The organism is Paenibacillus sp. FSL H8-0457 (assembly GCF_038051935.1).
In the GTDB taxonomy this organism is placed as follows: Bacteria; Bacillota; Bacilli; order Paenibacillales; family Paenibacillaceae; genus Paenibacillus_AQ; species Paenibacillus_AQ lautus_A.
Genome location: NZ_CP150293.1, coordinates 3311962 through 3427304 on the forward strand (window position 1 = coordinate 3311962; position 115343 = coordinate 3427304).

The following is a 115343-nucleotide window of genomic DNA, read 5'->3' on the forward strand; positions in this document are numbered from 1 at the left end:
TCAAAATCAGGCCGAAGCCCTTATCGGTCAAGGAGTACGATACAAGCCACGGTCGATTCGAATATGCGGCTTTTTCATGGAAGGAACTAGAACCTGCGCGAGGAGAGTATAAGCTCGGAGGGATCGAAAAGGTATTGAAAGCGATTACGAATCCTGTTCTTTTCCTGACGCCGGACCTGCCAGAATGGGCGAAGGATAACCTCGAAGCATGTTATGCGGCATTGATCCGAAAAGTAGGGAGTATGATCGATTCGGATAAACGCCTTGCAGCCGTTTTGATCTCGACCTTGGCAAACAGCAAGGAAGAATGGAACGCCTATATCGATTCCTTTGGATCCCAGGTACTGCTTGCAGATTTGCAGAATGAACCACTGATTCAATATTTAAAGGAGCGCGGCCGCGGCTTTGGCCTGCTGGTGAAGTGCGGCGAGGAGAATTGGATCGAATGCTGCGAAGCCTTTGCCAAACATCATTTGCAGCGGGTATGGAAGAGCTACCCGGTGTTCCTCCATGCGACCGATGAAGCTGGCGGTTCCCACATCAGACGGGAGGCCTTTCGCTGGCATGCCGGGATGTCCAACGTAAACCTGGGGCTTGGTTACAACCTTGCTTTACGTCGGCTAACCTACCCGGAAACGGTGTCCGGCAGCGGGAGCCTGCCGCTGCGATTCTGGTTCGTAAACTCGGGAAGCTCAAGAATCTATCGAAAATTTCAGCTGCGGCTGCAGCTAAAGCAGGAAGACGTGTCCTATGAATTTCCGCTGCACGCGGCAACGCATTCCTGGTTAACCGGCGACCTTGTCCATAACGAGATCGTACACTTGCAGGACATCGCAGCGGGAACCTATTCGCTTGGCATAGCGCTCTGCTTCGAAGACCGTTCTTCACTGACGCTGAATATACAGAACCGGCAACTGGATGGTTTTTATGAGATGGGTACGATACAAGTCGAAGCCTCCCGCGAGGATCCCCTCAAGAATATATGGGACACTTATTATCCGGAAGGATATTATCCCCTGGAAGATCCCCAGATGCCGGGACAAGAATAATCGATCTAGACAAATACGAGCTCGCTGGAGGTTATGGAGTTGAAACTAGCATTAATTGGTGCAGGACAAAGAGGCATGATCTATTCAAGGCACGCTTACCAAAGCGAGGAGATTGTGGCGGTGATCGAGCCGGATGCCGGCAGAAGAAAGGCAGCGGCGGATGAGTTTCAGATTCCGCTGGAGAAACAATTTGCATCCGTGGATGCGTTTTATGCAATGGGGAAAATTTGCGATGCCGTCATCATCTCTTCCATGGACAAGGACCATTACGAGCAAACGATGATGGCGCTTGATCTTGGCTATGATATTTTGCTCGAGAAGCCCATTTCACCAAGTCCGGTAGAATGCATGAGAATTCAGGAGAAAGCCAATGAAAAAGGCCGCAAGGTGATTGTATGCCATGTGCTCAGATATACGAACTTCTTTGCGGAAATTAAGAAAATCATCGATAGCAATGAACTCGGGAAAATCGTGACCATACAGCACAACGAGAACATCGGCAATTTCCATATGGCACATTCCTTCGTAAGAGGCAATTGGAGAAGAAGCGATCTGGCGAGCCCGATCATCATGCAGAAATCCTGTCATGACATGGATATTCTATCCTGGCTTGTGGACAGCGGGGCGAAACGCATCTCTTCGTATGGAAGCCTTACGTATTTCAAAGAGGAGAATGCACCGGCAGGCAGTGCGGAACGATGCCTCGACTGTAAGGCAGCCGCGAACTGCCGATTCGACGCAAGAAAAGCCTATTTGCCTATAAGGGGCCAATGGCCCGCTACCGTCATTTCGGCGGACCAGAGCGAAGAGGGACTGCTCCAAGCGCTAGCAACGAGTCCTTACGGACGCTGCGTATATCGGCTTGACAATGATGTATGCGACCATCAAGTCACCCTGATCGAGTTCAAAAACGGGGTAACGGCAACGTTTAATTTAAGCGGATTCACCAACAAAATGTACCGTACGCTCAAAATCATGTGCGAGCACGGGGAAATCCGAGGCGACGATAACTTGAACATTATCGAAGTCACCCGCTTTAACTCCAATATGGCAGAACCCGTTCAGCAAACCGTCATTCGGCCGGCAACGGTGAGCGGCGGACATAACGGCGGCGATACCGGTCTGATGAATGACTTCTTGGAGAATCTGGGGAATGCCGACTTCAGCAGCAGATCCTCCATCGACATGTCCGTTGAAAGCCATATGATGGCCTATGCCGCGGAAGAGGCGAGAATTACCGGTACCGTGATCGATCTGGATGAACTAAAGATGAAGCTGCAGCAAGGCATTACAGCTTAGTCGTGTAATCACATGCAAAGGGGTGATGGAATGAGTTCGGCTGTCAAGGGATTTCTCTATGAAATAAAAAAACACAGGATCCTGTATCTCATGTGCGTGCCCGCGCTGATCGTGCTGATCATGTTCTCCTATATCCCGTTTGCCGGGATATGGATGGCGTTTACCGACTTCAATGTGGTCGACGGCATCTTCGGCAGCAAATTTGTGGGTCTGGACAACTTCAAATACTTTTTTTCGGAAAACAGCATGGGATGGAAGGTTACCTATAACACGCTGTATATCAACTTTTTCGGTCTCATCTTAGGCATTATCATTCCTGTCAGCATTGCCATTCTGATCAATGAAATCCGGCATAAAGCCTACAAAAAGATCGCGCAAAGCATGATGTTTTTTCCGTATTTCATATCTTGGGTTGTTGTCGGTGCGATTCTGTACGGAATCTTCTCCACGGATGTGGGCGTAGCGAATCATATTTTGAAGTTCTTCGGTGCGGAGCCGATCTCCTGGTACTCGGAGCCAAAGTATTGGAAGTGGATCATCATTCTGTCGAGCGTCTGGAAATGGAGCGGCTACAGCTCCATTGTCTACATGGCGGCGATGTCCAATTTTGACGGGAGCCTATACGAAGCGGCCAAGGTGGATGGCGCCAACAAATTGCAGCAAATTCTTTACTTGACCGTGCCCATGCTGAAGCCAACGATCATCGTTTTGAGCTTGCTGAGCGTCGGACGAATCTTCTACGGGGACTTTGGGATGATTTACGGTATCGTTGGCAACAACCCGGTCCTGGCTGAAGAAGTAACAGTCATCGATACCTACGTTTATCAGTCGATGCGTACGCTGGGCTTTTCTTACTCGACGGCCATCGGGCTATTCCAGTCATTGATGGGCTTGATCCTGATTACGGCTGCTAACAAATCCGCTAAGAAAATAAACGACGGAGAGGGTCTATTTTGATGATGGAAAAGAATAGATTGCTTGGCGATAAATTGGTGATTGCCTTTGCCTATGCATTCATTGGCTTATTCGCACTCGTTTGTCTGTATCCTCTTGTATTAACGTTAAGCGTGTCCTTTTCTTCGGAACAGGCCGTTGCAAGAAACGGATATTCGATCATCCCTCTGAGCCCGAGCTTGGATACATATAAATATATCTTTGTTAATAGTGGGATGAAACTGCTCAAATCCTACGGCGTTACCCTGTTTGTAACCACTGTGGGGACGTTTGGGGCTCTGTTGATTACCAGCATGATTGCATTTTCCCTATCTATCAAAAAGCTGAAATACCGCAACGTGCTCGCTTTCATTAGCAACTTTACGATCATCTTCTCGGCCGGCTTGATACCGTGGTACATGGTCAGCGTCAATTATTACGGGTTGAAGAACAGCATTCTGGCTTTGATCCTGCCGTCCATATTCAGCGTATGGAACATGTTTCTGATGCGAACGTACTTTGCAAGCATTTCTCCATCTTTATATGAAGCGGCCGAGATGGACGGCGCCAATTATTTTACGATCTATGTCAAAATAGCCCTTCCGTTAAGCAAAACCGCACTGCTGACGGTTGGTCTAATGTATGCGCTTCAATATTGGAATGATTGGTGGCACGCGCTGATCTTCATTAACGAACGCGATTTGTTTCCGCTGCAGTATTTCCTCTACAACATTCTGTCGAACGTCAATGCGATAAGTTCCGGACGAATTCCGTCAGGGGCATCGGGCAACATCACATTGCCTGCCGAAACCGTGAAGATGGCCATTACGGTCATTACGATCGGTCCGATCATTTTCCTGTATCCGTACATTCAAAAATACTTCGTGCACGGGATTATGGCCGGAGCGGTAAAAGAATAGACACCTGCGTGGTTATTGGCCGATTCAGGCTTTTAACATAGATTAACCATTTCATAGGGAGGGTCTTTCATGAAAGCAAAAAAAATGCTGATCTTGTTGGTTTTATTGATCGCATCCGTTTCGGTAATGGCAGGATGCAGCGGCAAAAAAGAGGGGGCAGCCGCGCTCGAAACCGTCACGATTTTGTATCCGGGGGAACGAAGCGATCGCATGAACGAATTTTTAAACAATGAATTCGCAGAGAAAATGGCTGCCGATCTCGGTCTAAAGGTCGAAGTCATATATGTGCCGTGGGCCCAGTATTGGGAACAGAAAGATATCATGCTGGCCGCAAACGAACCTATCGATTTGTATTGGGATGGTCTTCCTGATCTTTCCACGATCGTCAACAAGAAACAAGCCATGGTTCTGGATGATTTAATCCAGGAATATGGTCAGGATATGTTGAAAGTTTTGCCGATGGAACAGCTTCAAGGCGCAACCATCGATGGGAAAATTCACGGCATTCCGTCGGCCTATGCACCGTCCTCGGCCATGTACCAGCTGGTCGCCGTCCGCCAGGATATTCTGGAAGCCGTGGGGATGACCGACGTGAAGACACCCGACGATTTAAAAGAATTCGCGACCAAGGCGAAAGAGAAGTTTCCTGAAATGAAAGGACCCGCCGACATTATCTTCAAACCGTTGACTCGATACTTTACCGATGAACAATATAACTGGATCGCCGTCGAAGATTTGGTTGTATTCGGGGAAGACAGCAAGAAAGCATACAGCTATTATGAAACGGAAGCATTCCAGGAAGTGGCGAAATTTAACCGGGGAATGTATGAAGCAGGTTTATACACAGAGGATTTGACCATCAAATACAACGAGAGAGACTCCCGCATGCAGACCGGCCTATATTTATGGGTGGAAGGATCTCTGGGCAAGGAAATGGAAATCGTCGATGCCATCAAAGCCAATGCCCCGGATGCCGAAGTTAAGACCTATCTGCTAGCCGAGGATAAGCCGCGTTATGTGACCGCCACAGGCGGGGAAGTTCTGGGCATTCCAGTCAATGCTCCGAATCCGGAAGGAGCCATGAAGTTTGTGAACTGGATTTATAAATCCAAGGAAAATTACCAGTTTGCTCTCTATGGCGTCGAAGGCAAGGACTACGAGATCGTGGACGGAAGAATCAATAAGCTCACCCCGAGCGAATTCTTCTATGAATGGATGTTTAGAAACCAGAATTACCAATTGTTCGGGCCGAACGTGGCCCAGGAATCCATCGATCAATATAAGAGCTGGGATGATCAGGCTGTTCGATCCGAATCCTTGGGATTCCGATTCAATAACGAAAAGGTTAAGTTGATCGAGACATCCTTGAAAGAAGTCGCAGGCAAAGATCTAGCTGCGATCCGTTCCGGATTTGTCGATTTTGAGACAGAGTATCCCAAAGCGATCCAGAAACTGAAGGCGGCTGGGATTGACGAGTATGTCGCCGAGATACAGCGTCAGCTGGATGAATTCTTGGCAGGTAAATAAAGGGGTCATCTCCTTGTTCCAGCAACGAAGCAGCTGAAATTGATAGCTGTGGGTGAAACGAACATCATAAATTCCGAAGAAGTATCTCCTGAACAAGGGGATGCTTCTTTTCATTTTTGTTTCAATTCATAATTTCACGCTTTGCGAGGCGTTACTAGTCAGGTATTTACAACAATTAAATATATGTCTATTATATAGATAGATAATAAATAAAATTGTTTATTATAATAATGAAATTGATTAGACCAATATGTTCTTATGGCAAACGATGCACGTGAATTATTTGCGGAAGATCCATTTCTGAGAAAAGAGGATAAATGATGAACATACACGCTTCTATGAATCATAAGCCTGTCATTGTGTCGGATAATTACGGGGAGGTCGATGGGCGGTTTGCCGGCGCCACCGATGTCAGGGCGTTATCCCTCGGACTGTCTCAAGGTAACGAGGAAGGCCAGGCAAATGTTGCCGCCAGAGTATGGAGAGATGCGGACGAGCAAGCAACCGATCAATCGTTAGAGCTTCCGATTCATCGCATTCTGGATTTGTCTATTCTCGTTTGCAGCGCACTGGCGCATTTTAGCGAAGCCTATCGATACGAGCAGTTCTATGATCCGCAGAATCCCGTGATCGACCGGATCGGGCTGCAGGGAAGCGCCATGACGGTAGCCGTATGCACGGACAATGAACAGATCCATGAGGATATCAGGCTGTTTAACGAGGCTTTGAGCGATAACGGCGAGATGATTGGTGAAAGACTGCGGACATTAACCAGAGCATTGAAAGAATTGGGGTACGAATAATGAGGAGGCATCCCAGATAGCGGGGGAATGGAGCGAGAGTGTCCTTCCACGCTGGGAAAAGCTTGGAGGCGATAGGTTATGCTAGAACAGAATGACAATGAATATTACGTGCTGTCTCCCGGGAGAGCATTGACCGAAGAAGAAAAGAGCCTTGTGTGGACAAAACCGTTAACGCATAAAGTAAGTGAGGAAGAACGGCGAATCTCGAATGATATTAAGCGGAATTGGGATCGGGGCGAGATGAAAATCGCCAATGTTTTGTTAGAGGGGGATGCCGGATCCGGAAAGACGCAGCTCGCCAAAGCTTTATCCGCGAACTTCAGGCTCCCCTACACCAAAGTCACATGTTTTGCCGATATGGATAAATCGGATATTATCGGAGCCATTTTACCGGTCATTACTTCCGATCAAATAGAGCACTTGGAACCTGACGATCGGGCTGCCTTGAAAGCCCTATACGATAGTGACGGCTTTCGAAGTTCGACGGAGATTCTAATGGAGGCTTTAGGAATTTCGCGGGAGCATGCTTCAGCGAAAATGAAGCATGTATTGAAGCTGGCCGCGAATGCCGCAGAGAATAAGGCGGTAGAATATCGATTTTACGCTTCCGAGATCGTCAGAGCCTTTCAGAACGGCTATCTGCTGGAAATACAGGAACCGAACGTGATACGTGATGCTGCCGTATTAATGGCGCTGAATTCCGCGCTGGAGCCCGGCGGCACGCTGAATCTGCCGATGGGTATCGTGCACAGGCATCCGGATTTCATTGCGGTGATCACGGCCAACCGCAGTTATGCGGGATCCAGGCCGCTAAATGAAGCATTGCGAGACAGGATACAGCATTCGGAGAAAATGGATCTGCCAGCCAAGGATATGATGATGGAGCGCGCAAAGGCCAAAATCGGCTGCGAGGACGATAAAATGCTGGACATCCTCGCAAGGGTCATCATTCTGTTAGACAAAACAGCCCGGGCCAATGCCATTAAGGGGGTTGCCGGCATGCGTTCCTATTTCTATTGGGCGGATGCCGTGGCTCAGGGAACTTCTGCAAGAGAATCCCTTTATCACAAAGTGATCTACAAGATTACGACCGATCCGGAAGAAATCAAACTGCTGGAAGATGCGCTGGAAGGCCAAGGCCTGTTGGGGCTGCTGGACGAAATTCCGGTTGAACCCCCAAGCAAACGAAGAGGGGATTCCGTGGAGATCTCAACCTGGGAAATCGATATGGATGTTGACTCCAATCCGGATCAGCAAGCCGGGGAAGAAGGGATCCGCTTAAAAAAATCCGCTGAGAGCGAAGGCAGCACATCCGTTTCATCGGATGAATCAGCGGAGATGGAGAGCACGGATTCGGGCGAGGAGGGCACGCCGAATTATCACCAGGCTAATCCTGAGCCCATGTCGGAAGAGGAGAAGCAGAAGGAACGGGATTTCCGCAAAAAGCTGAATCGGGTTTCCAGAGAAATCGTGTCCGATTCCCTTCATCGGTCGGTTAAGCTGATCGTTCATCGCCCTGACTACGATCCGAACCTACAGGAGGAATATGGGCGGTTAAGTCAGGGGCTTATGCCCGTTGTACGGGAAATCGCCAGAAAAACGCTGCCGCTCTTGGAGCTTGAAATCACCGCGGAGTATGCCAAAAATCAATACTATGGATCAAAATTTCAGGCAGACAGCGTAGCCTACCGGGACTTCAGGTTATTTTCCAAGAAACGTCCTCCGACGGAATCCCCTGGTCTTGTGGTCGGACTGAGGGTCGATGAATCCGCATCGATGGCTGCGTTCGGTAGATTGGAGGCAGCCAAGCGTGCGGTCATTGCGGTCTATGAATTTTGTCAGATTTGCCATATTCCTGTTCTGATCTACGGCGATACGGCCGATGTGTCCCGCTTGGAGCAGATGTCGATCTTCGCTTATGCCGACTATGATCATCCGGATGTTCGCGATCGCTTCAGGTTGATGGGAATCCGCGCGAGAAGCAACAATCGGGATGGTATGGCGTTAAGGATCATGGCGGAACGGCTGGCAGCTTCACCGAAGCAGACCAAGCTTTTGATCAGCATCAGCGACGGGCAGCCTAAGGCGATGGAAGACTATACCGGAAGTCTTGCCATTCAAGACATGCAGCAGACCTTATCCGAATATGATAGAAAAGGAGTCAAATTTCTGGCCGCGGCCATCGGACAAGACAAAGATGTCATTAGCCGGATTTATGGAGCTGAGAGGTTCCTGGACATTACCAACCTGAATGAGCTGCCAGCAAAATTAGTGCGCATCATTTCCCGATATTTATAAGATCGAGGTTTGTAATTACAGCCTAAGCCTGTGTGTCTTCATGACACGCAGGCTTATTCCATTATAAATATGACCGCCCATAAATGCGCGAGCCTCACGCTGGCCCTGGGTTGACTGGACATGTGCCCTGAAGAAACATTATAGTTAAAAGAATGGAGTCAGCGAAGCTATGCTCGATGATCTCGACGCCATGAGTAGCTTGCATCAATGCAAGTTTTGTGTCTGGAATCGATAAACCTAAATAAGGGAGGACATATATGGAGCAACCTCGCATTTGGCCGGATCGGTTCAAGCGCTTTTTTCTTAACAATAAGTTTGTGCTGCTTTTGCTTGTTCTGTTGCTGGTCGGTTTAAACATCATGGTATTAAGCAAAATCTCGTTTGTGCTGCATCCGATCGCGGTTTTGATCAAGACGATCGTACTGCCGATCATTTTATCCGGAATCCTGTATTATTTGCTGAATCCCTTGGTGGATATGTTGGAAAGAAGGAAAATCAAACGCGGATGGTCCATCCTGATATTATATCTGTTGATTGCCGGAATTTTAACGGTTGTGGTGCTGGCGGTCATTCCGGTGCTCCGCACCCAGATTATGAGTCTCATTGACAATTTCCCGACATACAGCGAGAAGGTCAGGCAGCAGTTCGAAGAGCTTACCGGCAGCCAGTTGTATAGTCAGCTGCAGGAGGCCGTGAACATCAACTCCCAGGAGTGGTGGGGCACGATAACGCAGAAAGCAACCGAAATCCTGAACTCGACATGGAGCAAGGTAGGCGGTTTTCTTGGCGCGTTTACGGAAATCGTGTTGTCGATCATTACGGTTCCTTTTGTCCTGTTCTATATGCTGAAAGACGGCAAAAAGCTTCCTCGGAAAATCTTGTCGTACCTGCCGACCCAGAGTCGTTCGGGGATCCTGCATGTGCTTCAGGATATCAATCACCAGATCAGTTCGTTCATCCGCGGTCAGATTATTGTCAGTGTCTGCATCGGTATTCTGCTGTACATCGGGTACATGATCATCGGCCTGGATTACGCGCTTATTCTTGCCATTATCGCCTCGTTCACCAGCGTAGTCCCCTATTTGGGGCCTGCCATTGCGATCACGCCCGCGTTGATTGTGGCTCTGGTCACTTCTCCGGTAATGCTGCTGAAGATGGTAGCGGTATGGACGATCGTGCAGCTGATCGAGGGCAAATTCATCTCTCCGCAAATTATGGGCAAAACGCTCAAGATTCATCCCATTACGATTATCTTTGTCATACTGACAGCCGGTAATCTGTTCGGCGTTGTCGGCATTCTGTTGGCGGTTCCCGGCTACGCTGTTCTCAAGGTTTGCGTAACCCATATATTCGAATGGTTCAAGAACACATCGGGGTTATACGATCCTTCGAATGATGGCCGTATGTCCAAATAACAAGGCGTGCCTATTGATGAATAGGAGGCGTAACCTTGATAAACATTAACCGAGATTTATAGAAGCGTATGAAGCTGCGCTTGCGAAGCCGCCGTTTTGGCGGCTTTTTCATGTTCGATTCTGGTCACCATGATTTATTCTGACCCTCGCGGATTCATTGCAAATAAGAAACTGAAACAATATAATGGATATCATGGGTCTATGGTAAATAAAATAAAGCAAAGGAGGAAACCGCCATACAGTTTTCCAAAAGCGTTGATTATGCTCTGCACGCCTTAATTCATCTGGCTCAATCGGAGCGTGACCACAACATCGGAATCAAGGAGCTGTCTGCGACACTAGGCGTTTCGGAAAGCTATTTGTCCAAAATCATGTCCAAGCTGAGACAGGACGGAATCGTGCGTGCCGTGCCGGGGGTAAACGGTGGTTATGAGCTGGCAAAGCCGGCCCGGCAGATTACATTTTTAGAAGTGATCCAAGTGATCGAAGGAAGGCAGCAGCTGTTTGAATGCTCCAATCTCAAATCGCAGCAGCATCGATTGTTGACTGAAGAGAAACCTAGCGACAGGAACGAAGACAAGCCGGGTGCTTGCGTATGTCTGGTCAAACAGGTGATGGACGGTGCGGAACGGCAGTTGAATCAATACTTGGAGGAGCAAACGATCCAATCGGTATTGGATGCTGCTTCCAAACGCGGCAGCTGCTCGACTAACAAGGAGTGACGAAACAGTTGAACTTCGCTTCGGAGGGATCCTTATCGATAAGCTATACGAGAAATTGCAAGGGTTTGGGGAAAGAGAGAATTGGCTTTTACTCCGTCGGTTGCTGAACACAGCGGTCCAGGATGCCACGAACGGCGGGCATGAAGAGAAAAGGGCTGCTGAGCGATTGTACAAGCTGATCGAACACCATGCAGAGATCGTTCAACATGAGCGGCTGCAGGAGGAGAATCTCCAAACGCATGTTCATATCATTTTCAGCCTCTCGAATGCCGGTTCATTAAAAGTAGCGCTCAGTCAAGTGGGGAATCGGGAGAAATCCCGCGTATTGGCATTTAATGAATGCTTTTCCACTGGCCCTATCAGGGATTTAAGCACAGCGGAAGGGCAGCAGCGCAGGCTAATCTGGTTGATGGAACATGACAGAGATTACTACTTTTCTTATACGAGCAATCTGGAACACCAAATCGAGCGCATGATAGAAACGCTAAAAACCATACCGGAGAGCAAGACCGTGGTCATATGGTGCGCGGATAACGCCCATGATCAAACCGGGCTTCGCTTTGCATCGTACTTGCTGAGGGAGCGGAAACGCCCCGTTCATGTGGTGAATGTCACGCAAATTCTCAAAGATTCGGGACACGATGATGCTCCGTTTTCGCAGGCACTCATCGAGCGAGGGACCTACATCGAAATCGTCAAAAGTTACGGTGATGGGATTCCGCTGGACTCGGATCTAAGGAGACGGTACGAATCCGAATGGCTGGAGCTGGCAGGACAAGATCATGTCCTTCGATTCTGGGAAGAGGACAGGGTCATCGGCTGCGAAGAGAATCGAATGGATGCGCTTATCTTACAAACGGTCGCTGAACTGCAAGAGCAGCACCATTCTGGTGATCTGGTTAAAGCAGGGGACGTCGTATTCAGCATATTGGAAATGTCACGTCAATTCGTAAGTTATTCTTATATCGTGTACAGAATCTGGTTTTTAGTCAGTGAGGGTGTCCTCATGTTCAAGGGGTTACCGGGCTTTCCCCATCAATTTTCGATAGGTTTGCCTAAAGCTTAAGGAGCCGCCAAATGGGCGGCTTTTTTGATTTGACTGGAAAATCCATTCGCATCTTGGCATGGTTTCCTTGGATTAGTTGCAACCGCAGGTTATTTACAGTAAACTGTCTGTTACAACTTGTTATACGGAAGGATGAAAGATAACCATGACCATACCTTCATTGCATAGAATTAATGAACTGAGCCGCAAGCAGAAGAGCGAAGGTCTGAGCCAAGAAGAATACACTGAGCAGCAGCAGCTTCGTCAGGAATATTTGCAAGCCATCCGAGGGCAGGTTCTCTCGACCATGTCTACGCTGAAAGTTGTGGACCCGAATGGTGAAGACGTTACCCCGGAGAAACTGAAAATAACGCAAAAACAGAATACGTCTAAGCTCCATTAAGCTTCGACCTTGGTTAGTTTCTATTTGGATTCATTGGTCTCCGCACCCGCACAGGGATAGGCAAACGTTTACCCTGTGTATGGTGTGGAGTTTTTTTGTGCGGAATGAACTTTTATCATTGCTTCTAGCTCTTATAAATGAGAGAGGGGGAGAATATGCGAGTAAGCCGTCTTGTGAAACAAGCCAAACGAGGAAATAAGGAAGCTCTATTACAGCTGATCATAGCCGATCAGGACGCTTATTATCGTCTAGCCTACAGCTACATGGGAAATGAGCATGACGCGATGGATGCCATGGAAGACATGATCGTTACGCTGTATGAAAAGCTGGATCAGTTGCAAAAGAACGAAGCCTTTTATAGCTGGAGCAAAACGATTCTAGTGAACCGCTGCAAAACACTACTCCGAAAAAAGGAACGATTTCTTCCGCTGGGAGACGATCAGGAAACTGCTTTTAATACTTTAACCGACGATAATCCCTATCGCTATGCGGAGTCAGAGATGGATATGCAGGTGCTGCTATCTCATCTGAATCCAAGGCAGCGAGAAGCGATTGAGCTCCGCTACGTGCATGATTTGCCGTATCAGACCATAGCGGATATGACCGGTGCACCGATCGGCACGATCAAATCAAGAATTTCGCAAGGCATACTGAAACTGAAAGTCATGATCGGAGGTGATCGCCATGAGAACGATCGAGGAGAAGCTGCAGGAGCATCAGCAGACCCTGAATTCCGTACAGGCCCCGCCAGAACTTGAAGGGCGACTGCGGCATGCGCTTGAGCTAGTTCCCGCCAAGAAAAAGGACCGGAATCGAGCTTTTACATGGGCCGCATCCATAGCCGCGGCACTGCTCCTGATTGTCGGTACCTATCAATATCCTGCGTTTGCTTACTATGGCGTAAAGCTGCTGGATAAAATCGAGCTGAACTCACTTAGCTTTGCTGAAGTTACGGAGCAAGGGTATGGACAAACGGTCGGCAAAAGCAAAACGCTGGATGACGGTACGGTCATAACCATTAATGGAGTCATCGCGGACGATAACGCATTTCTTATGTATTACAGTATCGATCGACCCGCCGGCAGCGTGCTTTCCGACAATGGTTCTTTTCGTTACAACGTTGGTGGAATACAAGGCTTCATGACGGATTCCCGTCCGAAAGAAGGAAGCGGCAATTATAGCAAAGACGAGACTCGGTACGAGGGCGTGTATAAATTCGAGCCGGTCAGCCCATTTTCCAGAACATTAACCGTTACCTTCAGTGAGTGGCTGGATAACGGGGAGAGGTCAGCTTATTCGGTCTCCTTCAAGTTTGAAGCGAACAAAGCGATGAAGAGTATGATTAAGGAGGATATTTCAAAATCCGTTTCGGTTGATCAGGGGACTGTCCACTATGACTCGATTACGGCTTCACCAACTTCTACCATCGTGAAGGGTCATTACGAATTTGAGGACGAGGGATTTCCCAGATTTCCTGGCAAAACCAAGCTTTATGTCAATGGCACGGAAGTGAAATTTTGGGGAATGCGGTCGGATCGATACGCCGAAAAGGGCATCCCAGGATTTGAACTGGAATACGACGTCCTTCCTACGGATCAAATAGAGACGATTGAAATCGTTCTTAAAACCTTCGATGGATATCAGAAAGTAGCAGAACCCATCTCCCTTGCGTCACCGTCTGATCAATCGATTCAGGTTGGCAATGAAAAGTTATGGATACGAAGCGTCACGAAAACCGATGCCGGTTATGACATCGTGATAGCCAGAAAACAATTTACCATCTTGGAGAAGGATCAATTATCCGTACAAACGGGCGGGAAGAAGGTTCCTGTATCGTCCATATCCAGATCACGTCCTTGGGATTTGAAAAACGGCAATATCCTATGGGAGCAGACATATTCATTTGACACAACGAATAGGCCGGAATTCCTGCTGCTGGATGGATACCGTTACATTAAAACCTATGATCAAACGGTATCTATCCCAATAAAAACCCAAAAATGATGAGCGAGCTATGGTAAAAGAAATATGAACGCATCGATCGAATTCGAAAATAAAACGAACCATTCCAATCAAGGAATGAGTTCGTTTTTTTCGGTTCGTTTCGTTCTGATGATGATTTCAGGAATAACGATCAGCAGCGCAATAGAGCCGTAAAGGCCAATGGTGTAGCTTGTGGCGTAAACCATGCCGAAACCCTGATGAACAAGAGAAGTGATAAGATGAATCAACAGGTTCGTGAAGCAGAAGGCGTAACTCCGAATCATCCAGTTCCGGTGCCGGTCGATTCGTTTCCTCTTGATTTGGATGAGCGCCGTCATGGTGACAAACAGCCAGATCAGATTGAGCGCGTTGAATCCCATGCTGCTGATTTTTCCGCCGGTGGCGTAAGGCGCCATATATCCGGAGGTGAGGACAACCAGCAGTACGGACACGAGGTAGACGTAGCCGTTGAAACGATGGAACCTGCGGCTTTTTTCAAACATACGATTGGAAAAGTTGATCAAGCCCGACGCCATGGCCAGACATGCAAATCCAACATGAACGTACATGACATTCAACCAGACCGGAAGATTCAGCTCCCGCTTCAGCCCGGTTTTACGGCTTAAAAAACCAGCAGCACCGGGATCGATCCAATAGTTTTTGACCAGGGCGTATAGAATAAATACAAGGCTGACACAGGCCAGCAGCCGGTATAATGATTTCCGTTTCTTCATGCAGTTCCACAACCTCCGAATCTTAAGAAACCCGTGTTCCGGTTAATTTGGATGCCGGCAGCATGCCGGCCTTGGCGGATCCGGTCATAACATCTCCGTCCGCGGTAACTTCGAATTTCAGGTTCAGGCGCATGGGCTTCGTGATGGGAAGCGACCAGGCCAGCTTGCCGTTCTGGAGCACCGGGCTCCTGAATTGGATGGTTTCATCTCCTTGCGTTGCCGTACCTTCGATGATGTCGTTCCTTGCCGATATGGAAAGCCTGACTTCCATTTTTCCGACAGGCGTAGCGATGATCGTATCCCAATCCCCTTCGAACATAGAAGCCTGCGTGAGTTGGTAACCCGAGGCTGGGTTAGTCAACATCCCATGGTTCGCTGCTGCGTTCGGTTCGTTATCGTCCGGCAAAGATTTCTGCGTGCTTGGTGCCAGGCCGATCCCCTTCCAAACCGTCCCTCTTCGCTCGTACTCGAATAACTGCTCTACCGCGTGCGCGATGCGCGGTCCGAGTTCCCGTTCAACCAAGTACAGTGCCACATCAAGCCCGGATGTGACACCGCCCCCGGTAACGAGGCTGCCGTCGTCCACGACCCGTGCCTTAATCGGGACTGCCCCGGTTGCACCAAGCAAGTCCATGCCGAGGTGATGCGTTACCGCAGATCTCCCTTCCAATAGTCCGCTCATGGCCAGCAGCAGAGAGCCGCCGCATACGGTAGCGACTACGATGTCCTGCCGGTCGAGCGCCTGCCCGATCATACCGGTCAATTCGGTATTCATTGCCCGGCCCAAAATAGCTGGGATCGAATCGGGGCCATCACCGTCGACCTCGCCCGACGCTCCCGGTACGAGAATGATGCCCGCGCATTCCGGATTCAGTCGGCCGCTCGCTTCAATTTTTAATCCGTTAACGCCGCTAGCCACAGCCCTTGACCCTTCAGCCGTGACCAATTCCACGCTTAACTCATGTTCTGCATACAACGCTGCCGCGCAAAAAACCTCGTAAGGCGCAATGGCATCCAGCAGGTCGAAACCATCAAATAACACGATTTGTACAGTTAGCAATATAAATCCTCCCGTCTTTATTGGGTTACAAGCTCTTTCAGCATGCGATATTCCTTCTCGTCCAGCTCACCCTTTGCCAATCGGCTCTTCAGAATCAATGCGATGTCCCTGTCCTGCAGACTGTCGTCTTTGTAGCGATGGCGAATCGCGTAGATCCGAACAGCTGCTATACTAAAAAGCGTGAGACAAAACAAAACGCCGAAAGGAAAAAACGAAAACCCGTCGTTTTCCAATCCCATAAGATAACCTCCCTTTAACATGGATTGCCCGGACGACCTCCGAATGAAGCCCGTCCGTGTTCGCAAATAGAAGCATAACAAGCGAATATCTCAAACGAAGTCGTAAAAAGGTCACAAAAGTATAAACAAACCATCACAATTCATGGGCTCTCGTCAGTTCCTGCAAAAAAAATGATAAACTAGATGGCAAAGGTGGGATTTGCATGAGCGGAGACAATACGATACTCGTTGTAGACGATGACCAAAGCATCGTCGAACTATTAAGGGACTTTCTTGAGAATGACAGCTTTCACGTGAAGACTGCTTGTGATGCGGAGGAGGCGTGGGCCATATTCCAACAGCATCCCATTCAGTGCATGGTTCTGGACATCATGATGCCGGGACAAAATGGATTTGAGCTGTGCCGCCGGATTCGGGCGGAAAGTCCTGTTCCGATTCTCTTTTTGAGTGCCCGCAGCGACGACGTGGACAAAATCCGGGGGCTGACGCTCGGCGGCGACGATTATATCGTCAAAACGGCTTCTCCCGCGGAGATCGTTGCCCGCGTGAAAGCCGTACTGCGGCGCTCCGCGACCCGGCGGCCAATGGAGGAGCGGGTGTTGGATTACGGCCGCCTCCGGTTGAATTTGTCCACAAGGGAAGTGGTCGTGGATGGCAATAACGTCGTGCTCACGCCGAAGGAGTTCGAACTGCTGCGAGTATTCGCCGAGCATCCTAGACATGTTTTCACCTATGACCAGCTGCTTGCGAAATTTTGGGACGGGGTGGGCGACAGGCATACGATCCGCGTCCATCTCAGCCGGCTGCGCGAGAAAATCGAAGCCGATCCGAACCAGCCGCAATTCCTCGTTAACGTGTGGGGAGTAGGCTATCGCTTTGAGGGTCGTTGACATGAAGAAGCTGCGCATTCGAACCTTTACCATGCTTTGCTTTTTCTTTATCCTTCTGTTACCGTGGATCTTTTTTGTCACTGCCCATTTTATGGAGACCAAGACGCTCAGCTTCGAAAAAGGGCGTCTGCAAAATGAGACGATGCAAAGTAATTTATCGGAAATGATACACTTCATTGAAGCAGGCTCCGGCCAATGGACGGAACCGGCTTGGCAAAATCAATTGAAAACGGCGCTCCATGAAGCGAAAATGGATGTTCTTATTCAATCCGCGGAAGAGCGGGAGCTGTATCGGTCTAATCCGGAACGCAGCGGTACGTCGTTGTCAACGGAACGATTCTCCGTCATCAAGGATGGTCAATTGCTGGGTAGGGTAACTCTGTATTTGCCAAGAACCAATGAAAAACAGGTCATGTCGGCTTTTGCAGGACTGCTGCTTGCTATCTTGATTGTCGGAATGGGAATGAGACGGTTCGTGCTCAAACCGCTTGAGAAGATGGGGAATGCAGCCAGACAAATCGCGACAGGCGATTGGAAGGCGCGGTTGCCCTCATCCAGGGTCACCGAAATCGCCGAAGTACGCGATGGATTCGAAGTGATGGTGAAGGGGCTTGAGAAATCCTATCAAAAACAAGCCGAATTGGAACAGGAACGCCGATTCGTGATTGCTGCCGTTGCGCATGATTTGCGGACGCCGTTGTTTGCGTTGCGGGGTTATTTGGATGGCTTGGAACAAGGAATCGCTCAATCCCCGCAAATGGTCGCCAAATACGTAGCGGTATGCAAGGAAAAATCGGTGCAGTTGGATCGTCTTGTGGAGGATCTTTTCACATTTACGAGGATGGAATATTTGGAGGCGGAACTTAGCCGCAGCCTCGTTGATTTGAGAGATGTTATCCAGAATTCGATGGACAGCCTGCGGCCGCTTGCGGCTGACAAGCATATTGCCTTTACCGCACAATTCATGGGCGATTGTCTACTAAGCGGCGATACGCATTTATTGGAGCGCGCTATGAATAATCTCATGGACAATGCCGTCAGACATACACCTCTGGATGGTGAAATTGCTGTGCAATGCTGTAAGGACGGCAACCGGATCAGGTTTACCATACGAGATACCGGACCGGGCTTCTCCTCGGAAGACCTGGAGCGCGTTTTTGAACCCTTGTACCGTGGGGAAGCGTCTCGAAGCCGATCAACTGGAGGGAGCGGTTTAGGGCTGACGATTACACAAAGAATCATAAGGCGGCACGGAGGTGAAATAACCGTCAGCAACCATCCGAAGGGAGGAGCAATGCTGGAAGGATGGTTACCTGCCACAGTCTCCGAACAAAAGGCTATGGATGGTTGTGAGTCTTATTCCTCTAAGTGACACGCTTAAACAGCCGCGAACAATCGCGGCTTTTTTATGATGAACATCCATATTGACTCAATCCACCGATCAGCCGGATTTGGATGAACGGCCTCCTTTGATTAATATAATCAAAGCAAGAAGCAATGGCAGTCCGATCTGAAAGATGGGAAAGTGGTATTTCAAATTTTGAGCGAACCCGATCCAGATATGATAAATAAAGTTCGGCGAAGTGAACGATATGGTAAAAATGAAAGCACCCACGATCATGGTGGTTTTTTTATGGCTGATTTTGATCAGGCTGGAGAGACCGAGTACGGCACCGAGGTAGAATGCGGTCATTTTTACGAAAATGCCGATATAGATCAGCAAGATGATCAACGGGTCCAAACGCTCCAAAAAATCGGCGATTTCGATGAGACGAACAGACCGAAGCAGCGGAAAAGTAGATATGCTCGTTATGGAGGGATCCAATATAGCAAGGTTTAAAATGTTGAATATCATTAAAAAGATGCCCACGAATATGTAGGAAGACAAGGATGTCTTGGACAGCGTTTTCTTGTCATCGAGATGACTCCAAAACATGAGAAAGACCACGATTTGACCGAACGGAAAACTGATCACCTCCGGCAAAGCTGCTTGCAGCACCGGCTGGATTCCGTTTTCAAGCATGGGCATAAGGCGGTCAAGGTGAATGATCTTCGAACCGATGAACATAAGAACGATCAAGATATATCCGATCATCGTAAAAGGAAGCAGAAATTCCGTGACGCGAAAGAATACCTCAATGCCTTTCCAAACGGCATAACCGGACAGCAAGACCATCAAGAGAATCAGGATGAACAGCGGTGTGCTGGGGAGAAAGGAGATATTGATGATGTCCGCGAACTCGCGGGTATTTCGCATGGATTCATACGCAAAATAAACGATATAGGCTGCAGTAATAAGGGAGCCCAAATATTTCCCGAAATGCCGATTTAGAATTTGGGGAAGTGCATGCTCCGAATTTTTGTTCTGGATATAGAGGTAGACGCACAACAGCAGCAATCCCGCGAGCATGGCAACCAGCACGACCAGCCAAGCATCTTGTTTAGCTTCAATCCCCAGCTCATACAAAGGGGTGCTGCCGATCATAAACAAGATGGTCATGGTTATGATTTGGTATTTACCGATCTTCTCCATTGGGGATCTCCTTGTTATAGGTATCGTTTGCGGTCTATTTATTGGGTTCAATCAGATTCGAGAAGGGTTTATTGATCATATTCGTATGCTCCACGTTGACTTCAATATTCAGGTCGAGTTCCAGCTCCTGAAGCGGATCCTCCAACTTTGAAAGGCGTTTGCTGGCTGCCGGATATCTTCTGTGAATCATATCCAAAAAACCAACAACATCCACATTCAAATCCTTCATCCTTTTCCACGTAGCCAAAACTTCTTCCTTGATCTGCTCGGCTATCGCTTCCTCGAGTTTCGAAATGACTTCTGGTTTCGTCAAATCCATCGTACAGCTGGTTTCATCAAGAGCCCCATTGGTTTGAATATGGACCATCATGTTGACTGAACCGTTGACCATTTTGGGATCTACCCGAGTCGAGGAATGGGTGACGCGGTAACTCGATAATCGGGTTGCGTCTTGATCGCTGCATGGGGTAACAATGATCAGGTTTTTGACGCTGTTCGAAAGCCAAGCGACGCCTCTGCTTTCTCTTCGCTTCATCCATCCGACAAGTCTGTCTCCCCGAAATACGCCTAAATCCCCAAGTTTGAGTACCGCTTGATTGCGGGTCGACTTTAAGGCATCCAAGGTGGATTGCTCCTCTTGATTGCCGGACACTCTCAACTCGGGTGCCATGGCGCTTTGGTACGGATTGGCGACCATGGATGCAAAATCGATCAATTTAATATTTTTCACCTGGGACAGATTTTCTTGCCCTTGCGTAATGACCCGTTGAATCGCATTGCCCGATATTTTCTCCAAAGGAATAAGCACTTCCAACAGATTGGAGGCTTTGTCCTTGGTCAGCAGAACCGACATGGTTTCCCGGCTTTCCATGGGACGGAGGAAAAAATCAAGGATTTGTTGTACGCCTGCGTTCCGAACGACTTGTTCATTAATAATCAATATGGAGTTATGGGCGAAAAACAACGCGCGCGGCGCTTCTAAATTCGCATTCTGCATGGCTTCGCGAATGGTCTTGCCCCTGGTGGAGAAGATGGTGATCGGAGATTGACTTCCCCCCGATCCACCACCGGTCTGGGTGGCGATGGACTGCGGAATGACGACTTGGAAGGAGATGATCCATTCGTCTTCGCTGCGGTCTATGGACGTCGCCGAGACAATGCTAAGCGAGTTTAACTCTTTACTGTCCCAGCAACCGTTGAGAAGCAACGAGGCGGTCATCATGAGAATCAGGAGTTTAAGCTTCCGGTTCATCTGTTCTTCACCTCCGACTTATACCATTTGTATACTATTTGTTACCATCGGAAGGTGATGGACGCTGGTTCATTTTTTGCCGTTTCGCGTTTTTACGATTGATTAAGGTGGGTCTTGTCACCATGGCCCACCATGGAACTCGCACCAGCACGTCTTTTTGGTCTAACGGGATAAATGGAGCGAACGGCGTAAGATACGGCAAACCGAATGATCGCAAGCCGGCTAGGTGGATCAGCATGGCAAGTAATCCTGCCATAATCCCAAAGAGCCCTAAAGTTGCCGCCAATATCATAAAACCGAATCGGAGCAGTCTGGCGGAGTTGGCTATGCTCACGGAAGGCGCAACAAAGCTCGCGATGGCGGTAAATGCAACGATGATCACCATGGCAGCAGACACTAAACCTGCCTGTACAGCGGCTTGACCCAGTACTAATGCGCCTACGATGGATATCGCAGAACCCATCGCCCTGGGCATGCGCACACCGGCTTCCCTTAATACTTCGAACGTAATTTCCATGGCCAAGGCCTCGACAACGGCGGGAAAAGGGATGCCTTCCCGCTGTGCTGCAAGGCTGATTAGCAGGGTCGTTGGTAGCATTTCTTGATGGAATGTGGAGATGGCAATATAAAGCGAAGGAAGAAGCATCGACACCACAAAGGAAATGATGCGCAACAGGCGCAAAAAAGTGGCGATATCGAACTTTTGGTAGTAGTCTTCGCTCGATTGAAACAATTTGAATATGGTGATGGGAGCAATCAGCGCAAACGGTGTCCCATCAACCAAAATGGCGATTTTCCCTTCCAGGATCGCACCGGCGATAGCATCGGGTCGCTCCGTATTGGTGATGGTAGGAAAGGGGGTGAACGTTGTATCTTGTATAAACTCTTCGATATACCCGCTCTCCAGAATGCTGTCGGTATCGATCCGGTCTAAACGATTCAATATTTCTTGTACGATCTTATCATTGGCGATGCCATTCAAATACATAACGGCAACATCCGTTTGGGTGACGCGGCCAATCTTACGATCCACGATCCAGAGGTTTGGGCTTTTAATCTTCCGACGGATCAAGGCGGTATTCGTGCGGATATTTTCGGTGAAACCTTCCTTCGGGCCGCGAACGACGGTCTGAGATTGGGGCTCTTCTACTCCGCGTTCTTCTCCTCCGATAGAGCTGGCGATAACGCCATGAGAGGATCCGTCGATGAGAATGACAGTATTGCCTTCAAGGATGGCGGAGATCAATGGCTCCATATGCTCCAAATCGCTAATGCTGCCAATGGATAAGAATCGATTTTTGATAATGGACAAGATTTCTGCAGGGTCAGAGGTATGCAGCTCTTCGTCGTAATCCTTTGAGGTTAAGGATTGCATGATCGAGTGATTGATGGTGAGCGTATCAACCAATCCATCGATATAAATAACGGCTAGGGTATGATCGCTTCCAAACATATGACTTAGGGTGCGAATGATGATATCCCGGCTGTGGCCGGTTTGTTCCCGGATTCTATGTAAATTATGATCCAAGCGGTCGGATAGACGAGAGGCTTCGGCGGTTTGCTTCGTTTGCTCGTTATGATGAAGCAGGGCTGTATTCGATGGGGGTTGCTTTGTTCGTTTAAAAAAGGCCACGGGATCAGCTCACTTTGACAAGATTCATACGATCTAAAGTTCCCTAATTCTGGTTTAATATTCTTTGGGCGAACCGCTCGAGATCGAACCGGCTATCGTCTCACTTCTCGGAAACCGTTAACCCGTCCGATCTCATCGCTTTAGTGAATTTGCGAGGCAGGTTAGTTTAACTATAAGTGTTTTATCGTCTGCACAGATCGGCGAATCCATGGTACTTTATAGTTAGCTTGGATCTCTCGAATAAGTGGAAAAAAACTTGGAGGCTTAGGGTAATGAAAAAAAGGCTTGAAACACGGATAGAAGGGGACCGCATTGTGCTCCGTCCTGTAAGGGAAGATGAATTTGATGTATACTTCGAATTATTGCAGGATGGTGAGTCTAACCGATTAACGGGAACACAGCAGACGTTCACCAAGGATTCGATTGCGGCTTGGATTCATAACATCGGCTACGCCCATGAGGATCGCCTGGATATGATGATTGCGGAGAAGCAATCGGACGAATTAATCGGAGAAGTGGTCCTGAACGAAATCGACCTCAACAATCGCAGCGGCAATATCCGCATATCGATCTCCGGTCGGCACAGCAATAAAGGATACGGCACGGAGGCCTTGAAGCTTATGCTGCGTTATGGGTTCGAAAGTTTACGTCTGCACCGTATCGAGTTAGGCGTATATGCGTTTAATCCCCGGGCCATCCATGTCTACGAGAAGCTTGGTTTCGTACGGGAAGGTACCCTGCGAGACTACCTATATTGGGACGGAACATTCCATGACATGATTGTAATGTCGATTCTGGAGGAAGAATTTCGGCAGCTGCCATAGTCATTCCTGTATCCCTATATCATATTACGAAAGAAGTCGCCAGAATCGGCGACTTCTTTATTTGCTTTTATAATTGGAGGTTCTTCTTAATCAGATGTCGAGTAGCGAAACCTCTTGGGGCTCTCTTTAGTGAGTTATTCAAAAAACTAACAATAATATATAAAAATTCAACCTCAGTTGTTAAATCTAGGAACCAGCTTTCGATACACTGGTCAAGGTAGAGGGAAATTAGGTACAATAGCTAAACAATCTCATTATTTAAGATTGGAGATAGCGACTATGGAGAATCAGAGAAAAACCATATTATTTCAGGGTGATTCGATAACCGACGGCAATTGGGGAAGAAACCAGGACCCTAATCATATTTTGGGACATGGCTACGTCTATCTCATAGCAGCGCAGCTCGGATTGGAATTCGCCCAAAGCCAGCCGCTATTTATAAATCGCGGGGTCAGCGGCAATCGCGTATCGGAGCTGTATGCAAGATGGAACGAAGATGCCTTTAGCTTGAAGCCTGATCTCATCAGTATTCTGGCAGGTGTGAACGATGCAGGCCGTATCATTCAAGGTCAGCCCGAAGGAGCAACAGACCGTTTCGAACGAATCTATCGCCAGCTGCTGAGCGAAACAAGGGAAGTTCTCCCGGAAACCGGCCTGGTGCTGTGCGAGCCTTTTGTTTTGCAAACGGCGGCTACCGCGAATGGATGGGATCAATGGCGCAGCAAGATCGATGAATACGGTTCAATCGTTCGGCAGCTGGCAGAGGAATATCACACGCTTTTTGTTCCTTTGCAGGAAGTATTCAACCAAGAAGCCCAAAACGTTACGGCGGAATACTGGTTATGGGACGGTGTTCATCCTACGGCAGCGGGACACCAGTTGTTGGCCAGGGAGTGGCTAAAGACCGTCCAGCAAAGTGACTTGGCTATCCGATGATGAATAGGAGTTCTATAGATATGAAGTCTCATGTATCCGACCGGATTAAACTCCCTCCGGGATTTTGGACAGGATTAAGACAACTGGGGATTGACGCTGAGGACGTGGCCCGCAAAGCGCGCTTGCCGCTTACGATCATCACTGGAGCGGAAGTCACCACCGCCCAATACTTCGCGATTTGGCAGGCGTATTCCGATCTCGTGGGTGATCTGGCCAAAGGCATCGTCGAGCTTGCAACCGTCTTTGAAACGGCGAAGTACCCGCCAACCGTCTTAGCGACTTACCATGCTCGTGACTATCGCGAGGCTTTATATCGAATGTCCCGGTACAAACAGCTTTGCCCGCCTGAAGGTTTGCGTATCAACGAGGAGGGCGAGCTCTGCACGATTGATCTGGAGTGGGGGAACAGCCTGCAGACCGGTCCGCCGATGCTGGTCGGAATCACGCTGGCATATCTGCTTGAGCTCGGACGCCGGGGGACAGGTCAACCGTTGAGGGCACGACTCGTGGAATTTTCCGAGCCTATGGGCGATGTAGAGACTCTTGAAGCTTTTTTTGGCTGCCGAATCCGGTTCGGCGCAGCACGCAATCGGCTCTCGCTGCTTCGACAAGATCTGGACCGTCCCTTTATCTCTTACAATGAAGAACTGCTGGAGATTCTGACTCCCGCCCTGGACCGATCGCTTGATGAACGGCGGAACAGTCGTTCCGTTTCCGATATGGTCAAATGGTTCTTGAAACGCTGCCTCATCGGAGGGCGCCCCGACATTCACGTTGTCGCGAAAGAAATGGGAATGAGCGACCGTACCCTGCAGCGCAAGCTGACAGATGAAAACACGAGCTACAAGCAGCTGTTGACACAAGCCAGACATGAGCAGGCGATCGAGTACTTGGCAGACCCTTCTATCGATATTAAAGAAGTGGCGTTTTTGATTGGTTATGCAGACCAGAACTCATTCTACCGCGCGTTCCGCATGTGGGAAGGCGATACCCCTTCGAATTGGCGCGCTGCAAATGGCGCGAGAAGCAAGAACTTTGGCGCCATAGGCTAGTTACCCGTCTATCCAAACAAGGTAATATAATCATGATCCAGATTACAAAGGAGAAATGTTTATATTATGGATATGGAATTAAACAATAAAACAGCGTTGGTTACAGGCTCTACGAAAGGGATAGGCAAGGCGATTGCCATGGAACTTGCCAGAGAGGGAGCCCATGTTCTCATTAACGGACGAAATGATGAAGAGGTTGAACGAACCGTACATGAAATAAAGTCGAAATTTCCGAATACCTCTCCGCAAAAGGCAACCGCCGATTTGGTGGATATCGGTCAACGGGAGGCTCTATTCGAAAAATACCCTCATGTTGATATTCTGGTTAACAATATGGGGATATACGAAATCATGTCGTACGAGGACGTTGACGATGAGGTATGGGAGACATACTTCCGTACCAACGTGCTTGCTGCAAACGGATTAACCAAATTTTATTTGCCTGGCATGCTGAAGAATGATTTTGGCCGCATTATCTTTATGGCGAGTGAAGAAGCCGTGATGCCTTCCGGACAAATGCCGCAGTACTGCATGACAAAATCCATGCTGTTATCCTTGGCCAAAAGCTTGTCCAAATTAACGAGAGGAACCGAAGTTACCGTCAATACGATCATGCCGGGACCGACTCTCTCCGAGAACGTGCAGCATATTATCGAGGGTATATACGCGAATGAAGATATGACCTTTTCGGAAAAAGAGAAGGCATTCATGGCCGCAAACCTGCCACAATCTGAAATTCAACGATTCATTAGGCCTATTGAGATTGGCAGATTGGCAACATTTTTATGCAGTCCTTATGCTTCCGCGTTTAGAGGCTCTCCCATTCGTATGGATGGGGGAATGGTTCCGACCATTTTCTAACGTTCACGAAATAACAATGTTGGCTTCAAACAACAAAAGCTTGGGATCCCAATATGAGATCTCCAAGCTTTTTTGTTGTTTTGCAGTAATGAAGGGTGTTCACTCGCTTATCAGCTCCAGCTTGTTCAACCTTTTGAGGTACACCATGCGAGACAGTCCGATGCTGATCTCATATAAGAGGAACAGCGGCACGATGACGAGAATATCCGACACAAAATCCGGCGGCGTTATGGTGACGGCTGCAATCGTCAGCAGCAAATAGGCAATTTTCCGCATTTTCGATAAGCGCAGCGGATTCAGAATGCCGATCGACGTTAAGAACATGATGACAACCGGCATTTCGAACAGAACGCCGAACGGTACGGTCATATTGATCATGAAGCGGAAGTATTTTTCGGCGGTATAGGCCGTAATGAAATGATTCGAGAGCGAATCCAGGAAGGACAGGACCATAGGGTATACGATAAAGTAGCCAAAGGCCAGACCTGCGAGGAAGAGCCCCCCGATTGCGGGGATATACGCCAAGGAAGCCCGGCGTTCCACGGTGCTCAGACCGGGGACGACAAATCGCCATACTTGAAAACCGGCTACCGGAATCGTCACCGCAAGGGCGATCACGCCGGCAATCATGAAGTATACCCATATCACATCCGTCGGTCCCAGCACTTGGAGCTGCCCTTCAACGTCGCGAGTCAGCATTTCGTACAGCGGTTCCACATATAGAAAAGCGGCACAAAGGGCCACCAAGAAGGTGCCCAATGTGATGAGGATCCGCTTGCGGAGCTCCGTTAAGTGCTCTAATAGATGCAGCTCCTGCTCCTGTCCCTGCTCGGTCATTTCAATTTATCCCCGTCTTGGATATCTTCCGCTGAAACCAGCTCCCGTGTGGAGTTCTTGAATTCGCTGAGCGTTCGGCCGAAGGCCCGTCCTAGTTCAGGCAGCTTCGAAGGGCCGAAAATAATCAAGGCGATCAACAAGATGAGAATCAATCCTGTCACGCCGATGTTTCCTAGTGGCATATGATCAACTCCTTTAGCTATTTTTTATCCGAAGCCATCCGAAGCAGCTCCGAAATATCCCTGGCTATCGACTCGTCGCGCGGTGAATCATGCAGCTTCGTGGCAATGCGGTCTATCAGCGCAGGGGCTTGCGGATTGGTCACCGTTAGAATTTGCACTTCTTCATTAAACATCTTCTTCACTTGCTCTTTGGCTTGCGACATATTATCGTTGCCCGCGGCCTTGACTCCCATTACACCTTCGTTCGGCTCACCTTTGCCCGACATTCCTTCCGTCTGACTTAACACCTTCTTCTGCATGCTGTCATAGTGGTTGGAAGAAACCTGTGATTCTGCGCGTGCCAGGACAATCGTGTCATTCAGGACAAAAGCCTTCACTCCGTCAATGCCTTGACCTGCGAGTCTTGACTGTACATGGGAAGAGACGCCGCCTTCATGCAGGCTGGATGAACCGATCATGCTGTACACGGACATGCCCATACCGCTTGTGGTTTTGCCTTGGACGTTGGTTGTTTCGGTTTTCGGCCCATGATAGCTCGGAATCACATCGGCACTGTGCAGGTGAACGGTGTCGGCATTACCTGGCTGGGTGGACTGCGCGTTTTGTTGATTGTCTGTTTGATTCAAGCAGGCTGTTAATGAAAGAAGCAGTACGGATCCCAAGAGGGGACCTTTCCACCTGCTCCAAAATGGTTTCATGAGCATTCGCCTCCATATCGGTAGTAATTTTATCATGCCCGGATGGAGAATAATGTATGAATGAAATTTTGATGGGGACAATACCCATTATTCAAAATGATGAAGAGTAGGGGTGCTGAAAGTTTGAGCGAACAAGACCAACAACAAACCAAACCAGCGAAGCCTGACGGCTCGCAGACGATGTCACGGCGGAAGTTCCTGAGAAACTCCGGTTATGCCGTGGGAGGTGTCGTGCTGGGCGGTGTACTCGGATATCTTCTGCCGAAGCAGAAAACTCCGCCTGCAGCACCGGCGCCTGCGCAGAATGAAAACAACTACAACCAAGCGTTAATGTTCTTTAACCAGGAACAATACAGGATCACGGAGGCAGCCGTAGAGCGCATCTTTCCTGCGGATGACAATGGTCCTGGAGCCAAAGAGCTGGGCGCTGCATTTTTCATCGACCACCAGCTGGCCGGTGATTGGGGCTTCAATGCAAGAGATTATATGCAGCCCCCTTTCTATGTTGGAGAGAAAACGCAAGGCTATCAAGGCCGATTAAGACGGCGAGAGATATTCTATATCGGTCTCCGCGAGATTCAGAACTACAGTCAGAAAAAGTATCAAAAAGACTTCCCGAGCCTGGCGCCGGAGGAACAGGATGCCGTGTTAACTGCCTTTCAGAACGACGAGGTCAAATTGACAACGATCTCGGCCAGCGGGTTCTTCAACCTGCTTCGCAGCAGCACATTGGAAGGGGTTTACAGCGATCCCCTATACGGCGGCAATAAAAATATGCAGGGCTGGACGATGCGCCAATATCCGGGTAACCAAATGGCTTACACGAATATTATTGAGAAGAATTTCACCGTCATCCCGCCGAAGAGTTTAAAGGACCACCTATAACAGCTCATCCATAGCGAAAGGAGTACACAAATGGCCAAAAAATTACCGAAAACGGATGTTGTCATTATCGGCGTCGGCTGGGCTGGCGGGATTATCGCCTCGGAATTGACCAAGAAGGGTTTATCCGTCGTCGGTTTGGAAAGAGGTAAAGAAAGGGTAACGGAAGACTACTACATGGCTCACGATGAGCTCCGTTACGCGCTTCGGTACGATTTAATGCAGGACCTTTCCAAAGAAACGATTACATTTCGCAGCACCGAAAAAATACGTGCACTTCCGATGAGGCAGTACGGATCGTTTCTGTTAGGGGAGGGACTGGGAGGAGCCGGCGTGCACTGGAACGGGCAAACGTTCCGTTTCCTGCCCTACGATTTTAAAATCCGGAGCATGACGGAAGAACGTTATGGGAAAGATAAAATACCGCCGGAAATGACGATCCAGGACTGGGGCATCACCTACGATCAGCTCGAGCCGTATTTTGATAAGTTCGAGAAGACCACCGGCATCTCCGGCGAGGAAAACCCCTTGGCAGGGAAACGTTCGAATCCGTACCCTACACCGCCCATGCTCCACACGCCATCCATGAAGATGTTTGCGGATGCTGCGAAAAACCTGAAACTCAATCCGTATACGGTTCCTTCTGCCAATCTGTCGGAAAGCTACACGAATCCGGATGGCATATCACGAGCCGCATGCCAGTATTGCGGATACTGCGAGCGGTTTGGCTGCGAATACGGAGCGAAAGCGGATCCTGTCGTTACCGTGATTCCTGTTGCGAAAAAAACCGGAAAGTTCGAAATCCGAACCCATTCTTATGTTCGAAGAATTCTGCATACGGGCGGTAAGGCAACGGGCGTCATGTACACGGACCTCACGACCGGAGAGGAAATCGAACAACCAGCGGATATCGTAGTATCCACGGGATATGTATTTAACAATACCCGTTTGATGCTCCTCTCTAAAATCGGCAAACCATACGACTCGTCCAGCGGGTCGGGCGTGATCGGCAAAAACTATGCCTATCAGGTGATCAAGGGGAATGCCGCCGGATTTTTTGAGGATAAATTCAATTTGTTTGCCGGTGCGGGAAGCCTAGGTATGGGTCTGGACGATTTTAACGGCGACAATTTTGATCACTCGGACTTGAAGTTCATTCATGGGGGGAATATTGCCCACACCATAACCGGACAAAGACCCATTCAAAACAATCCGGTTCCGGAGGAATCACCGCGTTGGGGAAAAGAGTTTAAGGCGAATTCCTTGAAGTATGCAAACAGCGTGCTGTCCGTAGGCTCTCAGGGCTCATCAATGCCTTTCCGTCATCACTATTTGGATTTGGATCCAACCTATAAGGACGCATTCGGAGACCCGTTGATTCGAATCACGTTTGATTTCGAAGAGCAGGACCGCCAGTTGGCCAGGTATCTTTCCGATCGCTGCGCGGAGATCGTGCAGGAGATGGGAGGCCAGAACATTATGAAATTGAAGGAACTGGGACCTTACGAAATTACGACATACCAATCGACTCATAACACCGGCGGGGTGATTATGGGAGAGAACCCTGGCAATTCGGCCGTCAACAACTACATGCAAATGTGGGATATGGAAAATTTGTTTGTGGTAGGCGCATCCGCTTTCCCGCATAATAGCGGCTATAATCCAACCGGGACGGTCGGGGCTCTTGCTTATCGCACAGCGGAGGGAATTCTGGAATACAGCAAAAAAGGCGGGCTGTTAGTATAGCTTGCATTATACAAAAGGAGGCAGTTTCAGAAATGTTCAAAAAAGGGTTACTGTTTGTACTGCTATTGACAACTTTTGCTTTTGCAGCGGTAGCATGCGGCGGCAATAATACATCCGAGCCTGCTCCAGCTCCTGCAGAAAACGGCGGACAAGCTCCGGAAGGAGCAACCGGCGGGAATGCAACCAACGATGAAGCTATGACGCTGTACAATGCCAACTGCATGGCTTGCCATGCTACCGACTTAGGCGGAGGCGGAAGCTTTCCCAGCCTGCAAAACGTAGGATCCAAATACGATGCCAGCCAAATTGCGGGCATAATCACGAATGGGCGCAATGGAATGCCGGCGTTCCAAGGCAAGCTGACGGAAGACGAAATTAATGTACTGTCCCAATGGTTGGCTGCCAAAAAATAAGACGAACCGATTGAAAGAAAGCAGGACCCTCATGATACAATGCAGATACGGATGCATGGTAATCATGAGGGTTTATTATATTTGTACAAGGAATTTTGAAACGATCTAGGAGGGGCTTAGAAACATGACAGAAGCATTTGTATCCCCCCATAGTACCTGTTCCCTGGATTGCAGTACGGTCGTTTGTTTTTTTGCCGGTGTTCTGACCTATCGAAATAACTTTGAAGACGCAGCCAGCGAGATAGCCCGAAGATACCCAAATGCCAAAATCGTGATGATCTTTCCTTACGGGATGGCCAACGGCAGGGAGGGGGCCGCTTTATTCCGTCTGCTGGCCCGGCAGCTTACTCAAGTCGGCTATGATCTGGCGCGTGAGCGCTCCCTTCGAGTAATCAACGCTGCGGAGATCCTCCGCGACCATGCCGCAGGCTGCGACCGCCTGATCCTGATCGGGCACAGTGCTGGAGGTGTAGTTGCCTACCGGACAGGATTATATATGAAAGAGAAGCTTGGATTGCAGGAAGTTCAGGTGTTTGCCGTGGGGTGTCCCAAGTTCTATTTGAAGGACATCCCCTACAATAATCGGTTTACATATATCACGGGCCAGAATCCGGACAGGATCACCCAAATCGGCAGCTGGCGCAAACCCGGTTCGAGCGTGTATCGGGGAAGGCCGGGGCGTGAGATGCAATTGGATTTTAATCCGGATCATCAAGGATGGCGGTTTCATGCGTCCTACTTTCTGAAATCGGCCTGGACCGATTCGAACCAAACGTTCCGTACCAATTCGGAAGACCTGGTCTCCAAAATCCATGAATTGGATTCAGAGAATGATTAGTTACCGTAATAAATATTATGTAAACTAATATTTTCTTTTTGCTTCCTTTACCGAAAAGGTTATACTAATCATTGGGTTTATACGATCGTCATCAGGAGGATATGCATATGGCAATACAAGATGGAGATTCACTACAGAAGAAATTGAGGCCAAGGCATATCAGCTTTATGGCTATGGGCGGCGTCATCGGCACCGGCATATTTAAGGGAAGCGCCGAGACAATCGGTCTCGCCGGGCCTGGCGTGATTTTCTCTTATATCTTTGCAGGACTGCTGCTGTTGGTCGTCATGGGTGCCATGACGGAGATGGCTACGGTATATCCGGGGCGAAACATGAAGGACTTTGTTCGGCAAGCGTTCGGAGAGCGGGTATCCTTTGTCATGGGCTGGATGTATTGTTTTATGTGGCTGTCGGTTTGCGTGATCGAAGTGATTGCGGCAGGCAGCTTTCTGCAGTACTGGTTTCCCGACGTACCGCTGTGGATGCTGAGCCTGGCAAGCGCAGCGCTCATTATTCTCATCAATATGATGAGCGTGGGGAGCTTTGGCGAAGTGGAATTCTGGCTTGCGGGCATCAAAATCGCCATGATCATTATTTTTATCGTACTCGGGAGCTTACTGATGTTTGGAGTGATTCCGAGCTCTGATGCCCCGTTCCTTCACAATTTCACAGCACACGGCGGGTTCCTGCCAAACGGATGGTTTGCCATCTTTTCTGCCTTACTGGTCGTTACCTTTTCGTACGGCGGCTCTGAGCTGATCGGTCTCACATTGACAGAAACCGAGGATGCGGACAAAATCCTGCCGAAAGTCGTGCGCAATTTTATTTTACGGGTGATTTTGTTCTTCACGCTGCCGATTCTGATTATATGCGGATTGATTCCGTGGAACCAACTCGGCGGAGAGGCGAGTCCATTTGTTCAAGTGCTGTCGGCTACCGGGCTTCAGGGAACGGCCCACATCATGAATTTTATTCTCGTGACGGCCGTGCTGTCGGCAGCCAATTCCGGCATCTATGGCGCGACGCGCATGATTTATTCCATGGCAGCCGCCGGAGAGGCGCCACAGAGCCTGGCCAAAACCACGAACAAAGGCATACCGCTTAATACGTTGAAACTCTGTGCGATCATACTATTAGCGGGTTCGTTGCTTGGACTGATCGCGCAAGACCAGCTGTTTCGGGTTTTGATGGCGGTACCTGGCTTTGTCGTTGTGCTGGTATGGATCTGCATTTGTTTCTCGCAGCTGAAACTGCACAAAGCTTATCCGAAGCAGCCCAGCTTTAAGGTATGGGGGTTCCCCTACATAACCGGGGTAACTGCCCTCTGCTTGTCAGTGATTGCGGTCCTGTTTCTTATTGACGGTCAGAACCGGGTCAGCATCAGCGTATGTCTGGCCGTTCTGCTGCTATTGGTTGTCTGGTCCATCATGAAATTCAAAAAAGAGAGCAGAGTCGGATAACTGAAGGATGACGGGCTTCAACTTCACGGCAATTGAACAAGAACAAGCCGGACATGGTGTCATGATCCGGTTGCGAGCCGCATGGCTGCAAACAAGAAAACCGAATGAAGAAAGAGAAGGCGGCAGAGGAAAGAATCCTCTGCCGCTTTTTTATGCGCGGGAACAAGTAAAGAAAGTGAAAGGAATGTAAAAAAGGAGAAATTGATAGCGCTTACTTATGGAAATTATAATGAATTATACATAATTTGGAGATGCCTTGGTAGAATCGTCTTCATTAAAAATCTAATGACGAGGGGGTGCTGATGGGTTTGATGGTACATAAATTTTGCAGTCTGAAATGGCTGTTCATAGCCGGATTCTTCATCTTGATCGTGCTGACGATCCTTTTAATCGCAAAGCCTGCATTTACACAAACACATCATGAAGACGCTTATATCGCGACAGTTGACGGAGTAGAGATTCATGTAAGCGAATTTCAAAGAGCCATCGATGCCAATCGAGCCGGTATCATCAAGTATTTCCATGAAAAATATGATGCTGCACCGTCGGCCGCATTTTGGACTACGCCATACGGAGGTAACGAGATTCCGCTTGAGTTGATCAAAAAGAAGGCGCTCGAAGATAGCATCAATCAGAAAATTCGACAGATCCTTGCCAAAGAGCAGGAAGTGCTCCCCGATATCAGTTACGCCGGTTTTATTCAAAATTTCAACCTTGAAAACCAGAGAAGGCAACAAGCCATCAAGAATCATCAGGTAATTTTCGGTCCTGCTCAATATACGGAGGAAGCCTATTATGAATACATGATGGCGAATACGGCCTTATCGGTCAAGAACCATCTGATGGAACATGACTGGAAGCCGAGTGAACAACAGCTGATCACGTTTTACGAGGCGAATAAGAGAAGGTTGTACCATGCACCCGCAACGGTGAAGGTACGCCAATTATCGTTATCTTTTCTGGATGCCAATCGGAATGTCGATACACTTCTCAAAACGCAGGTGAAACGGAAGATTGAGAAGGCTAGGGAGAAAATCTCATCCGGTATTTCTTTTGAGCAAGCCGTAAAGGACATTAAACAAGATGACCGGGTTACGGAGGAGGTCTATAACTTGGATAGTTACAGGCACAATGTCAGAAGTCCGGTAGCCCAAGCTTCGGCTGACCTTCTTCCAGGGGAGGTAAGCGAAATTATTGAAGAGAACGGTCGCTTCTATCTCATGCAGTGCATGGAGAAAGATCAGTTAGGTTCCAAGTATCTGGCATTTGACGGTATAAGAGAACAAGTGTTAAAGGACTATATCGATAACCAATATGAGCAGTACGTACGTGAACGGTTAACCGATGCGAAGGTTGTATTGAATGAGGAGTTGTACAGAAATTTCCTGATGTAATCGCCGATTTGGCATTACATATATAACAATGAAAGGAATGAAGAGGATTGAGCCAATCGTTTTTCAAAAAGCTTATCTGTATGGTTTCGATTTTTTCTTTCGTTTGCAATTGGATTACCGTTTCACCGTCGACCGCTTTAGCTGCGGGAACCACTTATTATGTGGACAGCACAGGGGGAGATGATGGGAATAACGGCACAAGTCAAGACTCTGCATGGAGATCGTTGGATAAAGTGAACGCGACTACCTTTGCCCCAGGCGACAAAATCTTGTTCAAAGCCGGGGAGAGTTGGAACGGCAGACTGTGGCCTAAAGGTTCAGGTTCAAGCGGAAATCCGATCATTATCGATATGTACGGTTCCGGAAGCAAACCATTAATCGCAGGAATTACGTCCGAACTGGAAGCCGTATTTTTGAAAAACCAGGAGTACTGGGAAATCAACAACCTGGAGGTAACAAACAGCTCGCCGCTGCCTTTTGATCGAGATTGGGAGAATCCGCGGGGTCAAAGGCGTGGTGTTTATATCTTGAATGAGGAAGCTGGTATATTAAATCACATCTATATCCAAAACATGAACATCCATGATGTCGATGGATCGTATACCACGCGCTCCGGGGGGATTATTTTCGATTCGGTTGGGTCGACTACGCCCAGCGCATTTAACGATATTCTCATTGACGGTAATATACTGACGGACGTAGATGCCTATGGTATCTACGTTGGCTCCAATTGTATCTTGCGCTACGGTATGGGCGATTTATGGCCATGGGTACCTAAACCATACGGGCCATGGACGCCGTCCACCCAAGTGAAAATATCCAATAATACGGTCATCAGAGCAGCAACAGGCGGCATCGCGTGGAATGTCACCGATGGAGCGGTAGTCGAGCGCAACACCGTCCAACAAGCTACGTATTTGGCAACCAACGCTTCCATTTGGTGGGCGTATGCGGACAATAATCTCGTTCAATTCAACGAATCGTTTGCCAGTGTGAACGGCGCGGAAGACGGGCATGGCTTCGACGTGGATGCAGGAAACATCAATTCGTTGGTTCAGTACAATTACAGTCATGATAACGCTGGCGGCTTTATGCTGTTCGTAAACGACACGTACTACACCATCAATACCATCGTTAGATACAACATTAGCCAAAACGACAGAAAAAGCATATTCCGATACAGCGGTTCCATTGATAACGTCTATAACTACAATAATACGATATACGTAGGAAAATCATCCGGCAACCCGGTCATGAGCGATTACTTCACCAAGGCTTCGGGTGCTCCGCGCAACATTTATAACTATAATAATGTGTACTACAGCGTCGGCGATAAGGGATGGGACTTGACGGGCCAGACGTTTGACTACAACGCATATTACGGAGGAAACACACTGGTGCAGGCCGATGCCCATAAGATAACGGACGATCCAAGATTCGTTGATCCCGGTAGCGGCGGGAATGGCATGGATACAGTACATGGGTACCAATTGCAAGCGAATTCGCCACTCATTGGAGCAGGCATTCGTGTAAGCGATAACGGAGGGCGGGATTATTTCGGTAACCCGATATATCATGGCGCTCCCGATATCGGTGCCCACGAATACGAGGGCAGTGTGCCACCAGCCGAGAACATGCCTGATCCGATCGTCATCGTTCCGAAACGGCCAGCCAGCACACCTGTTGACAATCTGGCTACGCAGGCAGCTGCTAGTACGACATTTGAATCGTCCTCTTCAGGTCCGATCGAACATATCATCGATAATGAATACGACACGGCATGGGAAACCGGCATTACGCCTTCATTTCCGAACGATATCACGCTCGATTTCGGCGAGCAAAGGCTGATCGCCAACCAATTGAAGTTAAATACTAGATACGGGCAAGAATGGGGAATCACGAACTTTGATCTTGAATACAGCAATGGTTCCGGATGGATTCCCCTGCGCACAAATATTAATCTGACTTGGGATCTGAACACGGGGGCAAACGAGATCAAATCCGTGGAATTTCCACTTACTCGATTCTCTAAAATCAGATTGAAGGTCCATGACGGTGCTAACCAACCGGGGCGAATCGCACTGAACGAGCTTGAATTGTATAACAATCCCGAACTGTCCAAAGATATGGTCACCACAACCTTTGCTACGGGGGCAGGCACCATTAACAGCATCATCGACAACAATTTGAACTCTGCATGGGGAAGTACCGGTGATATTACCTTCCCAGGTTATATTACCCTTGACTACGGCAATCATAGCGTACCGGTCAACAAGGTTACGTTAGTTACGTTTTTTGGAATCGGCCAAGGCATCACTAATTTTGACGTGGAGTATTTCGACGGTAGCCGATGGATAACGGCTTTATCTGACGCATCGATCGAATGGGAGTTTAATGACAGCACCAAAGAGCGCCAGAGCGTTTCTTTTCCAACGGTAAACGCCAATAAACTTCGATTAAAGGTGAATGACGGGAATCGGATATGGGGAAACATTGCATTAAATGAACTCATTGTTGAGCATACCTCTAATATCGTCCCCGTTACCGGAATTACGTTGGACAAACCGGAGCTCGTGTTTAATTCCTCTTCCGGCCGGAGCGTAGGACTCCAAGCAACGGTTTTGCCGGATCATGCAACCAATAAGAATGTGACATGGAGCACGAATCAAGACCAGGTGGCAACGGTAGACGATCATGGCATCGTGACTGCAGAAGGGGAAGGAAGGGCTGTCATCACGGCCACGACGGACGACGGTGATTTTCAAGCCTCCAGCCATATTACGGTGGATTGGACGGCTCCGGAGATTACGATAAACCAAGTCGCATCCTCCGAATTCAACACGGGTGTGTTTCAACCCGAATTTGAAATGGCAGACACGCTGTCAGGTATCGACCAAGCAAAAACCGAAGTCATGTTGGATGGGAAGGTCATAACGGATCTAATGGATATTCCTTTATACAAATTTGAGCTGGGTACACATACATTTACGATAAAGGCTGTGGACTTAGCAGGGAATACATCTACACAATCCGTAGACTTTCAAGTGAAAACAAGTTATGCCTCTCTTGAGGAACTGGTTCAACGTTTCGCAGACGAGGGAACAATCAACAACAAAGGGATTGCTAACAGTCTGCTGAAAAAATTGCAAAAACAAAACCTGAGCAGTTTCATTTCAGAAGTCCATGCACAAAAAGGGAAGTTTATCTCCACCGAGACAGCGGAATATTTGATACGTGATGCAGCAACGCTCCGTAATCCATAGCAGATTATTTATTCGCCGTCATCCATGCCAATATAATGCTGGCTGACTCATTAGATTGATAACCTAAAACTCCATTATTCTTATAGCTACGGCTCATGCGCAAACTTCCTTGCATGTGAGACCGTAGTTTTTTTGCCAGTTCATACTCCGTTCATATTGTCGTTACGGGGAGTACATCTTCATTGGTTAAGATTTCATTAGCGGCACATGGAGGAAGCCTAACCAACCGATCAGGACAGGAGAAGATGAGCGTGACACAAACTGAGAAAATGAATACGAGGAACGGGACGAAATCAAAGAAAGCACGAAGTATATTGCTTAAATTCATTGGAGCAATCGTTATTGCCATCATTCTTTTTCTGGGCATTGTTTATATCAGCAATGTGATCAGCAGCCATTCCGAAGCGAAGCGAATAGAGCCCTACGGCCAACAGGTATCTGTCGATGGCAAAAATATGAATGTATATATTCAAGGAGAAGGCGAAGAAACGATTGTACTCCTTCCAGGTGCCGGAACAGCAGCACCCGCTCTTGATTTTAAGCTGCTGATCGATGAATTATCTCCATTTTATAGAGTTGTTGCCGTTGAGCCTTTTGGTTATGGCTTAAGTGATGGAACCGATAAAGAACGAACCACGGAGAACATCGTAAGTGAAGTCCATGAAGCGCTGCAGCAGCTTAATATTACCCGTTATACGCTCATGGGCCATTCCATTGCAGGTATTTACGGAATTGATTATGTGAGCAAATATCCAAACGAGGTGACCGCATTTGTCGGCATCGATAGCAGTGTTCCGACACAACCAGGCATGGACGTTAAATTCCCAATAAAAAAGTTTACCTTTCTTAAAAAATCAGGTCTTATGCGATTGATGATGAAGCTCGGTTCCGATCCCTATGCTGCTCTAGCATTTGATGAACATACCAAAGAACAAATGAGATTGATTACGAATAAAAACTCGTTAACTGCCACGATTTTTAACGAAATGGAGCATATTCCTTCTAATTTTAAAGGGGCTCAGGATTTAACCTTCCCTAAAGATCTTCCGCTTCTTCTCTTTGTACAAGCGGATAATCCAGACTTTCCAACCTGGATTCCATTGCATGAAGAGCAGGTAAAGGATTCTGACTACGGAAAAGTAATACCCCTTGAAGGAGAGCATTATTTGCATCATACCAAGTACAAAGACATTGCAGAAACCTTTAGCGAATTTATCGAAGAAGTAAAGGGGGGGCCCACCCTTTAACGAAAATGTATGTATAGAATGTATTCAAATGAAAAAGCCGGGTTTTCCTTCATGAAGGAATCCGGCTTTTTGTTGGATCAATAAGTTATTTCTTTGAAGGCGTTACCGTTTTGTATTCGATAACTTGCAATACTTTCGGTTCAATAGCTTTTAACATTTGATCATTTGAAAGGTTGTTGGCAGGAAGTTCGCCATTCGCTTCACTTTGGATTTGCAAGTCAACCTGTGATTGTGCAATGACATCCACAACCTGCTGCTTCGAGACATTTTTGGATGCTGCAATCTCCACTACGGATTTACCTTTAGCTAATTCTTGCTTTAGTTCAATCGGGCTCATGTTTAGTAAGGAAAAAAGTTTGTCGTCATTCAAAAAGGCATCTGCAAAATAATCAGGCTTGCCATTCGTAGTGAAGAAACCTTGTACTTTATTGTCTGAGGACGACGTTTCACCTCCAATCAGCGAAAGACTGATGGAATGGTCCTGAACCAGTACCTGGTAGAAGGGGGCTGTTGATCCCTTTTGGATGTAATTCAGCATCAACGTTTTCTGATCCGGGTTCTCCATTGGCTCCATAGCAAACTCGTACGCTTCGATGCTGCCGTATAATGCAATGATCAGATGATCGACCTTCGACTTGATTTCCTGTTCGGTTAAAGCCGTCAGCGGCTTCTCCTTAGGCTCCCAATTCTCTTGAATCACGTGTTCGATCTCACCCGTCATACTGTTGGTATGAAGGGTAATCTTTTTGCCGGTTCCTCCTTTTTCCTGAAGGATGATGCTGGTTTGGACACCTTGAACGGTGCTTGCATCGATGATCTCAAACTTTTTGGTTTCGGGAAATGCGCGGTACAGCTTCTCAAGGGTAGCTTTGCCAATCTCATCCGTCTTGACTTGTTCAGCCGTCATCGGCGTTCTGGTCAGCATATCAATCAGGGTAGGTGCAGCAAATGCTGCGGTTGGAATCAAAATCGCCGTTGCTATTATTCCAGCTATAAAACGTTTTTTCATGGTTTTTCCGCTCCTTTGTCTTTGCAAATATTGTGTATAGGATTGCTCGATTCGGTTGCTAATGGCTTGAGGGCAATCCATCGTTTCTGCTTCTTTGCGCAGATGCTCTCGGATTTTGCGTTCAATAGTCATTGATCTTTTCCATCCTTTCCGGGGGGAGATTCCATATGTTTTTTCGAAGCGCCTGGATGCCCGCATGATATCTGGACTTGACGGTACCCAGCGGAATATCGAGTAGGGTCGCAATCTCCTCCAGCGTATAGTCGTGAAAAAAGCGGAGGATAATGACCGTTCGCTGTTTATCCGTCAGTTTGTGGATGGCCTGCGATATCATTTGGTTCGTCCCGTCCATTAACACCGAAGGTTGATCCCAATGCGACTCTTCCCGGGCGAAGTCACGAATGCGCTCGAAAATTCGGAATCTCCGCCAGCGCTTGACTCGAAATCTTTGCACTTGACGGATGACGAGGCCATGCAGCCAGAAATGGAAAGGTCGGTTCGTATCGTAATTGGCCAGCGACGTCCACATTTGCATATAAATCTCATTCATGACATCTTCCCGGTCCTGCGCATGATCCACCAGAAAGGAAACGGTCCGGTAGACATCCTGATAGGTGGCATCATACATCGCATGAAATGCCTGTTGATCACCGTCTTTCATTTGTTTGAGTAATTGGAACATATATTCACTTTGCATTCAGAGGGCCCTCCTGGGTATGCAGCTTACACCCTATATTGTCTCTCTATCGAAAAAAGGTTCGGGTTCTTGATTATTTTTTCTTAAACGTACGCTACGTTACTTTGAGTTTCAAAGGCGATGTAAGGTGGAGGAATTAACATTGGTTGATAAAATGATGACTCGGCAGTCTCTATTATAGAAGCGCTGGATATGAATTTACTATGGAATACGTGGAAAAGTAGACGGTACTCGATTTGTGGGTCAACAAGGAATAACTTAAAAACCTCGTATCCTTCACGGATACGAGGTTTTTTAATCATGGAGGGGATATGAAGATCCATGCCAATCAAAATCAATGGTGTGACATTGTTATTGGCAAGATCATAACAGTTCTCGAATATAAGAGGGAGGTTGCACGTTAATGGTGAATGTCGCACTTGTTCATGATGAAGGAGATTTGATTCTCCAATCGGTTCAATCGTTCCTGCGTTTCCGAGTCTCCAGTGCCTTGTCCTCGCAACGCAGCAAGCTCTTGCTTAAGTTGATGGAGATCGTCGCCGGCTTTGGAGCAGTCGTAGTCGCTTTCCAAGTTGTCGAGCATTAGGGTTCCTCCTAGGTTCAAATATGTTGTTCTTCCCTAGTATGGAGGATGCTTCCAAAGTTATTCACGGTTTGGTTATACCAGCTTTTTCCGGAGCGATCCCGAAATGAAATCGACCACGGTGATCATCACGATGATGCCGAGCAAAATGATGCCGACGCGGTCCCAGTTCCGTGAGCTCAGCGCAAAAATGAGCGGTGTGCCGATGCCGCCTGCACCGATGACCCCGAGGATGGTGGCGGAGCGAAGGTTAATCTCGAAACGGTAAAGGATATACGAGAGAAAACCCGGAAGCACCTGCGGCAGTACGGCGAATCGCACCATTTGGAGCCGCGTCGCCCCCGCGGCGATCAGTGCCTCGGTCGGACCCGTATCAATCTGCTCCACCTCTTCGGAGAACAGCTTGCCTAGCATGCCGACGGAATGCAGGCCTAATGCGAGTACGCCGGCAAAAGATCCGGGCCCGACCGCCTTGATAAACAGCAGCGCCATCACGATTTCGGGAAAAACGCGGATTAAGCTGAGCAGCGTTTTGCCGGAGCCGGAAGCGAATACCGTCCGGCTCATGTTAGCTGCGGCCCAGAAAGCGAACGGGATGCAGATAAAAGCCGAGATGACCGTCCCCAATATGGAAATGGCCAGCGTATCGAGCAAGCCCCGAAGCAGATCTTCTCCGCCTGGCAGGTAGACAAAATCCCAATCCGGCGAAAACAAACCGGAGAATATGGCCTTCGTCACCTGCCCGGCGGTCTCCTTGACTCCGGAGAACGGAATGCCCGCGAAGGCCCAGATATAAACAACGGCAAGCAGGGCGTAGATCAGCCAGCGAAGGCGGCTTTTTTTCGGTTGGGGAACGACGTCGTTCCATGATTTGCTCATATCCATTTCTCCCGCAATTTCGTACTAAGGTAATCGATCATCAGGACCACGATCAGGGTGAAGATGATGATCATGCATGTTTTGTCATATTCGAAGAAGCCGAGCGTCACTTCATAATAATGACCGATGCCGCCGGCCCCCACCAAACCGAGTACGGCAGCGGCCCGAACGTTGATTTCGAACGTGTACAAGGTGAAGGAAGCGAAATGCGCCCGAATTTGCGGGACGACGCCATACACGATCAACTGTGCCAGATTTGCACCGACTGCAGTCATGGCCTCCAGAGGACCGGGATCTATCGCTTCCAGCGCTTCATAGGTGAGCTTCGCGATCAAACCCAGCGAAAAGACGGATAGGGCAAAGATCCCCGGCAGTGGACCGAGTCCCAGTATCGCGACAAAAAAAGCGGCGAGCAGCAGGTCCGGAATCGTACGGACCAAGTTCAGCAAAAAGCGGACCGGATAAGTGATCCAGCGGCTCTTGATCAGATTGCCTGCACATAGGAGCGCCACTGGAACCGCCAAAAAGGCGCCAAGCGTGGTCCCGATCAGCGCCATGCGTATCGTCTCCAGCATCGCCTGCCAGATGTTGTCGAGATAGCTCCATCTCGGCGGGAACATTTCCCGCAGCAGGTCGAGCATGTTCGGCAGACCTTCCACAAGCTCCTTGAAGGTAGCATCCGTCTGAAGCGAACTGCTCCATACCAGAATCAGCAGGAAAGCCGCCGTTAAGTAATGCTTTAGTTTGCCCGGCGGTTTCGGGCGGAGCAGGGGAGACTGCCCCGGTTGCTCGAATGGGGCCGTGTCGAGTTCCATCTTCATACCGCCGTTTCCTCCCATATTCCATCCTTGCCGAATGGCCGTCCGTATATTTCCGTAAATCGCTCGTCCGTCGCGTCCGACACGGGTCCGTCAAAAACAATCTCTCCGGCGCGCATTCCGATAATCCTCGTAGCGTACTGCCTGGCCAAATCGATCGAATGAAGATTCACGATGGTCGTAATATCGGATTCCGCGTTAATCCGTTTCAGATCATCCATGACCTGCTTTGTGGTCAAAGGATCCAGGGAAGCCACCGGCTCGTCCGCCAGAATGATCTTGGCCTCTTGCGCCAGCACGCGGGCGATTGCGACCCGCTGCTGCTGTCCGCCGGACAGCTCGTCCGCGCGGGCATACGCCTTTTGGACAATGCCTACCCGATCCAGCGCTTGAAAGGCCAAGTCCATATCGGGCTTGGGAAAACGGCCCAATAGGGTGCGCAGGGTGGAATGGTAGCCGACGCGTCCGGCCAGCACATTGCGAAGCACGGAAGAGCGCTTCACCAGGTTGAAGCTCTGAAAGATCATCCCGATATCCCGGCGGATGCGGCGCAGTTCTTTGCCCCTGGCCGATGTAATCGATTGGCCGCCGATCACGATTTCTCCCTCTGTAATGTCATGAAGCCGATTCATCGACCGCAGCAGGGTCGACTTACCGGCACCGGACAACCCGACGATCGCCACGAACTCGCCGCGGCCGATCGTCAGATTTATATGATGTAATCCCTTGGTTCCATTAGCGTATGTTTTTGAAACATTGCGAATTTCAATCATGGCCTTCAGTCCCTTATCTTTTACTCGGTCTTTACCTTTTCGCCATATTCCCGGACAATCTCAAATTGAGTGTCGTCCGATTTGATATAACCTTCATGCGTATAAATTTCGGAAATGATTTTGTGGCCTTCCTCGTCTTGGCCGATCTCGATAAACGCGTTTTGCAGCTTCTCCACCCATTCCGGGTTCATATCGGAACGCACGCTGATCGTATCGTTCGGAATCTTCTCGGTATAGGTCAGAACGCGCGTATCTTCAAACACGGTCGGGTAATCCCCCTTGACGACATTGCGGGCATCCTGGAAGATGGCTGCCGCATCGACATCGCCGTTCAGCACGGCAAGGACTGCCTGGTCATGACCTTTGACCGTAACCGGCTGGACATCCTTCAGCGGATCTATTCCGTTATCCATCAAGACCGCAGCCGGCCATACATAGCCGGCAGAAGAAGAGACGTTCTGGTAGGCGATTTTCTTTCCCTTCAAATCAGCCACGGATTGGATGGCAGCGTCTTTTTTCACGATCAGCATCGCCTTATAAAAATCAACAAGCTCTTCCGTCGGTTCGCCGGTTTCATCCTTGACGCCGAAACGCTGGGCCTGAAGAATGACTTCGGAAGCGCCTTTCTCCTTGGCTAATACATAGGCGGTGGGCGGCAGGAAGCCGACGTCCACTTTCTTGGATGCCATTGCTTCTACGATGGTGTTATAGTCGGTCGATACGCTGACATCTACCGGGATGCCGACTTTATCGGACAACAGCTTCTCTAGCGGTTTAGCTTTGGCCTCAAGCGTGTCCGCATTCTGGGAAGGGACGAATTGCACCGTCAGTTTTTCCGGGACGTATCTGGTCGGTTCCGTCGCTGGGCTGCTGTCCGCATTCGTGCCTTGCGATTTCTCCTGGCTCGCGTTGGCAGCGGCTTTGCCGCCAGTGTCGGCATTCCCTCCGCATCCGCTGAGGACAGCGACGGATAAGAGCAGGGGCATCGTGAATTTCATCCATTTTTTCAAAGCAATGACCTCCGTTTTTTAGATAACGTATTTTGTCTTACCTGCTTCACTATAAGGACGGAGTGTTAATGGTCTGTCAATAATTTGATAACTCTTTGTAAAGTTTTGGAATTTTAATATAAAGCTGCATCTCGGTTGATAGAATAGCAAGGAGAAGGTAAGAACAGGAGGGATGGCATGAAATCGACGATCACAAGAACGATCGCCGTGCTGGCTACTAGCGACCTGCATGGGCATCTGTATCCAACCGATTACCGAACCCGGGACGAACGGGATATCGGACTCGGCAAGCTGGCGTCCCTGATTCGTGATGAACGGCGCAGACATCCGGACTTGCTGCTGATTGATAACGGAGATGTGATTCAGGGATCCCCGCTGGCTGCCTATGCATTAAAAAACAATGCCGAAATACACCCCATGATTGCGGCTATGAATGGACTGGGTTATGATGCGGCGGTGCTGGGAAACCACGAATTCAATTATGGTATGGGGACCGTGGACAACGTCGTGCAAAGTTCCGTGTTCCCTTGGCTGTCAGCAGGCATCCGGCTGCAGGGCAGCAAGAAGCCGGCTTTCGGACAGCCTTACCTGATCAAGGATCTGAACGGCATCAAGGTTGCGGTTCTAGGCGTGACGACGCACTATATTCCGAAATGGGAGAACCCGTTTCATATTCATGGTCTTGAATTCCATGATGCGTTGGAAACCGTCAAGGAATGGGTGCCGCGCATCCGAAGGGAAGAGCGGCCCGATGTGATGGTTGTGGCATACCACGGCGGATTCGAGCGTGATATGGTGACGGGGGAGCCGACGGAAAATCTGACGGGAGAAAATCAGGCCTATGCGATGTGTGCTGAGGTAGAGGGCATCGATGTGCTGATCACCGGGCACCAGCATCGCCTGCTGGATACGTTTTTGCATGGGGTGGCGGTCGTTCAGCCCGGCTGCAACGGCCAGGCTATCGGGAAGATCAGCGTTGATCTCGTTCGGGAACAAGAACGCTGGGTCATCGTGGAGAAACGAGCCGAGCTGCTGCGACCGGAGCACGGGACGGCGGCCGATAAGAACGTGCTTTCTTCCAGCGGGGACCTCGAAGACCGGACTCAGGCATGGCTCAACGAATCGATTGGACGCGTTCACGGCAATATGAGCCTGAGCGATCCGGCAGCCTGCCGGCTTGCGGAGCATCCTTTTATCGAGTTCATTCATCGCGTGCAGCTTGAATTCGCGGGGGTTAACGTTTCCTGCGCGGCTTTACTAAGCGAATCTTCCAAGGGCTTCGGAGAGATCATTACGAGGCGGGATATCCTTACGAACTTCATGTTTCCGAATACCTTGGTCGTGCTGCGCCTGACCGGTAAAGACATCCGGGCCGCGCTGGAGCAGACGGCCTGCTATTTCGTGGTCGGCCCGAACGGGAGCCCTGCCGTAAATCCGGCATATTTGGAGCCGAAACCCCAGCATTATAACTATGACATGTGGGAAGGCATTGAATATACGCTAAACATTGCAGAGCCCCCGGGATCCAGGGTGATCAAGCTGAAATACAACGGAGTGGACCTCCCGGACGAGAAGGAGCTGGATGTGGTCATGAACAGCTACCGGGCTAGCGGAGGAGGAGACTACATCATGTTCTGGGGCAAGAGAGTGATTCGCGAGATTCTCATCGATACCGCAGAGTTAGTGGAGGAGTATATATCAGGACGTGGGTTCATAACGGCTTCATGCAATCACAATTGGAAAGTGGTCGTCGAAGCCAATGCCCCGCTTCCAAAGATCGCAAATAAAATCTTGTATTGATGACAATACTTGTCACTATTAGCGATTATGATTGGATTGAGCACGTCATCCGGCTTCCTCTCTCGGGGGGAAGGGAACGTGTAGCCGATTTTACCAATCAGAGAACGAGTTTCTCAAGGAGGGATGGGGTTATCATGTATAGAACCGTTGCCGATTTCATCACGGAATGGAAGAACGAAGCCGCTCTAACGCAAAGGATTTTAGACAGTTTGACGGATGAATCCTTACAGCAGCAAGTATATCCTGAAGGGAGGACGCTCGGAAGGATTGCATGGCACTTCGTAACGAATATTCCTGAATATTTGTCTGAATTTGGCCTTGTCATCGAGCAGGTACCAAATTCAGCAGAAGTACCCGCGGCGAAGCAAATCGCGGAGACGTTTAAGCTTCTAAGTTCTGACGCAGAAAAAGCAGTTGAAGAACAATGGACGGATGAGACGTTAACGCAGGTTCAGAATGCTTTCGGTCGTCAGGAATCCAATGCTACCATCTTCATGGGATTGATCAAGCATATTGTCCACCATCGGGGACAGGTTACCGTTCTGATGCGACAAGCGGGATTGAATATTCCGGCGGTATATGGTCCTTCAAAGGAAGGGTGGATACAAATGGGAGTGGAACACCCGCCACTGTGAACAAGTATGTGCAATCAAGTGTTTGCAAGCAAATGAAGTCGCGAAATTCGCGGCTTTTTTTGTTGAATCTTTCCCTCACGCAGCGTGGATTTTGTAGTAAAATGAAATTTGTGGGTTTTATGATAGATCAGGATCGTGAATTTTGGGTAGAGGAGTTATTGAGCAAGGTGAAAAAATTATATTCAACATGGTTCGGGAACTACTGGAGCCCCTATCTGGTAATGGCTCTGGCCGGTATTCTCAGCGCAGTCTATTTCGGAATCACCCATACGGTTTGGGCCGTAACCGGTGAGTTCACCCGTCTGGGCGGGCATCTTCTGGAATTCGTGGGGGTGGATGTTTCCGGCTGGGCGTACTTCGACCTCGTCCATATGAACGGCACGACCTGGACGCGGACCGACGGCTGGATTGTCTGGGGCATGTTTATCGGAGCCCTGATTACGATTCTGCTAAGCGGTAATTTCAAGATCCGCATGCCGAGACAGAAGCGGCGGTATGTACAGGGGTTTGCCGGAGGCATTATCGCGGGTTTCGGAGCCCGACTGGCCCTAGGCTGCAACCTCGCGGCCTTTTTTACCGGTGTGCCTCAGTTCTCGCTCCATGCCTGGATCTTCATCGTGGCTACGGGGGCAGGCACTTTCCTTGGCGCCAAGCTGGTCAACACAAGATGGTGGAAAGGCAAGCCCGTGCTGAAAAAGGGAGGCAGCCTGCCGAGCGTTAAACAGGGTAAAAACCGGCAACCGCTCTTTGGGGTTGTACTCGGTCTGGCTTACCTCGCGCTGATTGTCTGCTTCTATGCAACGGGCCGAACCATGCTAGGTACCGCTGCCCTGTTCGGAGCGGCATTCGGCATCCTGATTGAACGAGGGCAGATCTGTTTCACTTCCGCATTTCGTGATCTGTGGATCAGCGGCCGGGCCACGATGACCAAAGCGATTGCTCTGGGCATGGCCGTCAGTTCCGTCGCTACGCTGGCCATTATTCTTATGTACGGATTAGAGCCGATTACGAAAATTGCCGCTCCCAGCACCTTGATCGGCGGACTCCTGTTCGGTCTGGGCATCGTCATGGCCGGCGGCTGTGAAACCGGCATGATGTACCGTTTGATGGAAGGACAGGTTGTCTTCTTGCCTGTGTTTGTCGGGAACATTGTAGGAGCTACCGCATTAGCATACGCCTGGGATCACATGGGGGTATACAAACTGCTTGTGAAGAGCGGCTCGCCTGTCAACCTGATCACCGCCATGGGTCCGGCGGCTGCATTAATGGTTACACTGCTCGTACTCGGGGTCGGATTCGCTGTCGCCGCGTACTGGCAAAAAAACTACCGCTTCGGCGTAGGATTCAAGAAAGGGGATGCAACCCATGTCCGTTGATTTTACACTGGATCTCCGGGGGGAATCTTGTCCTTACCCGGTCATCTATACACTCGAAACGCTGCGTGATATGAAAAAAGGACAAACGCTTCAGGTCATTTCGGACTGTCCGTCCGCGTTTCGGAACGTGCCGGAGGAAGTCGTCAAGCACGGCTACACCATGGCACAGGAACCGGTCAAAAACGGCCAGGAGTTCAGCCTGTTCATTCAGGCGTAACAGGATCATCCTATTTGCAGAAAAGTCCCCTTGTGAAAGGGGGCTTTTTCGCGTGAATGGGGGTCTGGGGATTCGTCACTTCCGTTGTCAACATCGTTGCTGCTGTTTTCACATGCAGAAAGAACATGAGCGGTGACCCCGTCACAGGAAGAGTCATTGCAAACCGTATCCTTCGTTACGGCTTGGATGAGAAGAGAAGGGGGATCGCCGGCCGGATTTTGTTCATGGCGCGTTCTTTTGTCTCATCCAGCACATGGGTATAAATCTGCGTGGTGGATATATCTTCGTGTCCGAGGAGCTCCTGCACAGCACGCAGATCAGCACCGTTACGCAGCAGCTCGGTGGCAAAGGAGTGTCTTAACTTATGTGCGGATAGAGATTGCCCGGATAACTGCGGAAACTGCTCGGTCATTGCCGCAAACGTCTTCTCGGCTATCGTCTGCACCATGCGTTTACTGATTCTGCGCCGAAACTGCGATACGAAGAAGGCGTTATCCTTTGAACTTCTGGGAACCATCCGCTCTTCCAGGTACATTTGCAGCAGCTTGTTCAATTCGGCAGGGAGGGGGATGTATCTCCATTTATTGCCTTTACCCAGCACTCCGATGCTGGAGTTCTCCATATCAACGTCCGTTACATTCAGCTTTACGATCTCGCTAACCCGAAGACCCGCATAAGCCATGAGCGCAATGATGGTCACGTCGCGGATTCTATATCTTCCTTCAATTCCATTCAGACAAGCATCCAGAATCGGCTTTTGAAGATAGGTAGGCTGACGGTTCTTCTCCACCTTGGCTTTTTCGATATCCATGGCAGGATTGGTGCTCGCCAATTTGAAACGGATCATGACTTTATAGAAGAGACGGATGGCGGACTGGCACCGATTTCGATATCGCGCGCCGGCACCGCTTTCCCGCACCTGCGTCAGATAATACATCACATCAATGTCCGTGACTTCCGTGATGGATTTCCCCTCAAGGCTGTACAGGAAGTGCTTGATATCATGAAGATAGGCCTGTTGTGTATCCTTGGCGTATTCGCGATCCTTCATATAGGAGAGAAACAGCTTCATTTCCCGGTCATAGTGCTCAAAAACTTCGGTATAGTTCATCGCTTCACACCCGTCCAATCGTTTAAAACAGAAATTGCATTAAATATAGATTTAATGCAATTTCTATTATAGCAAAATCGAGCAATTTGGCAAAATGATAGCGGCCGCCCAGCGTATGCCAGTTTCAAATTCCGTCAATGGAGTGGATGCCATTAACAAAGTCGTAGTCGTGGGAAAATATAAAAAGCACGCCAAGTCCATATCGATGGCTAGGCGTGCTTTGTCGGAGAGTTGATTCGATAAATTCAGTACTTGATTTTAAGAGTGTCATCAGGAAGATACACGCCCTCGGAGCGGGTAATCGGAAGTTTCTGTTCCGCGGAGAAGCCGATGGTTTCCCCGTCCCTTAGCGTGACGTCCTGCTCCACGATGTATAAAGCAATGTCCATCAGGAATTCACGGAGCTCGGCAGGGGTCACCTGGCTGTCCAGCACCTCGATCTCATCCTTGCCGAAGGCTCTGAGCCCATAGGTATATCCGTTGATTCCGGTTTCGGTGCCAACTAAACCAAAATATACGAGATTTAACAGGGGAAACAGATCTTCGGTCTTCATCGTTTCGGTCATATCGATATAGAACTCAGGCTGAAATACGGTGCCGGACGAGTAGAGCCCGACGGTATTCGGCAGCTTCAGGCAGCTGGCCGCCAGTTTGGCGTACACTTTTCCGCTATCCAGCGGAGACGCGGAGCGCTTAAGCACGGCCAGAATAAGCTGGGCGACATGGGTTTGGGTGACCTCGGCGGCCTCGGGCCACAGGTAGTTCCCTTGAGCGTAATGCTCGGCCTCGCCATCCGGCACCGGGGCATTGATGAAGCTGACTGCAATCATGCAGCCCTCCGCCTCAAAGACCAGCATTCCTTCCTTCTCCTCTTCGGCGCTGCCGTCTTTCGGGGAGCAGGAGATGCTCCAATCGCGCAGAAGATTGGCTTTGATCTGCTCCAAATCGCATTCTGGCGAGTTCAACAGAACGAAGCCGTTGAATATGCCGGATGACGTTTGGTTGTCTGCCGCGTCATCCTCTGGATTCTCCGCCGATTCATACTGCGCCGCCTGCTGCATCCAATACTCCCGGATCATATTGACCATGGATATCGCTTCCTCCTCCGCGGTGGCAGGATGATAAGGCTGCATCTCACTGAATACATGACCGCAATGCTCGATGTCCGAGGCATGTTCGTAACCGCCGCACACGCCAACCAGCCATTTACCAAGCATGGACTTCTTATATTTGAATATGTAGTGATGCATGTCATGGAGATTGAATTCTCCGGCTAATTCGATTTTGCTGGGCTTATGTCCAAGCTCTCGTTCATTTGCCAGCCATTCGATCATGGCTCGCTTGGCCGCTTGCTGTTGGACTGTCGTCATGGGTTTCTCTCCTTAACTATGTGTGATATATTAACTGTTATATTTTACAAGCTATTGAATGGCTCGGCAATAGATGGAAATTGCTAGTCTATGACCAGAAGATGGTATGACCATTGCCGTCTTCACATATAACTGGCAGGATGGTTACATAGAATGTGGAAGAGAGTGTTTCGTTAAAATTAAAAAATGGCTGAGATGGCATGAGAGGTGAGAATGTGAAACTTGCAAGGATTTCATATGAACAGAAGAGCGTATTGCGCAGCCTCATGGAGTTATATCAATACGATATGAGTCCGTATGAGGATGACAGCGATAATGACGTTAACGAGTACGGTCTTTACGATTATAAGTATGTAGACCATTACTGGACCGAAGAGGGACGCCACCCTTACTTTGTCAAAGTATCCGGGAAGCTTGCCGGATTTGTGTTGGTGAGGGAAATCGAAGCATCAGATCTTTCAGCTCCCGGTTACTCCTTGGCAGAATTTTTTATTCTTAAGAAATACCGCAAGCAGGGTATCGGCAAACAGGCGGCATTCCAAGTATTCGAATGGTTCAGGGGGAAGTGGAGCATCGCCTGGCTGGAAAAAAATCTGCCGGCGCAAAACTTCTGGACAACGATCATCTCGGAATATAAGGCGGGCGAATTTTCGGAAACCACGTATGCAGGCAACCCTGCCATCGAATTTTATTCTTAGCATTCAGCACTTACGAAAAGTTCTTGTTAAGCGAGTCGGACGATTGTATTATGGAAGGAAAAGTAGCCGGAGATGATCTTATGAGCAGGATTCAATTCTCAGTTCAAGTTCGATTGGTATCCGATCTTTCCCGATCCAAGCAGTTTTATGAAGAGGTGCTCGGTTGTGAAGTGAACGATGTTTGGGCGGTCAGGGATGATTTTGCGCTCGGTTTCAAACTGATTCAGGCGGTAACGATGACGGACGTTAACCCGAATCCGCCAGGCCAGGATCAACAGACGCCTTGGGATACATACGCCTATGTGGATACGCACCGCGAATTAGACGAGTTGTATGAAGAACTAACCTCTCGCGGGGCAGAAGTGGTACAAGAGCCTGTGCTCATGGAAGCAGACTGGGGCGTGTGGAAGGATTTTGCGATCAAGGATCCGGACAATTATGTGATTGCATTTGGCTCCGGTAAAAGGAACTGACGGTGTGATGATGGACATCGATCTGAAGCGGATTTTGATAAGCAGCGACCCTTCCCTCCTGGATATGGACGCCATTGTACATTTTTTGCGTCAAAGCTATTGGGCTAACGAACGCTCCGATGAAAAAATTAAGAAATCGCTAGAGGGCTCAACATGTTTTGGCGCCTATATCGACAACCGGCAGATCGGATTTGCCAGGGTCGTGACCGACGACGCAACCGTGTATTGGTTATGCGATGTATTTGTGGATGAGTCTTATCGTGGGCATGGCATAGGAAAGAAGTTAATCGAAACGATTACCACCAGCGATGACTACCGAAATTTATTCGGCATCTTGTCGACGCGGGATGCTCATGGTCTATACGAACAATATGGATTTGTCCGTGATCACGGAAAAACATTGACTCGATTGCCGGACTTTCTGAGAAAAGCATAATTTTACATAAGAGACGACATTTGATACAAGCAAAACCCTGATAAGGAAGGGGTTCTTTCATCTATGATTATTTGGGTGAACGGCGCATTCGGCTCGGGGAAAACCCAGGCTGCGCATGAGCTGCAGCGAAGAATACCGAACTCGTGCGTGTACGATCCGGAAAATGCAGGTTATTTCATTCGCGATAATCTTCCGAAGGATGCCACACGCGATGATTTTCAGCATTATCCGATGTGGAGGGAGTTTAACTACTCCATGTTTAAGTATATGGACCAGGAATCCGATCAATTGATCATTGCTCCGATGACCATATCAAACGCGTCATATTTCGATGAAATCGTTGGGAACCTGAGACGGGATGGCGTTGTTGTCCGGCATTTCACGTTGTGTGCTTCCAAGGAAGTCCTGCTAAGACGATTGCGGAGCCGAGGGGAAGGTGCGAATTCGTGGGCAGCGCAGCAAATCGATCGGTGCATGAGCGGATTCTCGAATGAAGTGTTCCAGCGTCATATCGATACCGATCATCTGTCAATCGACGAGGTGGTAGAAACCATCGGTGCTTTGGCCGATGTGAAGCTATTGCCCGATAACCGCAGCAATAGCAGGAAGAAATTCGACCGTTTAAAAACCAAGTTTGCGCACATTCGGTTTTTTGGGTAACCCAAGGGTTGTGATTGATCAAACAATAGGAAAAGAAGACGATTTCTCTTGAAGAGAAGTCGTCTTTTTTTGTGCATTGAACATGAATGCAATCCTAGCCTATTAAAATATTTAAATATAGCTAAATATTTTGCCTATGCGAAAAATAGATCCAGATTGCTCGGATATTATGGATTAAATCAAGCTTTTTAAGGAAGTGGATTGAGATACCGAGTATACGAATTTATAAAATAACATTGACAAAAACCTAAAGATGGATTATTTTTTGTACATAGGAATTAAAGTTGCGTCAATGCAAAACAATTGGATGACGGCAGGACGAGGTTTTCATTTACATTAGAATGGTCGACTCATTATTTATTTGGAGTGGAGGAGAAGAAGATGAAGAACAAGAGGACTAGTAGAGGCAGGATATTCATGGGGGCAGCCATTCTGGGTTTGTTGCTGGTATTATCCGCATGCGCATCGGGAGAAGCGAAGCAGAGCGGAGCGGCAACCGAGCAGCAAGGCAAGAAAATACGCGTGGTAACCACCATTGGACAGATTGCGGAACCCATCTCCGTTATCGGAGGAGATCGGGTGGAGGTGCAGAGCTTGATGGGACCTGGCGTCGATCCGCATTTATATAATGCCACACAAGGCGATATCAAGAAGTTGGATAGCGGGGATGTTATTTTCTATAGCGGACTTCATTTGGAAGGCAATATGACGGAAATCTTCGAACAGATCGGAAAAAACAAACCCGTGCTGGCGATAGCGGACGCCATCCCGAAGGATCGGTTGCTTCAGGATGACACGCAGGCGACCGATCCCCACGTATGGTTTGATATCGATCTATGGAAGACCTCCTTGGACTCTGCAGTGGAAGAGCTAAAGTCGCTGTCTCCCGCCGATGCCGACTATTTTGAAGAGAACAAGCAGAAGTATTTTGCGCAATTGGATGAGCTGAAAGCGGAGGCGAAGGATAAGCTGGGGCAAATACCGGAAGAGCAGCGGGTCATGGTTACCGCTCATGATGCCTTTGGGTATTTCGGCCGTATGTATGGTCTGGAAGTCGTCGGCCTTCAAGGCCTGAGCACTGAGGATGAAATCGGCCTCTCGGATATTAACGGCACGATCGACCTACTGCTGGAACACAAGGTGCCTGCCGTGTTCGTCGAATCCAGCGTCAACCCGGCATCGATAAATGCCGTCATTGAAGGAGCTGCCAAGAAAGGGCTGGACATTAAGCTTGGAGGCGAGCTCTTCTCCGATGCCATGGGCGAGACGGGTACGACGGAAGGCACTTATATCGGAATGTACCGTCATAATGTCGAAACAATCTATCATGCGCTAACAGGAAGTGGTGAATAAGATGTCTGTACTTAAAGTTCAAGATCTCCATGCATCGTATCGAAAAAATAAAGTGCTTCACAACGTGTCCTTCAACGTCGAGCAGGGCTCGCTAACCAGCATTGTCGGGCCGAACGGCGCAGGCAAATCCACCTTGCTGAAGGTCATGCTGGAGCTTCATCCGAAGCTGTCGGGGAATGTTTCCTTCTTCGGGTCCAGCTTAAGCCAAACGAAAACCCGCGTCGGCTATGTGCCGCAGCGGGGGTCCGTGGACTGGGATTTCCCGACCGATGCGTTGGATGTCGTCATGATGGGTTTATACGGACGGGTGGGGTGGCTGAAACGGCCAAACAAGAGCCACAAGGAAAAGGCGATGGCATCGCTTGATCAGATGGGCATGGCAGACTTTGCCGACCGGCAGATCAGTCAGCTCTCTGGCGGACAGCAGCAGCGCGTATTTCTCGCAAGGGCGCTCGTTCAGGATGCCGATCTCTATTTCATGGATGAGCCGTTAGCTGGAGTCGATGCCGCAACCGAGCGGGCGATTATGACAACCCTGAAGGATCTGAAAACGGCGGGCAAAACCGTGATGGTGGTCCATCATGATCTGCAGACGGTTGAAGATTATTTCGACCATGTGCTGCTGTTGAACCGTACGGTCATTGCGCACGGGAAGACGGAAGACGTCTTCACGAAGGATCAAGTTTACCGCGCATACGGCGGTTCGCTTCGCTGGATGAAGGAGGCGTAAAGCATGCTCAATTCATTATTGTCGCCGAACACACAATGGGTACTGTTAAGCACGTTAATCCTGGGCATGGCAGCCGGCATGATCGGCTGTCTTGCCTATTGGAAGCGGCAAAGCCTGATGAGCGATGCATTGTCTCACGCGGCGCTGCCGGGTGTCGTGATCGCATTCGCTTTGACGGGAAGCAAGAACCTGCTGGTCATGATTCTCGGGGCAGCCGCCAGCGCTTTAATCGGGGCCTGGATGATCCAGTGGATTCGGACTTCCAGCCGCATTAAAGAGGATACGGCGATGGGCATGATTCTATCCGTGTTTTTCGGTTTGGGCATTATGCTGCTGACGATCGTGAACCGTACGGGCGGCGGGAATCAAAGCGGACTGGATAACTTTATTTTCGGGCAGGCGGCATCCATGGTTCGCAAGGATGTGGTTACGATGCTAATCCTGGCTGTTCTGGTCATTCTCGTTGTCTCGATCGGTTTTAAAGAATGGAAGCTATTTCTGTTTGATCCCGATTTTGCCCGGGGGTTAGGGCTGAACAGCAGACTGATGAATACCCTCTATATGGGAGTGCTCGTTCTCGTCATCGTCATCGGCATTCAGGCCGTCGGCGTCATATTGATGGCGGCCATGCTGATCATTCCGTCGGTCAGCGCAAGATATTGGACTCAATCCTTCAAAATGATGGTCATTCTGTCGGCGGTATTTGGAGGCGGCGCCGGGTTTGTCGGTACACTCGTGAGCACTCTGGGAAAAGGATGGCCTACAGGGCCCTTCATCGTTGTAGCTTCCTCCGTGTTGTTCACGATCTCTCTGGTCTTCGGCGCAGAGAAGGGTCTTCTGATTCAGGCTCTGCAGCTCCGCTCCCAGAAAAAAGAGCATAGGGACGCGGGCAGTCAAACCGTTCTTGGTCCCCGGATTTCCGAGAGGGGGAGCAATCAATGACTTATACCGCATGGATCTTACTCACAGCCTCGCTCGTCGGATTGTCCTGCGGCATCGTCGGCGTGTTCCTGATTCTGCGCCGAATGGCGATGATGGCCGATGCCATCAGCCACACCGTGCTGCTCGGCATCGTCACGGCGTTTATCGTCACCCGAGAACTCAGCGGTCCGCATATGCTGGTCGGTGCGATCATAGCCGGCCTGCTGACGGCGGTACTGGTTCAATGGTTTCATTCCCGGGGCGTACAGCAGGACGCATCCATTGGCGTTGTTTTTACAACCTTGTTTGCCATCGGCGTCATCCTGATTGCGACCCAGGTTGGCAACGCCCATCTGGATACAAAGCATGCGCTCATGGGCGAAATCACGTTTGTGCCATGGGATGTGATACACGTTCCGCTTCTAGGCGAGGTACCGAAAGCGACCTTTATGCTGGCAGCCGTTCTCTTGGTCGTGCTTATCGTGATCCTGGCATTCTATAAAGAATGGAAGATTACCTCCTTTGATCCGGCACTTGCGGCCAGCATCGGCATTCCCGTCGTGCTTATGCATTATGTGTTCATGTCGCTCGTCTCCATCACAACGGTGGCATCCTTTGATGCCGTGGGGGCGATCATGGTGGTGGCTATGTTAATAACGCCTGCCGCGGCTGCTTATCTATGGACCGATAAACTTTCCATCATGCTGGCGCTAAGCGGGGCCTTTGGCGTCATATCGGCATTTATGGGCTATTATATCGCGGTATGGCTGGACACCTCCATTTCGGGATCCATGGCATTCGCAACCGGAATCGTATTTATCATCAGCTTTCTGTCCTCTCCGCGACATGGCGTGCTTTCCCGTTATATTCATAAGTTCAAAACGCATGACAGGGAGAAGAAACTGGAAGGAATTTCTTAATGTGAGATATTGAAAGAAGCTTGGGTGATAGGCTGCCCGGCTTCTTTTTTTATCTGCGACATACAGCGTGGTATAATTGGAAAAAATCACCTCCGCCTGTGCCGGAGGCTTCATGAAGGAGTGAGGTACCTATGCAGTTAGAGTCCCCTAGACTGACGATCCGCGATTTCCGGGATGAGGATTTTGCGAGTATTCATGCCTATGCTTCAGATCCAAGAGTGACCGAGTATACGATGTGGGGACCCAATACGGAAGAAGATACATGGAAGTATGTAGGGGAAATCCGCCGAATGATAGAGCAGAGCCCCCGTGACAGCTACGAGTTGGCGATCGTATTAAAGGATGGCGGCCAATTGATCGGAGGCGTGGGGCTTCATCGATCCGATACGAATGCAGAGCTTGGATACTGTCTGAATCCTGCTTATTGGCGGCAGGGTTATGCTACCGAGGCCGCTAGGGTCATGTGCCGCTTCGGCTTCGAGGAACTGGGAGTCAACCGGATCTATGCCACTTGTCGGCCGGGAAACGTCGGGTCTGCCAGCGTCATGCGTCACATCGGAATGAAGCAGGAGGGGCATCTACGGCAGCACTTATGGTTTAAGGGCCGTTATCATGATTCCTATTTATTCTCCATCCTGAAAGAAGAATTCGACGGGAGGAAATGACCAACCGTCTTGAAAAGGAGCACCTGCCCGTATGGTAAATAGCGAGTTATTGATCCGCCATAACGGAATATCGATTTACGAGGAAACGTCAGGCAAAGTGTATTATACCAAGGAAAATTATGCGTCCGTTGTTGTTCTGGCAAAGGATGGCGATCAGCTGCTGCTGATCCGTCAATACCGAGCGGCCGTGGATGATTACGTTATTCAGCTGCCTGGCGGCGGCGTAGGCGAGGAAGAGGAACTGGAATCGGCGGCTCGACGTGAAATGCTGGAGGAAACAGGCTTCATCTGCGGTGAGCTTCACTATCTAGGCAAGCTGTACCCGGCGTCCTGGAGGTGCAACGAGATCGCCCATGTCTATTATACCGATGAGGTAACAAGCCAATCCGGCCAGCAGCTCGAGGGATACGAGCGCATTGACGTGGTACGTATGGGCGTCACGGACTGCTGGCGCGGGATAAAGGAGAATAAGCTGCAGGATTCCGAACTGATTTTTGCCATGATGCAGGGCTTGCTTAAGGAATTCATTCAGCCATCATAAAACGGAGGTTTTTGACTAAATGGATTTTGTAGAGATTTTCATGATTGTGATAAGTATCGTAGTTTCCATCATTGTCATTCGTTACGCCATCAATTCATCCAAAATCATCATTAGAATGGATGCCATGCTTCAAGAGATGAGAGCGTTGAGAAAAGAAATTCAAGAGAACCATGCCAATGAACATATTATCGATAAAAAAGTTTAGTTATCAGTCAAATTCATTGGAATTTTACCGCTGCCTATAGTGTAGGTTTCATTCTACGCCATGGGCAGCTTTTTATTGTTAATGATGGACGTATTCATCATTTTGCATGGACTTGCAAACTTGTCGGGGAGGAGTCGAATATACTCTATTACGAGCGGATAAGGAGGTCGACATTATGGGAAGGCACTTGCTGATCTATGACGTGCCCTGGTGGATCCTGGGCAAGAATGCCAAGGTTATTCAGCAATATCATCCATCGTTGGACCTCATGTCTATGAGCGAATTGGATCTCTATCTTGAACACAAAAGCAGTGGAGAGTTGAATCACCAATATGATCACATATCCGCCATGTGTCTTGGCATTGCGGCTTATTGCGTTTTCAAGAATATCCGCATCGATTCAGCGGCAGCCGTCTCCTATTATTACTTCAGTAAGCACTACGAAACCTATAGGGAATGGAAGGATGAACTCGTTCCCGATCCTGACTTTCTCAGGCTGGTCATTCCTAGAATCGGAAAGCTAGGCGCTATAAATCGGAGACTGGCCTCCATCTTGCAGGCCATAGCACCAAATACATCTGTGGAGTATATCGGTCATTTCGTGGATGACCAATTGTTTCAGCCATTGCCTATAGCTCGAATAGACAATGCTCCATTCGTGATCGGCTGGGCCGGTGATCCCTCGAAAACCTCTAAAAACTACAATACTTTGTATATGCGGATTAAAGAGCATTTCAAGAGTGACGAAGGAATCGCTTTTATCGAAACTTCTGGTGCTCACACTTACGAAAGCATGCCGGGTTTTTATCATAAATTGAACTTGTTGTTGAACACGGGAGCCAATGAAGGAAGCGGGGCTACTGTGCTGGAAGCGTATGCTTGCGGGGTCCCCGTTCTTTCCACGAATGTCGGTAATGCAAAAGATGCAGCTCACCCGGCTGCCCATGGACTGATATTGGATAGTGACTCTCCCGAAGATTTTATACACAAGATTAACTATTGGAGAAGTCGGACGGATGAACTTCGAGAAATCGGGTTAAGGTGCAGGAGTCATATAGAGTCAGGTTGGAGGATCGACCATGCGATGAGCCGATGGCTCCGCGTTTTGTTTCAAATTTAGTCAAGCTCTGCAGGTGAGGAGGAAGAAAAAGATGTTTGACCAAGTTTCCGTTCTGATTCCCTACCAGTCGGATCATGGCGGGCCGAGGGATGCCGCGTTCAGGTGGGCGCTGGATTTCTACTCACGGACGATGCCGGGCATAGAAGTATGTGTCGGTGAAGTCTCCGGTAATCCATTCAGCAGGTCGAAAGCCATTAACCGCGCAGCCCGCCAAGCAACCAGAGATGTATTCATGATTGCCGACTGTGATATTGTATATGATCCCAACCTCGTGCTGGAAACGATATCTTACGTGAATGACCGTCAATGGGTTATCCCGTTCAGTCGTATTTTACGGCTGCCGGAGGACATCTCGCAAATGATCCTGTCTCAAACAGCGGATTGGCCGATCCCAACGATACTGGGAAATAGAGATGAGAACAGCGCTTATTATCTGGGAGGGTTGAATGCATTAAAACGAAATGCGTTTGATGCGGTGGGGGGATATGATGAACGGTTTATCGGTTGGGGCGGGGAGGATGAGGCCTTCGCATACGCAATGGACACCCTTATCGGTACCCACGTTCGATTGGACGGAGAAATGGTGCACTTCTGGCACCCATTTGTTGGTCCTGAAGGCAATCCCCATTATGAAACCAACTATGCCTTATACAAACAATACAAGGAGGCAAGGGGGGATGTTCAGTCTATGCGCAAACTGATCCGCAGAGGTTAAGCGTAAGGGCCAGAACAGGAAGGAGAGGATATTCCATGAAGCTGTCGGTCATTGTACCGGTTTTGAATGAAGAAACGTTCGTCCCCTTATATATCGAAAGCGTGAGCCGTTTTGCTCATGAAATCATTATTGTAGATGGAGGAAGCACAGATGGCACTTTGAAGCATATTGAGCGCCTGCAGGATCGTTATCCAATCCGGTTGTTTCGTTTGCAGCAGAATGGAATGCCTTACACCGATGATTGGAATGAATCCCAAGTACGTAATTTCCTGATCGATCAAGCTCAAGGAGACTGGATTATGAATCTGGATATCGATGAATTGATGGATGATCGTTTTCAACAAGCACTGCCGGAGCTTATGGCCAACGCTGACGTGGATATATATCAGTTCCCGTTCGTCAATTTTTGGGGAGATCCGTGGACCATTCGAGTGAATAGCCCAGGGGATGAGCGATGGTCCAATGATATAACGAGAATGTGGAGGGCGAATAAAGGGATTCGTTATCGTGATGAGAAGCATCATTGCACGCTTGAGGCGGCAGAAGGGCAGAGCATATGGAGTATTCCAAGAGGGCGAAGCGATGTGTTTATATACCATTATCATTATGCTTTGGGACGTAAGATCAAATTTAATGACAACCGGAGAAAAGACGTTAATTTACTTGAAAACGAAGGCGTGCCCGATTGGAGTTTTAAGCATTCGGAATACGAGATAACCACAACTCCCTTTCAAGGTCGTCATCCAGAAGTCATTCGGCGTTACTTAAAGAAAATGGAAAAAGAGCCTCATTCAAATTAAACGCCCTGACCATGCTTCTGAACGAACTTCAGAAGCATGGATGGGCTTTTATTCTCCAGTTATTTAGGGAGTTCCATTTTATACTATACGGTCGATATATCCCTTGTAAGAGACATGACATTACGTACGGTATGAGTCACAAGAGCATCCCCAAACATCTTGATATTGGGCAAGTTGGATTGAAGAGCTTTGAGCCGATGATCATGATAACAAAGCGTATCCGCTACAAAATGGTCGGAACGCAGGTAGGGGTAAACTTCGGTTGAACCGCAGTATATTACATGATCAAATGTGACTTGAGAGAATAAATCGATCCGGTTTGTGAAATACAGTCTTGGACCCACCTTGCGAGTTCCGATTATCGGGTTGCCGTGATATTCATGCGCATATATGATGACATACAAGTTCTCATCCTCCGTCAATCCCATGACGATTTTCTGCCAGCGTTTGGAATGTGCATCCCATACTTTATCACCCAGAACCAAAGCGAACTTCTTCCCTGTCACATGAATCCGATTGGCGATTTCCTGCGGATGATCCGCCAAATGAAACAGGCTGTGAGGACCTTTCGGTAATCTCCAGGTTTTGTTCCATTTCTGCTCGTAGTATGCCTTGTTCTTTTCCCACAACGAATCGTATGCTTGGGGCTTCAGCTCTTTAATGGTGGCACTGCCGTAATGATATACAAAAGCATCCTCGACGATAGCCAGACGGTAACCTGCATTGCGTACCCGTTCACAGTAATCATCATCCTCGAACATGCCAATTCCATAGGCCGGATCAAGGGAGCCAACCTTATCCCATACACTACGCTTCATGGCAACACAGAAGAATCCAAGCAAATCGGTATATCTGATTTTCTCATGGTACAGCTCATAGAAATCATGCAACCAACGAACATCGGCACCGTATACCGCGTCGCCGATGAAATGATCCAACGCTTGATCATTACCCACATAATTGGACATCGGGCCCGTCATTCCGATTTGCGGGTCTTCGTGAAATGGCCGGAGCAATCGGGTAATCCAGCTGCCATCAGGTACAAGCGTATCGTTGTTAAGCAGGATCATATACTCACCTGTTGATTCCAGGCATCCGAGTGTGTTCCCTGCGGAAAAACCGAGATTTTCCTGAGACGAAATAACTTTAACTAGCGGGTTGTTAAGAGCTTTAAGGTGGAAAGAAGTTTGATCCGTCGAGGCATTATCGACGATAACAACTTCCAGGTTTGGATAATGTCCCTTTTGCAGTAAACTGCGGAGACATTGCTCGGTGTAAGACCATTTATTGTGAACGACAATAATGACGCTAACCTTAGGAAACAGATGCTGTGTAATGTAGTCGTTTAGAACCTGGTATCTTTGAACCCAGTTATTGTGACGGGCGAATTCTTGCCTTCGTTTGATCTGCTCGGTACCGGATTCCTGAAGTGCTTCATGAATCGCCTGTTCGAATTTATCCGGCGTGTCTGCAAGGGAGACCATATCGGAAGCAACGGCTTCAACCTCTGGCAGGTCGGTAGATACGACTGGTTTTCCAGCCGCAAGATATTCGTACAGTTTGACAGGATTTGTAGCCTTGGTGAGCATATTCTTCATGAAAGGAATTAATGCAACTTGGAATCGATGTAAATAGATTGGCAGCTCATGATAGGGCTTCTCGCCCAAAAGCACGACGTTGTCCAGCTTCTCGACGTCAGTGGTATCACAACCAAAGGTGTGTCCAATCAGAACGAATGTCCATTCGGGTCTGTTTCTGGCCACTGTTTCGATCAGACGTATATCGAACCAGTCGGATATCGCCCCGTAATAACCGATAATCGGCTGCTTTATGGACTTCAGCTCCGTCAACGATTGTTCAGGCGGTTTTAAAAAATGAGAGATATCAGCGGCATTGCGGATAAGGACCGTGGATGGATTATGTTCAATAGCCCAATCGTACAAATGCTGTGAGGACGTTACGACAAGCCCGGCCACCCGAAGCAGGCGTTCCTCCTGATGGAGCATGGCAGGATCATTGGTCGAGAAACCCGCATGATGATCCATGCAATCATACACGATATGATGTTGCTCCATGGCCGTGACAAGAGGAGTCCAGAACGGTAAATCGACAATCGATACCACTTGGGATATCCCGAATTTGTCTCGTACGTGCTCTATAGACCATTTTAGGTACTGGATATCCCAGCTGCTCATCTCATCTTTATATAGATTTAGAGGTTTATGCGCGCACAAAGTAACGAGCCATACGTTTCGATCGATGTTCTTAATGGAGACAAAACGTCCTACCTCTTCTTTGGAAGCCTCTTCCTTGCGCACACCGTTGATCTCCGTCGTTACATAGAAGACACGATGCCCCTGTTGAGCGAACTGTTCGGATAATTGCTGCGGCCGCTGCCATCTGAATTGCCAATCAATGACGGGAAAACGAATAATGTCGTATAACGGCGTTATCCCGGGTGCGATTAACCCCGTTACCTGGGGCGCAGCAGGGGCATGGGCAGCTTCGGATTCAAAAGGTGTGACGGATTGTTGATGAGTTGTATGTGATAGGGAAATCGGAGGTACCGGCTGAACTGACCGTTTCTTTTTGTACAATTTATAGTTTGATTTACGAAGCTTAATCTGACGGGGACTCGTGCGATTTGTAGAAGATCTGCGCCGGTTGTTTGTGATTTTATTCAAGAGTAGCCTCCTCTCTCTGTGTGATTGTCTCTTTAACAAAGTATGTATCACCCCATGTATCTGTATGGGTAGAACACCATCCGGCATTGGTTTTATCAAAATGGGTATGTATGATTCCCGCATTGAAATATCTTGCAACAATTTACACGGATCTATAGTTGTAGGCCCTTTTCTTATCTTTAGCTAATCCGGTTTCCATTGGATGGATTTATACATATTGTACCAGTGACTATACGGAGGGAGGCAGCTAGTGTGAGGAGATATTGGAACCGAAGCCATCAAAAAGATTGCAAATTCATTGTTGGCAAGAGAAAACATAAGCGTGCTAAAAAGCCGATAACGGTTCTGAGCAAGCTAAATCGGTTGCGTCGAAGATTGATTCATAGCATATCTAAAATCAAATTACAGCTCAGACGACTTACCATACGGGTAAACGCTCTTCAGAAGCAAGTGGAGGATTATGGCTATGCGGATTGGAATAATGTCATTGCTTATTTAAGATCGCGTCTGAATACTCGAATAACCATCGAAACTCCGGCTGGTTCGATTTTCGGTTCATTGGTGTCTATTGGAGACAATTATATTCAAATCTCGGAGCCTAACGGAAGTATTGCCATAATACCGTTGAGTAGTGTTTTATCTATTGAATAATGTTGAACAGGGAGGTAAGAATGGATGGATTTTTCGGAAATACTGGCAACTTTCCTTGGCAGGACAGTGGAGGTTATCCAGGCCAATCAGTTCCTTCAAGGACAGTTATTATCGGCAGCAGGCGGCTTGATCACAGTTCAGGTTGTAAGCTCAAACTATTTGCCGTCCTCAAGGCAGGTCACCATCATCAACAATAATATATCATTGGTTCGCATACTTCCGTAGTCATTATTTGAGATGAGGAACTTTGCAATAACTATTTCAAAATATCGAGTTCTTCCATTTCTCATAGTGATTAAGATGCCGATGCGTCATGCTTGAGCTCCTTATTCTTCTATGATATAGCGGTTGAGGAATGTAAACCGGATGGAAGCTTGAAACCTTGGATAACATCTCGATATCTTCGTATAGACGTCCTTCGAATGGAACCGAGGTGTTCCATCCTCCTAGCTGCTTGATTACAGAGATATTGAACATTCTTGGGGCTACTGCCATAGCTTCTACGAGGAGTCGCTCCGCGGACAAATGGGAAGGTCCGGTTCGGACCCCCTGGTAAAGGAGCTGTTTATTCAAACGCTCGACCCATTCAAAATGATTCGCATACAGTACACCAACATTCGGCTCCTTCTTAGCTTCTTGCAGAAAAACTTTCAGAATATCTGGTGACAGCCAATCATCGGCATCCAGCTCAAGAAACCAGGCCCCCCTTGCCATTTGAAGCGCTATGTTCAGGGCATGAGCCTTACCCAGATTTTGATGTAGTCTCACTTTATTTATACGCTTATCTGCCGGTAATCCCGCCAGGATGCTTGGAGTATCATCACTTGAATGATCATCAACTATGATCAGCTCCCAATCTGTGATCGTCTGAGACAATACGGAACGAATAGCCCACGGCAAGTATTCACCATCGTTAAATGTGCACAGCGCAATGGTAACTATAGTAGAGTATTGTTTTTCATTGATAGTCTGAACGCGGGATGGAGCATGAAGAAGCGGAGAGATTGCGTTCCATTCCTCTGCTTCCTTCATCCAGGGAGGGGCACCGCGATGATGGTATAAGAACCCCTCAGAATCTACTTCCTTCCATTCATAGTGGCTGGTTAGCTGGATCTGCTTATCGATCAACACGTATTTCTGGAACGGCAGCTGATCATTGCTCGAAAAACCCGGTGTCTGTCCATTCATCACGATGCTCGTACGCCATAACAGGGGGCCGCGGGGAGTATGGAAGTTTGGAACAGGTCTTTTGTGAAATACTATTGGCTGGTCTGTTTTGGTTGCGGAAGTCAGTATAAAGCCAGCGGAGCCGTCAGCGTAAGTTTGCAGCCATCGTTCGATTTCTTTCTTCGCCATAGGCTGTACAGTATCTCCAGCACAGAGCGTCATGAACCATGGCGTATTCAGGTTATCGGACAGCGCTTCGTTCATTATTGCTGCAGACTCCTGTTCGTTTTGAATCACGATAGGACGGGCATTTGAAAAAACACGCAAAACCGAGGATACGGTATTCTCGCTTAAATGAGGATATAATCCAGGTAGAATAAACACCAGCATGGCTGTCATGTTCCTTTCTGTATCCTAACCGAAGGTGACTCTATACGGTTGTAATGGGTCATCAACACAGTTCTGTTTATCATATGCCCCCATTCGCATGGGGGATACAAATGCCGATAACTTACTCCATGTTGCGGCGTTTAGGTAAATCGGGAATAATAGAGCTTATAGACCGGAACCCGGGATAGGAGATGTAGAATCAAATGAAATCGACTCAGAGTCATATCATTCGGCAAGCCCAAGACTTTGCTCGCGCCGTACACGAAGGGGATGCAAGCGGCCACGACTGGTGGCACGTTCAGCGTGTCACCCGCATCGCCCGGATACTGGCTCATCTTGAAGGCGCCAACGCATACATATGTGAGTTATCGGCAGTCCTCCATGACGTAGCCGACGAGAAATTGAACGAATCAAAAGAAGCAGGTTACGATCGGGTTCGCCATTGGTTGAAACAAGCCGGCGTAGAAGCATCTGATCAGGAGCATGTGCTGGGGATCATCGGTACGATGTCATTCTCAGGCGGAACAGGGAGTGCTATGCAAACGCTGGAAGGCCAAATTGTCCAAGATGCGGATCGGCTTGATGCGATGGGGGTTATCGGAATGGCTCGTACTTTCGCATATTCCGGATGGAAAGGACAGAGTATGTACGATCCATCTGTTCCACTCCGCGAGCATATGACCCTGGAGGAATATCGAAAGGGAAAGAGCACGGCCATTAACCATTTCTCTGAAAAGCTCTTGAAGCTGAAGGACCGGATGAATACCGAATCGGCCAAGCTGCTTGCAGATGGTAAGCATCAAAGTCTTGAGCTCTTCCTAGAGGCGTTCGATAAAGAATGGGCGATGGGGAATGAAGCCTACCTGCGGGAATCGCCGATTCATCGCGGAAACGTATCGCGAATCCATATTGCCTTTGATGAGTCGACGGCAGGATCGCTCAAGATCATGCTGCTGTCGAAACCCGGTGAAATCGTAGTGACATTAGGCGATAATCTCATGGCCGGACCGCTTCCGAACGATCATGCTTTCGCCCGTTCGTTCTCCGCCCGAAAGCAGTGGTTTGAGGAATGTTATAGCACCGCGCATGCGGAAGATAGGAAATTAACGATGCTGCAGGCAGCGTTCGCGTGGCTAACCTGGCCTCAGCAGATGAAAGAGACCCCATGCCTGATCTGGGCTGGCGATTCCGCGGCGGAACAGCTGGGCCTGCGAAGACTGCTGTCCTTAATGCCGGACCATTCTGAGGTGAGATTGGTGAATGCGACAAGCGTGCTTCATCAGCAAAATCCAAATCAATGGTTCAAAGGAACATTTGAAATGAACGCGAATCAGCTTCAGCATGTTCTGGACGCAGCCGAGCCGGTCCCATTGTCGCTGCAAGAGCAGGCTGGCTATCGCGCAGACTGGGAGCGCCTTTTGAGCGAAGGCGGGTTCCTTCGGGTGCTTCAAGGTGATATGCTGTGTACCGTTCCAGAATCTTACTACGATGAAGAAATTCTGAAAACCGTATACCGCCTTGAAGCCAGGCATGGATTCTTCAAGAAATCCGCTCGGGTTATTGGCGAGGTCATCGGACAGGGGGAATTAACCGTTTCCGACTTTTTCATCGAGTACCGCATACGTCATCTGATTCAGAGAGGTGCTTTAGCTTACTCCGGCGAGTTGGATGCCATGCGGCACTATAGCGTCTCGCTTGTGGATACATCGAGTCCAAAGGAGCGGTGGAGTCATGAACAACGCCTGGCTAAGGCTGCGAAGCTGAAGTCGCTGTTAAGTGAGATGATGGAAATGAATCTTACGGAGACAGGCTTCATGGAGGAATTGCGGCAGTTAGATGCAGAAAGCCTAGGATTGTCTGAATTGTTCGGCTCGGATGCCATAAAGGGCAGCATGCAAACTGAAATCGATCACCTGTTGAGCACTTATGAGGATCATAGGATACAACGAGTGTCTTTGATGCGCTCCCTGGAAAAGGCGTTAATTCAGATCGATGAAACGGCTCCTAAAGAATAGATTAATAAATTCATAGATTATGATTTCATAAAGAGCAGACGATCATTCTGAAAGAGAAATGATCACGGAAAGCGGTGGAGACATGTTATTTACGGAGCAAGAGATTCAAACCATAAGAGAACAAGCGCTTGGGATGGATAAGCATAGACAAGTAACTCCCGACGTGCTGAAAACCATATATGATCATCGTTTGTTTCACCTGTTTGTTCCCGACGAGCTGGAAGGAAGGATGACCCCTCTGCCGGATGCAACGCGTTTCTTCCAAGAAAGTGCCCGAATCGACGGCAACCTGGGATGGATGGTTGCGATTGGAGCAGGCGGAGGATTCTTTGCCGCACTGATGAGCTCGGATATCAGCCGCCGGGTGTTTGCGCGCCGTGAAGCGGTGATTGCGGGCAGCGGCATGCCGACAGGTACCGCCAGACAGGTGGACGGCGGTTATATCGTGACTGGCAGCTGGAAGTATTGCAGCGGGTCTACTTATGCCACGACCTTTACGGCCAACGCAGTTGTTGAAAAGGGTTCCACGCTACAAGATGCCCCTGGCGAGCCGACTGCAGATCAGGGCGAACCCGAGATCCGGTCCTTTATCATGAATCCTGACCAGATCGAAATCCAGCAGGATTGGAATGCCTTTGGCCTTCGGGCAACAGGGAGCCACACCATATCCGCTGTAGAGGCATTCGTTCCGGATGAGATGACATTCTCGCTTTCGGAAACGAAAGGGTATGAGGACGAGCCGATATATCGCTATCCATTCCTTCCGTTTGCTCAAGTATCCTTTGCCGGTGTTGCAGTCGGGATCGCGGAGCATTTCCTTGAAGCTGCGGAATCGCTTGCGGTCAAGCGGGGGAGTTCCTCCCATGTGATCGGCAAGCTGAATGAGAATAAATCGGCATTGCATCTATCGATCGCTGATTTTTATAAGTGGGTAGAAGCGTCGTGGGCAGAGCTGATGGCTAACGGTGCCTTATCGGATGCCACGGAGGCACATGTAACGGCCCAAAGCATCGAAACAGCCCAAGCTGCGTTATTCTGCGGCCAGCAGCTGTTTCCGCTGTTCGGTTTATCTGCTGCCATGGAAGATTCCGAAATCAATCGCTGCTGGAGGGATCTTCAGACGGCATGCTCGCATGCACTGCTGAGAAGCTATGAATAAAACGAACAACCATGAGCGGCAAGCCGAGCTGCTCATGGTTGTTCGTTTAAATGTGGATTATAAGAGGGATCCTTAATTACGCTTGCATGGATCTTTGGCCATTATACCAGGAAATAGCGCTGGGATAACGGCAGATGAGACGATGGGGCGCTTGTCAGCTTCTCGCCGTTAACGGTTACGGCATAGGTCGCCGGATCGACCATGATTTCCGGCGTCTCCCCATTGTGGACAAGATCCGCCTTTCTTACGGTTCGGCAGTTCCTTACAGGCAGGAGCTGCTTACGCAATCCTAATGGATCCAGCGTCCCTAATTGCAGGGAGGCTTGGGAAACGAAGGTGGCGCTTAGCGCTGCCTGAGCGCCGCCATAGCTGCCGAACATCGGCCGATACATATACGGCTGCGGTGTAGCGATGGAAGCGTTGGGATCTCCCATGACGGCATGGACAATCATGCCGCTCTTCAGCACGATCTCCGGTTTAGCTCCGAAGAAGGCCGGTTTCCAAAGTACGAGATCGGCCATTTTTCCTACCTCGACGGAACCGACATAATCGGATATCCCATGGGTCATGGCCGGGTTAATGGTATATTTGGCGATATAGCGCTTGATGCGGAAATTGTCCGATTTGGAATCCGGCCCGAGCGGACCGCGCTGCTGTTTCATTTTGTCGGCCGTTTGCCATGTACGGATAGCGACCTCACCAACCCTTCCCATTGCCTGCGAATCGGAACTGGTCATGCTGATCGCTCCGATGTCATGCAAAATATCTTCCGCCCCGATCGTCTCCGCACGAATCCGTGACGCGGCGAAGGCAACATCCTCGGGAATACGCGGATCCAGATGATGGCAGATCATCAGCATATCCAGATGCTCGTCAACCGTATTCACCGTATATGGCATGGTCGGACTGGTCGAGGAGGGGAGGACATTCGGCATGGAGGCAACCCGCAGCAGATCCGGCGCATGACCGCCTCCCGCACCTTCGGTATGGTAGGTATGAATCGCCCGGTCGTTAAAGGAGCGCAGGCTGTCTTCAACATAACCGGCTTCGTTCAACGTGTCGGTATGGATGTTGACCTGCACATCCAGTTCTTCGGCAACGCTCAGGCACTTGTCGATAACGTAGGGCGTGCTGCCCCAATCTTCGTGGATTTTGAGTCCAGCCGCCCCGGCATGGACTTGTTCGGCCAGCGCTTCCGGACGACTGCTGTTTCCCCGTCCCAGAAAAACCATATTGATCGGCAGTGCATCGGTCGCTTGCAGCATTCGCTGCAGATTCCATACCCCCGACGTACAATTGGTTGCCAATGTGCCCGTTGCGGGACCGGTGCCTCCGCCAACGAATGTAGTGATCCCGCTCTGGAGCGCGATTTCGACTTGCTGCGGACTGATGAAATGCACATGCGAATCCACGCCGCCGGCCGTTACGATCAAGTTCTCTCCGGAGATGACTTCCGTGCCCACGCCGATGATCATGCCGTCGGTGACACCATCCATCATAAGCGGATTACCTGCTTTTCCGATGCCGCTGATGTACCCGTCCTTAATCCCGATGTCCGCTTTCACGATTCCCCAGGTATCCACAATGATGGCATTCGTAATGACCAGATCCAGTGCCCCTTCCGCTCGGGTCGCGAGCGGATGCTGTCCCATGCCGTCACGTATCACTTTACCGCCGCCGAAGACGCATTCATCCCCATAAACGGTATAATCCCTCTCAATCTCAAGCCAGAGGGAGGTGTCGGCAAGCCTGACCCGATCCCCTGTCGTAGGTCCATACATGCTGGCATAGGTCGCGCGGTCGATTGTTGTCATAAGCTCACCATCCCATTGGTTTTTCCGTTCGTCAGACCTGCAAAACCATGAATTTCCTGGCTCCCGCCAATTTGAACAAGCGTCACCTTCGTGATTTCCCCGGGCTCGAATCTTGCCGATAAACCGGAGGCGATATCGAGCCTGTATCCTTGCGTTCCGTTCCGGTCGAATAACAAGGCGGGATTGCATTCGTAAAAATGGAAGTGCGATCCTACTTGAATCGGACGGTCGCCGCTATTTGTAACCTCACGCGTAATGCGTGGCCGATCCGGCACCAGCTGAATCGGCTCGTCTCGCAGGTCGTATTCACCTGCAACAATGTCTGAAGGGGCCGGAGCGCCTTGAATCGGGTCATGAACGCTGACCAGCTTGGTGCCATCCACAAAGGTAGCTTCGACTTGAACTTCCCTGAGGAGATGGGCGACGCCGTCCATCACTTGATCCGCTGACAGCACATGGCGGGCTTCCTCCATTAATTCGGCTACGGACTTACCATCACGAGCACCTTCGACAACAAAACCCGAAATGAGTGCGGCCGCTTCCGGGTAGTTTAATTTCAACCCGCGGGCTAATCGTTTTTGCGCTAATTCCATTGCCACAAAAAGCATTAATTTGTCTCTTTCCTGGTAAGTTAAATGCATCTTAGCCACTCCTTTTGCATTCAGATGTGTTAATATTCATAACATAAATGAGGCTAGGTATCGACTGACATGCTGCGTAATGGTGTTTATTTTGGATAAATGTAGCATTATACAAAGAAATAGTCAATATTAATGTCAAGAAACATAACATTAAGCTCACGAGTTTTATCGAAACCTCATAAGGAATCGATTTCTTTAGGCAACAAAAAGACCCCGATTGGGGTCTTTCCAAGTATTATCTAAATTTCCCGTAATCTTTGATATGAACGTCAATCACGCATTCGACCTGCAGCTTTTGCAATTCTTGCCGCCAGTCCATCTTTTTCCATTGCTCATAGCCAATCCGGTTACGGACGTACCTGCCGATTCCGAGGCTGTCTATCTGATGCTGTTTCATGATCGAGATCATGGCATTTCCTTTTTTCGTAATATATTGGCTGATCCGCTGCTCCAGCTCATGCCGCTCGCGGTCATTGCTTAACCTGGCATCGCCGATGTATTCCAGAACGGACCCGGAAATCTTGACGTAAAACATCACTTTGTCAATGCCCTGGTCTCCGCGCACGACCTTGACTTTTCGTGAGCTGATCAATGAACTGAACATGACGACTTCTTTCTTGTCCTTAGGATCCTCCGACAGATCAATGTTAAGTTGACCTTCTCTGAACTTGCCCTTCAGAAAGGAAAAAATCAATGCATCCTGCGGCTCGATCTTAGCAACATAGCGATCATCCTTAAATAAAGCAATTCCGTTCGTCGTAATGTAGTTCTTGTCATGCTTCTTAATTATCGGAGCAACCGGATCTACGCCCTGATCGAAATAATCCCTGGCAAAGTTGAACAGCGTTACCTTGGGGATGGTCTGACCGAGCGCCTCCTTTTCAAGCAGCATGTCGATATACCGCCCTGTTCGCGGATGCTGCTTGTAATCGTCTATTAACAGTTCGCCGGCATTTCCTTCAACCACGCTTATTTTTACTTGAGACGATATGGAAGGATCCCTGTACAAGGTATCCAGATGTCCGTGCAGCCCTTGTTCCGCCATCGAAAGCCCGAACAGGACGTTCCGCAATTGCCCGCTTACCAGCAGCATGCCGGTTTGTCTGGACATAATCATCTTCGCTTCTTTGCTGCTCTTGGCCGTTGCCGTCAGCACTTCCCGCTTAGAGGCAGTTTCCGGATCCGCTTGCGGAATGGAGACCGATATCGCTAAATTACCATCCTGCAGCAAGTCATAACTGGTCGTCTGGATGAACCCCAGATCTTCCAGGATGCGTTGATCGCCGCAGCCTGCTAGAGGAAGGATGCATAAGAGTAGGAACAAGCATGCATATTTTTTTAACATTGCGCATCACGCTGCCTTTTTCTGCGCTGCCACAGCAGCAGCATAATTAGTATCAATGGCATGATGTAAGCAAACCCGATTTGGATGTAACCCAGAAACAGAAGCCACTCCCGGATTCGGTTCAATACCGCGGGTATGTAGGATATCAGCAGTGCTACAAGAATGATAAAGAAATACTGCACATTCATCTTGATTTTTGGAAAGACACGTTGGGTGCTTTCGCCCGCTGCCCAGAAATAAAGCACTAGCGTAATGAGGGTCGTGAACAGGAAGAAGCCGTAAAAAAGATTCTCGATTCGCTCGATAAACGGAAGTTTGATATATGCCAGCAAATCCAGTAACGGGAACAGCATGACCTTCAGCATATCGCTGCCAACCACGCCAAACGAAACAAAACCCAGGATGGTATAGGATACTGAACGTATCAAATTTCCGTAGATGACGGCCCTGAACAATTTGGTTTTCTTATCGGTATAAGGAAACAACAGTAAGCATAACTCATACCCTAGGTATGCCAAATAGATTTGAAAGATTCCTTCCAACATGTTGGAACTGTCTTTAAATATATAGGGGGTTAATCTTTCAATACGAAATTCCCCTGCATAATACAGCAGAAGCAAACTCATCCAAATGGTACACCAAAAAAAGACCGTGGAAGCTTTGGAGATATTGTACAAACCCTTGGTCAGCAGCATGAAAGCAAGGACATCGATTGCTATCTTGAATACCATCGGGTTGGTTGTCGGGAACGCAAACATCTGAAAGATCAGCACGTACTGCTTGGCGACGAGGCAGCCGATCAAAGCCCATACCGTACTGATCGCCAGATAGAAGGGGGCCAGTATGAACTTGGGAATGCTTTTCTCCAGAATGACGAATATCGACTGTCCTTCGCCCAGCCGGTACACCCAGTACATCTGATAAATGTTCAGACAGACCAGGATGGATGCCGGGATCGTAATGAGCCATCCGTTTGTACCAAAATATTGGGCCTCCACCTGCGTAATGCTGAATACGTAGACCCCCGTTTGAATCATGTAGATGAGGATCGCAGTGTGAAATTGGGATAGTTTTTCCTTCAAAGTTGCCTCACCTTTTCATTTTTAATTTGACCTTGTTTTTGGCTTTGACTTGGGTAGGCCGCTTGGCCAATGTGGAAAAGGGAAGTCTTAGAAATACGTCTTTCCAGTCATACGGCTCGAATGGTGCGATGGGTGTTAGATAGGAGGAGCCGACACTCGTCAAGCCGCTTAAGTGAATGACCATATAGGCCAAGCCAAGCGCTAGTCCCATATTCCCCCACAAACCGGCCAATACGATAAGCCCGAAACGGAACAAGCGAAAAGATGCGCTCATAACATAGTTCGGGATGACAAAGGAAGCGATGGCCGAAGAGGCGACGGAGATGATCAGAATATTACTGGTTAATCCGGCTTGCACTGCCGCCTGGCCGATGACGATACCGCCTACGATACCGATAGTCTGTCCAATCTTGGTAGGCAGCCTGGCCCCGGCCTCCCGCAGCAGCTCGATCGTCGTCTCCATGAGCAGCGCTTCGAAAATGGGAGGAAACGGCACTTTGCTTCTGGACTCCGTCAGCGTAAGGATCAGATTCTCGGGAATCATTTCATAGTGAAACGAGGTAACCGAGACATATAGGGCTGTCAACGTCACCGTTATCAAAAGGGCTGCAAACCTTAGGAACAAGGTCGCCGTACCAATGCTCCACCTCTGGTAATAATCGTCGGAAGACGAGAAAAATTCAAAAAAGTTGGCGGGCGCGCTAAAAGCAGTGGGACTTCCGTCCATAATTCCAACGACTCGTCCCGAAACCAGCTTGGAGGCAATGGTATCCGGCCGCTCTGAGGTCAAAAATTGCGCAAAAATCGAGTACGGATCATCGTCAATGCACTGGATCAGCATGTTTGTATCGTGAATGGCATCAATCTCTATAGCTTCGACCCGCTTAATTACTTCTTTGACGTATTTCTCATTCGCGATGTCCTGGATATACAGAACATAGATATCCGATTTCGTAACTTCGCCGACGGAAAGTTTGATGACCTTGAGATGAGAACTTTGCACTCTCTTCCGGATTAAAGACAGATTCGTATAGGCTTGTTCGGTAAACGCTTCGTGCGGTCCGATAATGATGGATTCCGTTTCGGATTCAGCCACCGTCCGGGATGTCGGGAAAATAACATCGATCATGAAAGCTTGATCTTCATAATAAAACGCGGCCATACCGCTTAGAATACCTTCCACATAGGTTTTCGAATCCGTTACATGCTCATATTGTGATTGCTCCGTCAACAAATCGAGCGGGTTGTCGGAATTCAAAATGGGAGGAAGCAGATCCCGTTCCAGCCGATCCTCATTGACCAAATGGCTGAAATACATAACATGAAGGCGCCCATGAAGATAGATCTTATGGACAAAGTCGGCCGAATCGTCAAACTGATCCGCAACATGCTTCAGCGTCAGCGAAACCTCTTCCTGGGGGGGGGGATCCTGTTGATTATATAGAGATGTGCCGGATTCAGAATGCTCATGAGTGACCAAAAAAATAGATTTTAATATCTGTTTCATCCCCACGCTTACTCACCTCGGATTCATGCATAGTCCGTCACAGTGTGTGTATTTTTCAAAGGAATTATCCAACGAATCCCAAGTCAGGAATAAGAAGAGCGTCCGCGGGAATCTTAGGATCAGGCAAGTCTGCCAATCTCTAGGAGGAGGAATAACATGCTGGGCACCCTTTTATTCGCTAGCATTTTGTCGCTCGTGGTCACACCCGTTAATGATCAGGCGACTATGGAATCTTCGGAGTTTTCGTTTCAGCAAGCCATTTTTGAAAGCGGTGCCGAGCTTGCAGAGGAGGCGATAAGGGCTTGCGAGAAGCGTTTCGGCAGAGAAATCCAGCTCCCGCCGCAAGTGCCTGCCGTAGCTTTTACGCATCAATATGGTCGTTGTTATGGCACGCATGCCGGACTTGACGAGCATTTGGAGATCCATTATCGAAACGAATTTAAACCCGAGAACGACTACAGGATCGAGTTATATCCCGTTGAGAATAGACAGCAGCTGGAACACCTATCGTTTCAAGCATTAGAATTGACGGAGCAGACAACCGCTAAATTCTACAAGGGTCCGCTCAATACGCTGCAGCTGTTGGTATTTGAAAAGGCGGATTGGCAATATCTCATAACTACAGCAAATCGAGCTTCCACAGAGATCGGACAGCGTGAACTGACCGATATTGCGCAGTCTTTGATTCATGCCGTGAACAGAAGAGAGCCTGCCTATGCCAAGTGGGGAACCTTAGCCGTCACCGAAACCAAGCGGAAATATAATATGGACGTCGTGGATTATTTGTATATGGGCAGAACCAAGATATCCAGTGTTTTGGCGGAGGAGAAGTTCAAACTGTGGCTTAAGAAAGGGAACGTTGAATTCGGCGTCTATGTCACGGTTTCGTATCATCCGGTAACCGATCAGATTCTATCGATACGTTATGAGGAAATTTAGCTGAAAATAGCAATTGACGGCAGGAATAACGCCATTTTCAGGAAAAAATAAAGGGCGGCTTTGTTGAAAGTGATGTTTTCCTGCTGTTCAGACGCATGTATATGGTGTACCATATTTGGTGGAACTTGCCTCGTTGATTTCTTCAATATGCGCCAGTAATAGCGATTTAGGAGTGATTCGCTTTGTCGTTTTTAGTCCTTAAGCTCCTATTTGTTCCCTTGATATCGATTTTTATCATGGTATCGTCGGTCTATCTCGGTTATCACACGTCCATTCCTTTGATGCTGCTCACGGCAACTTTGTTGTACGTATCCGTTGTTTTTGATCGAAAGTACGAATGGCTTCGTTATGTTCATTTTCTGTTTCTTGGGGCGTTTCACTATGTAAGTCAATTAAACTGGTGTATCCTCCTGTATTACATACTGATCATTAATACCATTCATAACAAAGAACGATATAAGGAAACGATGCCGCTGTGCTTCCTGATCATTCTTCAGTATTCCTTAATCCGTCTGACTTACGTGCCGTTAACGAAATACAATGTTCTGGTCTCCGTGTTTGATTGTTTGGCTTCCTTTGTGATTGTGATTTCATTCCACTTTGTTAACTTTCTGGAATCGGAGAAGAAGAAATTATATAAGCAGAATGATTACTTAACGTACCATGATGCATTAACCGGTCTTCTGAATTATGACGGGTATTTGCATAAAGTCCAGCAGCTCATTGAGGTGAACAAGCCGTTTCAGCTGGTGCTGCTCGATATCAACAACTTTAAATCGTTAAATGCAAAGGACATTTCCACGGCAAATGAGATACTGATCAGATTCTCGCGTGCTCTGCGGAGATTATTCCTGAACGACATGCTGGCCGCCTCGCGCTATGCGGGAGACCGCTTTGCCGTACTGCTACCGGAGCATGTCAACATCGACAGCACCATGTTCAATTTTGAGCATATCGGCGTACAGGTGACGTATAGCATTACTTGCTACCCGCATGAAGCTTTAACGTATCAGGAGATCATCAGCACGGCGGAGGACCGGATTTTTCAAATGCGCCGCAATTCCTGGATGAGAAGCCAGGAGGAGATGATCCGTACGGAAAAAATGAAGATGGTGGGGGAGCTCGCTGCCGGAATGGCCCACGAGATACGCAATCCGCTGACTTCGATTAAAGGCTTTATACAGCTTTCCAAAAATCAAAGTTATAATATACAGCCCTGGTATGAGGTTATCATGGGGGAAATCACGCGGGTAGGGGAGCTGACGGCTGAATTTTTACATTTTTCTAAGCCCCATGCCAGCAATATGAGGGTTGAGTCCCTATCGGACTGCATGACGCGCGTTTACTCCTTATGTGAATCCGAAGCGGCCTCGCACGGACATGTGTTTCTGCTCGACTTAAGCGATGAGCCGATCCAAATCGTGATGGACCGGGACAAGATCATCCAGGTGCTGATCAATCTGATTCGTAATTCCTTCCAGGCGATGGAAAACACCGGTTCCGTTCGAATCTCGCTTAAAGCAGAAGAGGGGATGGCCGTTGTTCAGATCGAGGATACTGGCAAAGGGATCGCTGATGAAAATCTTGCCAAAATTTTCGATCCGTTCTATACGACCAAGGAGGAAGGGACGGGGCTCGGGTTATCCCTCTGTCAGAAAATTGTAGAAGATCATGGCGGGAGAATTACAGTACATAGCGAACTGGGCATTGGCACAACGTTTACTTTGCGCATGCCCCTGTCCTAGTAAAAATGGTTGGTAATATCCAAAAAAATAACCTATGATAGGATAGTTGCTTAGCAATCAAGATGGATTGCCAGCAGCATATCACCCATGCATCAATGTGTTGCAAGAGAAAGGAAGTATCTGTCAGTATGTCGATTTCCACCAAAGAAACCGGTTCAGCCATGGTCCTGACTCGCGGAAAGAGGCTGCAGTTTGCCTTGATTCTCGGATCCCTATCGGCATTTGGACCGCTCTCCGTTGACATGTATTTGCCTGCACTGCCTAAACTTTCGGAAAGTTTAGGGTCGCCGGCATCGTTAGCCCAATTAAGCTTGACGGCATTTTTGCTTGGCCTGGCGCTTGGACAGCTCGTAGCCGGGCCGCTCAGCGATATACGGGGGAGAAAAGCACCACTGATCATATCTATGATTATTTATTCGGTCACCTCCTTACTGTGCGCATTTGCACCGACGATTTGGGTTCTGGTTGCGCTCCGCTTCGTGCAGGGAGCCAGCGGAGCAGCCGGCATCGTCATATCCAGGGCGGTCGTGCGGGATTTATACACCGGCTCGGAGCTGACCAAATTTTTCACTTTACTGATGCTGATCAACGGATTGGCTCCAATTATCGCTCCTGTATTCGGAGCCTTTATTCTAAATTTTGTATCTTGGCGCGGCGTATTCGTCGTCCTGTTTTTGATTGGATTGCTTATGCTGCTTGCCGTATGGTTTGGTCTTCCGGAAACGTTGAACAAGGAGAATAGAGCCAGCGGCGGGATCAGGCAAACCTTTCAAACCTTCGGTACGCTGGTTCGGGATCGCGTGTTTATCGGATATGCGCTCTCCCAAGCGTTCGTATCGGCCGCGATGTTCGCTTATATCTCGGGATCGCCCTTCGTGCTGCAGGATATCTTCGGGGTGTCTCCTCAAACGTACAGCCTATTCTTTGCCGTTAACGGGGTTGGTATCGTACTATTCTCCCAAATTACCGGCAGATTGGCTTCCCGCACAGGAGAAACCAAACTTCTGACGACGGGACTTCTTATTGCAGCCTTTGGCGGCACATCGCTGCTTGCCATTACATGGCTTGGCGGCGGACTGTTTCTCATTGCGCCGATGCTGTTCCTGATCGTCTCTGCTGTAGGGATGGTTAGCGCAACGACAACATCCCTGGCGATGCAGAAGCAGGAAGCCCATACTTCAGGCAGTGCATCTGCATTGCTAGGCTTGCTGCCTTTGCTCTTAGGCGCCGCCGCAAGCCCTCTTGTCGGGCTTGGAGACGGAACGACGGCAGCTCCTATGGGCACCGTCATCGGGATCGCGGAATTGCTGGCCGTCAGTTCGTTTCTGTTTCTCGTCATGCCTATTAGCCGCAGGAAAGAGACACAAGTCTCTTTATAAAATCGTACTTTTGCAAAGAAGCTCGCACGATGAATGTGTGGGCTTCTTTTTTTTGTTAAGAAAACAATTCTGCATGAATTACCTAGAATGCAATCATAATACCAAAGAGATGTGTAAACGGGCATAGCAGGAAAAACGCACGAAGACGAGGAAAACACAAAGATAAAGCAGGTGAACCCACTTGAAATGGATGTCGGTCATTAGCCTACTGTTCATGCTCCTGCAAGGGACTGAACCGGAGAACGACAATTTAACGATTACCCAGGAAGGCAAAGTCATGGAAAGCGTGAATCGAAGCGAACATGCGCTTGATGTGTTCCCGCTGCTAGATATGGACAAATACGATCAATGGGTGGATAAACTTGATCGCAAGACCTTTATGGAAGCCCGAAATGCCAAGATTGGCAGCAGCGGCCAGATCGTTCCGGGTCAGAACGGCCATCGTCTGGACCGCCGCAAGCTATTGGAACAATACTACTCGTATTGGTACGGCACCGGGGCTTCTTCCATCGAAGCGCCGAGGTATCCGATATATCCGAAAGTGGACACCGAGCTTCTGGCTTCCATTCGCGTCAAGCCGATCGGCTACTATGTAACCTATTTTAATTCCAATAACAAAAATCGTTCCCATAACATCTCGTTGGCTGCTCAAGCGATTGACAGCGCAGTCGTATTCCCCGGGGAAACGTTCTCGTTCAATGAGGTCGTCGGCATGAGAACGGTGGACAGGGGTTACAAACGTGCCGGCGTGATCGTAAGAGGCGAATTGTCCGAAGGAGTGGGGGGCGGAATCTGTCAGGTTTCTTCGACTCTGTATAATGCGATTGACCGTGCAGGTTTGCAGATTGTGAAGCGCTACTCTCACAGCCGGAACGTCCCTTACGTGCTGCCTGGTCGAGACGCTACGGTTAGCTGGGGAGGCCCGGATTTTGTCTTTGAGAACGCCTATAATCAACCCATCCTCATTCGGGCATTCGGGAACGGGGGAAGAATGACCGTAGCCATATACTCTTCGGAACTCATTGAATATAAGCCGCGCAATGTACCGAGCATATCCAACAGCCTGCCGGAGGAGACCAGTGACACCAAGCATAATCCGGTAAGCGGCGATTAATCCGAGATTGGATGAAACGATGCCGGACGCGGACGGGACGACCTATACCATTGCATGCACATCCACAACACGAGAACGAGATCCACGGCATCGCCGCCGTAATACATCAGCATTCCACCAAGCTTTGCCTGCTCGAAAGGAACACCGTCGGGCGGATGGGCATATAAGTATTTGGAGAGTATCCCGTGTCCCGCCATGGCAATGATCAGGATGAACGCACGAAGCCGAAAGCTTCGGCGGTAGGGAACCACATCCACGTAGATCAAAGAAACCGTAAATAGATATCCGGCTGCAAACACATGAAAATGAACGGCTATATGAAGAATTAGGCTATGATGCATGGCCGTGAACAACCCGGTGGTGTAGAGGATCCATAAGCCGCCGATATTCAACAAAGCGGCCACCAATGGATGTGAGATACAATGGACGAGCTTGATCTTAAGCAATCGGCTAATTCTTCTTGCGACCGGCACTGGGACTGACCGAAGCAGAAGCGTCATTGGAGCTGAAAACGCAATCAGCAGTGGCCCGAGCATGCCGAGCAGCAGATGCCCAAGCATATGCACCGGGAAATTCGCAGGGGCAAGCCGGGCCAACGGGCCAGCCAGCGACAAACCTATGCAGGTCAATCCCGCAATCCAGCAAACATAACGATGGGCAGGCCATATGCGGTGGCGTCGATTGGAAACCGCAGCAGCTGTCCAATAGAGCAGAATTAGGCCAGCGAGGAAGAAACTCAAAATCCATTCCCAAGGGTGCCATACAGCAGCGCCTTCGAACATTCCGGCACCATGATGATGAAACGAATGGCTACTCATCTTAGGATGCGGCCTTCCCGGAAGGAACGCGGTTTCGAGTTCGTGCAATGAGTATGACGCCAGAGATGATCATGCCGGCAGCAATCAGATTCCAGACCCAGTCGTAGGGTCTTATATCGACGAAATAACGAATCTGATGCAGTCGCATCCACTTGTGCTGGATGATGCCGTCATACAGCTGGAAAGCGCCACCGCCTAACAGAATGCCTCCAATCCATCGTTTAGCCCAAAACGCGTTCCTTCGGTGCAGATCGGCAATCAGAAACGAGGAGCCGATGGTAGCAAACCAGCTGAACGCATGAAACAGACCATCAGAGACAAGGCCGATATCGCTTGTAGACTTATCGTAGAAATGATGCCAATGCAGCAATTGGTGAAATACCACCTCATCGATAAATCCGACCAGCCCTAACCCGAACAAGATGCCGGCCCATAGGTTGCGTTCGGCGTAGTTTGAGCGCTGTGTTTGATTTTCATGGGTTTTAGAAGACTTCATTCGTCTCATCCTCTTCCGTTATAAAATTCTGAAGTCCATCGATTTACAAAGTGATACTTTCTAAGTTTACCCATTATTACCATTTCAATAACTTAAACACCGGGTGGATAAAACGAGTAATATATATTATTCGCTTCGGTAAAGGACTAAAGCTCGTTGTTCATTAGTTAAATAGTTTACATAATGTTATATATGTTAACTGAATTGAACATATCCACAAACAAAAGGCGAACCACTTTTAGGGTTCGCCTTTTTACTAGGTGTAAATATATTCTCCTGGTTATTAAGAACGAAGTGAAATGGGGATCTCCTTCACGCCGCGCACGATCATACCCGGCCTCCATTCCAGCTCGTCGATATTGCCCTGAAGCTCGAAATCGGGAAAGCGGCGTAGGAGCGTGTTAATCGCGATTTCACCTTCCAGCCTGGCGAGCGGTGCTCCGAGGCAGAGGTGTATTCCCTTGCCGAAGGCTAAGTGCTGGCTCTTCTCCCGGGTGATATCGAACAGATCGGGATCCTCGAATTGTATGGAATCGCGATTAGCGGAATTTAGGGCGATGACAACCAAGTCGCCTTTTTTCATATGGACGCCGTGAAATTCCAAGTCCTCCGCGGCCCATCGTGAAGTGCTGAATTCAACGGGACCGTTGTAGCGGAGCATTTCTTCAATGGCGCCATGAATCCGTTCCGGCTGTTCCTGCAAAAGCTTCCGCTGCTCCGGATGCTCCAATAATGCTAGCACGCCATTGCCGATCAGGTTCACCGTCGTTTCATGTCCGGCTATGATCATCAGGGTAACGACGCCGTATAACTCCTGTTCGGATAAGCGGTCACCTTGGTTCTCGGCAATGACCAGCTGACTGATCATATCGTCGCCGGGCTGTTCGCGAACCTTGGCGAACCAGTCCCTCAAATAAGCGATGAATTCGTTCATATGCTGGACGACCTGCTCGTTCATTTCCTGATTGGAGGCGCCGATGATGGAATTGGACCATACCCGGAACTTGTCCTGATCCTCAGCAGGTACGCCGAGAATCTCGCTGATTACTATAATGGGAAGCTTAAAGGCATATTCGTCAATAAGATTCATGGTGTCTTTGGAGGAGACGGCATCCAACAGGCCGTCCGCGATCTCTTGAATATGGCTGCGCATATCCGCGATTCTCTGCGGCGTGAAACCCTTCTGGACCAATCCGCGAAGCCGTTTGTGATCCGGCGGATCGGAGAACAGCATATTGGTGCTGAACACGCTGGTCTGTTCCCCGCCCATTGCCTTCGTGACGTCCTTGCTGAACCGGCCATCCTTGAGCGCTTCGACGGCTTCAGCGTAACTGCTGATCAGCCACCCATGACGACCATCCGGAAATTGCAGATTCATAATGGGATCGCTTTGCCTCAATTTCTCGTACACCGGATAAGGGTTATGGGTAAATTCCTTGGTAAACAATGCATTTTTCAGAGATTCGTTCACATTCATCGGTATGGTCTCCTCTCGAAAATGATAGTTTCATATCCAGTATAAGGGATAGCGATAAGGATAACCAATTTACGGTTGAATTGACGACAGTCTCCAGTTCCTTCAATCCATTCGTCGTTCCGGTGTAGCCGTGCATGTTGCCCATGAACAGATCATGCATACCTGCAGCAGAGGGATGCCCTTTCCCTTGCGAGTATGCCGGGTATAAGATGTGACGCAGCTAGGAAGTACGGGGTAAAATCGAATGGTCGAATCGGATCTGCACAAGCGGGTCTTTTTGCGTTTACGGAAGATTAATAAGGGGGAAATCAGTGCCTTTTGGTCTACTGACTACGCGCATCAATTTTTGATATATTGGATCATATCTGAAGGGAAGAAAGGGGGAAGATGCCGGTGAAATCCGTTTCGGGGGAGAAGGCAGGGCTGTTGTTTCGTTTTTTTATACCGTATGCCGTCATTCTCGTAGGCTCCCTATTGGTAGGATGGTTTGCTTATGGGAAAACCTCGGAGCTGATTGAAAACGAAACGGTAAAGAGCACCTCTGCGGCACTGCAGCAAATTCAGGAAGCGCTGGATCAGCGATTTGCCGAAATCGAGAACATCGCACGGCAGATGTCGAGCGAATCGAAGATCCAATCCTTTCAATTCGAGAAAGAACCGTTTGCCGGCACAGGTCCATACCGTCTGTGGGATTTGGAAAAGAGCTTGTTTAACTACAAACTGTTTAATCATTTCATCGTGGATTATTACATTGCGTACAAGAACAGCAGCATGGTCATCTCTCCCCGCAAGGTGTATACGTCAGACCAGTATTATCGTTTGCTGCTGCGTTATGAAGGCCAATCGTTAAGCGAATGGAGGCAAGCATTGTTCGGGCAGTATCATTATAAAACGTATACGCCGGGACATTCGGTTGTTTATGAAGGCAAACCATACTCCGTCGTGAGTTATATGCAATCCTTCGGAAACAAAAGCAGCAGCGGGGTCGTTACGGTCCTGATTAACAATAGGCAGATCCAGGACATGCTCCGCAAAGTCGATCCGGAACAAGAGGGCTTTGCCTATATAGCGGATGCCAACGGAAACTTGATCAGCTCCATCGGTTTGAAAGAACAGGATTTTATGAAAGCGCTTCCTATAAAAAGTGGCGATACCCATATCCAATGGAATGAACAGGAGATGCTTGTGACGCAATCCACATCCGAATACAACGGATGGAGCTATGTATCCGCCCAGCCTAAATCCGTGGTGCTCCAAAAGGTATATTATATCAAGCAGCTGACGTTAACCATCTTCGTTACAGCTCTGCTGTTGGGGTTAGGCGTAGCCGGTTATTTGGCATATCGAAGCAGCAGGCCGTTCCTCAAAATCCTTCAGCTGCTGCCTTCAACCCGATCGGAAGCAGCTCACGCTGCTTCGCGTAACACCGTTGATTATATCGGCCATTCCGTTTCCGAGCTGGTTGAAAGCCATGATTCGCTAAAGGAGCGGTTGGAAGAGCAGATTCCGATGCTGCGAAACGTTCTGGTAGACCGTCTTCTGAAAGGGGGCTTCACGTCGATGCAGGAGCTGGAGGCTGCCATGGATCACGCGCAGGTCCAGCTCCGGGGATCTCACCATGCGGTGGCGCTGCTTCATATTCGAGGTTACCATGAGCCATTCATGGAAGAGATGCTGATGGAGCTCGATATTGTCAAAATCAACATCCGCGACCGGATTCAATCATTATGCGGAGAAGGGGCGCTGCTGCATGACTTTGGAGAAAATCAATTGGTTCTGGTCCTGTCGGGAACGGCAGCGGACAAAGCGGAATTCACGATACAAATGCGTGCACATCTACAGTCGATTTATGAACATTTGATTGGAATTTCCGGCACGGGCCTGTACATGGCTGTAGGCGAGTTCCGGTCCAATATTGCCGAGCTGTATCGTTCCTACGGGGAGGCCAAGTTTGTTCTGCATCATGCGGGATGGAGCGAGAAGTCTCCTATCTTTTTTCATGCCGAGATGGAAATGCCGGCCTTTTCCTATTATTACCCGGCAGACGAAGAGATGCGGTTAATCCAGCTCGTGAAGGCCGGCAATCTGGATGAGACAAAGCAGCTTTTTCGGCAGATCAAGGAGAAGAACAGGTCGGATCGGCAAATGCCGATGGCCGTCGAGAAGCTCCTTGTCCAGGAGCTTAGCGGTACCCTGATGAAGTGCAACGAACAGACAGGGAACGATGGAAGCCACAGAACGGAGGAAACGGATGCCGTCATCCGAGCGTTAAATCCCGAGTTATCCCCTGCTGAAGCCATGAATATTCTCTATGCCGCTTTCGTTCGCCTCTGTCAGAAGAACGAGGAGAGGAAGAAGAGCCATAATGCTCATTTAACGAACCGGCTGCTGAGCTATATCGAGAAGCACTATGGGGAGAGCGATCTGAGTTTATCCGCGCTCGCCCGGGAAACCCATACTTCCGAAGCTTATGTATCGTACTTCTTCAAGGAGCAGACGGGCTTGAATTTCTCGGAGTATCTTGAGAAGCTCCGAATGGATGAGGCAAAGCGGGAGTTGGCGACGAGCGACAAGCCGGTCAGCGACATCGCTGCAGCTTGCGGCTATTTGTCACTCAACACCTTCAGCCGGGCGTTTAAACGCGTAAACGGGATAAGCGCCACCGAGTACAGACGTCTTCACCGGACCGGAGATTATGCTTAATCTAAAGAAATGCGTAGTACCGGATTGATGAATAACAGCCCATTCTAAAATTCTGAATAGTCGACCGGAAACATGAAGATTTACGCGGATCAACCGGCTGTATATACTCCAATCACGGACCGGATCGGGACGAATCCCATTAACGATTGGAGTGGTAACTGCTGAGTGGCTGGAAGAGTATCATCCGCAGCTGGCAATTGTACGCGCTTTTTTTACTCCCGTTATTGTACATCATCATCTTCAAGTATGTGCCGATGTACGGCGCGCAGATTGCGTTTAAAGAGTTCAACGTCACAAAAGGAATCAGCGGCAGTCCATGGGTCGGATTTGCCCAGTTCGAACGTTTCTTCCAATCGCATGAATTTTGGCGTTTGCTCAAGAATACGTTCTCGATCAGCTTGTACACGCTGATAGCCAGTTTTCCGTTTCCCATTCTGCTCGCGCTCGGTTTGAATTATGTTAGAAACCGGCGTTTCAAGAACACCGTCCAGATGGTTACATACGCGCCTTATTTCATCTCTCTGGTCGTACTGGTGGGCTTGATGCTGCAGTTTATGGACCCGAGAACGGGACTCATCAATACGATGCTCGGCTGGATCGGCGCAGGTCCGTATCATTTCATGGCCGAGGCCTCTTGGTTTCAGTCGATCTACGTGTGGTCCCATATTTGGCAGAACGTCGGGTTTTCCTGCATCATTTTTTTGGCAACGCTTTCAGGCATTGATCCAGCACTCCATGAAGCAGCCGTCATCGACGGCGCTTCGAAGATGCAGCGGATGCGCCATATTGACCTGCCGGGCATTATGCCCATCGCCATCATTCTGCTCATTCTGAATACGGGGCAAATGTTGGAGACCGGCTTCGAGAAAATCCTGTTAATGCAGAATGCGCTGAATTTGCGATCATCCGAGGTCATCGACACGTATGTGTACAAGGTTGGGCTGGTATCCCAAGCGATGAATTTCTCTTATGCCACGGCGATTGGCTTGTTTAAAGCGATCATCGGCTTCGTGCTGCTGCTGATCGTGAATCAGACGGCCAAAAAGCTGAAGCAGGAAAGTCTTTGGTAAGGAAGGGAGGACATGTATGCAATCACCTGCCATGAAGGAATCCGGCTCGGACCGTGTGTTTACGGTGGTGAACTACGTCATTTTATCCGTTTTCTTAATCGTTGTGTTATATCCGTTGATTTATGTGGTCAGTGCTTCGTTCAGTTCCAGCAGCGCGGTTTTATCGGGAAAGGTATGGCTGTGGCCCGTCGAACCGACGCTCGAGGGGTACCGTGCGGTATTCAAAAATACGATGGTCGCCAAAGGCTTCATGAACACGCTGTTCTATACGCTGGCAGGCACCTCGATTAATCTCATTCTGTCCGTCATGGCGGCTTACCCGCTATCACGCAAAGATTTTCGGGGGCGCGGCCTGTTCATGCTGCTGTTTGTGTTCACGATGCTGTTTAATGGGGGACTGATACCGACCTACCTGCTGGTGAAGGATCTCGGCATGATTGACACGGTATGGTCGATGCTCATTCCCGGCGCGCTGTCGGTGTGGAACGTCATCATCATGCGGACCTACTTCCAGACGACAATCCCTACGGAATTGCTGGAGGCATCACAGTTGGACGGATGTACGGATTTCCGGTTCCTATGGCGCATCGTGCTGCCGCTTTCGGGTCCCATCCTGGCCGTTATCGCTTTATTCTATGCCGTCGGCCACTGGAACCAATATTTCAACGCCATGATCTATTTAAAAAGCGCGGATTTGTACCCGCTTCAGCTGGTGCTCCGCGACATTCTGGTGCAGAACGAGGTCAATATCGAAATGCTCGGAGACGCCAAAACCGCGGCGGCCCGGCAAGGGCTGCGCGAGCTGCTGAAATATTCGCTGATCGTGGTGACATCGGTTCCACTGCTGATCATTTATCCGTTCCTGCAGAAGTTTTTTGTCAAAGGGGTCATGATCGGTTCGTTAAAAGGATAATACATCCATCATTTCAGGAGGGCGGGACGTTATGAGAAAAAGAACGCGGGTTATTATGGGTGCTATCACCGCATTCAGTATCCTTCTTGCAGGCTGTACCGGGTCAAAGGGCCCGAAAGGCGCAGATGAACCACAAAATACGGGTACCGAGACAATCGCATTGTCCGAACCGGGAACCTATCCGCTGGTTCAAGAGAAAACCACCTTGAAGGTGATGGTGCGGGGAAATCCGCTGGTCGAGAATTTCGAAACGAACGATTTCACCAAATGGTACGAAGAAAAAACGAATGTGCACATCGAGTGGGAGGTCGTTCCGGAGCAGAGCATGCAGGAAAAGTTGAATCTCGTTCTTGCCAGCGAGGACTACCCCGATGTCATCCTGGGATTGAACATATCGCCGGCGCAGCAGATGATTTACGGCTCGCAGGGCGCCTTTCTCCCGTTGAATGATCTGATCGAGAAGCAGGGGCCGAACACCAAGAAATTGTTCCAGGACAATCCGGAGATCCAATCCACGATTACCGCGCTGGACGGCAATATCTATGCGCTTCCGGAAGTGAATGAATGCTACCACTGCTCCATGAGCCAGAAAATGTGGATTTATGAGCCTTGGCTGAAGAAACTCAACCTAAAGATGCCGGAAACCACCGATGAGCTGTACGAGGTGCTGAAGGCCTTCAAAGAACAGGACCCGAACGGAAACGGAATCCAGGATGAAATTCCGCTGTCGATTTCACCGAAATCCTGGAGCTCCTCCATCGATGCGTTCCTGTTGAACTCTTTCATTTATAATCCGGTTTACGGCTCAAGTTACAAGCATATATTCATAAAAGACGACAAGCTCGACGTCGCCTTCAACAAACCGGAGTGGAGGGAAGGGTTGCGGTATATGAACAAGCTGTATGCCGAGGGGCTGCTCGCTCCGGAGTCATTCACGCAGGATGACAATCAGCTGATCCAGATCGGGGAGAATCCCGATACGGTCATTCTGGGTGCTTCAACCGGCGGCCACCAGGGTATATTTACCCAACTCCTCGGCGAAAGCGGCAGATGGTTGGAATATAAGACGGTGCCGCCGCTCAAAGGACCGAACGGCGTTCGTTATGCGGCTCTCGATTCCACCGGATTAAACCCGGGTGCATTCGTCATCACGAAAAAGGCCAAGCATCCTGAGCTTGCCCTGCGCTGGGCAGATGGTCTGTACGAGCGGGAGCATACGCTGCGCAGCGTCTATGGCCGTCCGGATCAGGAATGGAGGGAAGCGAAGGACGGAGAGGTCGGCATCAACGGGGAGCCTGCGGTCTGGTCTGAGCTAAAATCATACGGTACGGTGCAAAATATTGCCTGGATACAAACCGGCCCGAGTTTGCGGACAAATGATTTCCGCCTGAGCGCCGTTGCCAAAGGAGACGACGATCTGGAAGTCGTATTGTACAACGAGACGAAAAATAAATACGAACCTTACAAACCAACCGATGTCAGCACCGTTCCGCCGTTGTTTTTGACAAACGAGCAGGCGTCCGAGGTAGCGGATCTGTCCAAAACGATCAACGATTACGTGGATGAAATGATGGCACGCTTCGTGATTGGCGATGCCGATCTGGATAAAGACTGGGACGGCTACGTGAAGCAGCTGGAGGCCATGAATGTAGCCCGCTATCTGGAAATCTACCAGGAAGCTTACGATGGAAGAAGCAAATAAAGGAGGTATCATGCAATGAGGGTTGGTGTAAGCACCTACAGCTTGCTGCCGGCTATCCGTGCAGGCGAGATGACGGTGCTGGATGTGGTGGATTGGATCGCGGAGAACGGCGGACAGCATATGGAGATCGTACCCTATGGATTTACGCTGGAGGACAATCCCGGACTTGCCGATGCGGTGCGTGAACGGGCGGCCGAAGCCGGCATCGCATTATCCAATTATTCCATGCCCGCTAATTTCGTCCAGGAGAGCAGAGACGACTTCGATGCGGAGGTCGAACGAATCAAGCGCCACGTGGATACGGTCAACCGGCTGGGAATGAAGCATATGCGGCATGACGTAACGGCGTTCACGCTGCCGTCGGAGAAGATGGGCATCGATTACGTGGAAACCCATCTGGACATGATCGTGGAAGGCTGCCGTCAAATCGCGGATTACGCGGCCAAGCACGACATCACGACCACAATCGAGAACCATGGCGTGAGCGTGCAGGCAAGCGACCGGGTACAGCGCGTGCTGCAGGCTGTCGACCGTCCGAACTTCAAGACGACCTTGGATATCGGCAACTTTCTATGCGTTGACGAGCAGCCGCTGGTCGGCGTGAAACGCAACTTGCCGCTGGCCTCGCTCGTCCACGTGAAAGACTTCTATTATCGTCCGTATGATCAGGATCCGGGCGGGGGGAAGTGGTTCAGAACGTCCCATGGCAATTACCTGCGAGGCTCCATCTTCGGGCAGGGGGATCTGGATGTGCGGCGAATCCTTCGACTCATTAAAGAATCCGGTTATGACGGGGATATTACGCTGGAATTCGAGGGCATGGAGGAGTGCAGGGAAGGAACCCGATTGGGTTTGGACAATCTGAAGCGGTTATGGGAGGAAGCGTGACAGGAGAAGCGCCAGATTATTTAAACGAAACCATTATAATACACAGGCCTGCCATGGAGAAAATCCGGGCAGGCCTGTTTGCGCAAAGCGGCAACCGAAAGCAGCTCAGTACGAACCGATAATCACCTATATCTACTAAAAATGGATTCGGGAAGGAACAAAGACGATGCCATAGCCCAATTTCAGTGATTGACAATTTATGGGTTGCGTTTAGTATTAAACTGAAGGACAAAATTCATGGTGAATTTCACCAGCCAAGGGGGATAATATGAACCAAACTACCGTTCCTTATAACGAGATTGAGCCTAAGCTGCAGACCGGAGATATTCTGCTCGCTCATGGGGTAGCCAAGGGAAGTCTTCGAATTGAAGCACTGGAACATTGTCCGTGGTCACATGTTGCGATGGTCGTACGCGCTCCGAACGATGAAGTGCTGTTATGGGAATCCACGTCGCTCAATAATTTGGAGGATACGTGGTTACATATCAAGAAATCAGGTCCTCAGCTCGTGAAGTTACGCGATCGATTGTCAACCGATCTCAGCAACCATTACGATACGATGTTTGCGATCCGTCATCTGCATGCAGATCGAACACCCGAAATGTACGAGCAGCTGGATCATTTTATCGAGCAGGTGCATGATGCCGTGTTTCCGGATAAAAAACAGATGTATTGGGAGATCATCGAAGGCAAGTTTGGCATCACTACTTCGTTCCGCGACTTCTTCTGCAGCAAACTTGTAGCGGAAACCTATATCCAACTAAAGCTGTTGTCCCCCGCTAAAGCACCCAACAGTTACGAACCCAAAGATTTTACATCCAAGCGACATCTTCGTCTGCTGGGGAATGCCCGGTTAGGCGATGAAATTTATATCGATGTTGCGTCCATTCTCGCATGAGATGGCGTAAACACGCGGCTGCCCTGTTTTTTTTTACCTGATCCTATCTTTAGCCGGCCATTCGGATATGGCAACTGCGAAGTCGTCCGTGAGTGTGCAGAACGGTGAGCTTCAGCTGGAAGGATGGGATTTCGGCACAGAGGGGTCCGTTGCGCTGAACGGAAAGTGGGCATTTTATTGGAACCAACTGCTGGATCCGGACGATCTGAAACAGGGGACACTTCCTGCCGTAAGCGCATACGTCGATATGCCCGAGTATTGGACGAATTATACATTGAACGGCAGAAAGCTTCCAGCCGACGGATATGCAACGTATCGTTTGACGATTAGCGGGCTTGATTCTGAAGAGCCGATTGCACTCAAACTGCGAAACATCTATTCGTCATACGCCCTATGGGTCAACGATACCCTGGCGGCATCGGCGGGTAAACCTGGATCTACGCACGAGGCATCCATTCCGAAGTATGGTCCGTCTGTAGTCGTACCCGTTAAGCCGGACTCGGACGGACGATTGACGCTTCTGGTTCAGGTCGCCAATTATACGTATCCCAAAGGCGGGATTAATAACGCTATTGAGCTTGGAGATGCCAAGCAGCTGCAGCAGGAGAAGTCGGTAGAGCTTGTAAGAGACAGTCTTGTGATCGGTTCACTGCTGGTGATCGGTGTGTATCATATTATCTTGTACTTGCTCAGACGCAACGACGTAACTCCGCTGTATTTCGGATTGTTCTGTATGTGCATTGCCGTTCGAACGATGCTGGTGGGTTCGAGATTTATACTGGAAATATTCCCAGCGTTCTCATGGGTTTGGTTTGCAAAAGTATCGTATTTAACGATTTACGTCGGCGAATTATTTTTGATCTCATATATATATCACTTGTTTCCCCAATTTCTATCCCGCAAGGTATGGCGTTTGACGCAGTTTTTCACGATATCTTTGACCTTACTGGTGCTTACAACAGATATCCGGGTGTATGATTATTCCCTGATCCCATTTCAGATCTATTCCATCGGGCTTGTTCTCTATGCCGTCTATGCATCCATTCGGTTAGCAAGGCAAAGACAAGAAGGGGCTGTCCTCCTCATCCTCGGATTCAGCCTGATTTTCCTGACAGCGGTCAATGATACCTTAAACCGTAAAGGAGTCTTTACTACGCCAGCGTTGCTGCAGTTCGGTGTGCTCGGGTTTGTATTTTTGCAGGCATTATTGCTGTCCATGAAATCCTCCCGGGCATTTTTCCAAGTGGAGCGATTATCGGAGCGTTTGTTGACATTAGACAAACTGAAGGATGAATTTTTGGCGAAAACCTCGCATGAGCTGCGTACTCCGCTGCATGGCATTATCGGTCTGGCCGATGCCTTGATTGACGGAAGCTCCGGCAAACTGCCATCGCCTGTCATCGATCTTTTGCGGCTCATGAAGGTCAGTGGCCAGCGGCTTGCCCATTTGGTAAACGATATATTGGATTTCTCAAAGCTCAAGCACCAGGAGATCGGTTTGGTCCTCGTGACGGTTAACTTGCGTCTGGCCGTCGAGCTGACCCTTCAAGTGCTCAACCCATTGGCCGAGAAGAAAGGGCTCCGGCTATCCCATCAATTGCCGGACGATATGTACGTGATGGCCGACGAGAATCGATTGCAGCAAATATTGCATAATTTAATTGGAAATGCGATCGCTTACACGGAAACCGGGACGGTTACCGTCACGGCAAAGAGGCTGCAAGGACAAGTTTCGGTTCAGATAACCGATAGCGGAATCGGTATCTCAGAAGCTGATCTGGACCGTATTTTTGAATCATTCGAGCAGATTAATCCTCTGGATCGATCTCAACAAGGCGGTACGGGGATCGGGCTCTCGATTACTAAGAAGCTAGTCGAACTGCATGGCGGAAGGATTGGAGTAACCTCCGGTGTTGGAGAAGGCTCAACGTTCAGCTTTACGCTCCCCATGGCTGGCGAAGGAGAGCCGAAGGGCCCTCCTCTGCCCGTCGCAGATTACATTCCGACGGAGTCATTTCCACAATGGGAGATCGTTGAGCCTGAGCGGGAGGCAGCCCACTCCAATAAACAACTGCCTTCAGTGCTCATCGTGGATGACGATCCGATTAACGTCCAGGTACTCTTGCAGTTCCTGGCGGGAAAATATTCACTCAGGTCGACATGCAGCGGACAAGAGGCCCTGGAATGGATCCAGAATGGATACAAACCGGACATCGCGCTTCTCGATGTCATGATGCCGTACGTATCCGGACTCCAATTAGGTGAAGAAATACGCAGGCATTACAATTCTGGCGAATTGCCTGTCATCTTCCTCAGCGCAAAAAGTCAAATGACGGATTTGGTTGCCGGTTTTGAACACGGCGGTAATGATTATCTTGCGAAACCCGTCGACAAGCAGGAGCTGTTGGCACGCCTTGAACTGCATCTCCAACTGGCACGCTGGAATGCAACGCTGGAACGCGAAGTGGAGGCGAGGACCATTGAGCTTGAGCATTCTTTGGAAGAACGGGCCAGAGCATTGTCGGAGATATCCGTGCTCGCCGAGCGGAACCGAATTGCCGGCGATATTCACGATCACGTAGGACATATTCTAACAGCCAGCGTCGTTCAGTTAGAGCTCGGTCTGAAAATGTCTTCGCAGAACGCACCGGAATCGACGGAGAAATTGAAGCATGCGTCCGACCTGCTCCGCAAAGGGCTTCATGAAATGCGGAAATCCGTGCATATGCTTGCCGAGGAAGCGGCTGCTTCAGCAACGTTCCGGGACTCCTTGCAGCAAATCATTAACGACTCCCAGCAATATGCGGAAGTCAACGTGGAGCATAAGATTGAAGTCTCCGACGGAAGTCTTGAGCCGGAGGCCGAGAAGTTGATCCGCCATGCCTTGCAGGAGGGAATCACGAACGGTATTCGTCACGGCCAATGCACGTTCTTCCGGTTTGAGTTGATCGAGACAGAAGACGCTATCCAGTTTACGCTCGAAAATAACGGACTGCCCTTTACGTCCGAACGGCTTGGATTCGGATTGACCATGATGCGCCAAACGACCCGGCGAAGGGGCGGTACCTTCCAGGTCAGCACGAAGGATGGAGCAGGCTGTGTGTTATTACTCACCATGCCCCGTTCCGCGCTTAAGGAGTGATCAGAAATGTCAAGCATAAGCATACTTATTGCAGAGGATCAAACTATTGTCCGTGAAGGCCTAGAGACCATTATCAATATGGAGCCCGAAATGGAGGTCGTTGCTACGACGGACAATGGGCAGACCGCTTGCGAGCTGGTGGAGCAGCTGCGTCCTCAGCTTGTGTTAATGGACATCGAAATGCCGGTTATGAACGGTATTGCGGCAACGCACCAGATTAAGCAGTCCAATCCGGATACGATCGTGCTGATCCTCACGACGTTCACCGAAGAGGATTTCATTATAGAGGCACTGGCCAAAGGAGCATCCGGATATTTGCTTAAAGACTTTACGTCCCAAAAAATCATTGCCTCGATCCGCGAGGCGATTCGTGGCGAGCTGATGCTCCCTTCGAAGGTGGCGGCAAAGTTGGCGGCCCGGTTAAGAACGACCGGAGTTCCACAGTTTCCGGTGCAGAATTATAATCTGACACCCAGGGAATTGCAGATTGCAAAGCTGATGACGGAATATAAGAACAACCGCGAAATCGCCGATATGTTATATATCACGGAAGGTACGGTTCGCAACTACATCAGCGTCATCTATGAGAAAATCGGCATGAATGACCGGACCAAGGCGATTCCGCTGCTCAAGCAGGCACTTAGGGATCCGGATTGATTAAGGCAAGAACACCGCTTTCAATGAAAGCGGTGTTTTTTTGTCATGTGTTTCTATGAGTATAGGGTTTGGCAGTCTATCGAAACAGTTACTTCTGTCATATATTAGCCATACACCTGTCATGCTTTTGTCATGATTCGGTCATATCCTAACATGGCTGAACAAGATCATGCCATCGGCGCGATCCCGTTCAGCATGTTATATGAGATGAACGCAACCGTTAGGTTTTACATTTGAACCCGGCTGATATATGATATAACGTGGATATTCATTATCCGCTTTAAATATGAATAGCATTTGATATCAAATTCATACCGTAAAACGAGGTGCTGTTTATGCATATGAAAACCGGCGTGGAACAGTCCGTATATGCCCTGGTTCTGCTCAACATGCTGCCGGACAGGGCGGTGCTGCCCGGGGAAGCGATCAGCCAGCAGCTGGGAACTTCCGTGACCTATTTTCAGAAATTGTTGAGAAAGCTGGTAACCGCTGATCTGATCACGTCCGTCCCCGGCATCAAGGGCGGATTCAGATTAAGGAAGAAACCTGAGGATATCCGTGTATACGACGTTTACCTCGCAGTGGAAGGACAGCAGTCCCTATACTCGTCCCACGGAATTCTCGTAGACATGCTCGACCTGCAAAAAGAAGAGAGCTGCTGCCTGCTATCCGATTTGATGGAAGAAGCCGAGTCTTCCTGGAAAGCTGTATTAAAGCGAGAGACCATCGCTTCGTTATCGGAGGAAATGCGCGGAGAACGCTTTAAGGATAAAGTTAGCGCCTTGGAGGAATGGATCAGCAACAAAATGGTCATCTAATCGAACCGAAGAAGGGAAGATATCATATGAGATTAAGCGTACTGGATCAAGCTCCCGTCACCAGCGGCAATACGGCGGAAGGCGCATTGATGAAAGCTGAAGAGCTGGCTGTTCTGGCCGATGGATTGGGATACAGCAGAATGTGGATGGCCGAGCATCATGGAGGACATACGTTTGCCAGCTCCGCCCCTGAAGTGACGGCCGCCCGGCTTGCGGCAAAAACCGAGCGGATACGCATCGGCACCGGCGGCGTCATGATGATGCATTATTCTCCACTGAAGCTCGCGGAAGTATTTAAGACGTTAAGCGCATTTACGCCGGGAAGGATTGATTTCGGCGTAGGTCGTGCGCCAGGCGGCGATACGAGTGCCATGTACGCACTGTCCGAGGGGCGGCAGCTGATGCTTCATAACATGTATGACAAGCTCTCCGTCACCATGCAGCTTCTTCGCGACCAGGTGCCGGAAGATGAACTGTATGCCACGAATGCCGCCGCGCCTACGGGAGTCGCCCTGCCTGAAGTGTGGCTGCTCGGCTCCAGCGGCAACAGTGCGCTGCAAGCGGCACAGATGGGGGTCGGTTACTCCTTCGCACAGTTCTTTAACGGAGCGATGAGCATAGACATATTGGACCATTACCGAGATAACTTCCAACCATCCCCGTACATGGAGAAGCCTGAAATTAACGTATCCTATATGGTGACAACAGCGGAAACAAAGGAAGAAGCGGAGTATGAAGCGCTGCCGCAGGATATTTTCCGGCTGATGATGAGCAAGGGCCGAATTACGCAGGTGATGACACCCGAAGAGGCTCAGAATGTATCTTTATCGGAGATTGACCGGATGGCTATCCAGGAAGGGCGCAAAATTCATCTGGTGGGAGCGGTAAAAGACATCGCGGCCCGCTTACAGGAAGAGCAAGCGCACTACGGATTCCAGGAAGCGATGATATGCAGCATTCCGCATTCGCAGGAAAAGCGGCTGGAGGTATATCGCCTGCTCGCACGTGAACTGCTGTAAATCATGGTTTTGAGAGGGCAGGCGGAAGCCTGTCCTTTTTCGATTGACGAAAATATCGTATCCCTTAGAAGTGTGTTGATGCTAGAATAGTAAAAAATCGTTTATACATAAAATTAGCAGTTAGGAGAGATTATGCCTTTTACATTCGCGCATCCCGTCATCACGATGCCGTGGTGGAAGAAGAAGTCGTTACCGGTGTCCGCGCTCATTATCGGGTGCATGGCGCCGGATTTTGAATATTTCGTCCGTTTTCGGGCGGCTGGCGTATGGGGGCATGAGGGTCCGGGTATTCTCTTATTCAATCTCCCCTTGATATTGCTGCTGTACGTTGTGTTTGAGAAGGTTATACGCCCGGTTCTGCACGTCTATTTACCTTCATGGTTCCCGTACCGCTGGCAGAGGGATGGAAAACTTCCAGTCTCTCCCATAGGGTGGCTGGCCGTAATCCTCTTAGGACTGGCAGGCGTTGGCACGCATCTGCTCTGGGATCAGTTCACGCACAAGGGAGCATGGATCGTCAATCAGATTCCGCTCCTTACGGAAATGCTGCATATCGGTGCCTTACAAATTCCGGTGTACAAATTAGGCCAACACGGCAGCACCCTATTTGGCTTGGTCCTGACCGCATGGTGGATTCACCGTCATTTGTACGTATCGCCCCCGAAAAGAGCGCATGCGCATCCGGTTATAACCTTTTGGTGCGTATTCGTTACGGTCTATATCCTTGCAATGTTCACGGCCATGTTGACGGTTGTAGAAGGGAGGGGACTGCCCTATGTATTGCAGCTTGTCGTCCCGGCCATTAGCAGCTTTCTGCTCGCACTGCTTGTAACTTGTATCCTATTTTGGAATACGGCCAGGCGAAAATAACGAATCCAGCATAAACCAGAATTCATTGTGTAGGAGGGGCTATTATGGTAACCATTGAGCAGTACACCCTTAAGGGGATCCATTTTTTAAATGAAGATGCACTTATTAATCATGAGCAGGCCGGATTGTACGGCGTGTTAGACGGGGTATCCTCCGTGGTTCCCTACCTCAGCGACAAGAAGGAAACGGGAGGGTACCTTGCTGCTCAAGCGGTGAAGAACTTTTTTGAATCACTGGATCAAGTGGAACAGCTTGCGGAGCATGCTGCGGCAGCAAACGATAAGTTAAGAGAACTCATGCAGCAAGCCCATGTCGATATGGAGAAAAAAGACGGGCTCTGGGGAACGGCTCTTGCTCTCGTACGAATTCAGGAGGAACGGGTGGAATTCCTGCAGACCGGTGACTGCATGATTCTTGCCGTGTACCGGGACGGGGAGGTTCGGCCGTTAACCTGGAGACAAGTCGCTCATTTGGAAACTCCAGCCATCGCGAAATGGGAGGAAGGCGTGAATCAGGGACTGACCCGTCAACAAGAACTCCTCGGCACGGTGATAGATATCATTAGGGAGAACCGCTTTAAGAGCAACGTGAATGGAGGCTACGGCGTCTTGAACGGGGATCCCCGTGCCGTTGATTTTCTCGAATACGGAAAAATCAATAGATCCCGAATAGCCCACCTGATTCTATTAACGGATGGTTTATTCTGGCCTGTGAACGACGTGCCGAGTGATCGATCCTATTGGAACTACATCGCGCAGCGTATACTGTTAAAAGGCCTTGAGCAGTATACGCATGAATTACAGGATATCGAAGAGGCTGACCCGGAGTGCTTAACCCATGCAAGATTCAAGAGATCCGATGACAAGACGGGCATGGTGCTTCATTTTAACGACCTATAGTTGGTCCATCGAACCTATAAGCTATGCAAAACTGCTGGTGAAAATGAGAGAATGGCATTTGGGTCAAAAAGAGAGCCGCAGTCATATGGTTGCCATGTCCGATCCGGATTAACTATACTCATACGATATAATAAGCGTGCTTTGCCTAACAACATTTTCATGTCGGAATCATATTTTATGGTAACGGCATGAAAGCGGGAGGTATGCAGTATGGGCCGAGGAGTGCAAAGTAAACGAAGACAGCAAGGGAAATCAAACAAAGCTACGGTTAAACAATTGGCGTTCATCGCAGCCATTTTGGTATTAATCGCCTCAGCCATAGGCCTCTACGTTGCTTATGATGACTTGTTTGAGGATGAAGGTGTGGAAATTGTCGTGTAGCCAAGCGCGTACGATCAACTTAACAAACAACATTTATTTCATCTTCATCATATATGACATAGGAATTCTACCTGCTTCAAAGCAAAGGCAGCCGTTCTTGACTCCAAGAAAAGGCTGCCTTAATTATGGATTCATTTAATGGCAGATCGTCTGGATATTGTTTCGTTTTGGGTCGAAGGTGCAGCAGGTCCATTTTGATGAGGGAGCAGCTTCATGCCGGCATGATTCAGATGGACTTCGACATGAACCTTTTCCAGAGAACCTTGATCCATCGGTTGGGGAGACGACTGATGGATTTTTTTCCAAAGCCGGGTGTCCTTCTTAAACAATACGTGCTCCAAGCTGTACAGGTCTGTCTTTGAAGCAATCCCATTCTTAAACGTGGACAGAATCTCCTCCTGTACTTCCGTGGCCGCCTGTTTTTCCATTTCAGTCTTAATCATGTCGTCGAGAGCTTCCACCACGTTGCCATTTAACTTCACGTAAATGCTGTATTGGGGCTTTCCGTTGACAATGTTCAATTTCTTGCGAATTTTAGGGTTCGACAATACGACGATCCCCGCGTAGTCGCCGTTCTTATTCGTAATCATGACAGGAGAGCGTTTCGTATCGGTTTCCATCCAGCGCAGACCGGTAAGCTTGTCATTGGTGAAGAAGCCATTCAATTTCTCTTTGGAAATAGCGTATACTCCGTTAATCTCCAGCTTCGGATTTTCTTTTTGATTTAGACTCCAGGTCCTTTTATCGATCGATAGATTAGGAAGAAGTACCGTGCTTGCCGGTTCTGTGGTCAACGCCATGAAATCAAAATATCGAATCGGTACGACATAGGATTTCTGTCTATACTCTTCAGAAGGTTCATGGGCTAACGTATTCAACGGGGATAGATTGAAGAAAGCAGTAACATTAAATAATTGTTCGATGGAGTCTTTTGTTCCAAATACCCATGGCGTCATCCGGATTTCTTGATAACGGCCGATCGTATCCAGTTTGGTTAGGACATTGGATTGTAAGACGGTGTCACTGATGAGAATACAAGAGATATGGCTCCAGCTCGTGCGCACCTGCGCTGAATCATAGATGGCGTTAACCGCCATATCGAACGTTTTGCCTCTAGTTTTGGAAGTCCATACTTGAGGGGGGGTATCCGTTTTTCCCGATTCGTTTTTGGCTACGGACGTAAAATCCATCATCTGGGTGTAAACAACAAAATCACCGTCCTCTTGATCGATGCCGATGGCGGTGATGTAATTCATGTCTTGTATCTCCTTGATGTCCCAGCAGCCCGTTAACATATTGAGCATAACCGTTAACCATATTAATTTTAGGATATTGGTACAGTTTCTCATATCACGTAGGTTCCCTTTCTTCAGATGTGTTATCTATATTCTGCAGCATATCCGGTCGGTTTTTGTTGAAAGCCCACGGTTTTTTCAAGAGGGCATTCATCAAATCCTTGAAGGTCAGCGGCGATAGAGGAGCAAGGTACGGAAGTCCGAAGGATTCCAATACGGAGAGGTAGGCAACGATACTGAATAAACCGATAAAGAATCCCAGCATGCCAAGCAACGAAGACCATATCAGCACATACAGCCGAATAATGCTGACCGTTCCGCTCAATGTCTGGTTTACCAATGTAAACGTTGCGACTGCCGTCGTTGCAGATACGACCAGCATGGTGGGCGACGTTAAACCCGCGCGTATGGCAGCATCACCGATAATGAGGCCGCCTAAGACCGCGATGGTTTGACCCACAGCTTTCGGCAGCCTGACGCCAGCCTCCCTGAATAATTCGAACATGCCCAGCATCAATAAAATTTCCATTGGCGACGACAACGGAAGCCCGAATCGGGAGACGGTGACGGTCGCAAGAAGCAGAAAAGGAAGCTGATCCATGTTGTAGCATGTCAAGGCAACCCAAAACCCCGGAAGCATTATGGCAAGAGATAAACCTATCAACCTTAGAAGCCGTTCAAATATGACAAAGTGGTAAGGAAAATAGGAATCTTCAGGCGACTTTAACAACTCCAGCAAGTTGCAAGGCGCAATCAATGCCATCGGCGACCCGTCCACAAGAATGACAAAACGCCCTCTTAGCAAGCACTCCACGACGAAATCCGGTCTTCCAATGTAATCCATGAGTGGGAACAGGGATAAGGTCGAATCGGAAAGGGCTTCCTCCAGCTGGCCGCTGGTTACTAGCGCATCGACATGGATGCCTTTTAAGCGCTCCTTTGCCTCGTTGATAAATTCCGGACGTATGATATCGGAAATATACAGAAGAGCTACTCTGGTCTGGCTGCGATCGCCAATCATCACTTGCTCATTGTGGAGTGTGGCTGTACGCAATCTTTTTCGAACGAGTGCCACGTTCATGTTAAGATCTTCCGTAAAAGAGTCGCGTGCCCCTTTGATGGCCACCTCTGTATTGGACTCATCAGGTTGTCTATTGGGAAGCGAGGCAATATCAATGGAATAAAAGCACTTCTCTTTTGAAAAAAATAGGATCATTCGTCCGGCAAACAGAAGTTTAACGACATCGGCAGGCTGCTTCACTTTGCTCCATTCCATCGATTTATCCAGTTCTCTGGCTAAAGGTTCCCAATCCTTGAAGTGTTCCAGTTTTTCTTCCAGATCCGGCAGCACATATTGTGTCATCAGCATGGTATCAACCATACCTTCGCTATACAGCAGCAATACGGGGATAGCATCTTCATGATTTCCTGGGAAAGATTTGATGATGACATCTGCGGAGTTGGCAAACATGGATCGCAGGGCTTCCTCATCCAATGCGTCGGAAGCAGGTTGCCGGTCCACTGCGACCGAGGATGGTTTCTTTTTTCGGCGGAACATGCTATTTCGATTTCTGTAGTTTGACATCATCTACCCTCCTTTGGTATTAGCTCGAAATGTGACAGCAATGGCAATCAACAGCGTCAGCGAAGAAAGGAAGACCAGGTAGGATGGCGAATATTTGCCCAGCACGAATAACTCGATTTGCCGATCGATGACCGGGATCAACGAGATGATGGATGTGGCAACACCCATCCCTAACAGGTACCACAAGCGCCGTTTGGTTTTTTTAAAGGAAATGCCGTCCGCAATAATAAACAGGAACAGGGATATACGTATTAACGTCCCCGATATCCATTGGTACAATGCCAGAAAATCGACATGGGTGATATATTTCGTTATGGTGACCAGCATCCACTGTTCGTAAGCGGGATAGCGGGATTCCATGGCGGGAACAGGACCGAATGTGGCAATAGCTCCCATCAACGGTCCCAGCGTGAGACCTCCCAGCAAAATAGACAATATGACGATCGAGAGGTATTTCATCTTTCGTTTCATGTGATGCTGAAGATAGATCAGTACAATCATCTCCATGAATCCACCGCCGGCCACGAGCATGCTCTTAAGCATGGGCGTATAACCTTCCAAGAAGAGCGGCGTCAACAAGGTATAGTCTTTATATTCCAAATTAGAAATAGCGACAAAATGGCCCAACACCCATACAATGGGAAGCAAGATTCCCGATATGATGGCTATCGAGCGAATGCCGTTATTCGCCACATACACGCATAGGAGGATAATGGTGAGCGAGACGACTGTTTTGGGTGTTTGCGGCAGGTAGGTGACCTGAATCCACGTCACCGTTTCTCGCAAAATCACCATGGACATCCAGAAAAAATAGAGCGTTGTTAAGCTAACGAAGATCCAGCCTATCACGGGTCCGAAGCTGTCTTTGAACCATGCGAAGATGGATTGTTGTCGGGTCCGCTTCATAATGAAAAACAAGATATACACCCAGCCAATATGCAGGATCATGGTTAGCAACGTGCCCATCCACGCGTCCCGGCCTGCTTTCTGCAGAAGAAGCGGAATCAGGACAACGTGATTGGTGATGCCCAAGGACAGCAGCATGATGAAGTAAACGTCGATTAAGGATATCTTTTTAGTTGCGGCCATAATACTAATCTCCATATGAGGGAATACATGCTAATTCGATACAGTGAGTATTCACCATTTGCCGTATTTTATGTATGGTGCGAGGAAGCACAGCCGTAATATGGCTGCGAGTCGTATGGGGGAGAGGATCTTATTCGCCATGTGATTGCCGACTGCAATAGAGTAGGGAAGAGAATCGGACATCAGATCGGCTGTCGAAACGATGTGGTTTTTGCGATTACCCAAGAAATAATTCAGCCGCTTCTCACAGATCCAAGCAGGCAAGGAACCATATTTTCCTTTTAAGAGATAAAGAGATGCGAGGAGAGACGGAGTACTTTATGAAGGCGGTCCGATGTTATTGGAGGCACAGTTCCGATTGCAGCATGATGAAGGACAAGAGATGATTAATGATATTAATCAATTAATTCATGGCATTAATTATATATAATTAATGATATCAACTACATATAGTTAATGCTATGAAATATAGCAACAGACCCCGCGTTAATAAAACAGGCAGCGCAGACCCGATTGGATCGGGCCTGACGCTGCCTTGAGAAATATGCAGTTCGCTTAACAAGACATCATCATTTCTTGCTTGCCGGCAAGCCGTAGCTTTCGCGGATCAAGGAGAAATAGTGATCGGCGCGTACAACTTTGAAGTCTGTTCCAAGCTGTTCGGTTAGAGCCAGCGCATCCGACGGAGTCATGCTCCAGGCAAGCATGCCGAGGGAAACGAAGAGCGGTGACTTACCGTCCCAATTCGCTTTGGCCTCATTCAGGACCTGCAATCCGTCCTGCACGGTGCTGATCCCGCGGATCGTTGATACGGGCAGGCTGTCGCCAACGATTTCAACCCCGTATCTGTCTTCATAGCTAATAAATAAACCGGGTACGTTATATTCCTCCTCATATGCTTTTGCTTTAAACGGTGATAACGGCACATTCTGACTATCGACTCGATTCAGAACATAAGGGATCGTCATTCCCGTCTTTTTCAGGTATTTCTCGGTAGACCGCAAGAACTGCTGAAAGCTTGCATCCGGCCATGGGCTTGGGTAAAAATATCCGGCACCGGACGGCCCGGCAATCAGCAAATCGTTCTCTGTAGCCGAATTGAGATAATAATTCAATATCGCTGGAGCACCTTCATAGAGCAGTGGACTGGAGGTCCAGTTGATCGGGACTTTGCCGCGAGCCGGGTCATCCCACATGACGCGCATGCGATGCTGGTTGTATTGGAAGTTGTCGCCTTCTGTAAAAGTATACGTTACGTAAATCTTATTCTCCAGGGCCGGCTGTGGAGGTGTTTTCGCCAGCTTGAAATTCGGCTTGGTTCCCGAGAAGACAGTCAGATTGCTGAACCAGTCGGCCGCCAGCACATAAACGCCATAACGGGAAGCGATCTCGACGGAACTGAACTCGCCTTCCACATCGTTGCTGAACCAGCCGAGATACGGGGTTCCCGGCTTCACATCAGACAGGATTTTTTCGAACAGCGCTTTTTGCTCAGGCACATTGGAATCCAGCCAGAAGACCATCGCTTTGTTGGCTACGGCGTAATCTCTTAAGTAACCATAAGGTTCCTGCTGCTCAGCGGATAGCGGACGGACATTTCCAGCGGAAACCTTATACTGGTTCCACATATCCACTTCGGCGGTCAGGTTCTTGGTTCCGGCAGGAGGGGTGAATTCGTACACAAAATAACTGCCGTTATCGGCGAAGCGGTGACCGCCCTGTCCTTCACTGAACTTGGAATTTTGCCGATCATATAGATAGGTCTCTTCTTCCGGTGTACCTGCGATGAAACTCGCAATCACGTTGCCGTCGGCCTTAACCGTTACTTCGTGTACGGCAGGGCCCCAACCATCCTGGGTGAAAGCATCGTCGAACCGAAGATATACCTCTGATTTTCCCAAGAGGAAGGATAAATCAAGCTGGTAAGTATCACGATTGCTTGCATCGCGAATCTGCTCCTTTTCCTCTGCAATCGTTACAAACGATTCCGGTAGGCCGGAAGGAATTCGAATCGCCGTATCCGGGTCCAGTCCGACTAACATCTGATGATTCGTCTGTTTCCACAGATTCTCGTACTGCCAGGTGTAAGCTTCGAGCCGGTTATCGAATTTGCCGCGCAGATCGTCCAGCGTCTTCAAGTTGTAAGGGGCTTTGGACAATTTGGCGGCCAGCTCCGGGCTGGCAACGACAGCCTTCTTCAGTCCTGCGAGGGTGGTGGCGACATTAATCGTGTCGGGAACTTCCGGATCATAAACAATCATGCCTTTGGCTTCGCCTTGATAAGCAGCGAATACGTCCCAATAATCTTCATGAAGCGTATAAGGCACGTTTATATCTTCAAGCCAGGTCATTTTCCCTTCTTCCTGGGACTCAATCAAATAGATTCGGGGCTGTTCCCTGTTAACGATTCCCTGCAAGGTCCCTAATAGCAATTTAATGTCACCTGGAGCATCATAAATATCTGCGGCATCCAAATGCTTCGGTTTCTTGAAACTTGGCAGTTCGCGGTTATCGGAGCCGTCGGGTTTGGCTGGCCATGCATCCGTTCCCGAAGCAAAAGCTGCGCCGCCGCTTAATGAAAAAGCACAAAGGATGGCTAAACAGAGAATCGTGAATCTACGGGCCATGGCGAATTCACTCCTTGTTATGTTCTGTTGTCAACTGGAAGCGCGTGCTCATCCGTAAACATCCAACCTCCTTTTTTCGGTACCATACCGTGCAGCACACTGCTTACCAACACATATTTAATATATTCAAATATTATTTTACAAGAGGTTCGACAAAACTTCTTATAATTCTTGCAAATCAGGCATGTTAAACGCTATTGCATCAAGGGGTTGTCGTAACAGTCGTTGTCAGCTCATGCTTGTTTATTGCGCTTGTATGTGTAAGGATATATTATATATTTCAAATATCATGAATGAATTGGTGATGTGATTAGAATGAGTACAAATGATCGAATTCCGTTGTATCAGCAAATCCAGGACTATATCCGACACGTCATAGCATCAGAAAATATGAAGCCCGGTGATCGCATTCCGACAGAGAAGGAGCTGATGGACCAGTTTCATGTCAGCAAGATCACGGTTGCCAATGCGCTGACGGGATTAGCGAACGAGAAATTGATTGCCCGCGTGCCGGGCAAAGGAAGTTTTGTTGCGGAAGAAGCGGACTTCTCACCCGGTAACCAGCCGTTGGCTTCGTCGCTCAAGGGAAAAGAGAGGACGCTGGCAACGGGCATGATTGGCGTGATTATGCCCACGATTCATGATTACTTTGCCATGAGACTCATCGAGGGAATCGAGCAGGCTCTGAATGATGAAGGTTATCGAAGCATGATCATGCTGACCGACGGCAAACTCGACAAGGAAAAAGACGCCATCAAGGATCTGAAGGCTCTCGGAGCCGAAGGCCTGCTGATTTTCCCGATCGACGAGGAGAACTACAACGAGGAGATACTGGGCATGAAGCTGTCCGGTTTTCCTTTTGTGTTGATCGACCGGTATTTGCCTGGCGTCGAGACGCATTATATTGCCGCCGATGGCAGGCGGGGCACCCGGCTCGCCGTTGAGCATCTATGGGAGCTTGGGCACCGGGATATCGCCATCTGCTCGGATTCCCCCCTTCAGACCGTGACGGTTCAGGAGCGGATCGAAGGGTATATCGATGCATTGAAGGACAAAGGCGCGCTCATCAATCCGGCGCATATGATTACGGATTTCAAACCGCTGAACGTGCTTAAGGATGCGGAAGCGCACCCATTGTACCGATACATTCGAAATCGCATGGTAACCGCCTATATTTCGCTTAACGGGAGACTGGGCGTGCAGATCTATCAGATGGCAAAGCAAGCGGGGCTTAGGGTCCCAGAGGACGTATCGATCGTCAGCTTCGACGATCCGACTTCCATCGTGGAGGAATTCAGCATTTTCACCCATGTCAAGCAGTTTGAGCGGGATATGGGATATCAAGCCGCCGGCAAACTTCTGGAAGTGCTGCGCGGCTCAGGCGAAGGCAAGAGTTACAGCAAAATGCTGATTGAGCCTGAGCTTGTGATCCGCCAAACATCCGGCCGCGTTCCACGAACTTAATATCCATGCGAAGAATAAGCCTTTTCCGTCATCCAACGGAGAAGGCTTTTTTGGTTTGTCCAAAAAACATATTGAATATATTTATATTATATATTATATTCTAGAAAATGATGGAGGTTCATGAAGTGAAAGTACATTTAACCTGAGCAGGGAGGTTTAAACACGTGCCGAGAGATCGCAGGGAAGAACGAACCGGGTTTCAAGAGTCCGCACCGTATCACCCCGACTATGATCTTCAGACAGACTTCGTGATGGTGTACGGGATTGACGAAACCATGCCTGAGCGCATTCGGAAATGGAAAGAGAAGGGGTACGTCGTCCATCTCATGACCGGAGTCGCATGGGGGCAATACAACAGCTACCTGGATGGGGAGGTAGACGGCGTACCGCATTGGGATGAAGCCCAGAAGGATCGCCAAGGGGAGATGATCCTGCATGGCAAGCAACCGGTCATTCCTTACATGGTGCCTACGATTTCCTTTGGCCGCTTTATCGCGGACCGAATACGCATCGCGGTGGATGCGGGCGTGGAGGCCATTCATCTGGAAGAGCCAGAATTTTGGGTGAACGGAGGTTATTCGGAAGCGTTCAAGCGGGAATGGCAGCTGTATTACAAGGAGCCATGGATTCCGCCACATGCTTCACCGGACGCACAATACCGGGCTTCCAAATTGAAAGCGTATTTATATACCCGGGTGCTCGACCGGCTGTGCGCAGAGATGAAGGATTACGCGTTAAAGCGTTATGATCGAATCCTTCGCTTTTACGTTCCGACCCATAGTCTGATCAACTACACCCAATGGCGGATCGTCAGTCCGCAATCAGGGCTCGTGGAGCTCCCGTCCATAGACGGGTACATTGCACAGATCTGGACGGGGACCTCCCGGACGCCGAATGTATATGAGGGGCTGCGCAAGGAACGGACGTTTGAAACCGCTTACCTCGAATACGGCGTGATGCAGGAGCTGGTTCGGGGAACGGACAGACGCATGTGGTTCCTGCATGATCCGATCGAAGACAATCCGAACCACACGTGGGCGGATTATCAGCAGAACTATCTAAAAACCGTGGTCGCTTCACTGCTGCATCCAGGGGTTTCCCATTATGAGGTCTCGCCATGGCCGCGGCGAATCTTTAAAGGGACTTACCCATCCCAGGACGGCTCAAGCAAAGAATCCATCCCGTCCGACTATGCAACGACGCTGCTCCAGGTCATGCATACGCTGGGCAATATGGACCAGAAAGTGATCGAATCGGAGGAAGACGCCTTGCAAGTCGGCGTTCTCATTGCAGACTCCGCGATGTTTCAGCGAATGAAGCCTGAGCCTGGAGCGCCCGATGCCGGGAAATATGACGGCACGGACCCCCAAGGATTTCAGGAGGCGGGGGACACGGAGCTACTCGATTTCTCTCCTTTTTACGGTCTGACGCTGCCCCTGTTGAAGCATGGCATCCCGGTTCGCCCGCTTCAGCTTGATAATGTAAGGCGTTATCCGGGTTATTTGGCTCCTTACCGCGTCCTTGTATTGAGCTATGAATTTTTCAAGCCGGAATATCCAGACCTTCATAATGCCCTCGCGCAGTGGGTGCGGGATGGCGGCGCACTGATCTATGTCGGCGATGACAGCGATCCGTACCACGGCATACGCGCATGGTGGAACACGGAGGTTGGGGTCGGATCGTTCAGCTCGAAATATAACTCCCCGCGGGAGCATCTTTTTGAGCAGCTTGATCTGAAGGGAGTAGCGGAAGGTATCCATCAGGCAGGAAAAGGCGTCGTATGCTGGCTGGATCAGCATCCGGCCGACCTGAGCTTGTCGAAGGAAGGGGCAGACCGGCTGCGCCGCGCCGTCCAGGCCACGATGGAGGCACTTTTCGGCACGGAACCGCCGTGGCATACCAAACATTATTTCAAGCTGCAACGCGGTCCTTATATCATTGCTTCGGTCCTGGAAGAGTCCGTCTCCGATAAAGACCTGACAATCTCGGGTCCTGTCGTGGACTTGTTCGATTCGAAACTCTCCGTTCATGATCAAATTTCGTTAAGCCCCGGGAAACAGGCGCTTCTCTATGATGTTGAAGCCGGACGTCCTTCCGGAGGCAGAGTGTCCATCATCGCAGCCTCCTCCAGAATCGAGGAGCTCGACCAATCGGACGCCGGTTTCCGATTCACGGCCAAGGGACCGGCCAATATGCAGGCCAGCGCGAGGCTGTATTGTCCGACCGAGCCGGCGTCCGTCCAGTACGTCATCGGGAATCAAGCGATGCCTGCCGACTGGGTATGGGATCGGGAGTCGTTAACCGTCCTGCTGAAGTACGAACACGGCGCGGCGAACCAGGCCGTGATTCTGGTGGATTGGATATCCCAATCCGTGACGGAACCTGCAGCCGACTGATGCAATAGAGAGGAGCAGATCATCATGCCATACGAACCGATAAGGCCTGAACCGTTAAAACAAATGTTAAGCAAACTTCGGGAATCCATATATGAGCCGGTTGCCGAGTTGGAAGTGACGGCATGGGTTACGCCTGAGCCCGTATCGTACTTGGATCGAAAGACGGGAACGAAAATGACGCTTGTCCATGGACAGCGATGGGGCAGCCTGTGGGACTGCGCCTGGTTCCGTTTTGCCGGCAGCATTCCGGAGCATAGCCGGAAGGAGGATCTTGTCCTCCTGCTGGACATCAACGGCGAGTTGTGTTTGGTGGATCCGAACGGATCGCCAGTACAGGGCTTGACCACCGTGAATTCGGAATTCGACTTTTCCTTAGGACTCCCCGGCAAGCGCGTCGTCCGGCTCCATGACATGTTCCTGCGTGGATCGGATATTGAAGTGTGGGCCGATGCGGGCAATAACGATCTCTTCGGCAAATACCGGGGAGGAACTTTGAAAGAAGCCGTCATCGCCAGCTGCCGGGAAGATATCCGGAGCCTATATTACGATGTCGAGGTACTCTTGGAAGCCGCCGAGCAGCTCCCGGCGGGAACCGCTCGCAAAGAGAGAATCTATCAGGCGCTGTATGACGTTTCGTTACGGCTCACGGATTTCTCGCCGGAGCGCGTCGCGGAGGCGAAGAAGAAGCTGGCTGAACCATTGAGCCTGAAGGGCGGCGATCCGGTCTTAACGATCAGCGCCGTGGGGCACGCTCATATCGATTTGGCCTGGTTGTGGCCGATCCGCGAAACGATCCGGAAAGGCGCCAGAACGTTCTCGACCGTGCTCCGCATGATGGAACGCTACCCGGACTACGTGTTCGGGGCAAGCCAGCCCCAGCTCTATGACTGGATGAAGCAGCATTATCCCGCACTATATGAACAGATCAAGGAACGGGTGCGCGAAGGAAGATGGGAACCGCAGGGAGCCATGTGGGTAGAATCGGATACCAATGTACCGGGCGGGGAATCACTGGTTCGTCAGATCTTGTACGGCAAGCGATATTTCCAACAGGAATTCGGGTTGGAGATGAAATCGCTCTGGATGCCGGACGTGTTCGGTTACTCTGCCAGCCTGCCGCAGTTGCTCAAGAAATCCGGCGTGGATTATATGATGACCCAGAAGCTCTCTTGGAGCGAGTACAACCGGCACCCTCACCATTCCTTCCTCTGGGAAGGCATCGACGGCTCCGCCGTTCTGACCCATATGCCTCCTGAAGACACGTACAACAGTCCGGCAGCCCCTCGCTCCATTGCCAAGGCGGAGCGGGAGTATTTAGATAAGAACGTATCCGGCCATGCCTTGATGCTCTTCGGCATTGGAGACGGCGGCGGCGGTCCGGGCGAAGAGCATTTGGAACGGCTGGCTCGCGAGAAAAACCTTCTTGGTTTGTCTCCCGTCCAGCAAGAGCCTTCGTGGAAGTTCTTCGAACGGTTGAATGAAGAGCGCGAGTCGTTCCAGACGTGGCGCGGGGAGCTCTACCTGGAGAAGCATCAAGGAACCTTGACCAGTCAGGCCCGGAGCAAACGTTACAACCGGAAGATGGAGAAAGCGCTGCGCGAGCTGGAGTTTGCTTCTGTGCTGGCAGCCCGGCTAGGGCGGGATTATCCTGCTGAGACGCTGGAGACGATCTGGAAGGAAGTCCTGCTGTATCAGTTCCACGATATTCTTCCGGGATCTTCGATCAAGCGGGTGTACGATGAGTCGCTGGCGCGGTATGAAGAGCTGCTTGGGCAGACGGAAACCATGATTGCCGACACCTACAACTATATAGCTGGCCATATAGCACGCAGTGACACGGCTTCCGCGCAAACCGTCATCTTCAATTCGCTGCCTTGGGAGCGACGAGAGTGGCTGCGCATGAACGGACGCTGGCATCACGTGCAGGTTCCATCGATGGGATATGCGGTCTTATCGAATGACGCTGGCCTGGAAGCGGATGGAGAAGCCGCATCCTCCTCTGAAATCTTGACTAAAACGCCAGAGGCGGGCGCAGACGCTGCAGCTGCAGCTGAAGGACGAAGCCTGGAGAACGACAAGGTCATCGTGACATTCGATCAAAACGGGGCTATCCTGTCGGTTCTGGATAAAGCGGAAAACCGCGAAGTCATCCAGCAGGGACGATTAGGCAACGATCTTCGCGTTTATCATGACGACGGGGACGCATGGGATTTCCGCCATGACTATGCGGCGAATCCGGGTACACCGATACACCTGCTGAGCATGCGGGAGCTTCGGGAGGGGCCGAGGATCGGGCTTGTCTTCGAGTACGGTTACGGGGAGTCCTCGCTGACCCAGACCGTCGTGTTGACGGCGGGCAGCCGGCGCATCGATTTCGAGACGGACGTCGATTGGAGGGAGAACGGCAAGATGTTAAGAACGTCGTTCCCCGTTAATATACGCACGGATCAGGTCCACTGCGAAATCCAGTTCGGCAGCCTGAGCAGACCGACCCACCGCAATACGCTGTGGGATTTTGCGAAGGATGAGATCTGCGCACATCAATGGGTGGACTTATCGGAGCCGGATTACGGCGTCGCGCTGCTCAATGATTGCAAGTATGGCCATCGCGCCATCGATAACGTGCTGGATCTTCATCTGCTCCGCAGCAGCTCTTATCCCGATCCGGAGGCGGACCGCGCAGAGCATCGATTCACGTATTCGTTGTATCCGCACCAAGGGAATCATGTGCAAGCCGAAATCTACCGAAGAGGCCATGAACTGAACGTCCCGCTTCGCACGATGTCCTTGCCTGAGGTATCGGATCAGGTGACAACAAAGCTGCCTCCTTCACAATCGTTTATCTGGCCTGATCATCCGCACATCATGGTAGAGTCCGTCAAAAAAGCCGAGGATGGCGACGATGTCATCGTTCGTCTGTATGAAGCTTCAGGAACGCACGCGAACACGTCGCTTCGGCTTGGGTTTGAAGCCGCCGAGGCCTGGATCGCTGATCTGATGGAAAACTGCCTTACGCAGCTGCCGATGAACGATCCGTCCGAGGTCACGCTATCGTTCACGCCGTTTGAAATCATCACGCTGCGGTTGAATGTACCAGAACTATAGAGGACGGGGCGGCACCGCCGCCCCATGTGAGAAAGGAGAGGTGGGAATGTGAACAAGTCACGATGGACAAGCAACCGAGTATTCAAACGAATTTGGCAGCACAAGCTCTTTTACTTGTTCATGCTGCCCTGCATCGTCTGGTTTTTTCTGTTTTCCTATGTGCCCTTATACGGAATTCAAGTTGCCTTCAGGGACTACACCTTCATAGGCGGATTTACAGGCAGCCCCTGGGCCGGATTCAAGTACTTTGAACAATTCTTCAATTATTATCAGTCCGGGGACATCATCCGCAACACGGTCATCATCAGCCTCATGAAGCTGCTGATCGGATTTCCGATGCCGATCATTCTTGCGCTCCTGCTGAATGAAGTGCGGAAGATGAAATTCAAGAAGACCATTCAGACCCTGTCTTACTTGCCTTATTTCGTATCCTGGATCGTGGTCGTCACCTTGATGCAGCGGCTGCTGACCCCATACGGCGGTCCGGTCAATGACCTCTTGGGGTCATTCGGGGCCGAGTCGATCCAGTTCCTGAACAATCCAACCTGGTTTTATCAGATGATTGTAGGTTCCGATATCTGGAAGAACATCGGCTGGAATTCCATTATCTTTATGGCCGCCATTGCGGGCATCGACCAGCAGCTATATGAAGCTGCCAAGATGGATGGCGCGGGGCGCTTCAAGCAAATGTGGCACGTGACGCTTCCAGGTATCCGGAATGTGGCCATCATCTTGTTTATTCTCGCGGTGGGCAATCTGATGAGCGCGGGGTATGAACAGCTCCTGCTCCTGAACGGACCGGCGACTGCCAGCATGGGCAGCGTTCTGGACGTGCACGCCATCAATTCCGGTATCCGGGAAGGACGCCTCAGCTACGCCGCGGCCGTCGGGCTATTCCAAAGCATCATCGGGCTCATCCTGGTTCTGACGGTCAATCGGATTGCCCGCAAAGTCAGCGATGTATCCCTGTTCTAAGGAGGTGACGTAATGAATCGAAAGTGGTCTTTTTTCTCGGTGTTTAATTACACGTTTCTTGCATTGATCGGCTTCTCCATGATCTACCCGTTTATTTATATTTTGGCTTATTCCTTGAATGACGGCAAAGATTCGATGATGGGGGCCATCTATTTCCTTCCTCGTAAATTCACGCTGGAGAACTATGCTCAGGTGTTCGATAACGCCCGCATATGGAAGGCATACCAAATTACGCTTATGCGCACCGTGCTCGGAACCTTCCTGCATGTGGTGCTGTGTACGCTCATGGCCTATGCGCTTTCCAAGAAAACGCTGCCCGGCCGTTCCTTTTTCACTTTCTACATCTTTTTGCCGACGATTTTCAGCGCCGGGTTCATCCCGTTCTTCATTACGCTGCAGAAGCTGCATCTGATCAATACCTTCTGGGTGTACGTGCTGCCGATGCTGTTCAATTTCATGCACATCGTGATCATCCGCACCTTCCTGCAAGGCATACCCGAGGAGCTGGAGGAATCCGCCCGCATTGACGGTTACGGCG

The 115343-nt window shown here is 49.4% G+C and carries 103 protein-coding genes (2 of these 103 only partly in view); 71 read left to right on the plus strand and 32 right to left on the minus strand.

What is annotated here, in order from left to right; genetic code table 11:
• From MHI43_RS14730 to MHI43_RS14790, 13 genes are all read left to right on the plus strand, one after another.
• On the plus strand, nucleotides 1-1049 hold the 3' portion of the coding sequence (locus tag MHI43_RS14730) for a DUF4832 domain-containing protein (protein WP_036663162.1). Its footprint begins 43 nt before the window's first position; 1049 of the gene's 1092 nt are visible here — the last part of the coding sequence; its start codon lies off the left edge, out of view; it ends in the stop codon at nucleotides 1047-1049.
• A 33-nt stretch (nucleotides 1050-1082) separates the two neighbouring features.
• Nucleotides 1083-2348 (plus strand): Gfo/Idh/MocA family oxidoreductase, encoded by a 1266-nt coding sequence (locus tag MHI43_RS14735; RefSeq protein ID WP_228468935.1) that lies wholly within the window; start codon nucleotides 1083-1085, stop codon nucleotides 2346-2348.
• A 30-nt stretch (nucleotides 2349-2378) separates the two neighbouring features.
• The gene (locus tag MHI43_RS14740; protein ID WP_009590570.1) at nucleotides 2379-3305 is read left to right on the plus strand and encodes an ABC transporter permease subunit; all 927 of its coding nucleotides are present in this window, start codon (nucleotides 2379-2381) and stop codon (nucleotides 3303-3305) included.
• Complete coding sequence (locus tag MHI43_RS14745) at nucleotides 3305-4201, plus strand: carbohydrate ABC transporter permease (protein WP_015735120.1); 897 nt, start codon at nucleotides 3305-3307, stop codon at nucleotides 4199-4201. Before MHI43_RS14740 ends, MHI43_RS14745 begins: the two co-directional genes overlap by 1 nt.
• 69 nt (nucleotides 4202-4270) lie before the next feature.
• Nucleotides 4271-5728, plus strand: a complete 1458-nt coding sequence (locus MHI43_RS14750) for an ABC transporter substrate-binding protein (RefSeq protein WP_036663160.1) — start codon at nucleotides 4271-4273, stop codon at nucleotides 5726-5728.
• 320 nt (nucleotides 5729-6048) lie between these two features.
• Nucleotides 6049-6531: a DUF6530 family protein gene (locus MHI43_RS14755; RefSeq protein ID WP_036663158.1), complete on the plus strand. Its 483-nt coding sequence runs from the start codon at nucleotides 6049-6051 to the stop codon at nucleotides 6529-6531.
• A gap of 78 nt (nucleotides 6532-6609) precedes the next feature.
• A complete protein-coding gene (locus tag MHI43_RS14760; RefSeq protein WP_036663156.1) occupies nucleotides 6610-8829 on the plus strand; it encodes an AAA family ATPase in 2220 nt (739 codons plus the stop codon).
• Nucleotides 8830-9086: 257 nt separating this feature from the next.
• Nucleotides 9087-10244: an AI-2E family transporter gene (locus MHI43_RS14765; protein WP_036663155.1), complete on the plus strand. Its 1158-nt coding sequence runs from the start codon at nucleotides 9087-9089 to the stop codon at nucleotides 10242-10244.
• A 236-nt stretch (nucleotides 10245-10480) separates the two neighbouring features.
• On the plus strand, nucleotides 10481-10966 hold the full coding sequence (locus MHI43_RS14770; RefSeq protein WP_015735125.1) for an Rrf2 family transcriptional regulator: 486 nt from the start codon (nucleotides 10481-10483) through the stop codon (nucleotides 10964-10966).
• Nucleotides 10967-11066: 100 nt separating this feature from the next.
• Nucleotides 11067-12032 (plus strand): DUF1835 domain-containing protein, encoded by a 966-nt coding sequence (locus tag MHI43_RS14775; protein WP_235201799.1) that lies wholly within the window; start codon nucleotides 11067-11069, stop codon nucleotides 12030-12032.
• Nucleotides 12033-12177: 145 nt separating this feature from the next.
• Complete coding sequence (locus MHI43_RS14780; protein ID WP_015735128.1) at nucleotides 12178-12414, plus strand: DUF896 domain-containing protein; 237 nt, start codon at nucleotides 12178-12180, stop codon at nucleotides 12412-12414.
• A gap of 155 nt (nucleotides 12415-12569) precedes the next feature.
• The gene (locus MHI43_RS14785) at nucleotides 12570-13172 is read left to right on the plus strand and encodes a sigma-70 family RNA polymerase sigma factor (protein WP_036663152.1); all 603 of its coding nucleotides are present in this window, start codon (nucleotides 12570-12572) and stop codon (nucleotides 13170-13172) included.
• Nucleotides 13099-14418, plus strand: a complete 1320-nt coding sequence (locus tag MHI43_RS14790) for a DUF4179 domain-containing protein (RefSeq protein WP_036663150.1) — start codon at nucleotides 13099-13101, stop codon at nucleotides 14416-14418. The genes MHI43_RS14785 and MHI43_RS14790 overlap by 74 nt, the downstream gene beginning before the upstream one ends.
• 68 nt (nucleotides 14419-14486) lie before the next feature.
• Here the strand turns inward: MHI43_RS14790 and MHI43_RS14795 are convergent, their stop codons facing one another.
• From MHI43_RS14795 to MHI43_RS14805, 3 genes are read right to left on the minus strand one after another with little or no spacing between them, the layout of a single operon-like run.
• Nucleotides 14487-15131: a DUF2306 domain-containing protein gene (locus MHI43_RS14795; RefSeq protein WP_036663149.1), complete on the minus strand. Its 645-nt coding sequence runs from the start codon at nucleotides 15129-15131 to the stop codon at nucleotides 14487-14489.
• 22 nt (nucleotides 15132-15153) lie between these two features.
• On the minus strand, nucleotides 15154-16191 hold the full coding sequence (locus MHI43_RS14800; protein WP_036663147.1) for a DJ-1/PfpI family protein: 1038 nt from the start codon (nucleotides 16189-16191) through the stop codon (nucleotides 15154-15156).
• Nucleotides 16192-16208: 17 nt separating this feature from the next.
• The gene (locus tag MHI43_RS14805) at nucleotides 16209-16430 is read right to left on the minus strand and encodes a hypothetical protein (protein WP_036663142.1); all 222 of its coding nucleotides are present in this window, start codon (nucleotides 16428-16430) and stop codon (nucleotides 16209-16211) included.
• A gap of 203 nt (nucleotides 16431-16633) precedes the next feature.
• On the opposite strand from MHI43_RS14805, the gene MHI43_RS14810 reads away from it, so the two are divergent.
• Both MHI43_RS14810 and MHI43_RS14815 read left to right on the plus strand, forming a co-directional pair.
• The gene (locus MHI43_RS14810; RefSeq protein ID WP_015735134.1) at nucleotides 16634-17320 is read left to right on the plus strand and encodes a response regulator transcription factor; all 687 of its coding nucleotides are present in this window, start codon (nucleotides 16634-16636) and stop codon (nucleotides 17318-17320) included.
• Nucleotide 17321: 1 nt separating this feature from the next.
• A complete protein-coding gene (locus MHI43_RS14815; RefSeq protein WP_015735135.1) occupies nucleotides 17322-18692 on the plus strand; it encodes a HAMP domain-containing sensor histidine kinase in 1371 nt (456 codons plus the stop codon).
• A gap of 69 nt (nucleotides 18693-18761) precedes the next feature.
• Here MHI43_RS14815 and MHI43_RS14820 read toward each other — a convergent pair whose 3' ends face one another.
• Genes MHI43_RS14820 through MHI43_RS14830 form a run of 3 tightly spaced genes read right to left on the minus strand, consistent with a single transcriptional unit; the run spans nucleotide 18762 to nucleotide 22558 of the window.
• Nucleotides 18762-19853 (minus strand): GerAB/ArcD/ProY family transporter, encoded by a 1092-nt coding sequence (locus MHI43_RS14820; protein WP_036663134.1) that lies wholly within the window; start codon nucleotides 19851-19853, stop codon nucleotides 18762-18764.
• A 34-nt stretch (nucleotides 19854-19887) separates the two neighbouring features.
• On the minus strand, nucleotides 19888-21105 hold the full coding sequence (locus MHI43_RS14825) for a Ger(x)C family spore germination protein (protein WP_036663128.1): 1218 nt from the start codon (nucleotides 21103-21105) through the stop codon (nucleotides 19888-19890).
• A 34-nt stretch (nucleotides 21106-21139) separates the two neighbouring features.
• Nucleotides 21140-22558: a spore germination protein gene (locus MHI43_RS14830; protein ID WP_235201798.1), complete on the minus strand. Its 1419-nt coding sequence runs from the start codon at nucleotides 22556-22558 to the stop codon at nucleotides 21140-21142.
• Nucleotides 22559-23010: 452 nt separating this feature from the next.
• Between MHI43_RS14830 and MHI43_RS14835 the strand changes: the two genes are divergently transcribed.
• The 4 genes from MHI43_RS14835 (at nucleotide 23011) to MHI43_RS14850 (ending at nucleotide 26411) form a co-directional block, all read left to right on the plus strand.
• Nucleotides 23011-23562: a GNAT family protein gene (locus tag MHI43_RS14835; RefSeq protein ID WP_015735139.1), complete on the plus strand. Its 552-nt coding sequence runs from the start codon at nucleotides 23011-23013 to the stop codon at nucleotides 23560-23562.
• 279 nt (nucleotides 23563-23841) lie between these two features.
• On the plus strand, nucleotides 23842-24498 hold the full coding sequence (locus MHI43_RS14840; protein ID WP_015735140.1) for an SGNH/GDSL hydrolase family protein: 657 nt from the start codon (nucleotides 23842-23844) through the stop codon (nucleotides 24496-24498).
• A gap of 20 nt (nucleotides 24499-24518) precedes the next feature.
• Nucleotides 24519-25550, plus strand: coding sequence for an AraC family transcriptional regulator (locus tag MHI43_RS14845; protein ID WP_036663127.1), 1032 nt, complete (start codon nucleotides 24519-24521; stop codon nucleotides 25548-25550).
• Nucleotides 25551-25616: 66 nt separating this feature from the next.
• Nucleotides 25617-26411, plus strand: coding sequence for an SDR family oxidoreductase (locus MHI43_RS14850; RefSeq protein WP_036663126.1), 795 nt, complete (start codon nucleotides 25617-25619; stop codon nucleotides 26409-26411).
• A gap of 99 nt (nucleotides 26412-26510) precedes the next feature.
• On the opposite strand, the gene tatC is transcribed toward MHI43_RS14850, so the two are convergent.
• The 3 genes from tatC to MHI43_RS14865 are packed head-to-tail and all read right to left on the minus strand — an operon-like array spanning nucleotide 26511 to nucleotide 28128.
• Nucleotides 26511-27248, minus strand: coding sequence for a twin-arginine translocase subunit TatC (gene tatC / locus MHI43_RS14855; protein ID WP_036663125.1), 738 nt, complete (start codon nucleotides 27246-27248; stop codon nucleotides 26511-26513).
• On the minus strand, nucleotides 27245-27430 hold the full coding sequence (gene tatA / locus MHI43_RS14860) for a twin-arginine translocase TatA/TatE family subunit (RefSeq protein ID WP_015735144.1): 186 nt from the start codon (nucleotides 27428-27430) through the stop codon (nucleotides 27245-27247). The genes tatC and tatA overlap by 4 nt, the downstream gene beginning before the upstream one ends.
• Before the next feature lie 17 nt (nucleotides 27431-27447).
• The gene (locus MHI43_RS14865; RefSeq protein WP_015735145.1) at nucleotides 27448-28128 is read right to left on the minus strand and encodes a hypothetical protein; all 681 of its coding nucleotides are present in this window, start codon (nucleotides 28126-28128) and stop codon (nucleotides 27448-27450) included.
• 123 nt (nucleotides 28129-28251) lie between these two features.
• Between MHI43_RS14865 and MHI43_RS14870 the strand changes: the two genes are divergently transcribed.
• The 9 genes from MHI43_RS14870 (at nucleotide 28252) to MHI43_RS14910 (ending at nucleotide 39371) form a co-directional block, all read left to right on the plus strand.
• Nucleotides 28252-29013 (plus strand): gluconate 2-dehydrogenase subunit 3 family protein, encoded by a 762-nt coding sequence (locus MHI43_RS14870; protein ID WP_009590268.1) that lies wholly within the window; start codon nucleotides 28252-28254, stop codon nucleotides 29011-29013.
• 30 nt (nucleotides 29014-29043) lie between these two features.
• A complete protein-coding gene (locus tag MHI43_RS14875) occupies nucleotides 29044-30756 on the plus strand; it encodes a GMC family oxidoreductase (RefSeq protein ID WP_015735146.1) in 1713 nt (570 codons plus the stop codon).
• A gap of 32 nt (nucleotides 30757-30788) precedes the next feature.
• The gene (locus MHI43_RS14880) at nucleotides 30789-31169 is read left to right on the plus strand and encodes a cytochrome c (protein WP_015735147.1); all 381 of its coding nucleotides are present in this window, start codon (nucleotides 30789-30791) and stop codon (nucleotides 31167-31169) included.
• A gap of 124 nt (nucleotides 31170-31293) precedes the next feature.
• Complete coding sequence (locus MHI43_RS14885) at nucleotides 31294-32007, plus strand: alpha/beta hydrolase (RefSeq protein WP_036663123.1); 714 nt, start codon at nucleotides 31294-31296, stop codon at nucleotides 32005-32007.
• A gap of 107 nt (nucleotides 32008-32114) precedes the next feature.
• On the plus strand, nucleotides 32115-33467 hold the full coding sequence (locus MHI43_RS14890; RefSeq protein ID WP_036663122.1) for an amino acid permease: 1353 nt from the start codon (nucleotides 32115-32117) through the stop codon (nucleotides 33465-33467).
• A gap of 7 nt (nucleotides 33468-33474) precedes the next feature.
• On the plus strand, nucleotides 33475-33657 hold the full coding sequence (locus MHI43_RS14895) for a hypothetical protein (protein WP_015735150.1): 183 nt from the start codon (nucleotides 33475-33477) through the stop codon (nucleotides 33655-33657).
• A 121-nt stretch (nucleotides 33658-33778) separates the two neighbouring features.
• Entirely contained in the window at nucleotides 33779-34861 is a 1083-nt protein-coding gene (locus MHI43_RS14900) for a peptidylprolyl isomerase (RefSeq protein WP_235201821.1), read from the plus strand.
• A 233-nt stretch (nucleotides 34862-35094) separates the two neighbouring features.
• Nucleotides 35095-38124 carry a discoidin domain-containing protein gene (locus MHI43_RS14905; protein WP_235201797.1) on the plus strand — a complete coding sequence of 1010 codons (3030 nt, stop codon included), beginning with the start codon at nucleotides 35095-35097 and terminating at the stop codon, nucleotides 38122-38124.
• 251 nt (nucleotides 38125-38375) lie between these two features.
• Nucleotides 38376-39371 carry an alpha/beta hydrolase gene (locus tag MHI43_RS14910; RefSeq protein ID WP_036663118.1) on the plus strand — a complete coding sequence of 332 codons (996 nt, stop codon included), beginning with the start codon at nucleotides 38376-38378 and terminating at the stop codon, nucleotides 39369-39371.
• 85 nt (nucleotides 39372-39456) lie between these two features.
• Here the strand turns inward: MHI43_RS14910 and MHI43_RS14915 are convergent, their stop codons facing one another.
• The 7 genes from MHI43_RS14915 to MHI43_RS14945 all read right to left on the minus strand — a co-directional run bounded on the left by MHI43_RS14915 (nucleotide 39457) and on the right by MHI43_RS14945 (nucleotide 45128).
• Complete coding sequence (locus tag MHI43_RS14915) at nucleotides 39457-40512, minus strand: hypothetical protein (protein ID WP_200868616.1); 1056 nt, start codon at nucleotides 40510-40512, stop codon at nucleotides 39457-39459.
• Complete coding sequence (locus MHI43_RS14920) at nucleotides 40502-41077, minus strand: sigma-70 family RNA polymerase sigma factor (protein ID WP_015735155.1); 576 nt, start codon at nucleotides 41075-41077, stop codon at nucleotides 40502-40504. Before MHI43_RS14920 ends, MHI43_RS14915 begins: the two co-directional genes overlap by 11 nt.
• A gap of 400 nt (nucleotides 41078-41477) precedes the next feature.
• Nucleotides 41478-41660, minus strand: a complete 183-nt coding sequence (locus tag MHI43_RS14925) for a hypothetical protein (protein WP_009590220.1) — start codon at nucleotides 41658-41660, stop codon at nucleotides 41478-41480.
• A gap of 75 nt (nucleotides 41661-41735) precedes the next feature.
• Nucleotides 41736-42539 carry a phosphonate ABC transporter, permease protein PhnE gene (phnE, locus tag MHI43_RS14930; protein ID WP_036663115.1) on the minus strand — a complete coding sequence of 268 codons (804 nt, stop codon included), beginning with the start codon at nucleotides 42537-42539 and terminating at the stop codon, nucleotides 41736-41738.
• Nucleotides 42536-43360 carry a phosphonate ABC transporter, permease protein PhnE gene (phnE, locus tag MHI43_RS14935; protein WP_015735158.1) on the minus strand — a complete coding sequence of 275 codons (825 nt, stop codon included), beginning with the start codon at nucleotides 43358-43360 and terminating at the stop codon, nucleotides 42536-42538. The genes phnE (MHI43_RS14930) and phnE (MHI43_RS14935) overlap by 4 nt, the downstream gene beginning before the upstream one ends.
• Nucleotides 43357-44130 carry a phosphonate ABC transporter ATP-binding protein gene (phnC, locus tag MHI43_RS14940; RefSeq protein WP_015735159.1) on the minus strand — a complete coding sequence of 258 codons (774 nt, stop codon included), beginning with the start codon at nucleotides 44128-44130 and terminating at the stop codon, nucleotides 43357-43359. Before phnC ends, phnE (MHI43_RS14935) begins: the two co-directional genes overlap by 4 nt.
• Nucleotides 44131-44150: 20 nt before the next feature.
• Complete coding sequence (locus MHI43_RS14945) at nucleotides 44151-45128, minus strand: phosphate/phosphite/phosphonate ABC transporter substrate-binding protein (protein WP_036663624.1); 978 nt, start codon at nucleotides 45126-45128, stop codon at nucleotides 44151-44153.
• Nucleotides 45129-45317: 189 nt separating this feature from the next.
• On the opposite strand from MHI43_RS14945, the gene MHI43_RS14950 reads away from it, so the two are divergent.
• From MHI43_RS14950 to yedF, 4 genes are all read left to right on the plus strand, one after another.
• Nucleotides 45318-46940, plus strand: coding sequence for a bifunctional metallophosphatase/5'-nucleotidase (locus tag MHI43_RS14950; RefSeq protein ID WP_036663112.1), 1623 nt, complete (start codon nucleotides 45318-45320; stop codon nucleotides 46938-46940).
• A gap of 134 nt (nucleotides 46941-47074) precedes the next feature.
• Nucleotides 47075-47575 (plus strand): DinB family protein, encoded by a 501-nt coding sequence (locus tag MHI43_RS14955; RefSeq protein ID WP_036663110.1) that lies wholly within the window; start codon nucleotides 47075-47077, stop codon nucleotides 47573-47575.
• A 167-nt stretch (nucleotides 47576-47742) separates the two neighbouring features.
• A complete protein-coding gene (gene yedE / locus MHI43_RS14960; protein ID WP_036663623.1) occupies nucleotides 47743-48951 on the plus strand; it encodes a selenium metabolism membrane protein YedE/FdhT in 1209 nt (402 codons plus the stop codon).
• Complete coding sequence (gene yedF / locus MHI43_RS14965) at nucleotides 48941-49168, plus strand: sulfurtransferase-like selenium metabolism protein YedF (protein ID WP_015735163.1); 228 nt, start codon at nucleotides 48941-48943, stop codon at nucleotides 49166-49168. Before yedE ends, yedF begins: the two co-directional genes overlap by 11 nt.
• 175 nt (nucleotides 49169-49343) lie before the next feature.
• On the opposite strand, the gene MHI43_RS14970 is transcribed toward yedF, so the two are convergent.
• A complete protein-coding gene (locus MHI43_RS14970) occupies nucleotides 49344-50279 on the minus strand; it encodes a tyrosine-type recombinase/integrase (RefSeq protein ID WP_036663109.1) in 936 nt (311 codons plus the stop codon).
• A 245-nt stretch (nucleotides 50280-50524) separates the two neighbouring features.
• Nucleotides 50525-51649 (minus strand): DUF4261 domain-containing protein, encoded by a 1125-nt coding sequence (locus MHI43_RS14975; protein ID WP_036663106.1) that lies wholly within the window; start codon nucleotides 51647-51649, stop codon nucleotides 50525-50527.
• A 215-nt stretch (nucleotides 51650-51864) separates the two neighbouring features.
• Between MHI43_RS14975 and MHI43_RS14980 the strand changes: the two genes are divergently transcribed.
• The 14 genes from MHI43_RS14980 (at nucleotide 51865) to MHI43_RS15045 (ending at nucleotide 61886) form a co-directional block, all read left to right on the plus strand.
• The gene (locus MHI43_RS14980; RefSeq protein ID WP_036663105.1) at nucleotides 51865-52347 is read left to right on the plus strand and encodes a GNAT family N-acetyltransferase; all 483 of its coding nucleotides are present in this window, start codon (nucleotides 51865-51867) and stop codon (nucleotides 52345-52347) included.
• Nucleotides 52348-52427: 80 nt separating this feature from the next.
• Nucleotides 52428-52820 (plus strand): VOC family protein, encoded by a 393-nt coding sequence (locus MHI43_RS14985; RefSeq protein ID WP_036663104.1) that lies wholly within the window; start codon nucleotides 52428-52430, stop codon nucleotides 52818-52820.
• 10 nt (nucleotides 52821-52830) lie between these two features.
• Nucleotides 52831-53256, plus strand: a complete 426-nt coding sequence (locus MHI43_RS14990; RefSeq protein ID WP_036663621.1) for a GNAT family N-acetyltransferase — start codon at nucleotides 52831-52833, stop codon at nucleotides 53254-53256.
• A gap of 63 nt (nucleotides 53257-53319) precedes the next feature.
• The gene (locus tag MHI43_RS14995; RefSeq protein ID WP_036663100.1) at nucleotides 53320-53916 is read left to right on the plus strand and encodes an AAA family ATPase; all 597 of its coding nucleotides are present in this window, start codon (nucleotides 53320-53322) and stop codon (nucleotides 53914-53916) included.
• A gap of 381 nt (nucleotides 53917-54297) precedes the next feature.
• A complete protein-coding gene (locus tag MHI43_RS15000) occupies nucleotides 54298-55269 on the plus strand; it encodes a zinc ABC transporter substrate-binding protein (RefSeq protein ID WP_036663099.1) in 972 nt (323 codons plus the stop codon).
• A gap of 1 nt (nucleotide 55270) precedes the next feature.
• Complete coding sequence (locus MHI43_RS15005) at nucleotides 55271-55999, plus strand: metal ABC transporter ATP-binding protein (RefSeq protein ID WP_015735172.1); 729 nt, start codon at nucleotides 55271-55273, stop codon at nucleotides 55997-55999.
• A gap of 3 nt (nucleotides 56000-56002) precedes the next feature.
• Nucleotides 56003-56941, plus strand: a complete 939-nt coding sequence (locus MHI43_RS15010) for a metal ABC transporter permease (protein WP_036663098.1) — start codon at nucleotides 56003-56005, stop codon at nucleotides 56939-56941.
• Entirely contained in the window at nucleotides 56938-57840 is a 903-nt protein-coding gene (locus tag MHI43_RS15015) for a metal ABC transporter permease (protein WP_036663097.1), read from the plus strand. Before MHI43_RS15010 ends, MHI43_RS15015 begins: the two co-directional genes overlap by 4 nt.
• A gap of 131 nt (nucleotides 57841-57971) precedes the next feature.
• The gene (locus MHI43_RS15020; protein WP_036663096.1) at nucleotides 57972-58505 is read left to right on the plus strand and encodes a GNAT family N-acetyltransferase; all 534 of its coding nucleotides are present in this window, start codon (nucleotides 57972-57974) and stop codon (nucleotides 58503-58505) included.
• A 31-nt stretch (nucleotides 58506-58536) separates the two neighbouring features.
• Nucleotides 58537-59046, plus strand: a complete 510-nt coding sequence (locus tag MHI43_RS15025; RefSeq protein ID WP_036663095.1) for an NUDIX hydrolase — start codon at nucleotides 58537-58539, stop codon at nucleotides 59044-59046.
• 40 nt (nucleotides 59047-59086) lie between these two features.
• Nucleotides 59087-59251: a hypothetical protein gene (locus MHI43_RS15030; RefSeq protein ID WP_341283279.1), complete on the plus strand. Its 165-nt coding sequence runs from the start codon at nucleotides 59087-59089 to the stop codon at nucleotides 59249-59251.
• Nucleotides 59252-59426: 175 nt separating this feature from the next.
• On the plus strand, nucleotides 59427-60371 hold the full coding sequence (locus MHI43_RS15035) for a glycosyltransferase (RefSeq protein ID WP_036663093.1): 945 nt from the start codon (nucleotides 59427-59429) through the stop codon (nucleotides 60369-60371).
• Nucleotides 60372-60402: 31 nt separating this feature from the next.
• Nucleotides 60403-61086 (plus strand): galactosyltransferase-related protein, encoded by a 684-nt coding sequence (locus MHI43_RS15040; protein ID WP_036663092.1) that lies wholly within the window; start codon nucleotides 60403-60405, stop codon nucleotides 61084-61086.
• 35 nt (nucleotides 61087-61121) lie between these two features.
• Nucleotides 61122-61886, plus strand: a complete 765-nt coding sequence (locus MHI43_RS15045; protein ID WP_015735179.1) for a glycosyltransferase — start codon at nucleotides 61122-61124, stop codon at nucleotides 61884-61886.
• Between the two features lie 83 nt (nucleotides 61887-61969).
• Here the strand turns inward: MHI43_RS15045 and MHI43_RS15050 are convergent, their stop codons facing one another.
• Nucleotides 61970-64570, minus strand: coding sequence for a glycosyltransferase (locus MHI43_RS15050; RefSeq protein WP_036663091.1), 2601 nt, complete (start codon nucleotides 64568-64570; stop codon nucleotides 61970-61972).
• 675 nt (nucleotides 64571-65245) lie between these two features.
• On the opposite strand from MHI43_RS15050, the gene MHI43_RS15055 reads away from it, so the two are divergent.
• Nucleotides 65246-65446 (plus strand): hypothetical protein, encoded by a 201-nt coding sequence (locus tag MHI43_RS15055; RefSeq protein WP_015735182.1) that lies wholly within the window; start codon nucleotides 65246-65248, stop codon nucleotides 65444-65446.
• Nucleotides 65447-65482: 36 nt separating this feature from the next.
• Here MHI43_RS15055 and MHI43_RS15060 read toward each other — a convergent pair whose 3' ends face one another.
• Entirely contained in the window at nucleotides 65483-66787 is a 1305-nt protein-coding gene (locus MHI43_RS15060; protein WP_235201796.1) for a glycosyltransferase family A protein, read from the minus strand.
• 194 nt (nucleotides 66788-66981) lie between these two features.
• On the opposite strand from MHI43_RS15060, the gene MHI43_RS15065 reads away from it, so the two are divergent.
• Both MHI43_RS15065 and MHI43_RS15070 read left to right on the plus strand, forming a co-directional pair.
• Entirely contained in the window at nucleotides 66982-68793 is a 1812-nt protein-coding gene (locus tag MHI43_RS15065; RefSeq protein WP_036663086.1) for a DUF3658 domain-containing protein, read from the plus strand.
• Between the two features lie 58 nt (nucleotides 68794-68851).
• Entirely contained in the window at nucleotides 68852-69952 is a 1101-nt protein-coding gene (locus MHI43_RS15070) for an acyl-CoA dehydrogenase (RefSeq protein ID WP_036663084.1), read from the plus strand.
• Between the two features lie 101 nt (nucleotides 69953-70053).
• Here MHI43_RS15070 and ureC read toward each other — a convergent pair whose 3' ends face one another.
• From ureC to MHI43_RS15095, 5 genes are all read right to left on the minus strand, one after another.
• Nucleotides 70054-71766, minus strand: coding sequence for an urease subunit alpha (gene ureC, locus MHI43_RS15075; protein WP_036663083.1), 1713 nt, complete (start codon nucleotides 71764-71766; stop codon nucleotides 70054-70056).
• Nucleotides 71763-72407, minus strand: coding sequence for an urease subunit gamma (ureA, locus tag MHI43_RS15080; protein WP_051425359.1), 645 nt, complete (start codon nucleotides 72405-72407; stop codon nucleotides 71763-71765). The genes ureC and ureA overlap by 4 nt, the downstream gene beginning before the upstream one ends.
• Before the next feature lie 235 nt (nucleotides 72408-72642).
• Nucleotides 72643-73752, minus strand: a complete 1110-nt coding sequence (locus MHI43_RS15085; protein ID WP_036663082.1) for a Ger(x)C family spore germination protein — start codon at nucleotides 73750-73752, stop codon at nucleotides 72643-72645.
• Nucleotides 73746-74834 (minus strand): GerAB/ArcD/ProY family transporter, encoded by a 1089-nt coding sequence (locus MHI43_RS15090; protein ID WP_015735189.1) that lies wholly within the window; start codon nucleotides 74832-74834, stop codon nucleotides 73746-73748. The genes MHI43_RS15085 and MHI43_RS15090 overlap by 7 nt, the downstream gene beginning before the upstream one ends.
• 7 nt (nucleotides 74835-74841) lie before the next feature.
• Nucleotides 74842-76341 carry a spore germination protein gene (locus MHI43_RS15095; RefSeq protein ID WP_235201794.1) on the minus strand — a complete coding sequence of 500 codons (1500 nt, stop codon included), beginning with the start codon at nucleotides 76339-76341 and terminating at the stop codon, nucleotides 74842-74844.
• Between the two features lie 156 nt (nucleotides 76342-76497).
• Here MHI43_RS15095 and MHI43_RS15100 point away from each other — a divergent pair, with 156 nt between their 5' ends.
• The 4 genes from MHI43_RS15100 to MHI43_RS15115 all read left to right on the plus strand — a co-directional run bounded on the left by MHI43_RS15100 (nucleotide 76498) and on the right by MHI43_RS15115 (nucleotide 81518).
• Nucleotides 76498-77280 (plus strand): DUF3889 domain-containing protein, encoded by a 783-nt coding sequence (locus MHI43_RS15100; protein WP_036663079.1) that lies wholly within the window; start codon nucleotides 76498-76500, stop codon nucleotides 77278-77280.
• 182 nt (nucleotides 77281-77462) lie between these two features.
• A complete protein-coding gene (locus MHI43_RS15105; RefSeq protein ID WP_036663078.1) occupies nucleotides 77463-79025 on the plus strand; it encodes an ATP-binding protein in 1563 nt (520 codons plus the stop codon).
• 128 nt (nucleotides 79026-79153) lie between these two features.
• Complete coding sequence (locus MHI43_RS15110; protein WP_036663077.1) at nucleotides 79154-80404, plus strand: multidrug effflux MFS transporter; 1251 nt, start codon at nucleotides 79154-79156, stop codon at nucleotides 80402-80404.
• A gap of 190 nt (nucleotides 80405-80594) precedes the next feature.
• A complete protein-coding gene (locus tag MHI43_RS15115) occupies nucleotides 80595-81518 on the plus strand; it encodes a VanW family protein (protein ID WP_036663617.1) in 924 nt (307 codons plus the stop codon).
• Here the strand turns inward: MHI43_RS15115 and MHI43_RS15120 are convergent.
• The 3 genes from MHI43_RS15120 to MHI43_RS15130 form a co-directional block, all read right to left on the minus strand.
• Nucleotides 81515-82336 carry a cytochrome c oxidase assembly protein gene (locus tag MHI43_RS15120; RefSeq protein WP_015735195.1) on the minus strand — a complete coding sequence of 274 codons (822 nt, stop codon included), beginning with the start codon at nucleotides 82334-82336 and terminating at the stop codon, nucleotides 81515-81517. The genes MHI43_RS15115 and MHI43_RS15120 overlap by 4 nt on opposite strands.
• Before the next feature lies 1 nt (nucleotide 82337).
• The gene (locus MHI43_RS15125; RefSeq protein WP_081746313.1) at nucleotides 82338-82832 is read right to left on the minus strand and encodes a DUF2243 domain-containing protein; all 495 of its coding nucleotides are present in this window, start codon (nucleotides 82830-82832) and stop codon (nucleotides 82338-82340) included.
• Nucleotides 82833-83115: 283 nt separating this feature from the next.
• On the minus strand, nucleotides 83116-84309 hold the full coding sequence (locus tag MHI43_RS15130) for a cytochrome P450 (protein ID WP_036663073.1): 1194 nt from the start codon (nucleotides 84307-84309) through the stop codon (nucleotides 83116-83118).
• A gap of 387 nt (nucleotides 84310-84696) precedes the next feature.
• Here MHI43_RS15130 and MHI43_RS15135 point away from each other — a divergent pair, with 387 nt between their 5' ends.
• The 13 genes from MHI43_RS15135 (at nucleotide 84697) to MHI43_RS15195 (ending at nucleotide 100269) form a co-directional block, all read left to right on the plus strand.
• Nucleotides 84697-87012 carry a helix-turn-helix domain-containing protein gene (locus MHI43_RS15135; protein ID WP_036663071.1) on the plus strand — a complete coding sequence of 772 codons (2316 nt, stop codon included), beginning with the start codon at nucleotides 84697-84699 and terminating at the stop codon, nucleotides 87010-87012.
• Nucleotides 87013-87209: 197 nt separating this feature from the next.
• Entirely contained in the window at nucleotides 87210-88082 is an 873-nt protein-coding gene (locus MHI43_RS15140) for an ABC transporter permease subunit (protein ID WP_015735199.1), read from the plus strand.
• A 16-nt stretch (nucleotides 88083-88098) separates the two neighbouring features.
• Nucleotides 88099-88995, plus strand: coding sequence for a carbohydrate ABC transporter permease (locus MHI43_RS15145; RefSeq protein WP_036663069.1), 897 nt, complete (start codon nucleotides 88099-88101; stop codon nucleotides 88993-88995).
• Between the two features lie 31 nt (nucleotides 88996-89026).
• A complete protein-coding gene (locus tag MHI43_RS15150) occupies nucleotides 89027-90697 on the plus strand; it encodes an ABC transporter substrate-binding protein (RefSeq protein WP_036663067.1) in 1671 nt (556 codons plus the stop codon).
• A gap of 15 nt (nucleotides 90698-90712) precedes the next feature.
• The gene (locus MHI43_RS15155) at nucleotides 90713-91585 is read left to right on the plus strand and encodes a sugar phosphate isomerase/epimerase family protein (RefSeq protein WP_036663065.1); all 873 of its coding nucleotides are present in this window, start codon (nucleotides 90713-90715) and stop codon (nucleotides 91583-91585) included.
• 268 nt (nucleotides 91586-91853) lie between these two features.
• Nucleotides 91854-92483 carry a hypothetical protein gene (locus tag MHI43_RS15160; protein ID WP_036663062.1) on the plus strand — a complete coding sequence of 210 codons (630 nt, stop codon included), beginning with the start codon at nucleotides 91854-91856 and terminating at the stop codon, nucleotides 92481-92483.
• 88 nt (nucleotides 92484-92571) lie between these two features.
• A complete protein-coding gene (locus MHI43_RS15165) occupies nucleotides 92572-95625 on the plus strand; it encodes an ATP-binding protein (protein WP_036663060.1) in 3054 nt (1017 codons plus the stop codon).
• A 6-nt stretch (nucleotides 95626-95631) separates the two neighbouring features.
• Nucleotides 95632-96282 carry a response regulator transcription factor gene (locus MHI43_RS15170; RefSeq protein WP_015735205.1) on the plus strand — a complete coding sequence of 217 codons (651 nt, stop codon included), beginning with the start codon at nucleotides 95632-95634 and terminating at the stop codon, nucleotides 96280-96282.
• A 335-nt stretch (nucleotides 96283-96617) separates the two neighbouring features.
• Nucleotides 96618-97100 carry an Rrf2 family transcriptional regulator gene (locus MHI43_RS15175; protein WP_036663059.1) on the plus strand — a complete coding sequence of 161 codons (483 nt, stop codon included), beginning with the start codon at nucleotides 96618-96620 and terminating at the stop codon, nucleotides 97098-97100.
• Nucleotides 97101-97126: 26 nt separating this feature from the next.
• On the plus strand, nucleotides 97127-98119 hold the full coding sequence (locus tag MHI43_RS15180; RefSeq protein WP_015735207.1) for an LLM class flavin-dependent oxidoreductase: 993 nt from the start codon (nucleotides 97127-97129) through the stop codon (nucleotides 98117-98119).
• A gap of 132 nt (nucleotides 98120-98251) precedes the next feature.
• On the plus strand, nucleotides 98252-98989 hold the full coding sequence (locus tag MHI43_RS15185) for a DUF4184 family protein (protein ID WP_036663058.1): 738 nt from the start codon (nucleotides 98252-98254) through the stop codon (nucleotides 98987-98989).
• A gap of 44 nt (nucleotides 98990-99033) precedes the next feature.
• A complete protein-coding gene (locus MHI43_RS15190; protein ID WP_036663057.1) occupies nucleotides 99034-99888 on the plus strand; it encodes a protein phosphatase 2C domain-containing protein in 855 nt (284 codons plus the stop codon).
• A 210-nt stretch (nucleotides 99889-100098) separates the two neighbouring features.
• Entirely contained in the window at nucleotides 100099-100269 is a 171-nt protein-coding gene (locus MHI43_RS15195; protein WP_186326418.1) for a hypothetical protein, read from the plus strand.
• A gap of 131 nt (nucleotides 100270-100400) precedes the next feature.
• On the opposite strand, the gene MHI43_RS15200 is transcribed toward MHI43_RS15195, so the two are convergent.
• The 4 genes from MHI43_RS15200 to MHI43_RS15215 all read right to left on the minus strand — a co-directional run bounded on the left by MHI43_RS15200 (nucleotide 100401) and on the right by MHI43_RS15215 (nucleotide 106865).
• Nucleotides 100401-101618, minus strand: coding sequence for a Ger(x)C family spore germination protein (locus tag MHI43_RS15200; RefSeq protein WP_015735211.1), 1218 nt, complete (start codon nucleotides 101616-101618; stop codon nucleotides 100401-100403).
• Between the two features lies 1 nt (nucleotide 101619).
• Nucleotides 101620-103149, minus strand: a complete 1530-nt coding sequence (locus MHI43_RS15205) for a spore germination protein (RefSeq protein WP_036663055.1) — start codon at nucleotides 103147-103149, stop codon at nucleotides 101620-101622.
• Between the two features lie 3 nt (nucleotides 103150-103152).
• On the minus strand, nucleotides 103153-104238 hold the full coding sequence (locus tag MHI43_RS15210; RefSeq protein ID WP_036663053.1) for an endospore germination permease: 1086 nt from the start codon (nucleotides 104236-104238) through the stop codon (nucleotides 103153-103155).
• A gap of 569 nt (nucleotides 104239-104807) precedes the next feature.
• A complete protein-coding gene (locus MHI43_RS15215) occupies nucleotides 104808-106865 on the minus strand; it encodes a GxGYxYP domain-containing protein (protein WP_036663051.1) in 2058 nt (685 codons plus the stop codon).
• 315 nt (nucleotides 106866-107180) lie between these two features.
• On the opposite strand from MHI43_RS15215, the gene MHI43_RS15220 reads away from it, so the two are divergent.
• The 5 genes from MHI43_RS15220 to MHI43_RS15240 form a co-directional block, all read left to right on the plus strand.
• A complete protein-coding gene (locus MHI43_RS15220) occupies nucleotides 107181-108329 on the plus strand; it encodes a substrate-binding domain-containing protein (protein WP_015735215.1) in 1149 nt (382 codons plus the stop codon).
• A gap of 164 nt (nucleotides 108330-108493) precedes the next feature.
• Nucleotides 108494-110725 carry a hypothetical protein gene (locus tag MHI43_RS15225; protein WP_036663050.1) on the plus strand — a complete coding sequence of 744 codons (2232 nt, stop codon included), beginning with the start codon at nucleotides 108494-108496 and terminating at the stop codon, nucleotides 110723-110725.
• A gap of 24 nt (nucleotides 110726-110749) precedes the next feature.
• A complete protein-coding gene (locus MHI43_RS15230) occupies nucleotides 110750-113830 on the plus strand; it encodes a glycoside hydrolase family 38 C-terminal domain-containing protein (protein WP_036663049.1) in 3081 nt (1026 codons plus the stop codon).
• Between the two features lie 48 nt (nucleotides 113831-113878).
• Complete coding sequence (locus MHI43_RS15235; RefSeq protein WP_036663048.1) at nucleotides 113879-114805, plus strand: ABC transporter permease subunit; 927 nt, start codon at nucleotides 113879-113881, stop codon at nucleotides 114803-114805.
• Nucleotides 114806-114817: 12 nt separating this feature from the next.
• Nucleotides 114818-115343 carry the 5' portion of a carbohydrate ABC transporter permease gene (locus MHI43_RS15240; RefSeq protein ID WP_036663047.1) on the plus strand. Its footprint extends 371 nt past the window's final position, so 526 of the gene's 897 nt are visible here — the first part of the coding sequence; the start codon lies at nucleotides 114818-114820; its stop codon lies off the right edge, out of view.

Bases quoted from the DNA above. Each gene is read 5' to 3' on its own strand.
- MHI43_RS14735 (WP_228468935.1), top strand. From the start codon at position 1,083: ATGGAGTTGAAACTAGCATTAATTGGTGCAGGACAAAGAGGCATGATC.
- MHI43_RS14740 (WP_009590570.1), top strand. From the start codon at position 2,379: ATGAGTTCGGCTGTCAAGGGATTTCTCTATGAAATAAAAAAACACAGG.
- MHI43_RS14745 (WP_015735120.1), top strand. From the start codon at position 3,305: ATGATGGAAAAGAATAGATTGCTTGGCGATAAATTGGTGATTGCCTTT.
- MHI43_RS14750 (WP_036663160.1), top strand. From the start codon at position 4,271: ATGAAAGCAAAAAAAATGCTGATCTTGTTGGTTTTATTGATCGCATCC.
- MHI43_RS14755 (WP_036663158.1), top strand. From the start codon at position 6,049: ATGAACATACACGCTTCTATGAATCATAAGCCTGTCATTGTGTCGGAT.
- MHI43_RS14760 (WP_036663156.1), top strand. From the start codon at position 6,610: ATGCTAGAACAGAATGACAATGAATATTACGTGCTGTCTCCCGGGAGA.
- MHI43_RS14765 (WP_036663155.1), top strand. From the start codon at position 9,087: ATGGAGCAACCTCGCATTTGGCCGGATCGGTTCAAGCGCTTTTTTCTT.
- MHI43_RS14780 (WP_015735128.1), top strand. From the start codon at position 12,178: ATGACCATACCTTCATTGCATAGAATTAATGAACTGAGCCGCAAGCAG.
- MHI43_RS14785 (WP_036663152.1), top strand. From the start codon at position 12,570: ATGCGAGTAAGCCGTCTTGTGAAACAAGCCAAACGAGGAAATAAGGAA.
- MHI43_RS14790 (WP_036663150.1), top strand. From the start codon at position 13,099: ATGAGAACGATCGAGGAGAAGCTGCAGGAGCATCAGCAGACCCTGAAT.
- MHI43_RS14795 (WP_036663149.1), bottom strand. From the start codon at position 15,131: ATGAAGAAACGGAAATCATTATACCGGCTGCTGGCCTGTGTCAGCCTT.
- MHI43_RS14805 (WP_036663142.1), bottom strand. From the start codon at position 16,430: ATGGGATTGGAAAACGACGGGTTTTCGTTTTTTCCTTTCGGCGTTTTG.
- MHI43_RS14810 (WP_015735134.1), top strand. From the start codon at position 16,634: ATGAGCGGAGACAATACGATACTCGTTGTAGACGATGACCAAAGCATC.
- MHI43_RS14815 (WP_015735135.1), top strand. From the start codon at position 17,322: ATGAAGAAGCTGCGCATTCGAACCTTTACCATGCTTTGCTTTTTCTTT.
- MHI43_RS14820 (WP_036663134.1), bottom strand. From the start codon at position 19,853: ATGGAGAAGATCGGTAAATACCAAATCATAACCATGACCATCTTGTTT.
- MHI43_RS14825 (WP_036663128.1), bottom strand. From the start codon at position 21,105: ATGAACCGGAAGCTTAAACTCCTGATTCTCATGATGACCGCCTCGTTG.
- MHI43_RS14830 (WP_235201798.1), bottom strand. From the start codon at position 22,558: ATGTTTGGAAGCGATCATACCCTAGCCGTTATTTATATCGATGGATTG.
- MHI43_RS14835 (WP_015735139.1), top strand. From the start codon at position 23,011: ATGAAAAAAAGGCTTGAAACACGGATAGAAGGGGACCGCATTGTGCTC.
- MHI43_RS14840 (WP_015735140.1), top strand. From the start codon at position 23,842: ATGGAGAATCAGAGAAAAACCATATTATTTCAGGGTGATTCGATAACC.
- MHI43_RS14845 (WP_036663127.1), top strand. From the start codon at position 24,519: ATGAAGTCTCATGTATCCGACCGGATTAAACTCCCTCCGGGATTTTGG.
- MHI43_RS14850 (WP_036663126.1), top strand. From the start codon at position 25,617: ATGGATATGGAATTAAACAATAAAACAGCGTTGGTTACAGGCTCTACG.
- tatC (WP_036663125.1), bottom strand. From the start codon at position 27,248: ATGACCGAGCAGGGACAGGAGCAGGAGCTGCATCTATTAGAGCACTTA.
- tatA (WP_015735144.1), bottom strand. From the start codon at position 27,430: ATGCCACTAGGAAACATCGGCGTGACAGGATTGATTCTCATCTTGTTG.
- MHI43_RS14865 (WP_015735145.1), bottom strand. From the start codon at position 28,128: ATGAAACCATTTTGGAGCAGGTGGAAAGGTCCCCTCTTGGGATCCGTA.
- MHI43_RS14875 (WP_015735146.1), top strand. From the start codon at position 29,044: ATGGCCAAAAAATTACCGAAAACGGATGTTGTCATTATCGGCGTCGGC.
- MHI43_RS14880 (WP_015735147.1), top strand. From the start codon at position 30,789: ATGTTCAAAAAAGGGTTACTGTTTGTACTGCTATTGACAACTTTTGCT.
- MHI43_RS14885 (WP_036663123.1), top strand. From the start codon at position 31,294: ATGACAGAAGCATTTGTATCCCCCCATAGTACCTGTTCCCTGGATTGC.
- MHI43_RS14890 (WP_036663122.1), top strand. From the start codon at position 32,115: ATGGCAATACAAGATGGAGATTCACTACAGAAGAAATTGAGGCCAAGG.
- MHI43_RS14895 (WP_015735150.1), top strand. From the start codon at position 33,475: ATGACGGGCTTCAACTTCACGGCAATTGAACAAGAACAAGCCGGACAT.
- MHI43_RS14900 (WP_235201821.1), top strand. From the start codon at position 33,779: ATGGTACATAAATTTTGCAGTCTGAAATGGCTGTTCATAGCCGGATTC.
- MHI43_RS14915 (WP_200868616.1), bottom strand. From the start codon at position 40,512: ATGACTATTGAACGCAAAATCCGAGAGCATCTGCGCAAAGAAGCAGAA.
- MHI43_RS14920 (WP_015735155.1), bottom strand. From the start codon at position 41,077: ATGCAAAGTGAATATATGTTCCAATTACTCAAACAAATGAAAGACGGT.
- MHI43_RS14925 (WP_009590220.1), bottom strand. From the start codon at position 41,660: ATGCTCGACAACTTGGAAAGCGACTACGACTGCTCCAAAGCCGGCGAC.
- phnE (WP_036663115.1), bottom strand. From the start codon at position 42,539: ATGAGCAAATCATGGAACGACGTCGTTCCCCAACCGAAAAAAAGCCGC.
- phnE (WP_015735158.1), bottom strand. From the start codon at position 43,360: ATGAAGATGGAACTCGACACGGCCCCATTCGAGCAACCGGGGCAGTCT.
- phnC (WP_015735159.1), bottom strand. From the start codon at position 44,130: ATGATTGAAATTCGCAATGTTTCAAAAACATACGCTAATGGAACCAAG.
- MHI43_RS14945 (WP_036663624.1), bottom strand. From the start codon at position 45,128: ATGAAATTCACGATGCCCCTGCTCTTATCCGTCGCTGTCCTCAGCGGA.
- MHI43_RS14950 (WP_036663112.1), top strand. From the start codon at position 45,318: ATGAAATCGACGATCACAAGAACGATCGCCGTGCTGGCTACTAGCGAC.
- MHI43_RS14955 (WP_036663110.1), top strand. From the start codon at position 47,075: ATGTATAGAACCGTTGCCGATTTCATCACGGAATGGAAGAACGAAGCC.
- yedF (WP_015735163.1), top strand. From the start codon at position 48,941: ATGTCCGTTGATTTTACACTGGATCTCCGGGGGGAATCTTGTCCTTAC.
- MHI43_RS14970 (WP_036663109.1), bottom strand. From the start codon at position 50,279: ATGAACTATACCGAAGTTTTTGAGCACTATGACCGGGAAATGAAGCTG.
- MHI43_RS14975 (WP_036663106.1), bottom strand. From the start codon at position 51,649: ATGACGACAGTCCAACAGCAAGCGGCCAAGCGAGCCATGATCGAATGG.
- MHI43_RS14985 (WP_036663104.1), top strand. From the start codon at position 52,428: ATGAGCAGGATTCAATTCTCAGTTCAAGTTCGATTGGTATCCGATCTT.
- MHI43_RS14990 (WP_036663621.1), top strand. From the start codon at position 52,831: ATGGACATCGATCTGAAGCGGATTTTGATAAGCAGCGACCCTTCCCTC.
- MHI43_RS14995 (WP_036663100.1), top strand. From the start codon at position 53,320: ATGATTATTTGGGTGAACGGCGCATTCGGCTCGGGGAAAACCCAGGCT.
- MHI43_RS15000 (WP_036663099.1), top strand. From the start codon at position 54,298: ATGAAGAACAAGAGGACTAGTAGAGGCAGGATATTCATGGGGGCAGCC.
- MHI43_RS15005 (WP_015735172.1), top strand. From the start codon at position 55,271: ATGTCTGTACTTAAAGTTCAAGATCTCCATGCATCGTATCGAAAAAAT.
- MHI43_RS15010 (WP_036663098.1), top strand. From the start codon at position 56,003: ATGCTCAATTCATTATTGTCGCCGAACACACAATGGGTACTGTTAAGC.
- MHI43_RS15015 (WP_036663097.1), top strand. From the start codon at position 56,938: ATGACTTATACCGCATGGATCTTACTCACAGCCTCGCTCGTCGGATTG.
- MHI43_RS15020 (WP_036663096.1), top strand. From the start codon at position 57,972: ATGCAGTTAGAGTCCCCTAGACTGACGATCCGCGATTTCCGGGATGAG.
- MHI43_RS15025 (WP_036663095.1), top strand. From the start codon at position 58,537: ATGGTAAATAGCGAGTTATTGATCCGCCATAACGGAATATCGATTTAC.
- MHI43_RS15030 (WP_341283279.1), top strand. From the start codon at position 59,087: ATGATTGTGATAAGTATCGTAGTTTCCATCATTGTCATTCGTTACGCC.
- MHI43_RS15035 (WP_036663093.1), top strand. From the start codon at position 59,427: ATGGGAAGGCACTTGCTGATCTATGACGTGCCCTGGTGGATCCTGGGC.
- MHI43_RS15040 (WP_036663092.1), top strand. From the start codon at position 60,403: ATGTTTGACCAAGTTTCCGTTCTGATTCCCTACCAGTCGGATCATGGC.
- MHI43_RS15045 (WP_015735179.1), top strand. From the start codon at position 61,122: ATGAAGCTGTCGGTCATTGTACCGGTTTTGAATGAAGAAACGTTCGTC.
- MHI43_RS15055 (WP_015735182.1), top strand. From the start codon at position 65,246: ATGGATTTTTCGGAAATACTGGCAACTTTCCTTGGCAGGACAGTGGAG.
- MHI43_RS15060 (WP_235201796.1), bottom strand. From the start codon at position 66,787: ATGACAGCCATGCTGGTGTTTATTCTACCTGGATTATATCCTCATTTA.
- MHI43_RS15065 (WP_036663086.1), top strand. From the start codon at position 66,982: ATGAAATCGACTCAGAGTCATATCATTCGGCAAGCCCAAGACTTTGCT.
- MHI43_RS15070 (WP_036663084.1), top strand. From the start codon at position 68,852: ATGATCACGGAAAGCGGTGGAGACATGTTATTTACGGAGCAAGAGATT.
- ureC (WP_036663083.1), bottom strand. From the start codon at position 71,766: ATGACAACAATCGACCGCGCGACCTATGCCAGCATGTATGGACCTACG.
- ureA (WP_051425359.1), bottom strand. From the start codon at position 72,407: ATGCATTTAACTTACCAGGAAAGAGACAAATTAATGCTTTTTGTGGCA.
- MHI43_RS15085 (WP_036663082.1), bottom strand. From the start codon at position 73,752: ATGTTAAAAAAATATGCATGCTTGTTCCTACTCTTATGCATCCTTCCT.
- MHI43_RS15095 (WP_235201794.1), bottom strand. From the start codon at position 76,341: ATGAAACAGATATTAAAATCTATTTTTTTGGTCACTCATGAGCATTCT.
- MHI43_RS15100 (WP_036663079.1), top strand. From the start codon at position 76,498: ATGCTGGGCACCCTTTTATTCGCTAGCATTTTGTCGCTCGTGGTCACA.
- MHI43_RS15110 (WP_036663077.1), top strand. From the start codon at position 79,154: ATGTCGATTTCCACCAAAGAAACCGGTTCAGCCATGGTCCTGACTCGC.
- MHI43_RS15115 (WP_036663617.1), top strand. From the start codon at position 80,595: ATGTCGGTCATTAGCCTACTGTTCATGCTCCTGCAAGGGACTGAACCG.
- MHI43_RS15120 (WP_015735195.1), bottom strand. From the start codon at position 82,336: ATGAGTAGCCATTCGTTTCATCATCATGGTGCCGGAATGTTCGAAGGC.
- MHI43_RS15125 (WP_081746313.1), bottom strand. From the start codon at position 82,832: ATGAAGTCTTCTAAAACCCATGAAAATCAAACACAGCGCTCAAACTAC.
- MHI43_RS15130 (WP_036663073.1), bottom strand. From the start codon at position 84,309: ATGAATGTGAACGAATCTCTGAAAAATGCATTGTTTACCAAGGAATTT.
- MHI43_RS15135 (WP_036663071.1), top strand. From the start codon at position 84,697: ATGCCGGTGAAATCCGTTTCGGGGGAGAAGGCAGGGCTGTTGTTTCGT.
- MHI43_RS15145 (WP_036663069.1), top strand. From the start codon at position 88,099: ATGCAATCACCTGCCATGAAGGAATCCGGCTCGGACCGTGTGTTTACG.
- MHI43_RS15150 (WP_036663067.1), top strand. From the start codon at position 89,027: ATGAGAAAAAGAACGCGGGTTATTATGGGTGCTATCACCGCATTCAGT.
- MHI43_RS15155 (WP_036663065.1), top strand. From the start codon at position 90,713: ATGAGGGTTGGTGTAAGCACCTACAGCTTGCTGCCGGCTATCCGTGCA.
- MHI43_RS15160 (WP_036663062.1), top strand. From the start codon at position 91,854: ATGAACCAAACTACCGTTCCTTATAACGAGATTGAGCCTAAGCTGCAG.
- MHI43_RS15170 (WP_015735205.1), top strand. From the start codon at position 95,632: ATGTCAAGCATAAGCATACTTATTGCAGAGGATCAAACTATTGTCCGT.
- MHI43_RS15175 (WP_036663059.1), top strand. From the start codon at position 96,618: ATGCATATGAAAACCGGCGTGGAACAGTCCGTATATGCCCTGGTTCTG.
- MHI43_RS15180 (WP_015735207.1), top strand. From the start codon at position 97,127: ATGAGATTAAGCGTACTGGATCAAGCTCCCGTCACCAGCGGCAATACG.
- MHI43_RS15185 (WP_036663058.1), top strand. From the start codon at position 98,252: ATGCCTTTTACATTCGCGCATCCCGTCATCACGATGCCGTGGTGGAAG.
- MHI43_RS15190 (WP_036663057.1), top strand. From the start codon at position 99,034: ATGGTAACCATTGAGCAGTACACCCTTAAGGGGATCCATTTTTTAAAT.
- MHI43_RS15195 (WP_186326418.1), top strand. From the start codon at position 100,099: ATGGGCCGAGGAGTGCAAAGTAAACGAAGACAGCAAGGGAAATCAAAC.
- MHI43_RS15200 (WP_015735211.1), bottom strand. From the start codon at position 101,618: ATGAGAAACTGTACCAATATCCTAAAATTAATATGGTTAACGGTTATG.
- MHI43_RS15205 (WP_036663055.1), bottom strand. From the start codon at position 103,149: ATGTCAAACTACAGAAATCGAAATAGCATGTTCCGCCGAAAAAAGAAA.
- MHI43_RS15210 (WP_036663053.1), bottom strand. From the start codon at position 104,238: ATGGCCGCAACTAAAAAGATATCCTTAATCGACGTTTACTTCATCATG.
- MHI43_RS15215 (WP_036663051.1), bottom strand. From the start codon at position 106,865: ATGGCCCGTAGATTCACGATTCTCTGTTTAGCCATCCTTTGTGCTTTT.
- MHI43_RS15220 (WP_015735215.1), top strand. From the start codon at position 107,181: ATGAGTACAAATGATCGAATTCCGTTGTATCAGCAAATCCAGGACTAT.
- MHI43_RS15230 (WP_036663049.1), top strand. From the start codon at position 110,750: ATGCCATACGAACCGATAAGGCCTGAACCGTTAAAACAAATGTTAAGC.